Here is a 115343-nt window from a genome sequence, read left to right as displayed (position 1 = left end):
GGCGGGCGGCGCGTACGTGCCGCTCGACCCGATGTACCCGCAGGAGCGCCAGGACCACATCCTGGACGACTCCGGCCTCGGCGTCCTGGTCACCGAGCGCGAGCTGGCCGGCCGCTACACCGGCTACCAGGGCGAACTCATCCTCGCCGACGACGAGAGCGACAGGCACGTCCCCGGCGAGAGCCCCGAACGGCGACCCGCGCCGGAGAACCCCTGCTACGTCCTGTACACCTCCGGCTCCACCGGCCGGCCCAAGGGCGTGCGCGTCCAGCACTCCTCAGTGGTCAACTTCCTCACCTCGATGAGCCGCGAGCCCGGCCTGACCGGCCAGGACACGCTCCTGGCCGTCACCACGTTCGCCTTCGACATCTCGGTGCTGGAGCTGTTCCTGCCGCTCACGGTCGGCGGCCACGTGCTGATCGCGAGCCGCGAGGCGGCCTACGACCCGCTACGGCTGGCCGCCCTGCTGGACGGCGCGACGGTCATGCAGGCCACTCCGGCGACCTGGCGGCTGCTGCTGTCGTCGGGATGGCAGGGCAAGCCGGAGCTGAAGGCGCTCTGCGGCGGCGAGGCACTCCCCGCCGACCTGGCCACCGACCTGCGCGGCCGGGTGGCCGAACTGTGGAACCTGTACGGACCGACCGAGACCACGATCTGGTCCACCCTCACCCGGGTCACCGACGGGCCGATCACGATCGGCCACCCGATCGCCAACACCCGGATCCACCTGCTCGATGCCACGATGCAGCTGGTTCCCACCGGCGTGGTCGGCGAGCTCTACATCGGCGGGGCGGGACTGGCCCGCGACTACCTCGGCCGGCCCGAACTGACGGCCGAGCGCTTCATCACCTGGCGGGACGGGCGCCGGCTGTACCGGACCGGTGACCTGGCCCGCCGCCGGGCCGACGGCTCGATCGAGTTCCTCGGCCGGGCCGACAAGCAGGTGAAGGTCCGCGGTTACCGGATCGAGCTGGGCGAGATCGAGTCGCTCCTGCTGGCACATCCGGCGGTCCGCGAGGCGGCCGTGGTGGTGCGCGGCTCGGACGAGGCCAAGAGCATCGCCGCCTACCTGGTCCATGATGCCGAGCACGACTGGCGCGAATACCTCCGGCGCAAACTGCCCGACTACATGATCCCCTCGGCGTTCGTGACACTGGACGCGCTGCCGCTCACCCCCAACGGCAAGGTGGACCGCAAGGCGCTGCCCGAGCCGGTCGGCCAGGTACGCGCTGAGGGCACGGCACCGCGGAACCCCGCCGAGGTCAAGCTGGCCGAGCTCTGGTCGGCGATCCTGGGCGTGCGGGGGATCGGGATCGACGACGACTTCTTCGCGCTGGGCGGCGACTCCTTCAAGGCCGTGCGTGCCGTACGGGACTCGGGGATCCAGGCGACCGTGATGGACCTCTTCAAGAACCCGACGATCCGAGCATTCGCCGCACTCGACGGATCATCCCGAAATTTCGGTCTCTTGCATGAACTGACGCCGCCGCGCTCCGCGGCCTCGCTGACCGTGGTCTGCGTGCCGTTCGCGGGCGGCGGCGCGATCACGTACCAGCAGTTGGCCGCGGCCCTGCCCGAGCAGCTCACCATGCTCGCGCTGGAGCCGCCGGGCCACGAGATCGGCAATCCCGGCGAGCCCGTGCTGCCCTTCCACGAGCTCGTCGAGGGCTGCGTCAAGGAGATCAAGGAGAAGGTCGACGGACCCCTCGCGCTCTACGGCCACTGCATGGGCGGCGCGCTCACCGTCCAGCTGGCGCGCAGGCTGGAGGAGGAAGGCGTCAGCCTGGAGAAGGTGGTCATCGGCGGGCACTTCCCGGCGCCCCGGCTGCCGGGCAAGGCCTTCGCCTGGATCCGCAAGGTCTTCCCGATGGAGCGGTGGACCTCCAAGCGGCAGGCGCTGGAGTTCCTGCGGGCCATGGGCTTCTTCACCGAAGCGCTGGACCCTCACGAGCGCGACTTCCTCATGGGCGTCTTCCTCCATGACACCCAGGAGGGCGAGGACTACTACACCGACCTCTACCAGGCGCCCATCAAGAAGCTGGCGGCGCCGCTGGTATGCGTGGTCGGCGAGAACGACCGCGCCACCGAGCTGCACGAGGAGCGCTTCCGCGAATGGGAGGCCTTCTCCGACACGGTGTCGCTGGAGGTCATCCCCAGGGCCGGGCACTACTTCCAGAAGCACCAGGCGCCCGAACTGGCCGAGATCCTCGGCGGTGGCGACCGGCCGGCGGCGCCGCTGCCACCCCGCTACCAGCAGGCCAGCCTGAAGACGTTCCTCCTGGTGGCCCTCGGCCAGCTGGTGTCGCTGATCGGCACCGGGCTGACCACGTTCGGCCTGGGCCTGTGGGTCTACCAGCAGACGCGTTCGATCTCGATGTTCGCCATCGTCTCGGTCATGGCGCTGCTGCCCGCCGTCGTCCTGGCGCCGATCGCCGGAGCGGTGGCGGATCGCTGGAACCGCCGGCTCGTCATGATCACCGCCGACTCGGCGGCGGGTTGCGCCTCCGCCTCGCTGGCCGCCCTGCTCTGGACGGGCGGGCTCCAGCTCTGGCACGTCTATGTCATCGTCGCCGTCGGCGCGGTGTCGACGGCCTTCCACCAGCCCGCCTACATGGCGGCCATCGCCCAGCTGGTGCCCAAACGCTATTACGGCAGAGCCGGCGGCCTGGCCCAGTTGGGACCGGCGGCGGGGACCGTGCTGGCGCCGCTGCTGGGCGGCGCGCTCGTGGCCGCCATCGGACTGCCCGGCATCATCGTGATCGACCTGACCACCTTCGCCTTCGCGGTCACCGTGACCTTGGCGGTCCGCTTCCCGGACACGCTCTTCAAGAAGCGGGAGGAGCCGTTCTGGCAGGAGGTGACCGGCGGCTGGCGCTACATCACCCGCAGGCACGGGCTGCTGGCGATCATCCTGTTCACCTCGTTCCTGAACCTCCCCTTCGCCATGGTCGAGGTTCTGGCCACGCCGCTGCTGCTCAGCCTCACCGACAGCCGGGGCCTGGGCATAGCGCTCTCGATGAGCGGCATCGGGCTCGTCGTCGGCAGCGTGATCATGACGGTCACCGGCGGCCTGGCGCGCCGCACCAACGGCATCCTCGGCTGCTTCATGGCACTGGGCGTCGCCTTCGCCGTCATCGGGATCGCCCCCCACCCGGCGCTGCCCGCCATCGGGCTGTTCTTCATCGGGCTGCTCACCGCGCTGCTGAACGCGCACTGGTTCGCCATCGTGCAGCAGAAGGTCGGGCTCGACCTGCAGGGCCGGGTCATCGCCACCAACCTGATGCTCAGCTGGGCCCTGGTCCCGGTGGGCTTCCTGCTGGCCGGACCGCTGGTCGAGCAGGTCTTCAACCCCATCGCCGGCGCCGCGCAGGGCCGGGGGATCGCGCTGCTCACCCTGGTCGCGGGCGCGGTGACCGTGCTGATCGGCCTGGCGGCCTTCCGCTACCGGCCGGTCCGCTACCTGGAGGACGAGCTGCCCGACGCGATCCCCGACGGCGTGGTCATCACCGACAAGGACCTGATCCAGCGGGAGGCCGACAAGCAGCTCGTCCCTTGATCAGCGTTCGACCTCGACGTGGTAGCGACCGCCGTCATCGCGGTGCGCGCCGTGGATGTCGGTGGCCAGGTCGGGATAAGAGCGGTCGAACTCCTCCAAGGCGTGCAGGTACGCCATCAGCGGGCCGTCGGCGGGCCCGGTCGCCTCTCCGGGCATCAGCATGGGGATGCCCGGCGGGGTGACGACGACGGTGGTGGCGGAGACGCGGCCGGGCAGGTCGGCGAGCGGGACGCGTTCCGTGCGTGAGCGGATCAGGGCCTGGTAGCTGTCGGCCGGGGTGCGGACCGGTTCGGGCAGGGTGGTGAAGATCTGGTCGAGGAGCGCGCCGAGCCCGAGGGCACGGAGCTTGTCGTGTACGTCGGTGCAGAAGCGGCGCAGCGTGGTGTCCGGCGGCCCGAAGCCCGGCAGCACCTCGGCCAGGGGCAGGTCGTCGTCATAGGCGCGCTTGAAGTCGGTGAGCGCGTCGATCAGCGTGCCCCACTTGCCCTTGGTGATGCCCATGGAGAACAGCACCAGCAGCGTGTGGTCCCCGGTCTTCTCCACGACGATGCCGCGCTGCCGCAGGTAGGTGGCGACGATCCGGGCGGGGATGCCCCAGTCGAGCGTGCCTTCGGCGGCGTCGGCCCCCGGGCAGGTGATCGTCACCTTGATGGGGTCGAGCAGGCAGTAGCCGTCGGTCAGGCCCTGGAAGCCGTGCCAGGCGGCGCCGGGCTCCAGCGTCCAGCACTCCGCATGGGTGCTCAGCAGGACGGGGTCGGCGTCGGCGAAGGAGACGGGCAGGCCGGTGCCGGGGTCCGTGACGCGCGTGGGCTGCCAGACGCCGAAGTACCAGTCCGGCCGCCGGCCGTCCTCCCGGATGCGGGCGGCCAGCCGGACCATGGCCTGGCGGAACCGGACCGCCTCGATGACGGCCTCGCCCGTCAGGTGCGCTCCGGACGCGCCGTCCATCATCCCCGCCGCCACGTCCAGCGAGGCGATCATCGGGTAGAGCGGCGAGGTGGAGCAGTGCATCAGGTACGTCTCATTGAGCCGCTCGTAGTCCACCGGAGCACGCCCGGCCGACCGGACGTGCAGCATCGCCGACTGCGACAGGGCCGCCAGGAGCTTGTGCGTCGACTGGGTGGCGAACACGGTGGGACGCTCCGGTCCCGGCAGCGTCCGCTCGTCCACGGCCATGCCGTAGCGGCGGGCGTACAGCGGGTTGAAGCGGGCGTAGGCGAACCACGCCTCGTCGAAATGCACGCGCGGAACGCTCTCGCTCAGCAGCTCGGCGACCCGTACGGCGTCGTAGCAGAGCCCGTCATAGGTGGAGTTGGTGATCACGGCGTAGGCCGGGTCGGTCCGCGCGAGAGGGTGGCCGGACAGGCGGGCGCGCAGGGTGTCGGCCCGCAGCTCGGCGGGCGGGATGGGACCGGCCAGGCCGAGGCCGTTGCGTTCGGGCACCAGGTAGACCGGGCGGGCGCCGCTGATGGTCAGCGCGTGCTGGAGTGACTTGTGGCAGTTGCGATCCACCAGAGCGGTCTCGTCGCGGGCGATGGCGTGGTGGCCGACGATGCGGTTGGCGGTGGCGTTGCCGTTCATCACGAAGAACGTGCGGTCGGCGCCGAAGACGCGGGCGGCGTTGCGTTCGGCGTCGCCGATCGGTCCGGTGTGGTCCAGCGGCGAGCCCAGCTCGGGCACGGAGATGGACAGGTCGGTGCGCAGCAGCCGCTCGCCGTAGAAGTCGAAGAACGCCCGCCCGACCGGTGACTTCAGGAACGCGACGCCGCCGGCGTGCGCCGGGGTGTGCCAGGAGTACTGATGGTGGTCCTGCAGCTTGCGCAGCGCGCGGAAGAACGGCGGCAGGATCCGCTCGGTGTAGGCCTCGGTCGCGTGCGCGATGCGGCCGGCGATGAAGTCAGGGGTGTCCTCAAGGGGGAACACGTAGCCCTGGATGACCTCGTACACCCACAGGGGGAGTTCCTGCTCGGCGGTCATGAGGAAGACCGGCAGGCCGTGGAAGCGCTGGGTGACCGCGCCCAGCACCTGATCGGCGCCCGGCGCGTCCCAGTCGGCCAGCATCCCGGCCAGTGAGGCGTCCGAGCCGATCACCGCCAGCGCGTCCTGCGTGCGGTGCGTCCAGCGCAGCTGGACGCCGAGGTCGTCCATGGCCGCGCTGACGCGGCGGATCTGCTCGGCGAGTGCCGTGTCGGCGTCGGGGCGTTCCGCGACCGCGGCGAGGACCGTTCGTTCCATGCGAACTCCATGGCAGGGGGGACTGGTCGATCCGCCCCTTACCCTGAGTCGTAGATCGTCACTCAGGGTGCTCCGGATCGGAGTGGCGCGAGCTCACCGGACGAACTCCGACAGCTCGATCTCCGTCATGGTCGGGGCCGTGCGGACGTGGCGGCGGCGGGACCGTTCGCCGGTCGATGATCGAGCAGGTGGCGGCGCAGGAAGGACAGCTCGGCGTCGACGGCCTGCTCGTGCCCGTCCAGGAAGGGCTCGTAGTGGCCACCGGGCATCCGGACGAGCTCGCCGCGGGGCGCTCGACGCGCCGCCGCGGCGGCGGGCTCGGCAAGGGCGCTCTGATCCTGGTCACACACGAGGACCAGCAGCGGACTCCGGGTCCGGGAGGCGAAGCGGCCGGGCCGGTACAAGGCGATACCCAGCATGGAGCGGGTGGCGATCGCCTGCCGCCAGCCGGGATACCTGTTGCCCGGGTTGAGGGCCCGGTCGCCGTCGACGGAGTCCGGCGTGGTGAGGAGCGCCAGGGTCCCCGGCCGGCCGGCGAGCGGCACCAGCAGGGGCGGGCGGCCGAGCAAAGCGCCCATGGCGTCGAGGAGGCTCAGGGCGGTGAGGCGCAGCAGCGTGAGCGGCCTCTGGTGGCGCCCCGCGCCGCGCGCGGCGGCGGGCCCGTCGGCGTTCGGCGTCTGGGCGATCGCCGCCGCCAGGTGCGGGTTGCGCGCGGCGACGCGGAAGACGTGACCGCCGGACAGGGAGAAGCCCCAGATCGCGAGCCTGGCCGGGTCGACTCCCGGCAGGGTCGCGGCGAAGGCGATCGCGGCCTGCCAGTCGGCGAGTTGCCGGCCGACGGACACGATCTGGCGCGGCCGCCCGCCACTCTCTCCGAGGTGCCGGTAGTCGAAGGCGAGGACCGTGTAGCCGGCTTCGTGGAATCGCCTGGCGAACGGGTCGGTGCCCGGCTCCTTGGTCACCCCGCCGCCACCGGCCATGATCACGCAGGCGCCGTTGACGCCCGGATAGTGCCAGGCGACGCACTCGGTGCCGCCGCTGGTGAAGCGGACCTTCTCCCGCTCCGTGGACATGCGCATGCCGACCTCCAGGTGGTTGACGTCCCTCTTCGAGCAAAGTGAACCACCTGGTTCGCAAATTGTCCACGCGCGGCTATGCGCCGGCAGCCTCCTCCCGATCCAGCGCGCGGATCAGGGCCTCCAGCCCCGCGGAGATCCCCGAGGTGTCCCCGCTGGTCGACCACTCCACCAGGAAGCCCCGGAGCGTCGCGAGGATCATCTCGGCGATCTCGATCTTGCGCTGTTCCGGCCAGCCCGCCGGGCAGATGGACACCAGGGTGGGCAGGTACTGCCGTGAGGCCTCCCTGCCGAGCCAGCCATAGCGGCCGGGGTCGTACATCGCCAGGCCGATGGCCTGATCGAGGACTCGCAGTCCCGACTCCGCCGTCATGAGGATGGGCCACACGGTACGCACCCAAGTCCCCAGCGTCTGGCGGCCGGGTTCGCGGGTGGTGGCGGCCAGCGCGTTGCCGATGCGTCTTTCGCGCAGCTTGATGATCGCCTGTCTGAGCAGGTCGTCGGCTCCGTCGAAGTGGTAGAGCAGGACCTTGTGCGTGGTCCCGGCCGCCCGCGCGGCACGCCGCAGCGAGAAGTCCACGAGCCCGTTGATCGCCAGGTCATCGGTGATGCGGTCCAGGAGTTCCCGGCGCCTGGCCTCGCCCCGCGGCGACCCCGCCGACCGCCGGTAGGCCGCCTGCCCCCTTGAGCCGTCGCCGGCGGAAGTGTTCACAGCGCCCCCTTGGGTCGCCCGTTCTCACACAGTGAATGCACGGGCCGACATTAACCCGCCGGCCGCTTCGGCATGGACGGCCTGGCTGAGCTGCGGCGTCGTATCACGTGTGGCTCGGTGTCCCTTGGGCAGATGGCACACCTGTAGGGCGGGTCACGGGGTCGGGATGCCCCGCGGCCTGTTGATCACTACTCTAAGTTCCGCAGCGATGCGGGCTCCGGGAGGTGGCCGCGATCGGGAAGGTGGCATGGGTGACGGTCGGAGCTGAAACGCAGATCACGGATCTGACGATCAACGATCATGCCTGCCTGACGTTCGGCGAGCACGAGGAGCTGCTCGACCTCACCACGGCCTTCGTACGGGATGGGCTGGCCGAGGGTCAGCGCGTCGTCTGGCTGACAGAGGAGCCGGCGCGCGGCCTGGCGGAGCTGGGACGGCGGGGCGTGGTCGCGCAGGAGGCCACGACGGCCGGGCGCATGAAGGTCATGGCCTGCCAGGACGGGCTGCTGGACGGGCAGGCGTTCACGGTGGAGCACGCCACGCGGTGGCTGCACGGTCAGATAGCGCGTACGGCGCGCGAAGGCTATCCGGGACTGCGCGTGGCGCTCGACATGAGTTGGGCATTACAGCCCGTGAGCGGCATCGAGCAGTTGCCGGCCTTCGAGGAGGAGATCGCGGCCACGCTGTCGGGTGGCAGCGCCGCGGTCCTGTGCCAGTACGACCGCGAACGCTTCGACCCGGTCACGCTCGCCTCGGTCTCCGGCTATCACACCCGCACGGTCGCCGCGGCCACCTACCATCACGACGCGCTGCTGCGTATCTGCCGCCAGTACGCGCCGCCGGGAATCCGGCTGGCCGGGCAGATCGATCGGTCGGCCGAAGGCGCGCTCAGGCTGGCCTTGAGCGAAAGCATCCGGGTTGACGGCGACATCACCGTTAACATGACGGAATTGTCGTTCATTGACCTGTATTGCGCTCGTATGATCATAGATGCCGCCCGTAGCCTGCCCACACCTCGCAGAGCCGTACTCCGCTGCAGCCCTGCGACCCACACGCGATTCCTCCTGCTCGGTGCTTCCGCGATGCCCGGGATCAGCTTGGTGACCGCTCATGATGGCTAGCCGTCCGCCGTCGTCGTCCGGCGGGCTGGACGGTCAGCGGGACATGAAGCGGCCTGTTGAGCCGGCGACCCTCCTGGAGCAGCCCTTCGACCGCGAGTCGATGTACGCGCTGCGCGCGACGCTGGAGGCGCACGCGATCCGGGCCGGCCTGCCCGAGGGCCGGAGCGCGGACCTGGTGCTCATCGGGCACGAGCTGGCCAGCAACGTCATCCTGTACGGCTCCGGCAGGGGATGGGTGCGCCTGAGTGTCGTGGACGACATGCTGCGCTGCGAGGTCATCGACGGCGACGCCACGTCCCCGGAGCGAGAGACTCCCGGATGGCCGTACGAGTTCGGGCACGGGCTGTGGATGGCCCGCTGCCTGAGCGACCTCCACGCCGTGACCCGCGGCCCGGACGGCACCGTCGTCACCGCCGGCTTCACCCTTCCCCATCCCGTCCATACGGACTTCCAGCTGACCCGGCACGACCACGACGGCCGCACCACCCTGAGCCTGGCGGGGAACCTCGACCAGCGGACCGCCTCCGACGTCATCGCCGCCGTCCAGACCCTGATCTCGACCACGACCTCCCTCCGGCTCGTCCTGGACCTGAGCGGCATGACGTTCTGGGACTCCACCGGCATCACCGCCCTGGTCACCTCGCAGGCGAACGTCGCCGCCACGCCGGGCGCGACCATGATCCTGGCTGGGCTCTCCACCGAGTACAAGGGACGTCTCGACTCCCTCAGCTTCGTCCCGTTCACCTACGAGAACCCTGGCGACTAGCGAGATCAGGTCGAGGTCAGATCGCTCCGGGCCAGGACGCGCAGGTGCTCCAGCAGGTCGCCGGCGGTCTCGGCGAGCGGCTGGACGCAGACGTGGTCCGCGCCGGCGTCGAGGTGAGCCCGTACCCGGCCGATGATCGTCTCCGGGTCGCCCCACGCCACGATGGCGTCGACCAGCGCGTCGCTGCCCCCGTTGGCGAGATCCTTGTCATCCCAGCCCAGCTCGCGCAGGTTGTTCGTGTAGTTCGGCAGGGCGAGGTAGAGGGACATGAAACGACGGGCGGTCCGCCGCGCCCGGTCCGGGTCGGTGTCGAGCACGACCGTCTGTTCCGGGGCCAGCACGGGATCGGGGCCGAGGACCGCGCGGGCGCGCGCGGTGTGCTCGGGGGTGACGAAATAGGGGTGCGCGCCCTGGGTACGCGTCGCGGCCAGGTCCAGCATCTTGCCGCGAAGGGCGCCCAGCAGCCGCGGGACCGGGGCCGGCCGCGGGCCGTCGTACTCCGTCGCGTCCATGGCGTCGAGGTAGGCACGCATCGCTGACACGGGCTTGCGGTAATCATGGCCTCTCGACGACACCAAGGGCGCGTGGCTCACGCCCAGGCCGAGCACGAAGCGGCCGTCGAACGCCTCCCCGAGAGCGTTGGCCCCGTTCGAGGCGGCGGTGGCGTCGCGGACCCAGATGTTGGCGATGCCGGTGGCGATCAGCATCCGTTGCGTCGCGCCGAGCAGGATCGCCGAATGGGCCAGCGCTTCCTTGCCCTTCGGGCTCTCGCCCACCCACAGCGTCCCGAAGCCCAGGCTCTCCAGCTCGGCGGCCGCTTCCCGCTCGAACGACGCCGGCTCGCCGCCCAGCGTGCTGTTCCAGACCCCTACTCGGCCCATGCGCCGCTTCAGCGCCGCGACATCGATCGTCATCTCGGGCATCACACCTCCACCATGCGTTCACTCGCGCATCTCACGATACGTAGCGCATCACCGGGGCCGGTTAATGCCCGATTCACGGGTTGACTTGATCTCGCGGCACCTCAGCCGAGCGGAGGGGTGCCGTGTGTGTGGAAGGACTCGATGGTCTTCAGTCCCCAGGCCTGTCCCTTGGCGCGTTCCTCCTCCGTCCAGGTGATCAGCGGCCAGTCGGGGGCGAGCACCAGGCGGGTGAGCGGGTTGCACAGCTCGATGCGGTTGCCGCCGGGCTCGTAGACGTACAGGAAGAACGTCTGCTGGATCGCGTGCTTGTGCGGTCCGGTCTCGATGTGGACGCCGTTGTCGAGGCACAGGTCGGCGGCGCGGAGGATGTCCTCGCGACTGTCGGTGGCGAACGCGATGTGGTGCAGGCGTCCCCGCGTGCCCGACCGGTCCTCGGTGTAGACGACGTCGTACGACTTGTTGGTGAAGGTCAGCCACTGCGCGCTGACCTTGCCGGAGTTGAGCACGATCTGCTCGGTGGGCCTGGCCCCGAGCAGCCGGTGCGTGAAGTCGGCGTTGGGGGCGACCTCGGCGGCCAGGAAGTTGACGTGGTCGAGCCGCCGTACGCCGACGCCCTGGCCGGGCTTGGCCTGCGGCTGGTTCTTCAGCCCGGGGCGCAGCTCGGGCGGCGCCTGATACCACTCGCTCTCCCAGTAGAGGGCGATCTCGTGCCCGTCGGGGTCGCGGGTTACGTACAGGGGGCCGATCCCGGGCTCGTCGTCCACCCACGCGCCGGTCAGGCCGGCGTTCTCCAGAGCCTTGACCCGCGCGTTCAGCGCCTCCTCGCTCGACGTCCGCAGCGCCGTGCGGCCGATGCCGGACGTGTCGTGAGCGATGAGCGTGAGGCTGTGGTGTTCGTAGTCGTCCCAGGTACGCAGATAGACCGAGTCGCCCGAGCGCCCGCTCTCGGTCATGCCGAGCATCTGCGTGAAGAACCACAGGCTGCGGTCGGGGTCGGGGGTGAGGAGCTGGACATGGCCGAGATGGGCGATGTCCCCCAGCGGCGGGGCCATGAGGAGCCTTTCTAGGTGTCGGACGGGCGCGGGTGGACCGTGCCGTCGAAGATCTTGCGGGCGGTGCGGACGACGGCCGTACGGGCCGCGTGAAGGGAGCCGGACGGCCCCTCCGCGACGGCGGTCTCGACGTCGAGGAACCCCGTCGGATGCTCGACGCGCAGCCGCTCCCCGGCGCCGGGGAGCACGGCGAGGTCGCGGCCGGTGCCGCCGGGGACGAGCAGGCCGGCGGCGACGCTCGCCGCGCCCAGCACGCCGATGGAGGTGTGGCAGCGGATCGGGATGAACGTACGCGTGCAGACGGCGCCACCGTCACGGGGCGGCGCGAGCAGGGACAGTTTGGGCACGGTCGTGTCCCGGACGTCGCCGAGACCCATCAGCTTGCCCGCCGCGAGGCGTATCTCGCCCAGCCGGGCGGCGAGCGCGGTATCGCCCTCCAGCTCGGCCGGGCTCTCGTACCCCGTGACGCCGAGGTCGGCCGCCCGGATGAGGACCACCGGCATGCCGTTGTCCACGCACGTCACCTCGACGCCGGCCACGTCGTCGCGGGCGTTTCCGGTCGGCAGCAGCGGCTGCCGGTCCGCGCCGCCGGGGAACTCGATCACGATGGCGGCGGCGGTCCCCGGCACGCCGGAGATCTCCGTCGAACCGTCGTAGCTCACCACCCGGCCGGGGCTCGGGAAGGTCGCCGTGGCCAGTTCGCCGGTGTTGAGCATCCGGATCCGCACGGTGGTCTCGCCGTCGGCGGCCGGGACCAGTCCGCGTTCGACGGCGAACGGGCCCACTCCGGCGAGGAGGTTGCCGCAGTTCTGCCGGTCGGTGACCTCGGCGGTCTCGACGCCCGTCTGCAGGAAGAGGTAGTCGACGTCCGCGGCGTCGTCGCCGGAGCGGGAGACGACGGCCACCTTGCTGGTCAGCGGGTGCGCGCCGCCCAGGCCGTCGATCTGGCGCGGATCGGGGCTGCCCATGACGCGCAGCAGCAGGTCGTCGCGTGCCGCCCGGTCGGCCGGCAGGTCCTCGGCGAGGAAATAAGCCCCCTTGGAGGTGCCGCCGCGCATCAGCATGCAGCGCACGCCGCGCTCACCGGAGCTCACGTCGCGGTCCTCTCGCGGTCGCGCTTCTCGGTCGTCACGTCGTCGTCCCCTCGCGGTCGTACTCCTCCGCCGTCACGTAGCGCACGCCCAGGCGCGCCAGCGTCTCGCGCAGGCCGTAGCGGTCGAGGCCGAGCTCGCCGGCGGCGAACGCCGCTCGGGCGGCCTCCTCCTTGGCCGCCCTGGCCTCGGCCGCCTTCACGGCCGTGGCGACGAGGTCACGCGGGACGCACATCACCCCGTCGTCGTCGGCGAGCACCGCGTCGCCGGGCCTGATCACCTGCCCGCCGACCACCACCGGCACGTTGACCGAGCCCGCGGTCGCCTTGACCGTGCCCTGCGCGCAGACGGCCGCCGACCAGACGGGGAACCCCATCGCACGCAGCTCCGCGGTGTCCCGCACGCCGGCGTCGATCACCAGCCCGCGCACGCCGCGCCGCCCCAGCGCCGTGGCGAACAGCTCCCCGAACATCCCGTCCGTGGACGGCGAGGTGGTGGTGACGACCAGCACGTCCCCCTCACGGCACTGCTCGACCGCCGCGTGGATCATCAGGTTGTCACCGGGCCAGCACAGGACGGTGACCGCGGTGCCGCCGACGCGCACGCCCTGCTGGATGGGCCGCAGCCCGGGACCGAGACTTCCCGCCCGGCCCAGGGCCTCGTGCACGGTGGCCACCCCGAACCCCGCCAGCGCGGCCACCTCGGCGGCATCGGCCCTGGGCGGGCCGGTGACGATCACTCCGGTCATGCCAGCACCGCCGTCACCTGGGGGTAAGGCCGCATGTACGCCTCGCCGTACGTCGTGTGGGGCAGCCCCAGATTCGGGCCGGCATTGCGCTTGAGCTGCACCCCGCGACGCGTGGCCAGGTCGGTGTAGTAGTCCCACATGTGCCGCTGGGCGGGCAGGCACTCCATCGCCTTGCGCTTGGTGTCGAAGACCTCGGTGATGTCGAGCAGCACCTGCGGGGTGAAGCCGCACATCTCCGGCTGGTGGGGCTCGAAGAAGAACACCGGCGGGGCGCCGAGCGGCTCACCCGATGCCGGGTAGCCGATCGCCTGGGCCAGGACGCGGGCCTGCAGCGCCATCCGGGCGGCCGCCGGGTGGTCGCCGTTGTACGGATCCTCCAGCGGATGCGTGAGCACCACGGTCGGCACCACCTCGCGGTAGACGCCTACGAGCGCGTCCGTGAGCTCCGGCGTCTCCCGCAGCGGGTAGTCACCGGCGTCCAGGAAGCGGATGCCGGCCCCCAGGGTCGCGGCGGCCTGCTCGGCCTCGGCCCGTCGCAGTTGTTTGATCTCGTCGAGGGATCTGCCTTCGCGCCAGGCCTTCGCGGACTCGCCGCGTTCGCCGAAGGACAGGCAGACGATGGTCACCTTCTCGCCCCGCGCGGCGGCCAGGGCGATCGCCCCGCCCGCGCGCCAGACGAAGTCGCCGGCGTGCGCGCTGATGACCAGGGTGGACTGCGCGGGAGCTGCCGGCTTCCCGTCGTCGGTCATTGTCGTTCTCCTCGGTGTGTGGGGGTCGCGGCGGCGGTCGGTGGCTGGCGGACGGCGTCATTCGCGCAGGGCTGCGATGACGCTGGCCAGGTGGGCGTGCGCGGCCACCTGGGCCGCCTCCGGGTCGTGGGCACGGATCGCCTCGATCAGCGCCAGGTGCTCGTTGAGTGACTTCTGCGGACGCCCGGGGCGCAGGGCGAGCTGGAAGCGGTGCCGGACCAGCTGGGCGTTGAGCCGTCGCAACAACTCGACCGCGACTTGCTGCCCGGAGATGTCGCGGATGTAGGCGTGCAGCTCGTGGTTGAGCGCCGAGTACGTCAGCGGCTCGCCGGCGGCGACCGCCTTGACCATCGCCTGGCCCAGGGCGGCGAGCTCGGACAGCTGCTCGTCGGTGGCCCGCACCGCCGCCTTGGCCGCGCACAGCCCTTCGAGGACCATCCGGCACTCGGTGATGGCGACCGCCTCCTCGACGGAGACGACCCGCACCCGGGCGCCCCGGTTGTGAATGCGCTCCACCAGCCCCTCGGCGGTCAGGTCGATCAGCGCCGCCCGGATGCTCCCTCGGGTCACCCCGAACCGCTCCGCGAGCTCGCCCTCGACCAGGCGCTGGGCGGGCGCCATCTCGCCCCGCGTGATGGCTTCACGCAGGCCGGTGAGTGCGTGCTGTTTCGCCTGTTCACCGCTGATCGGGCCGTCTTCGTACGGCATCGGCCGCCCTTCCTCTGTACGTGCGTGTCGAGGCTAAATCTAGGGCAACAAAAATGTCAACAATCTTGTTCGTCATATTGCCAACAGGATTATGGCAAGTTACGGTCGGCGGCACCGGGCCGGCCCGCACCCACCGCCGCCCCACCTGATCGCGATTCCAGCCCCCCAGGAAACCCCTCCGAGAGGAATCAGGATGTCCTCCACCCCACCCGCCGTCGCCTCGGGACGGCCCACCAGGCTCGTCGTCCTGGTGATCGCCTTGTGCTGGATGGTCGTGCTCTTCGACGGGCTCGACATGTTCATGTACGGAGCCGTACTGCCGAAGATGCTCGACGACCCCACCCTGGGCCTGACCGCCGCGAAGGGCGGCGAGATCGGCAGCTACGCCACCTTCGGCATGCTCATCGGGGCGCTCGCCGCGGGCACCGTCACCGACTTGGCGGGCCGTAAGAAGGTCATCGCCGGCTGCTGCGCGCTGTTCTCGATCGCCTCGGCCGTGTGCGCCGCCGCGCCGTCGCTCGGCGTGTTCGGCTTCGGCCGCCTCCTGGCCGGTCTCGGTCTCGGCGGCCTGCTGCCCATCGCGATCGCCATGGTCGTCGAGTACGCCCCGCGCGGCCGCGGCAACCTCATGATCGGCGTGCTCATGACCGCCCACCACGCGGGCGGCATCCTCGCCTCAGCGCTGAGCCTGTGGCTGGTGGCGCCCTTCGGCTGGCGCTCGCTGTACTGGGTGGGGGTCGTGCCGCTGATCATCGCGGTGCCGCTCGTCGCGCGGTTCCTCCCTGAGTCGCTGGGCTTCCTGGTGACCCGTGGCCGCCGCGACGAAGCAGAGGCGCTCGCCCGCAGGCACGGCGTCGATCTGGCCGAGTTCCCCGCCACTCAGGACGCCTCGGCCGCCCGCGCCGACCGCTGGGCCGGCCTGCGCGGCCTGTTCCAGAACTCCCTGTGGCTGCCCACCCTGCTGTTCTGGTTCGCCTCCTTCGGCGGCCTGCTGCTGGTCTACGGCGTGAACACCTGGCTGCCGACCATGATGCGCGCCAACGGCTACGAACTCGGCTCCGCACTGGGCTTCCTGCTCGTCATCAACCTGGGCGGCATCGTGGGCATGCTCGTCGCGGGGCGGATCGCCGACCGCTTCGGCGCCACCCGCGTCTCCGCGCTGTGGTTCGCGCTCACCGCCGTCGGCACCTTCCTGCTGGGCATCCGCATGCCTCTGCCGATCACCTACATCGTCGTCTTCCTCACCGGTGTGTGGTTGTTCAGCGCCCAGACGATGGTGTACGCGGCGGTCGCCGGGCGCTTCGCCACCGAGAGCCGGGCCACCGCCCTGGGCTGGACCGCCGGCATGGGCCGTTTCGGCGCGGTCTTCGGCCCCTGGCTGGGCGGCGTCCTGCTGGCCAACCACGCGCAGAGCTGGGGCTTCACCGTGTTCGCCATCACCGCGGTCTTCGGCTCGGTCATGATCACGCTGAGCGGCCGCGGCGCCAAGCCTTCCGCGCCGGCCACCCCGTCCGTCCCTTCCGGGCGGCCCGTGGTCACCTGACGCGGCGGCGGGCGCGGCTTCGGGGAGCCGCGCCCGCCGGTGGGTCACCGGTAGGTGATGTCCGAGGCGGCGTAGAAGCAGTTGACGCCGTCGGCGCCGCTGCCGATCTTGGTGGGTTCGCCGCTGGTCACGCCCTTGTACTTCTCGCAGATCACGATCTTCTTGCCGGAGTCGCCGACGATCGTGATGCCGGAGAACCTGGCGGTGTCGCCGTAGTTGGTGTTGATGCCGGCCAGCGTCTTGCCCGGGTACGTGGCGGTGACGTTGGAGATCACGACGTGCCGCGCGTACTGGCTGGAGCAGTTTCCGCAGGAACGGTAGAGCTTGCCGAAAGTCTCCACCTGGAAGTTCCTGATGTACATGGTGCCGGGGCCGTTGTGCTGGAAGACCTTGTCGCTGGCCGCCCTGGCCCCGCCGCCGTCGATCGTCATCGTCTGGGACGACGAGGTTCCCTTGAAGGTGGCGGCGTCCTCGCCGACGTCCTCCCACCAGACGTTCTGGAGCGTGCAGGTGCCCGTGCAGTGGATGCCGTCGGCCGCCGGGGCGCCGATGATGACGTTCTTCAGCACCGCGCCGTTGGCCAGCTTGAAGATCGGGCTCTGTCCCTCTTCCTGCCCGCCGCTGCCCAGGGGCCCGGTGCCGTAGTAGCGGACCATGTTGCCGTCGCGCGTGCCCGACACGCTGATCGTCGCGCTGACCGGCTGCTGGCCGCTCGGCGTCGGCCAGGTGGCGGCGGATGCCACCGGCCCGCTTCCGACGGTGCAGGCCAGGGCCAGTGCTGCTGCTGTCATGGCCAGGATCGTGCTTCTCACCGTTGCCTCCCTGCGGATGCTCGTCCACATGACCGTCAATCTAGGAAAGCGCTTTCCGGCGGTCAATGTGGACCTTGGAGCCGGCCTTCGGCAAGAAGGCGTCGTGGCTGGCCAGGGCATGACAGAGCCCTTTGCCCAGAGTGAAACTTTCAGGTCCGAGGGCTTCCGTGTGCGTCAAGTGGCCACTGCCGAATGAATAAGCGTAAGGTTCCGCCACGTGTCACGCTCGAATGAAGGATGGCAGCCGTGGCCTTTGTGCCAGTTCATCCTAAAAATACACAGTAGATGCGACCTGAGGTGCGATTATTGTTATGTCTATGAAATGGCCGATCAAAGCTGGAAAGAGCAGCCGCGTCGGGTTTCAAAGGCCGTCATCGCACACACCGCCTTCCGGATCGCTGAGCATGCTCACGCGCACCGGATGCCTTCCGTCCACCTGATCCTGCATGGCGGGGAGCCGCTCCTCGCCGGTGCCGACCACATCGCCCATACCGTCCGTGCCGTCCGGCAGGCCCTGGGGCCGGGCGTCCGGCTCGACGTCAGCCTGCAGACCAACGGGATGCGCCTCGACGAGACGTACCTGAAGCTGTTCGATGATCTCGGGATCCGCGTCGGCGTCAGCATGGACGGCGGCGCCGACGATCACGACCGGCATCGGCGGCGGGCCGACGGGAGCGGTAGCCACGCCACCGTCTCCGCCGCGCTCGACCTGCTCACCGAGCGCTATCTCCACCTGTACGGCGGGCTGCTCTGCACCGTCGACCTCGACAATGATCCCCTCACCACCTACGAGGCGCTGCTCGCGTCCGGGCCGCCCCGGATCGACTTCCTGCTGCCGCACGGCAACTGGGCCGAGCCGCCGCCCGGCCTGCCCGCCGCGGACGGCGCGACGCCGTACGCGGACTGGCTGATCCCGATCTTCGACCGGTGGTACGGCGCGGCGCACAGGGAGACCGAGGTGCGGCTGTTCGCCGATATCCTGCACCTCCTCATGGGCGGCACGTCGTCGAGCGAGACCCTGGGACTGGGGCCGGCCCGGATGGTGGTGATCGAGGCCGACGGCGGCATCCAGCAGTCCGACACCTTGAAGTCCGCCTATCCCGGCGCGCCGGTCACCGGATTCCACGTCGCCCGCGACACCTTCGACGCGGTGCTGCGGCATCCGGCCGTCATGACCCGCCAGCTCGGCGCCGAGACCCTCGCGAAGGAATGCCGGGACTGCCCAGTCCTGTCCGTCTGTGGCGGTGGCCTGTACGCGCACCGCTACGACCCGGACAACGGCTTCGGCAATCGCTCGGTCTACTGCGACGACCTGTTCCGCCTGATCGACCACATCCGCGGCGAAGTCCAGCGCGACGTCGCCACCCTGCTGGAAGGGCGCCGATGAGCCTCAAGCACCACATCATCCCGGACGAGCACTTCCAGGCGCTCGGCTCGGGCGGCGGGGGCGCGGAGGCGGCTCGCCTCCTGCTCGGCGCCCAGCACAGCAAGCACGTCCTGCTCCTCCACGGGGTGGGCCGGGCGGCCCCGGAGGCGTACCGGCTGCTGAGCGCGGCCCAGGGGCATCGGCCGCGCGCGGTGGACGCCGTGCTCCGCCATCCCGCCGTCGGCGCCTGGGCCTGGCGCACCTACCACGCACTGGCGACCGGGGCCGGCGGGCACTCGCCCGCCCGGCTCGCGGCCGTCGCCGCCGCGGCCGCCGTCCGTTCGGGCATGGACTTCGAGATCGAGGTGCCCGCCGACGAAGGCGGCATCACGCTGCCGTCGCTCGGCCGCGCCGTACTCGCCGGTCCGTCGGCGAGGGTGCGCCGCGCGGGCGGCCCGGTGGAGGTGATCGGCGACGAGACGGTACGCCTCCCCGACGACCCCCACCAGGACGCCCCCGGCTGGCAGGCGCTGCGGCACCTGGAGGTCACGGCCCAGGGCAGGACCCTCACGCTCTGCGTCGACGACCTCGACCCGTACCGGATGCCCGGCGCCCGGCTGGCCGCGGACCGGCTGTCCGAGGACGAGCTGGCCGTCTGGCGGGCGGCGCTGCGGAGCGCGTGGGAGCTGCTGCTCGCCCATCACCCGACCGTCGCCGAAGAGGTGTCCGTGGCCACGAGCGTGCTGACGCCGCTGACCGACGTCCCGGGCGACCAGATCAGCGGCAGTTCCCGTGAGGCCTTCGGCTGCGTCGCGCTGTCCACGCCGCCCGACGCGACGACGCTGGCGCTGACGTTCGCGCACGAGGTCCAGCACGGGAAGCTGTCGGCGCTGCTCGACGTGATCCCCTTGCTGCGGCCGTCCGGCGACAGGCGCTACTACGCGCCGTGGCGCGATGATCCCCGCCCGCTGGGCGGCCTGTTCCAGGGCGCGTACGCCTACGTCGGGGTCAGCGGGTTCTGGCGCAGGCAGCGGCGGCACGAGCAGGGCGAGGCCGCGCTCGCCGCGAGCGCCGAGTTCTACCGGTGGTGGGAGGCCGCGGTGGGGGCGACCCGGGTGATCGCCGAGAGCGGGTTCCTCACCTCGCCCGGCGAGCGCTTCGTCGCCCGGATGGCCGCGACCCTGCGGGCCTGGCGGGACGAGGAGGTCTCCGGCGAGGCCATCGAGAAGGCGCACCGGGACGCCGCGGCCCACCGCGCGATGTGGGAGGAGCGCAACGGGGTCACGCCGTCGTCTCCAGGCGGCGTGACAGTTCCTGGATGAAGTCGCGGGCGTCTCCCCAGAAGACGGCCGCGCGCATGTTCAGCCGGGCGATCCGGGCCAGGTGATATTTCCTGGCGGCCTCCTCCATCCCGCCGGGGCCCGGATCGTACAGCACCATGATGTTCCTCCTGGGGGTGGAGACACCCGACAGGAGGGACATCAGCAGGTCGAACGACGACGACCGCGGGTTGTACCCGATCATCAGGAACGGGTACGTCACCAGCGCCCCGACGATGTCCGCCGACCATCTGCGGTGCTCGACCCGCAGGCACCTCAGGCGGTCGCTCTCGGACAGCACCAGCGAGCCCGGCAGGTCGTACGAGCCGGCCAGATGGCACACCAGGGGCCGCTCGGGAGTGGGCGCGACCACCGGCTCCGCCGCCGCGAGCTCCGGCCGCCACGGCAGCACCTTCATCACGGGCTCCCTGCCTGCGCGCAGCAGCGACTGCGTGAGCTGGCCGTGGTAACTGGTGGTCAGGAAGGAGGTGGCGGGCACGTTCGCGAGAAAGGCGTGCGGGTCCTCCGTGTCCTGCTGCTCCCATTCCCGCTTCAGCCCTTCGAGGATCTCCTCGGCCATGGCCGACTGGTCGGGCAGCGTCACCGCGTAGTCGAGCACGGACTCGAAGTTCCACGGGTCCGCGAACGGGTAGCCGAGCCGGCCGGCCCACTCCCAGCTCATCGCCCGTACCCTGGCCGCCTTCTCCCGGGAGATGTCGCTGCCGACGATCGGGGTGCAGTCGCCCGTGGTCACCTGGTAGATCAGCCGCGCCCAGTCGTCACCTTCCATCTCCCGCGCCATGAGCGCCCTGCGCGGCACGGCGGGCGCGGGGGATGGCCGGGGGACCGCGCTGTCGTAGACGGCCGTGCGGGCCCCGGCTTCGGGCGCGACGCCGCTGTAGCGCTCGGCGCCCTCCCCGTCGTTGATCGCCCGGAAGTACGTGACCAGCCGGGCGACGAAGCCCCGCACGTCCTCGTCCGCGGAGTCGGCCAGGGACGACGCCTCGGCGTGGCCGGCCAGTTCGGCGTAGCGGGGGAAGTTCGCCCGGTCCTCCGGATCGCCGCAGTCGGATCCGGCCAGCAGCCGGTGGACGTCGCGCCGGGCCCGCTCCTGTTCCTCGCCGGTCATGCGTTCCTTGACCGTCGACTGGAGCAGGCGGTGCACCTGGACCGTGCCCCGCCCGGCCAGACGGACGAACCCGTAGCGGGTGAGCGCCCGGATCGCGTTGTCGGCCAGCACGGGATCCTGGAACACGGCGGCCGACTCGCCCGGCAACGGCAGGCTGCCCTGGCGCAGCAGCCCGTGCGAGATCGACTCCGGCCGCAGGAACGCGCAGCGCTGCAGCAGGTACAGGGCCTCCGGGCAGGTCTGCCTGAGCGTCTCGAAGCCCAGGTCCCACGCCGACGCCAGGCCGCGCCCGTAGTCGACCGGCGGATGCTTGTCCAGCATCCGGCCGGGCTGCTCGCGCAGCCGCGCGAGGTAGGCCGCGGGGGCCAGACCGGAGCCCTTGATGTAGGCGACCGCCTGCACGACGCCGAGCGGCATGTCCTCCAGTTCCTCGGCCACCTGCCCGGCCTCGTCGACGGACATCCCGGGCACCCGCCGGGTGAGCAGCTCGACACTGTCCCCGCGCTCGAACGCACCGACCTCGATGGGGACGGCGACCTCGTCCCACGCGGGCTCGCGGGAGGTGATGAGCACGTGCCCCGACCGGCCGCGCGGCAGGAACGCCCCCACGGTCTCCGGCTGCCCGGCGTTGTCGAACACCATCATCCACGGCGCCCAGCGGGAGTCCTCCCGCAGCAGCTTCAGCGTCTCCGCGACGATCTCGGCCTCGCCGATGTCCGCGTTCAGCCGCCTGCCGAGCGAGGCCAGATCGGTCCGGATCAGGCTCGGTTGCTCGGCCCTGATCCACCAGACGGCCACGTACCTGGACGCATGCTGGCTGATGTACTCGGAGGCGAGCTGGGTCTTCCCGTGCCCGCCGGGCCCGACCAGGCACACCGGCCAGTCCGTCTGCGCGAGCATCGCGGTGTCGAGTTCGGCGAGCAGTCTCCGGCGGCCGGAGAAGTGGCCCCGGACCGGCGGCGTGCCGCCGCCCAGGATCCGCGGCAGCGAATCGTCCCGGTCGTCCGGTGCCGGCTCGGCCGCCTGACTCATGCTCGCGGAAACGCTCCGGTGCCGGTCCAGCCACTCGCGGACGTAGGCCTCCTCATCGTCCTCCAGACGCAGCCCGTTCTCCCGCCCGAAGGCCAGGCAGGCGCGGACGAACGCGTCGACGAGCGGCCAGGAGGGCGGTCGCTTGCGGTCGCCCTCCAGCAGGCTCTGCACCGTGCTGGGAGCCAGCCGCTCGGGATTGAGCCGCCGCAGTTCGCGGTAGGAGGGGCCGCCGGCCCGCCCGCGTAGTTCGCTGAGAGCGGCGAGGAAAGCCTGGAGGGATTCTTCGGGCATCGTCCCCCCTGTCGGATTTCGTACGAAGTCATTCAGGATTATCCGCTTTATCGGAGCGTTCCACCAAGGAGATGTACCAGCTCGTCCAGCATTGACCCGGATCATTGCGGGACACCCCAACCCCCGGCTTCCCTGAATACAGGACATATCGCAAGGGAGGCACAATGTGGCCCGAAACCGTGCTGCTTTTCTCGGCCGCCACTTTTCTGCTGGGCGCGCTGCGTTTCCTGATCCTGTTCCTGGGGCTTCGACTTACGCTGCGCAAGGCGCGCCAGTGCGATCACGCGGTCTTATATCACGACTTCGCGATGGCGATGAGAGGCGCCCAACCGGGGCCGGATCAGATGGGGGGCGGGTCGAAGTCGCAGTCCATGCGCGCGCCCTCGTCCAAGGCGAGCCGCGCGTCGGGATGATCGAGGCCCATGGCTCCGGCGTAACCGCGCTTGGCCTCGGCGTACAGCGCGTCGGCCTCCTCCTGCCGGCCGCACGCGCGGGTGTCGAGGACCAGGTTGGCCAGGCAGGCGAGCAGCAGCGGGTATTCGGCGCTGAAGATCCCGCGCAGCCGGTCGAGCGTCTCGCGGCCCAGCCGCATCGCCTCCTCGTGGTCGTCCAGGGCGGCATGGTCGCTGGCGAGGTTGACGGCGCAGGTCAGGGCGTAGTGATGGTCACGTCCGAGCCGGTCGTCGAGGCCGGTCAGCGCCCGCTCGTCGGTGTGCATGGCCACGTCGGCGTCGCCGCGCAGCCGCTGCAGGACCGCCAGATTGGTCGCGCAGCCGTACACATAGGGGTGGGTGTCGCCGTAGATGGCCTGGTATCTCGCCACCGCCTGCTCGGCGATGTCGTAGGCGGCGTTGATGTCGCCGGTCGCGCGCAGGGCGTTGGACAGGTTGCTGGCCGCGGCGACCGTCTCGGGATGGTGGTCGCCCATGATGCGCTGCAGGCGCGCGTGCACGTCCTTGGCGAGTTCGAGCGACCCGTCGAAGTCGCCGGCCCTGCGCTTGGCGATCGACAGGTCGCGGGCCGTCTTCAGGGTCCACAGGTGCTCGGCGCCGAGTTCCTGGACGCCGTAGGCGTAGGCGTCCTCACCGAGGTCGACCGCCTCCCGCGAGTCGCCGCTCAGCCGGACGGACCTGGCCAGGCCGTTCCAGTTGTTGAGCACGTCGGCCTCGCCGATCCGCTCCTCGCTCTCGTTCTGCTTGCGGTGCACGACGTCATGCAGCGCCCTGGCCGCCGTGTAGTCGCTGTTGAGGCCGTAGTCGATGGCCAGGTTGTTCATGATCTGCAGGGTCGCCGGCGCCTGCTCGCCGAACACGGTCGTGTGCTGGGTCTGCAGCCGCTCGTCCAGCTCCCTGGCCGCCGACCAGTCGCCGGCGGCCCGGAGGTCGGCCGCGAACCCGCTGCTGAGCACCAGGGTCTCGCGGTCCTCCGGGCCGAGCACCTCGGTCATCTTGGCCAGCGTGGCGCTGTCGAGATCGTAGGCGGCCCGGTATTCGCCCAGCTCGCGGATGATGCCGCCGAGGTGGCGCTGGGCAATCAGCACGTCGGGGTGCTCGGGCCCCGACCTCTCGGTCCAGCTCTCCACGAACCGCTCCGCGAAGATCCGCGCGGACTGGTAGTTGCCTGATCGATAGAGGTAGTAGAGGACGTCGCGGACCATGGTGCGGACCGCCGGTTCGGCGCAGTCGGCCACCTGCGAGGGCAGGATGTGCGCGATCAGCTCGTTGTAACGCCCCCAGCTGGCCGTCTCGTCGGGCACCTTCGGCGCCGCGCCGGCGAGCAGGAGGTGCACCTCGTGCCGGAAGCGGCGGCGCTCGTCCTCGTCCAGCTCGTCCCGCAGCAGCGCCTGGACCAGCCGGTGCACCTGGATCGTGCGCGCCTGCGAGTCGATGGTCGCCAGCGCGAACCTGCCCAGCTCCCTGATCGCCCTGGTGAGCAGGATCGTGTCACCGAAGATGCTGCTCAACCTGGCGTCGGACGCCTGATGGCCGGCCCGGCGGAAGACGTCGCGGGGAATCGGCTCCGGGCCGAAGAAGGCGCAGCAGCGCAGCACGTCGACGGCCTCGGGCAGCTTGCTGCGTAGTTGCGCGACCGACAGCGCCCAGGCGGCGGTCATGGGCATCGGGTATTCGGACGGCTTGCTCTCCGAGAGCAGTGCGCTGGTCTGCTCCTTGAGCAGCCGGAGGTAGTCGTCCACCGAGATGCCGGTCTCCACGTGCAGCGCGCCGGCCTGCTCCAGCGCCAGCGGGAGGTCACCGAGCTGCTCGGCGAGCCGGTCGGCGTCGGTGCTGGACAGTGCCGCGCGTCTGGAGAGGAACTCCACACTCTCCTGGCGGTCGAAGACGTCCACCGCGACGGTGTCGACGATGCCCTGCCAGCGGTGGTTGCGCGAGGTGACGATCACCTGCCCCGGCCCCTGAGGGATGAGCTCGCTGATCTCCTCCGGCTGGTCGGCGTTGTCGAAGACCAGGAGCCAGCGGTCGTACGGTTCGCCGCGGCGCAGGGCGTCGAGCACCGCGTCCGCCGCGTCCTCGGCCCCGCTCCGGGTGGCGGCCTGCAGGCCGAGATGCGGCGCCAGACCGGCCAGCGACGACTTGACCAGGACGGGCTGGTCGGCGGGGATCCACCACACCACGTCGTATTCGGACCTGAACCGGTGTGCGTACTCGACCGCGAGCTGGGTCTTGCCCACCCCGCCCAGGCCGTGCAGGGCGTGCGGGACGACCGCGGTCACCTCGGTGGACAGGCCCGCGTGCAAGCGTTCGAGCAGGACGGACCGGCCGGTGAAGTTGACGTTGCGGGCGGGGACCTTGCCCCAGACCTCGGGAACCCGTCCCGACGTCCGGACGGACTCTGGCTGCGAACCTGTCACGTCACGCCTCCGGGGTCGCTGACGACCGCATCCCGCCTATCGTAGAGGGTTTCGCGTCGCTCGAACATTTACGCCTCCCTTACGGATAGGGTTGGCGTGATTTCTGTGTCCCGAGTTCCGGAACGTAGGAGCTTTAATGAGCGATGAGCTGGCCGAGCCGCCCGCCCTCGTCGATGTGAGTGGTTTGTCGCTCGCCGACCTCGACAAGGTGGATGAGTCAGCACTCGCCCACGCCCTGCGCATGTTGCTGCGCGCGGGCGAAGACGCGATGGGACCGATCGCGGGGTTCAGCCAGAGCATCGACGGGCCCGCCGCCACGGGCTAAAAATAGGGACGTACCTCGTGCTCCACGCCCTCATCGTGCCAGGAGAGCAGGTCGTCCCGGATGAAGGACTCCGACTGGGCCCGGCTGATCGATCAGCTCCGTACCGGTGACTGCACCCCGTTCATCGGTGCGGGGGCCAGCGACGGCAACCTCCCGTCCAGCGGGGAGCTGAGCCGTGAGTGGGCGGCTCGTTTCGACTATCCCTTCGCCGACGACGGCGATTTAGCCAGGGTTATGCAGTATGTCCGAAGTGTCGTTGGCGATTCCGGGCTCAAGCACGAACTCAGCCGCCGCCTCACGGCGATCGGCCCGCCCGACTTCACGGCTCCGGGCGAAATCCACTCGTCCATGGCCGGCTTTCCCATCCCGGTGTTCCTGACCACCAATTACGACGACTTCCTCGTACGGGCGCTCCGCGGTTCCGGGAAGGAGCCCAGCGCGGCGATTTGCCCGTGGCACGAGGGCGTGCCGTATGACAGAAACCTGTTCGAGCGCGGCGCTGGAATACGCCCCGACGCCAACCGGCCGATGGTCTACCATCTCCACGGAAGCACGAGCCTCCCGTCCTCCATGGTGCTGACCGAAGACGACTACATCGACTTCCTGGTCCACCTGACGACCGCGCGAGCGCAGAACAACCGGCACGTGATTCCGCCGATCATTCTCGACGCCCTGGCGAACCGGCCCCTGCTCCTTCTCGGCTACACACTTCAGGAATGGACATTTCGGGTGCTGTTCCATGGACTGATCAGACGGTACCCGGCCATCCGCCGCCGACGTCACGTCAGCGTTCAGCTCACACCCGAGAACGAGAACGTCAAACCCGGAGCCGCCCTGCGCGCCAAGGAATATCTCGACCGGTATTTCGACGGATGGGAGGTCTCCATCTTCTGGGGCACCCCCCGCCAGTTCTGCGCGGAACTGGACGAGCGAATGGGGAAGCGGTCGTGATCGCCGAGCCGCCGACCGGCGCCTTCGAGGCCGAGCCGTACGTGGGCCTGCGTTCCTACACCAAGGACGACCAGGAGCGCTTCTTCGGGCGGGACGCCAAGGCGTACGAGATCTCCGTGATGTGGCAGGCGCACCGGCTCACGATGCTGCACGGGCCGTCCGGAGTGGGCAAGACCTCCGTGCTGGAGGCGGGAGTGCTGCCGGAGCTGGCGGACAAGCGGGTGGACGTGCTGCCGATCGGGCGGCTCTCCCACGGCTCCGCCTTCCCGATGGCGGCGCTGCCCGAGCGCAATCCGTTCACGGTGGCGCTGCTGTCGTCGTGGGCGCCGGGCGAGTCGCTCACCCGGCTGTCGGGGCTCACCGTCCAGCAGTTCCTGCGGCGTCGCGGGCCCAGGATCGACAAGTACGGCGACCCCATCCCCATCCTGGTGGCCATCGACCAGGCCGAAGAGCTCTTCTTCGACTTCCCTTACCGCCAGGGCTTCCGCGACCCGTTCATCGCCCAGCTCGCCGAGGCCCTGGACGACAACGAGGACCTGCGCCTGCTCCTGTCGATCAGGGAGGACTACCTGGCCAGGCTCATGGCCCACGGGGAGCCGCTGCGCAGCAGCGGGCCGTCGGCGTCCGTGGTGCTGACCCCGTTCCAGGAGGAGGAGGCGCTGGCCGCGATCAAGGAACCGCTCGCCGGAACAGAGCGCTCCTACGCCCCCCAAGCCGCCGAGACCCTGGTCAAGGAGCTGCGCACGGTGCGGCTGCACGGCACCGGCGCCCCCGCCTCCTACATCGTGGACACGGTCGAGCCGGTGCAGCTGCAGATCGTCTGCTCGGCGCTGTGGAACTCCTGCCCGCCCGACCTGACGGTCATCACGCCGGAGTACGTGGAACGGCACGCAGACGTCGACCGCTCCCTCGGCGACTTCCTCGACCAGGCGCTCGCGGAGATCGCGCACGACCACGAGATCCCCGTCGAGCGGCTCAGCGCCTGGCTGCGGGAGACCTTCATCACCACGCTCGGCACCCGCGGCACCGCGTACGAGGGCGAGACCCAGACCGCCGGCATGCCGAACAGCGTGGTCAAGGCGCTGATCGACCGGCACGTGCTCCAGGCGGAGATGCGTTCGGGCTCGCGCTGGTGCGAACTCCAGCACGACCGGCTGCTCCAGCCGGTGCTGTACGCGCTCGGCGGCGCGCGCCCCCAACCCGGCTCCGGCCAGGCGCCGGTGAGCGCCGCCGAGCACCTGCGCGTGGCCGAGCAGGTGCTGGCGGACGGCGACCTCGCGCTGGCCGAGACGCACGGCGAGAAGGCCAGGCGGACCTGCGGCGGGGACGAGTTGCGCACGCGCGCGGAGATCGAGTCCTTTCTCGGCAACCTCGCGTACACGCGCGGCGACTGGGCGGCTGCCGAGCGCTGCTACAAGCAGGCCAGCCAGGTGTACGAGCGGCTGCGGGACACCCCGGCCGTGGGCCGCTCGCTGGCCGCGGCCGGCCGGGTGATCCTGCATCAGGGCCGCCCGGACGAGGCCGTGGACGAACTGCGATCCGCCGTGAGCCGGGTGCCGAGCGACCTCACCGTCCAGGTCGAGCTGGCCATCACGGTGTGGCACACGGGCACCCCGCAGGCGGCGCTGCCCATCCTGCACGGCGTGCTGTCGGTGGACGGTGACACCCCCATCGCGCTGCGGGCGCGTGGCGAGATCCTGGCCGACCTGGGCAAGCCCGTACAGGCGTTACGCGACCTCGACCGGGTACGCGAGCCCGCCGAGCCCGCCACCATCGCCGCCCGCGCCCTGGCGCTGGCCGAGCTGGACCGCGTCGAGGAGGCGTCGGTCGAGGTGGAGGCGGCCCTGGTCGGAGGGCGTGATCACGGCCTGGTGGCGTACCTGTGCGCGCGGGCCCTGTCCCGGATGGGCGACCGCGCCCGCGCCGCCCAGATCGCCCGCGACGCCACCCGGCCGCCCCTCACCTCCTACCAGCGCAGGGTTCTGGCGGACCTACTCTGAAGCAGAATATTGTTCGGTAGTGTGGTGACCTATGACGGACATCTTTGACGACCTCAAAGCCGAGTACGAGCAGTTGGACGCCGTCCTCACCGCCCTCACTCCCGCCCAGTGGTCCCACCCTTCGGCCGCGGCGGGCTGGACCGTCTCCGACGTGGTCCTCCACCTGACCCAGAGCGAGGAACTCGTCGCCGCCACGGTGGCGGGTGACGACGTCGCGGTCCGTGGCGACGGCGTCGACGCCGTGGCGGACGCCCTCGTGGCCGCCCAGCGCGACATCACCCCCGCCGACCTCCTGGCCCGCTGGCGCGCGGCCGCCTTCGCCACCCCCACCGCCCTGCGCGCCCAGCCCAGGGGCACCCGTCTGTCCTGGGTGGCCATCCCGCTGTCCCCGGCGACCCTCGCCACCACCCGGCTGGCCGAGCACTGGGCCCACGCCTACGACATCACCGCCCCTCTCGGCATCGCCTACCCCGACACCGCGCGCCTGCGCCACATCGCCTGGCTCGGCCATCGCACCTTGCCGTACGCGTTCGACGTCGAGGGTGTCGAGGGCGGCCCCGTCTACTGTGAGCTCACCTCACCCGACGGCGACCTCTGGCGCTTCGGCGACCCCGCCGCCCCCTCCACCGTCACGGGCCCCGCCGCCGACTTCTGCCGCGTCGGCGCCCGCCGCCTGGCGCCCGCGGACTCGGCGCTGAAGGCAACGGGCCCGCATGGCCGCAAGGCGCTCGCGGTCCTCCGCAACTACGCCCTCTAGACCAAGGTGTTCTTGTAGATGATGGCGGCCTGGCGGGCGCCGGCCGCGCCGGTGGCGAAGCCGAAGCACAGGCGCGGTGCGGCGGCCGTGAGCTGGATCGCCATGCCCTCCGGCTCGCGGTAGGTCAGTGACTTCCACGCCTGGGAGAAGGACCGCTGCATCACTTTGCCGTTAGCCAGGTCCACGGAGGTGAGGTAGGTGTTGCCGGGGGAGGGGTTGCCGGTGCTGTACGCGTCGCCGTCGAGCAGGTACAGATACTGCCCGTAAGCCGTGTACCCCTGGAAGGTGCCCAGCCCGGCAGGCTGAGTGATGTCGTACAGGGGAGTGGGGTGGCCGCCCGCCTTGACCGCCGAGAGCGGGAAGGCGGCGAAGTGGCGCTGGCCGTTGAGGCGGTAGCGCATGATGAGGCGGTTGGTGGAGGGGTCGATCGCGCAGGTCGTGCTGTCGGCGCCGGCGACCGGCGCGTACTTCGTCAGGGCGGTGGACGCTGTGGTGAGCGTCTGGCCGTTCACGAACTTGAACCGGGCCAGCTTGCCGCCCCAGGAGTTGGTGCCGTCGGCCACCCCGTCGGTTTCGGTCCAGAGGTACGCCGACGTGCCGGACGGCTCCACCCCGATCTGGACGCCGTGGCCGAATCCCGTGAGGTACATGTGGCCGAGGATCGCACCGGTCAGGCTGAGCTTGGTGACGCACAGGTTTCCCGCGGCGGCGGAGCCGGAGCCGTTACGTACCTGCACGGTGTAGAGGTGGCCGTTGACGTTGTCGAAGGCGAAGGACTGCAGCACCGTCTCGTCGTGCAGCGCCTTTCCGGTCATCAGCGCCGCCGGGGAGGAGGTCAACTGGAAGCGGCTCGCCGCGCGTGCGGCTGCGTTGGCCGGGGCGCCGCACAAGGCGGTGAGGCCGAGCGCCCCCGCGCTGAGCAGGGTTCTACGGGTGACCTCGGTCCCCAGAACGGTACGTAACACTCGTCGGCTCCTATCCGTCAGACGACACCGCAAGATCGGGACATATGATGGCGACTTCCGTCATTCGGCGATGCTGATATGACGGAAATTTTCAGATTGTCAGCGTTCTCACAGAATCCCGGTATCGTCCCGGCCCACAGACCCGACAAGCCCGCGCATCGGCAACACGTCGGGCGAGTGCCCGTCGCCGGCGGATGCCACCTCGTTGCGGCGGGCCGCTGCGATGGTCAGAGCTGCCAGCAGCCCGGTCACGACGACCGTCACCGCGAGCGCCGTCCACGTGGCCGCGTCGGGGTGGATCAGCGACTGACCGCGCATCGCCTGCCACGCCGTGATGGCGAACAACGCGGTGTACCCCAGGATGACGACCCCCGTCAGGTGGGCGTGCACGCGTTCGCCGCGCAGCCAGCTGACCCGGGCCGCGAGGGCGGTGAGAATCAGCACCGCGAGCACGAACACCTGGATGGAGTGCAAGCCGATGAAGTGCGGAGGGCGCAGGTCGCCACCCGTGGTGCTCCAGTTCGTGATCGGCATGCCGTAGCCGTCCGGCGCCCCCACCCCGTGCTGCCCCAGCAGGGAGACCGGGTTCCCGTAGGCGTCCTCGACCGTCCTGGGTCCGGTCGAGGCCCACCCGCGGATGAAGGACGCCAGCGCCATGCCGATGACGGACAGCCCGATCCCGGCGCGCGGCGCCCAGGTGAGTGCCGGGTCACCGACCCGCTGGAACAGCAGCATGACAGCGATGAACTGCTGCAGCGCCTGCAGCAGCACGTGGCCGGGCAGCATCGCCCGCGGGTGCATGGCCAGCTTCGGCTTGACGAGCCGCTTGCCCGTGCCGGGATCGCGGCCGGCCATGAGCCGCCGGGCGGCCTGGTGGTCCTCGGGTGTCAACGGGGTGCCGGGCTCGATGCCGAACTCGCGCAGCCCGTCGCCGATCCACGTCAGGCCGCGCCCGGGCTCGGCACCGGCGGCCGCCTCCTGGCTCCTCCTGGGTCACGCCGATATGAAGCTCGGGTTCGCCCTCCAGCTGGTGACCGTCCGCTGGCTCGGGACGTTCCTCGGTCCCTGGGACCTGTCAACCCGCTGCGGGTGCCGCCGTGGGCGCACCTGACGGGGCTTGGTCGAGCGCGTGACGGCGGACGCCGCGGATCAGCAGGTAGCCGACCATCCAGAGCTCCCCTACGGTCGCGGGGACGGTGAGAGCGTCTGCGATGCCCTGTGCGTCGGGGGCGAGGTATCCGACGAACGCGCTGAGCAGGTAGCCGATGCCGCCGCCGATGAGAATCCAGCCGAGCGGGCGGGGCATCCAGCCCGAGCGGAGCACGCACGAGCCCATGGGGATGAGCCACAGGCCGAAGAACACTGCTCCCACGCCCCACAGGTTGCCGCTGACCAGGTACAGGACCTGGACGACGGCCGCTGCGTCGCCGATCGGGGCGACCGCGACCTGGACCGCTGTGGCGAGCAGCGCCGCGCTGGAGAGAATCGCGACCGCGTTGACGAGGCCGAAGGCGACGATACCGCTGGCGGCAAGCGGGTGTGCGGTGCGGAACAGGCGGTAGAACCATGTCGCTGTGAGGGCTTTGGTGACGACGATGAGCAGCTCTAAGGCGACCCCGGCGCGGGCGAGCGATTGGTGGTCGACCAGGTGGGCGAGCGTCGCACCGGGGTCGCCGGCCGTGAAGAGCCGCGGCCGGATGAGCAGGAAGCCCAGTGCGCCGGTGACGGCGAGGCCGAGGTAGAGCAGCCCGGTCGTGCGGGCGGTGCGGATCAGCGCGTGCATGGTGGCTCTCCTTGAGGGCTGTGCCGGCGCGGCGGCCGCGAGAGATTGACTGTGTGCCTTACCTCGTAAGGTAACTTACGATGTAAGGTGCCGACAAGGGGTGGAAGACCGATGGCAGCGAAGGCATTCCGCGAGCCGCTCGGCCGCGAGCGCGTGCTGGCGGCGGTCGTCCTGGCGGATGCGGAGGGGGTCAAGGCGCTGACGATGCGCCGCCTCGCCGCCGACCTCGACGTCGAGGCCATGTCGCTCTACTACCATCTGCCGGGCAAGGAGGCCCTGCTCGACGGCGTCGTCGAGACCGTGGTCGCCGAGATCCATGACAGGGTCGGTCGCCTCGACACGACCAACCCGGCAGAACGACCCGTACGCCCGAGCGCACGCGTGCCGCTCCCTGGCCAAGGCCCGGCCGCTCCGACGAGGCTCACACGCAGTATGAGCGGGCCCGTGCGGACTTCGCCGCTATCGGGGACGACGCCGGACAGGCCCGATGCCATCGGGGACTGGCGGTGCTCCACCAGCGGCAGGGCCGCCTGCGGGACGCGCTCGACCACTGCCTTCAGGCATGTGAGCTGATCAGAAAGACCAGCGATACGGTGCAGCTGGCCAGGGCGCTCAACGCGCTCGGCTGGTGCCAGGCCCTCCTCGGCAAGCACCGGGAAGCGCTCGTCCACCGCGAGGAGGCCCTCCGGCTGCAGAGGGGCCAAGCCGATCCGCCCGCCGAGGCCGGAACGTGGGACAGCCTCGGCTACATCCATCGTCACCTGGGCGACTTCGTCCACTCCGCGTCCTGCTACCAGCGGGCCGTCGACCTTAACCACGCCCTGGGCGACCGGCCTTGCGAAGCTGACGCGCTCGACGCCCTCGGCGACACCCGAGGCGCTCGCCATCTACGACAGCCTCGACCACCAGGCCGCCGACACGGTCAGGAACAAGCTCTGAGCTTGTCTTTTAACCTCTGATCTTCGCGTTCTCGGCACAGCGGAATCAAACGGGCGGTTGCCGGGCGTGACAGGTCAGGTGCTTCGACGGGGCTTGGTGCCCTTCTTGTGGTGGGCGGGACGTGCGAAGGCCTCGCCGGTGGCCAGGATGCGTCCGACGTCGTGACGTGGGGCGCGGTGCTGGTTCGGTGAGCCGGGCGGGCGTCCCGGGCCGGGCTTGCCAGGTTTGGGCGCACCGGCTGGACACGGCATTTTCCAGCGCAAGTTGCGAAACCCGCGCCGGACCCTGGCTGGGGTCAGCCGTTCGGGCGGTGCGGGTTTCTCCCAGGGGCGACGCAGGTCGGGGGCCAGCGGCCGGGCCAGGCGCAGCTGAGCGTGCGCGGCCACGATGAGCCAGGTCCACCGGTCGGCCGCCTCGGGATTGCGGATCTTGGGAGTGGTCCAGCCGAGGGTCTGCTTGAACAGGCGGAAGGTGTGTTCAAGATCGAATCTGCGCAGGAATACCTGCCAGAGCCGGTCGACGTCGCCAGCGTCTGCGCCGGTGCCCGACCACTACAGCCAGACGGGCTTGGGTTCTCCGCCGCCGGGCAGGTGCTCGACGGTCAGCCGGATGATGGTGCCCTCGATGAGCGGCAGTTCCATGTCGTGGGCGATCCAGGCTGCCCGGCGGGTCAGCTTGGGGTGCAGCCGATCCCAGGCCATCGCGATTGTGGTGCCGTAGCGGGTGGTGGCGGTGGTGGTCTGCTGATCGGGTTCGCCCCAGGTGTCTGGCTGGCCGAAGACGAACTCGCCGCCGTGCTTGAGCGGTCTGCCACCCTCGGGCTGGTAGACGCGCGGCGGAGTCGGACGGCGCATCACGCGATCTGAGCGCAGCCTTCCCAGCACCTCGACCGGCAGGTCGGCCAGCAGGAACGTCAGCCGGTGCAGGTCATAGCCGGCATCGGCCACGATGAGGATCGACAGGTCGCCATCCTGCCACTGCCCGGCCTCGATCAGCCGTTGGATGACCTGGCGGAGTTGCACGGCGGTGATGGCCAAGACGTCGGCACCCGGCTCCAGGCGGATCGCGTCCAGCAGGGCGGTCCAGGAGGTGCGGCCCGGCTCCAGGGCGGCCACGATCGAGTACGGCCAACCCGGAATCATCCGGTGCTCGTTCCTGCCCCGGCCATAGGTGTGACAGAACGAGCGCCTCGGCGCGGTGGCCGCATCCGGGCGCAGCCAGGGTGAGACGTCGACGGCCAGCACGAGCCGCCCATCAGCGGCTCGCGGCAGCGGCAGCGCGGCCAGAGCCATGCGCACCCGCGCGATGTTGAGGCGGCCGTGGTTCAGCCCGTCGTATAAGGCCCCGTGCCCGCGCCGGTGCTCCGAGGTCAGCGCCAGCCCGACCAGCGTCTTGACCGGTCCGTCCGCGCACAGCACCGCGTCGGTCAGCTCGAACAACTCCTCGCCGCGACCGGTCAGGCAGGCGAACCACTCGGCACGAAAATCAGTCAGGACAGCCCGCGCGCCGGTCTCGGCACTGTCGCCCAATGGTTCGGTGTCATCGGTCAACGCGCGTGCCAGCATGGAGGCCACGGCCACCGCCTCTCCTCAAGTCCTTCACATCTCGACGATGAGCCGGTGGCCGCTTCTCGTCTCCCGAATTGACATGGCCTCACCGCCACAGCCCGCTATGCGCGGTAGATCACCATCGGTGCTGAGCGGGGCAAATGCGAAGATCAGAGGTTAAAGACAAGCTGAGTCTGAGACCCTGGCCAGAACTGTTTGCAGTGTTATAGTCAAAAGCAAACAGTTGGAGGTGGCAGTGTCCCGTTTCACGGACCTCGCCGCACCGGGACGGCTCCATCGCCTGATCTTGACGGCCGTTCCCCCGTTACTCATGCTGATTGTCCCCACGGTCTTGGTGGGCATTTACGGGGGACGCCTCCCCGACCGCGCCTACGTCGACAGCTGGGCCACCACCACCGAATACGCGCCCACCTGGGAAGACTGGGTGTCGCAACATCGCTTCTCACTGGTGTTGTTCGAAGCGGCGCTCCTCGTCCCGTTCCTGCGCTGCTGGCGCCTGCCGCAGGCCCAACGCGCCATGGTGATCCTCAGCTTCGTCGTCGGCGTGTCCGTATCGGTGTCCGGCGCACTGTGGCTGATGACGCTGCTCGACGCCCCAGGTCCCATGCCCCGGCCCGCCTGGCACCTGGCGGTGGAGATCGCCGCGACCGTTGCGGCGGCCGTGCTGGGCTACCTGGCGGCGGGCCGGCTGCCATCGCCGCCCGAGGCGACCGCCGCGCCACCGCCGCACACGCCCGCCATGGAGCTCGGCCCGTCCCAGCGGATCATGTTCGTGACCTCGTCCTGGTCGGCGCGCAGGCTGGTGGTCGCCGCGGTACTGGGCGCGGTCACCGCGCTGAGCGTGGACAACTTTTCCGACGCATGGCAAGGAACAGCGTTGCTGGCACTGTGGACGATTTTCGAGGCGGCGCAGACACGCACCCGCCTGCAGATCGACGCCTCAGGGATCACAGTGAGGCCCTCCTGGCTGCCCGTCCTGCGGCGTACGGTGCCGTACTCCTCGGTACGGTTCGCCGAGGCCAGGAGCGAACCTCCTCCCGGGCGTTACAAGCTGGACGACGGTGAGGCGGGCTGGGGCGTCGTCACCGGCAAAGGGCCGGTCCTCGTTTTGTCGTTGACCGACGACCGGCGGTTCGTCTATTCCACCCGCGCGGCCGAGACCGCGGCTGCCCTGGTCAACGGATGGCTGAGCAGGCAACGACAGGGAGAGACGGCGTAGTGCTGATCACAGTGGATCCGGCATCGTCCCAGCCGCTCGCCGACCAGGTGGCCGGCTCGGTACGCGCCGCGCTGGCCAACGGCACGGCAGCGCCCGGGGACCGGCTCCCCTCGGCCCGCAACGTGGCCGCCACCCTCGGCATCAACCTGCACACCGTGCTGCGGGGCTACCAGCAGTTGCGCGACGAGGGGCTGGTGGAGCTACGCCGCGGCCGAGCGGCCGTGATCACCGAGACGGCCGACCAGTTCCGGCTCCGGCTCGCCGCAGCGGCCGAAGAGTTCGCCAGAGCCGCCCTGCACACCGGAGCCTCCGACGAAGAGGCACTCACGGCAGCGCAAGAGGCGTTGCTCGCCCTGCGAGGCTGACGCGCCTGTTCCAGCCCCCACATGGTTCTGTCGCACCTGCTCTGGCTCATGGCGTGCTGGATCCTGAGCACCGAGATGCGCACCTGGAGCCTGCTCATCCCCATCATGGTGGCCGGACTTGTCCCAGATCATGCAGTCCCAAGGCTGGGGATCGGCGCTGTGGAGCCTGCCAACCGTCGTCAAGGTGGCGGGGCATGCAGCATGGGGGGTCTCCTCGGGAAGGATGATCAGGACCCAAGCACCAGCTCATAGCTGAGAGTGATTGGTAGATTACTTATAGTCACATTCGCCTGCCCCTGGGGCGCGGCGACAAGAGGTGGGCGACACCGACGACGGTCCGCCCCGCGGTGGTCGTGCACCATCACCCAATCGGCGCGCGTCATGGCAGCGTCGCCGACGGCACTCGCGAACAGCGCCACAGCGGGCGCCCAGCGTCGGGCCAGTCGGGCACACGTGCAGGCGGTGACTGCGTTGTCACCGTGACGTCAGGGACCGTTTCTCATCTTCGCGTGATTACTTAGAGCATGCGACAGTAACTCAAAGTTATCGCGCGTAGTGAAAGGATCTCCATGCGCCGCATCCTGACCAAGACCCTCACGCTTCTCACCGCCGTCGCGACAATCGGCCTCGTCGCCCCAGCACCCGCCCATGCAGCGGACTCGGCCTACTTCGTGATGACCGACGTCACCCGCGCGGAGTTCGTCGTCAAACTCACCGACCCTCGCAAGATCCAGCACGCCCGCGACCTGCTCAGCGGCACCACCACCAACGAACCACACGTCATCGGACGCATCGACAAGAGACCCGCTCCCTACAACTGGCGCTGGAGTTACCATCTGAGGCCCGAAACGGTCGACTTCTTCGACTTCGCCATCGAGGTCTGCGACGCGACCATCCCCTACGTCGAGGATCACCTGGACGAGGCCGGCGGGCCGTTCCTGCCCGGCCTCGTCTGGTGCCCCTGGACTTCCAACCTCGTGCGCGAAATCCCAGCGCCATAGCCCCGGACGTCATCTGTTATCGCGGCTGCTTCGGCCCGTCCGGGCGGGAAGCGCGAGTCCGTCGTTACAGGTTTCAAGCGGACACGGCACCGTTGCGCCGCGATTACATCGCGTAGCTGACCATAACGTTGCCCGTTTCATGCCGAAGGCCGTAGCCCGGCCGCCCGCTTCGGGGCCATCGCCGCCAGCAGTTCGGCCGCCCGCTTGGAGTCCATCGCCGCCAGCCGCCCGGCCGCCCACATCGGGTGGACGGCCTGTTCGAGTACAGCCTCGCCCGCCCCCTCGACGGTTTCGCCGCCATGGTGGAGGGACCGTCCCGCAAGGCGCCTGGCTAGACCGCGGCCCAGCCGTTGTCGACGGGGAGGACGACGCCGTTGATGTTGCTGGCGGCGTCGGAGGCGAGGAACACGATGGCGGCGGCCTGTTCGTCCGCCTCGGCGGGGCGGCCGACGTTGTGCATGTACGCGCCGATGGTCTGCGGGCCGTGCGTGGCGGGGTCGGCGTTGACGACGATGCCGGTCTTGGTGCCACCCGGGGCGATGGCGTTGGCCCGGATGCCGGAGTTGCGGTACATGACGGCGACCGACCGGGTGAGTCCGACGATGCCGTGCTTGGAGACGGTGTACGCGGTGCCGGCCGCGCTGCCGCGCAGGGCCGCCTCGGACGCGGTGTTGACGATCGCGCCCTTGCCCTTGGCGAGCATGTGCGGCAGTGCGGCCCGGGTGAGCAGGAACGGCGCGGTCAGGTTGACCCGGATGACGCGTTCCCATTCGGCGTCGGAGACGTCGGCCGTGCCGGACATCTGGTCCATGATGCCGGCGTTGTTGACCAGGACGTCCAGCCCGCCGAAGGTGTCCATTGCGGTGGCGACGACCTGGTCGACCACCGCGGGGTCGCTCAGGTCACCGGTCACCACGACCGCGGTGCCACCCGCCTGCTGAATCTCCGCCACGACGGCCTTGGCGGCCTCACCGTTGAGATCGGCCACCACCACCTTGGCGCCCTCCTGGGCGAAACGCAGAGCGGCGGCCCGCCCGATACCCGATCCAGCGCCGGTCACGATGACGCTGCTGTCTTCCAGGCCACTGCTGCTCATGTTCCGCTCCTCGCGGTCGTACGTCATGGAGTTCTCCTCAGGCCCGCCGATAAGACCTGGTCAGGAGACCGTACGACTTTTTGTCGCTAAGCGCCAGATAGTCAGGAGGTGACAAAAAGTGGTAGCGTCCCCAGGGTCGTGCGCACGACAGGTCCGGGAGGTAGAGGTGTCTCGCGACGCATGGGCGCCGGTTGGGGTGACCACGGCTCGCTCCACCGCGCGGATGGGGCGCCCGCCCCTGACCGAACGGCGCAAGGCCGCGACCCGTCTGGAGATCGCCCGAGAGGCGGTCCGCCTGTTCACCACCAACGGCGTCGGCGGCACCTCCGCCGAGGAGATCGCCGCGGCGGCCGGAATCTCCGCTCGCACGCTGTGGCGCTACTTCCCGAACAAGGAGAGCTGCGTCCTGCCCCTGCTGACCGGCGGGATCGAAGTCACCCGGCGCTGCCTGCGCTCATGGCGCCCCGACCAGGGCGTGACGGAGCTGCTCGACGCCATGCGGGCCAGTGCCGGTGAGCTCGCCGCCGACAGAACGGCGCTGATCAACCTGGTACGGCTGACCGGCAGCGAGCCGGGACTACGCGCGGTGTGGCTGGAGGCGCACCGGGAGGCCGAACCGGTCTTCGCGGCCGCGCTCGCCCAGCGTGCCGGGATGTCCAGCCCCGACCTGGTCGTCACCGTGCAGGCCGCCATGATCAACACCGCGCTGCGGACAGCGGTGGAGCACTACGCCTTCCACACCGACCCGGCCGCCGCGGAGGAGGCGGGTCTGCTGGAAGCGACGGTGAACCAGGCACTGCTGGCAGCGGCCCGCGGTCTCTCCCACTAGGCATGGGCAGGCTGCCCAAAGCCTTGGTGATCAGGGCGCCGCTGTTCCCAGGCCGGCCGGATCTAGCCGTACGCGGCCGAGAGTTCGTCGGCGAGCCGCTCGATCGTCTCCCGCCCCTCCAGCGGACGCGACCACTCGGCCGGGAACACGGCGGCGCCGTGCGCGACCCCCAGGAGGTTGCCGCAGACCGAGCCCGTGGAGTCGCTGTCTCCCGAATGGTTGACCGACAGCAGCATCGCCCGTTCCACCGACGGCTCCACCAGCGCGCAGTAGACCCCGATCGCCAGCGCCTCCTCGGCGACCCACGCCCCGCCGAGCGACTCGACCGCCTCCGGCGTGTGCGCGCCGCCGCGGGCCAGCTCGGCCGCCGCGCGGAGCGCGCCGGCCGTCTCCTCATGCCGCGGGTACGTTGCCAGCAGATCCAGAGTGTCCTGTACGGCCTGCGCCAGGGGCTTCCCCGCCACCAGAAGCGCGACGATCGCGGCGAACGCCCCGGCGGCCAGGGAGCCGGTCGGATGTCCGTGGGTGATCTGCGCGCAGGCGGCGGACAGTTCGAAGGCGGCCCGCGGGTCCCTGACGGCCAGGCCGAACGGTGCCGAGCGCATGACCGTGCCGCATCCCTTGGAATCGGGGTTCACCGGGCCTGGCTCGCCGAGCGGGGCCGGGCCGGGAAAGTGCCGATGCAGCCCCGACAGGCAGGCGTTGCCCGGTGCCCGCCGGGAGTACAGCCAGCCCTCCTCGCGCAGCCGGCCCGTACGATGCGGGCGGTCCGGTGGCGGAGGTGCCGGATGGTCCTGGGTGTCGAGCCAGCGCTGGTACGCCTGCCGCACTGACTCCACGGCATCGTCCACGGTCTCGGCGCGGGTGAGCCCCTCCACCGTGAAGAGCGTCATCTGCGTGTCATCCGTGATCAACCCGGTCTTGCCCCGCCAATCGGTGACATATTCGGAAATGCCGTCATTGCCCCAGTGCTTGCGGATCTCCCTGAGCGACTGGAACTCGATCGGCGCCCCCAACGCGTCGCCGATCGCCCCGCCGAGCAGGCAGCCTCGAACTCGATCCCGGACGTCCATAGGAAGATCCTGCCAGGTCCCCAAGGGCGACGGCACGGGACGCCTCAGGTGGTGACGAAGTCCGCGATGACCACGGTCGCGTCGTCCTTCGGCTCCACGGCGGCCATCTCGTCGAACACCCTGTCCAGGCAGGCGGCGGGGGACTGCCCACCGGCGAACAGCTCCCTCATGCGGGGCACGCCGAGGGCGCGGATCGCGCCGTTCGTGACGATGACGACGCGGTCACCCGGACGGAGGGACACGGTGCCGACCTGCGGATCGGGGTCGGACGCCAGGCCGATCCAGCGCGGCGGCGAGCCGTCCGCCACGGAGTGCGGCGTGGTGATCTGCTGAGGCGGCTCGCTCTTCGCGCAGTGCCAGATCGCGCCGTCGCCGACGTGCGCGAAGCGCAGGCACGGGCCGTCTTCCGGGTCGAGGATGATCAGATCCAACGTGCTGACCAGGCCGGACGTGGCGGGATCGCGCAGGTAGGCGGTACGCACTGAGTGATGCACCGCCTGGGCCCAGTCGTCCATGTCCGCCTCCCGCGTCCCCGTGTAGTGGGGCCGGGCGGCGACCATGGCACCCAGGACCAAGGCGGCAGAGGCCTGGCCGCCCGTTCCGCCGCCCGTTCCGTTGGCCGCGCCGTCGTTCGCGCCGTCGGCCAGGCGGTCGGCCGGGCCGTCGTCCGCGGGACCATCCGCGGGACCGTCCGCGGCGTCGTCCGCGCCGCTGGCCGCCGCGATCAGCCGTTCCTGGATGACGTACGCGTCGGACGGCCGGCGGTGCGAGCCCTCGTACGTACCGCCCACCGCCGACAGCCGCGGCCGCGCCATGGGCATGCCGGCCGGCCAGGTGCCGCGCTGACCACGAACCGCCATCACAGACAGACAGGAGAGCAGAATCGTGATCACGATGAAGGTCATGAGGTCCCCTCTCGTCGCGGTCATCGCGACACGCGCCCAGTACACGCCCGCGCGAGACGACGGCGACTGACGGCCGATCAGCCGTCATGCGGCCCGGCCGCCGGTGGTCCAGGGTGCGAAGACGCGGTGCATACCGCAGGAGAGCCGGCCCGAGGAAAACAGCCATGCGACACCCCGCTCGTCCCTACCGGGTGCGTTATCGTGAGACCCGTTTTGTGCTCTCATCGCGAGCGGACGGCGCATGGCTCACCCCGGTTCCACGAGGTACGACTCGGCGGCCAGGCAATTGGAGAAGGCCGTCGCGCGTACGGCCGCGGGAGCGCGGGTCGCGGTGGGCCTGGTGGCGGTCATCACCGCGACGATCGGCGCCGTCCCGCCGGTCTCCGCCCGGTGGCTGGTGCCCATGCTGGTGGTCGAACTCGGGTGGACGCTGCTGTTCGCCCGCCTGGTGTGGCGCAGGGAGTTGCTGCCCACCTGGCTGGCGGCCGGTGATGTGGCCATCACAGTCGCGTTATGCCTCGCGCAGCGCGACCTCGTGGCGAGGGCGGCGCTGGAGGCCGGCGCGAGCTGGATCGCGGGGCTGGTCACGATGACCATCGTCGTCGCCGGGGTCGCCTGGCCGCCCAAGGTGGCCATCCCCACCGGCCTGGTCATCTCGGGGGCCTATCTGGCCGGGGCGCGGCTCGCGTCCCCTTCCCCGGACGTGATCATCACGACGGGGACCCACTTCGTCCAGATTCTCTCGATCGTGGTGCTGATGATGCTGCTGCGCCGCTCCTCGGCCTCGGCGGACGCCTTCCTGAAGGAGAGCGCGCGCGCCGAGATCGCGCTCATGGTGGAGCGGCTGCGCCGCGAGGACGAGCTGCGGCAGGTCGGCAGCATCCACGAGACGTCACTGCACACGCTGACGATGGTCGGGCTGGGCACCTACGACGGGCCCTCGCCGACCCTGCGCGACCAGGCGGCGACCGACCTGTCGGCGCTGGAGAAACTCCGTGACACGCCGCGCGCCGGCTCCGCCTCCATAGCCCTGGACACCCTGCTGGACGAGGTGGCAGGGCGGATGACGGGCCTGGACGTCCACCGGAGCCTGGTGCCGGAGACCGTGCCCGGGGACGTCGCGGAGAGTTTCGCCCGCGCCGTCACCGAGGCCCTGGCGAACGTCGCGCTGCACGCCGGCGTACGCGAAGCGGAGCTGCTGTCGAGCAGGCACGACGGCGAGATCCGCGTGGAGGTCGCCGACGAGGGCCGCGGGTTCGACCAGGACCGGCTGCCGGCCGACCGGTTCGGCGTTCGCGGATCGATCCTCGACACGATGCGGTCCCTGCCGAACGGCGGCGCCGAGATCTCCTCAGGCGGCCAGGGCACCCGGGTGAGACTGTGGTGGCGGCCGTGACCGAGGAGATCGAGCAGGTCGCGCAGCGCTATGCCCGCTACACCGCGATCGGCGCGGTGATGATCGCCCTGCTCTGGCACACCGGCTACGACCTGACGGTCACGATCACCGGCTGGGACGACTTCCGCTGGCCGGTGGTGGCGGCGGTGTCCTGGATCCTGTACACCGTGATCGCGGTGGTGGCCGCGTCGGCGCTGCTGCGTTACTCCAGCGGACCGCGCAGGGGGCGCGAGCTCGCCATCCCCGCGCTGGCCCTGGCCATCGCGGTGATCGTGGCCTGCTACCCGAAGGACCTCATCGCCCCCATCGACTGGGGCTGGGGTTCGGTCGGCTGGCTCGGCGTCCTGCTCCTGTGGAACCGGCCGCGCGGCCGGGGCGAGCTGCTCGCCTTCCTCACAGCCAACGCCGGCATCATGCTGGCGGCGATGGCCGTGACCGGGACGCTCGACCGCGTCTCCATCGCCAAGTACCTGATGGTCGAGGTCGGCAGCATCACCCTGCAGCTCGGTTACCTGGCAGGCTGTCATACCCTCCGCGTCCGCGCCGAGGACGCCGTGCTGCTGGCCCGCCGGCTGGCGGCCGACGACGCCTGGCGGGAGTCCGCCCGGCGCATCCACGCCGACCGGCTGCGCAGGTACGACGCCATCCGCGACGTGGCGGAGTCGCTGCTGAAGCAGCTCGCCGACGGCGCCGATCCCGGTGATCCCCGCGTACGCGCGGACTGCACGGCCGGGGCCATGCGCTTGCGCCGCCTCATCACCGAACGGGAGGATGTGCCCGACGAACTGGTGTCGGCGCTGCGCGAACGCATCGACGCGGCCGAGCGGCGCAAGGTCCTGGTGACGGCGCCGCCGTTCGGCGACAACCTGCCCGACCTGCCGGAAGGCGTACGAGAGGACCTGCTCAGAGCGCCGATCCTGGCACTGGACGGCGCCAGATCGCGGGCCAGGGTGACCGTGTCCGCGATGTCCACCATGATGAGCGTGGCCGTCGTGGCCGACAACGACGACCTGCCCATCAGCCCGACCCCGATCCGCGAGCCCAGCGGCGTCGTCGTCACCTATCAGCGGCAGGGAGGGGAGGTATGGGTCAACAGCATCTGGCAGGGCCCGTGACGGTCGCCTTGGTGGAGGACCACCAGGTCGTGGTGGACGGCGTCCGATCGTGGTTCGGCCCGCCGAGCCCGGTGGAGCTGGTCGCCCAGGGGTCCACCATCGAGTCCGTCCGCGGCACGGCCGCCGACGTGCTGATGCTCGATCTCAACCTCAACGGCACCCTGGTCATCGACCGCGTCGCCGAGCTGTGCGGCGGCGGGCAGCGGGTCATCGTCTTCTCCGAGCACGAGGAGCCGGAGACGGTACGCGCCGTGCTGGACGCGGGGGCGTCGGCGTTCATCGGCAAGGGCCGGGCCACCCGGGAGTCCTGCCTCGAGACCATCCTGGAGGTGGCCGCCGACAAGCCGAGCATGACGCCGCCGATGGCGCAGGCGATCGCGACGGACGAGAGCCCGTACCGGCCGCAGCTGTCGGACAAGGAGCGGGCCGCGCTGCTGTTCTGGTTCCAGTCGATGTCGAAGGCGTCCGTGGCGGCCCGGATGGGGATCAAGGAGCGGACCGTACGCCAGTACATCGACCGGGCCCGGGTCAAGTACGCGGCGGCCGGACGACCCGCGCCCACCAAGGAGAAACTGCTCATCTGCGCCATCCAGGACGGCCTCATCCGTCCCGACGAGGTGATCGTCTACACCTCCCTGGCCGCTCGGGAGAAGTGACAGGCGCGGCAACCCCTTCTCGATCGGGTGATGCCGTTGCACCATCGTGGACATGCGTGCCCTCGTCCCCGGCGACCCTCGCCAGCTCGGTGAGTACTGGCTGGCGGGACGGCTGGGGGAGGGCGGGCAGGGTGTGGTCTACGAGGCGTACGACCCGGCCGGGCAGCGCGTGGCGATCAAGGTGCTGCACCCCGGGGCCGGGGCGGAGCTGCGTCTCCGGTTCGCCAAGGAGGCCGCGGCGACCCGGCAGGTGTCGGCGTTCTGTACGGCCCGGGTGTTGTCGGTCCGGCTCGACGACCCCCGGCCGTACATCGTCAGCGAGTACGTCGGCGGTCCCAGCCTGCGCCGGGCCGTCGAGACCGCCGGGCCGTACCGGCCGGACGACCTGCACCGGCTGGCCACCGGCATCGCCACCGCGCTGACCGCGATCCACGAGGCCGGGGTGATCCACCGCGACCTGAAGCCGGACAACGTCCTGATCGGCCCCGACGGGCCACGGGTGATCGACTTCGGGATCGCCAGAACGTCGGAGATGTCGCTCACCCCCACCGGGCAGAACGCCGGGACTCCGGCGTTCATGGCCCCCGAGAGCATCATCGGCGAGCGCGCGGGCCCGGCCGTCGACATCTGGGCGTGGGGCGCGGTCGTCCTGTACGCGGCGACCGGCCGGGACCCGTTCACCGGCGAGAACCTGGCGGGGCTGCTGCACCAGATCCTCGCCGCGGTCCCGGACGTGTCCGGGCTGGCCGAGCCGCTGCGCACCCTGGTGACGGCTGCCCTCGCGAAGGACCCGGCCGACCGGCCCAGCTCGCGCGGTCTGCTGCTGGCCCTGGTCGGCGGCCAGGATGTCACCCCGCGTGAAGACGGCGGCACCCAGGCGCTACTGACCGAGGGCAGCAGGGCGGCCGAGGTGATCCGGCCGCCCGCCCGGCTCGCGCAGCCGCCCCTGGAACTGGTGGCCGAGCAGATCTACCGGCGGCTGCGCGGCACCGACCAGGCGGTCGTGCCGCAGATCATGCTGCGCCTGGTGATGCCCGGCGAGGGCGCCGAGGACATGCTGCGCAAGGTGCCGGCAGGCGAACTCGACGACGGCGTCGTCGACCCGCCCATGCTGAACCGGGTGCTGCTCGGGTTCACCCGGGCCGAGCTGGTGGTCCGCGACGACGACACGGTGTCGCTGGCCAACGCGGCGCTGCTGCGCGCCTGGCCGCGGATGCGCGGGTGGATCGACGCCGACCGGGCCGGGCTGCGGATCCACCGCAGGCTCGGCGAAGCCGCCCAGCGATGGGACGCGCACGGGCGCCGTCTCGGCGACCTCTACCAGGGCGGCTCCCTTGAGGCCGCGCTGAGCTGGGCCGCGACGGGCCGCCAGCACGTGACCCTGAACCTCGTCGAGAACGCCTTCCTGGAGGCCGGCCTGGCCTACAGCCGGGTCCGGGCCCGCCGCCGGCGGCAGGTCATGGCGGCGCTGGCCACCATGCTGGTCATCGCGCTGGCCGCCACGGGCGTGGCCGCCGGGCAGCGGGCGGCGGCCGTACGCGAACGGGACATCGCGGTGGCCCGCAAGACCGCGATGCTCGCCGAGACGCTCCAGACCTCCGACCCCGTCAGAGCCATGCTGCTGAGCGTGGCGGCCTGGCGGATCGCCCCAGTCCAGGAGGCGCGGGCCGTCCTGTACAGCGCTCTCGCGCAGCGTGAGCTGACCGTGCTGCCGCCGCCGGCCGCCGGGGCGGACGCGCGTTTCGACCTCAGCGCCGACGGCCGCGTGCTGGCCGTCGCCGACGCGGGCCGGGTGACGCTGCGAGCGGCCGGCCGCCCGGTCCGTACGGTCGCCGGAGTGGGTACGGATGTGCGCGCGATCGCCCTGAGCGGCGACCAGGCGAAGGTCGTGGTCTGCGGCCCCGACACGGTACGCGTGTGGGACGTGGCGACGGGCCGCCCCGGGCCGCGGATCGCCGGAACCGCGCTCGGCGCGACACTCAGCCGTGACGGCCGGCTGCTGGGCCTGGCGACGACCGACGGCAGGGGCGAGGTCAGGGACGTCCGTACCGGCGAACGGGTCATGGGCACGCGGGACGAGCGGATCGACCGGATCACGATCTCCGACGACGACCGGTACGCCGCCGCCACCTTCACCGACGGCCGCTACGAGCTGTGGGAGCTGGGTTCGCGGCGCCGGATCCGGGGGTCGGGCAGCGCGGTCGCCTTCGGGCCCGGGACGGCCGCGATCGCCACGGGCGGCCAGATCCGGCTGTGGGACCTGGCGGCCGGGCGGTTCCGCCGGGAGTCGCTCGTCGACGGCATCACGGCGGCCTGGCTGTCCTTCAGCGCCGACGGGCGGCTGCTCATCTCCTACGACCGCGCGGCCATCGCCATCTGGGACGTCGCGACGGGCGAGCCGACGCTGCACTACCCCCTGACCGACACCTCCGGCATGCCCTCGGCCCGGCTCGACGCCGGGCACACGCGGCTCAGCTACCTGCTGGGCAGGGGCGCGGTGGCGGTGCTGGACCTCACCATGGGCGTCCACGTGGCCGGTTCGGCGAGCGCGGCGGCGTTCGACCCCGCGGGACGGTTCGCCGCGCTGCAGACCGAGCGTGGCCTGGTGCTGTGGGACGTCGCCGCCGCCCGGTCGCTGGGCACTCTCGGCTACCGGGATTCCGCCACCACCACCGATGCCGATGACGCCGCCGACGGCGCGTACGCCCTGGCGTTCAGCCCCGATGGGCGGACGCTGGCGGCCGGATCGGCCGGTACGACCACGGTCACCCTGTGGGATGTGGCGAGCCGGACCGCGACCGCGCGGCTGCCGATAGGCGGCCGGCAGTACATCGACGGCCTGGCCTTCAGCCCCGACGGACGGACCCTGGTCGTGGCGCCCGCCGGAGGCCGGGCCGAGCGGTGGGACGTACGCCTTGCTCAGCGACTGCCCGACCTGCCGCGGGACGGGTTCGACGCGATGGCCGTCCGGCCCGACGGCAAGACCTTGGTGATCGGCGGCAGCGACGCCGCCCTCATCGACCTCGCCGCCGGGAACGTCATCCGCGACAGGCCGTTCGGCGGCAGCGTCGACGGGGTCAGGTCGCTGGCCTACTCCCCGGACGGCTCGACGATCGCGGTCGGCTTCCGGCAGCTCGGCGTCGACCTGTGGGACGGGCTCGGCCGCCGTCAGCTGGGACGGCTGGCGCCCGGACGCGGCGAGTTCGACACGGTCATGGCGATCGCCTTCCACCCGGCCGGCGCCATCCTGGCCACCGGCGGCAGCAGCGGCCAGGTCCAGCTGTGGGACGTGGCGGCCCGCACGGCCCTGGGGGATTCGTTCAAGGCGCACGCCGGCGGGGTGCTGGCCCTGGGGTTCTCCGGCGACGGCCGGCACCTGCTCAGCATCGGGGACGACGGCACGATTCACGATATCCCGGTCGATCCCGCCGCGGCCGTGGCCCGGATCTGCGCCCGCGCGGGCGTCGGCCTGGCCCCGGCCGACTGGGACAGGTTCATTCCCGAGATCTCCTTCAGAGAGGTGTGCTGACCATGGCGACCCCGAGAACGACCCCGCGGACGATCCTGTGGAAGCTGCTGCGCGATGACGGCCTCATCGAGTCGGTCGACATCACGCCGGTCCCCGTGATCTCCGGCGTGCCGCTGGCCGTCGACGTCGCGACCTCCGGCGTACGCGACCTGCGAGGTTTCCTGCGCGGCCCTGGCGGGGAGCGGGAGAAGCTCGTGTTCGAACGCGTCGAGAGCGGCGAGTTCGGCGACCTGTGGCGGGCGGAGAGCGTCGTGAAGGTCACGGGGACCTGGCGGGTGCGCATCGGCGCCCGCTGTGACGCCGTGGAGGACACCTTCACGGTGGTGACCGAGGCCGAGTCGGGCGTGGAGACGCGGATCGACGGGTTCGGCCTTTCCCCCGATCCGGTGCGCGAGGGCGACGAGCTGACCTTCACCGGTGTCCTGCAAGCGGACGCGGACGTCAGCGGCCTGCCCGTCCTACTGGAGTTCCGCGAGGACGACGAGTTCGCGTGGACCGAGATCACCCGTACGGACACCGGGAGGGAGGGGGAGTTCACCGCCGTCGTGATCGCCCGGAACTCCGGCTTCTGGCGGGCGGAGTTCCCCGGCTCCGGCACGAGAGGCACCGGGAGAGGGCTGTCCGCCGACGCCGAGGCACTGCGCGGCTCGCGCAGCGTCCAGCAGCACTCGACGGTGGAGAAGGCGGGCCTGTACCAGGTGTCCCACACCGTCAACGACCAGTCGGTCTCGAAGAACACGAACGTCAGGCACACCGGGAAGGTGCAGAAGCGCGACAACGTCAACGCGCCCTGGACCAAGCTCAACAACGAGAAGGTCGAGCTGCTCTTCAACGGATCCGGCACCAACCGCAAGGACACCACCAAGGGCATGGGCAGGTACCAGATCGACGCCAAGGCGGCCGGCACCGGCACGTGGGGGGTGAAGATCACCAGCTCCGCCAACCAGTTCGCGGAGATCAAGGTGACCGTCAGCTGATGGGCCCGGGATCGCCTGGGGAGCAGTCGCTTGCCTAAAACCCCTCTAAACTGGTAGGAAATACATGTGTACCGAAAATCCCCGGACAAGCCGCTGTCGCGCCGACGGGCGGCCCCGCGGTTCGCGGTGCGTACGCTCGCCGTCCTCGTACTGCTCGGCCTGTGGCAGGCGGTCGCCACGGCGCTCGACAACCCGTCCTTCATCCCGGCTCCGAAAGCGGTATGGGACCGGTTCGTGCTGCTGTCCACGACGCACGACGGCATCCGCGGCTACAGCGGCAGCCTGCTCATCGAGCACCTGGGGGTGAGCCTGCGCCGCATTCTCATCGGCTCCGCGATCGGCGTGGCGGGCGGGCTCGTCCTGGGGGTCATCCTCGGGACGGTGCCCTGGATCCGCATCGTGGCCGAACCGGTGGTCACCTTCGTGCGGGCGCTGCCGCCGCTGGCGTACTTCAGCCTGCTCATCATCTGGTTCGGCATCGATGAGACGCCCAAGCTGTGGCTGCTGGCCATCGCGGCGCTGCCGCCGGTCGCGGTGGCCACCGCCGCCGCCGTACACGGCGCGCCGACGGACCTGGTCGAAGCGGCCAAGGCGCTGGGCGCCTCGCGCCGGCATGTCATCCAGGACGTGGTGCTGCCCAACGCGCTGCCGGAGATCTTCACCGGCGTCCGCCTAGCTGTCGGCATCGCGTACTCCTCCGTGGTCGCCGCGGAGACCGTCAACGGAGTGCCGGGCATCGGCGGCATGGTCAGGGACGCCCAGCGTTACCTGCAGACCGACGTGGTGGTCGTGGGGCTGTTCGCCATCGGCATCTCGGGCCTGCTCATCGACGGCATCCTGCGGGTCGCCGAACAGCGGCTCATCCCCTGGAGGGGTCGTTCTTGACCATCATCCACCGTCCCATAAGGAAGCGCGCCATGTCACGACCGCGTCTCACGCTCCTGCTCTCCCTCGTTCTGATCGCGGCTCTGGCCGGCTGCGGCAACGGGACCGCGGCCGCGGGAGGCGGTGGCGGGACGAAGGCCAAGAGCATCCGCATCGCCTATCAGGCGTTCCCCAGCGGCGACCTCGTCGTGAAGAACAAGAAATGGCTGGAGCAGGCGCTACCCGGCTACACCGTCCAATGGACCAAGTTCGACTCCGGTGCCAGCATCAACACCGCCTTCGTCGCGAAGAGCGTCGACATCGCCGCCATCGGGTCCAGCCCGGTCGCGCGCGGGCTGTCGGCTCCGCTGAACATCCCGTACCAGGTGGCGTTCGTGCTGGATGTGGCCGGTGACAACGAGGCCCTGGTGGCCAGGAACGGCAGTGGCATCTCGTCGGTGAAGGACCTGCGCGGCAAGAAGGTCGCCACCCCCTTCGCCTCCACCGCCCACTACAGCCTGCTGTCCGCGCTGAGCCAGGCGGGCGTGGCCGAGTCGGAGGTGAAACTCATCGACCTCGAACCGCAGGACATCGTGGCGTCCTGGGCCCGCGGTGACATCGACGCCGCCTACACCTGGCTGCCGAGCCTGAAGGAGCTGAAGAAGACCGGCAAGACGCTGATCAGCAGCCGCGAACTGGCCACGGCCGGCAAGCCCACGCTGGACCTCGGCGTGGTGTCCACCGCGTTCGTCGAGGCGCACCCGGATGCGGTCGACGCCTGGCGCAAGGTCGAGGCCAAGGCTCTCCAGCTGATCGCCGACGACCCCGGCGCGGCGGCCCAGTCCGTGGCCGCCGAGCTGAACCTGGCCGTAGACGACGCCAAAGACCAGCTCAGCCAGGGAGTCTTCCTCAAGCCCGCCGACCTGGCGGCCGCCGAATGGCTGGGCACACCGGACAAGGTCGGCGGCCTGGCGCAGAACCTGGTCGGCGCCGCCCAGTTCCTCAAGGACCAGCAGAAGATCGACGCCGTCCCCGACCTGGCGACCGTACAGCGGGCCATCTACAACAAGGGTCTTCCCGATGTCCTCGCCCCCTGACCTCGACCGCGCGACCGCCGTACACGCGCGTGAAGTCGAGCACGTGTACGGCAGGGGCCGCGACGCCGTGACCGCTCTGGGGCCCCTCTCGCTCGACGTCCCGCAGGGCTCGTTCCTCGTGATCGTCGGCGCCTCGGGCTGCGGCAAGAGCACGCTGCTGCGGCTGATCGCCGGCTTCGAGCAGCCCACCTCCGGCACCGTACGGACCGGCGGCGACCGGCCCGTGCCCGGCAAGGGCGCCGGCATCGTCTTCCAGCAACCCCGGCTGTTCCCCTGGAAGAGCGTGGGCGGCAACATCGAGCTGGCGCTGCGGTACGCGGGCGTGCCCCGCGAGGAGCGCGCCCGCCAGATACCGGAACTCCTGCGGCGAGTGGGTCTGCACGACGTCGCGCACCGCCGGATCTGGCAGATCTCCGGCGGCCAGCAGCAACGCGTCGCCATCGCCAGGGCACTGGCCGGCGACAACCCGCTCCTGCTGCTCGACGAGCCGTTCGCCGCGCTGGACGCGCTCACCCGCGAGCGGCTTCAGGAGGACCTGCGCCAGGTGAGCGCCGAGACCGGCCGCACCTCGGTGTTCGTCACGCACAGCGTCGAGGAGGCCGTGTTCCTGGGCAGCCGCGTCGTGGTGCTCACCAGGAGACCGGGCCGGATCGCGCTCGACCTCGACATCCCGCTGCCCCGTACGGGGCTGGAGCCGGACGAGCTCCGCGCCCTGCCCGAATACGCCGCCCTGCGCGCCACGGTCAGCCAGGCCGTACGCACCGCCGCCGCCCTCAGAGGAGAGTGATCCACATGTCCGTCCGAACCGCAGCCAAGCTCACCCTGAACCCGCTCGGACCGCACTTCGGCGCCCAGGTCGAAGGGCTCGACCTGGCCAACGCCCACGACGACGACCTGGTCGCCGTACGAGCCGCGCTCACCGAGCGGAAAGTGCTCTTCTTCCGCGGCCAGCACCTCGACGACGACGGCCAGGTGGCACTCGGCCGGCGCCTCGGAGAGCTGACCGCCTCCCATCCGGTCGTCGGCGGCGTGGACGAGGCGCATCCGGAGATCTACGCGCTCGACAGCGCCGACAACGGCTTCGCCGACGTCTGGCACACCGACGTCACCTTCATGCCCCGCCCGCCGCTCGGATCGATCCTGCGCGCCGTCATCCTGCCCCCGACCGGCGGCGACACGAGCTGGGCCGACAGCCAGCTCGCCTACGACTCCCTGTCCGAGCCGGTACGCGAGCTGGCCGACCGGCTCACCGCCGTGCACGACGGCAACCGGGAGTTCGGCTACTACCTGGCCCAGCGGCGCGGTGGCAAGGGCAGCGTCTGGGACGGCGACGTCGTCACCCGGCTGGACCCGGTGGAGCACCCCGTCGTCCGCGTGCACCCGGAGACCGGCCGCAAGGGCATCTTCGTCAACCCGGGCTTCACCTCGCACATCGTCGGCGTCTCCGAGGCGGAGAGCCGTGGCATCCTGGACCTCCTCTACGCCCATCTCACCAAGCCCGAGCACATCATTCGCCATCGCTGGAGTGCCGGCGACATCGCCATGTGGGACAACCGCAGCACCGCTCACTACGCCAACCGCGACTACGGCACCGCCCACCGCGTCATGCACCGCATCACCCTGCGCGGAGACCGCCCCGTCGGGCCCCTGTAGGACATCCGCAGGGGCCCGGACGCTGGCACAATACGGATCATGATGTGCACTCAGTGCGAAGGAACGGACCTGGAGCCGGGCTTCATCGACGACCAGGGCGAAGGATCCCAGGGCTACGGGCGATGGATCCAGGGTGCGCTGGAGCGCGGGCTGTTCGGCGGGGCCAAGCGCATGGGGAGAGCCGTCTGGATCATCGAGGCCTTCCGCTGCACCCGCTGCTCGCATCTCGAACTGTTCGTGCGCCCCAGGGACTGACCTCTCTCGTTCACACGGTCGGGTAGAGGAGTTCCAGGGGCCCGGACAGTGCGGCGCGCACCCGCCGGGCGGTCTCGTCGACGAGTACCTCCGGCTCGTCGCGGCTGATCGCGTCCATGGTCCGTGCCGCCACTTCCGCGGCCTCCACCTTCGGAGCGTCGACCTCCACGGTGGCATCGGTGTCCACATAGCCCACATGCACACCGACGACCAGCGTCCCCTGCTCCCGAAGTCCCACGCGCAGCGCGTTGGTGAGCGACCATTGGGCGGCCTTCGACGCCGCGTAGCCGGGGAACCGGTTGTTCGCCCGCCAGGAGGCCACCGACAGCATGTTCACCAGGACTCCGCCACCGTTGGCGGCGAGGACGGGCGCGAAAGCCCGCGAGACCGCCCAGGTGCCCAGATAGTTCACCTCCAGCTCCTGCCGCGCGCCCTCCAAAGAGCCCTCCAGCAGGCCCGGCCCGGCTATGATGCCGGCGTTGTTGATCACGATGGTCGCGTCGGACGCCGCCGACGCCGCGGCCGCGATCTGGTCCGGGGCGGTGACGTCCAGGCGCAGTGGCTCAAGTCCGGGCTCTTCGAAGTCCTCGGGCCTGCGGACGCCCGCGTACACCTTGGCGGCGCCCCGTGCCAGCAGAGCGCGGGTGAACGCCCGGCCGATTCCCCGGTTCGCGCCGGTCACCAACGCGACCGACCCTTCGATTTCCATCGGACACCTCGTTCCACGGTTTCCCCTGTACGGGCGTGTGCGGCCCCGTTGCTGCTGAGGCGCCGCCTCCCCTCTCATTCTGGTGCTCGCGGTGCGGCACCTCATCACGTGGGGGTCGTAGCGGTGCCGGTGCGCGCGGTGCCGTCACGTGGTCGTCTCTCGGTCAATCACTACGCGCAGTACGTGCTGCGGCGCCCGGCCCCCCATCCATCTACCTGGTCGCCTACCTGAGCTTCGGAGTGCCGTCGATCATCGCAGGACTCCTGATCGCTCTGGCCGGTCTACTGGGGACCGTCCTCGGCTACGGCGTCGCCATAGCAGCCCTTGGGCTGTTCGCGCAGTACTGCGTCAACAAACGCCGCTGACCCGGAAGCGGGCGGGTTACGACGTGTCCGCAGGTCAGAGCAGTAGGGTCTGGTCGAAGCTCGATCAGGTGGAGCCATCGGACAGTGGTGTCGTCCTGGTCCCGCGTAGCCACTGGTTGATGATGAGGTAGTCGGCCTCGGTGAGGCCGGTGCGTGGGTCGATGCGGTGAAGGAGTGCCGGCCCGGGATGGTGCGCGGAGACCCAGGTGCGATCTTTGTCGGTGACCTCGTCGTCGATCCAGGCGAATGGGCGTCCTGCTGCCCAGGTGACAAGGGTGCGGGTCTTCCAGTGCAGGCCGTCGCGTTCGTCCTGCTGCTCGGTCTCGGACTCGTCCGGCCAGGCCACGATCGCCAGCGGGGGCAGCCCCATGCGGGGTGCGATGCACTCGTTGGCGTCGTCCATCCAGCTGGTGGCCCAGACCAGTTCGCAGGGCAGCATCATCAACCGGGCTCCGTGGTCGGGATCGACTCTGGCCAGGAGCGGATTTGCTTCCGCTTGCGGCGACGAAACGGCCTGGTAGGTCGGATACCGATGTGACGGGGCACCGAAGGGGATGAGTGGTCCGTCGACGTCGAGGAAGAGCAGCGGACGCTGTGCGGATCCGGTCACGACTGCACGATATCGAGAGTGGTGGAAGCGTCGGTGAATCGTCCGGCCGTTCTGCGGATGCTGGGCATTCCGAGGTTGACGGTGCTCGCGGGAACAGCCGCTTCACGCATGGCTTGAAGCTGCTGCTCCGCTGCCGCCTCAGTACTGTGACTTCGCATGACCGACACCGAGATTGAGATCACCGCAGACCTGGTCCGCGACCTGCTGCAGGAGCAACATCCGGACCTTGCGGGGCTGGCCATCCGTGAGGTGGCGGGCGGCTGGGGCAACCAAATGTGGCGCCTCGGGGACGAGTTGGCCGTACGCATGCAACGCATGGACCCCACCCCGGAGCTCCAGCTCAAGGAGCGGCGGTGGCTACCCGTGCTGGCCCCGCGCCTGCCGCTCCCGGTGCCGACCCCGGTGCGGTTCGGCGAACCGTCCGAGCGCTTCCCCAAGCACTGGACCGTGATGACGTGGGTTCCCGGCGAGCCGCTGGACCACGGCTCGATCAGCCGCGGCGCCCACGCGGCCGACACGCTGGCGAGCTTCCTCCAGGCGCTCCATGTGGAGGCGCCCGCCGAGGCCCCGGCCAGTTCGGACCTCGGCGCTCACCCCAAGAGGTGCACGGGCGGCTTCGAGCAGTTCTTGCAGGCCATTGACCCCGACGCCGTCGGCGATGTCCGCGCCGTCCGGGCCGTCTGGGCAGATGCCGTCGCGGCCCCCGAATGGGAGGGCCCGCCGGTGTGGGTGCACGGCGACCTCCATCCCGCGAATGTCGTCGTCTCGGACGGAACGCTCTCGGGCGTGATCGATTTCGGTGCCTTGTTCGCTGGCGATCCCGCGTGGGACCTGGGCGCCGCGTGGGTGCTGCTACCCGCGGGCGAGGCCGCACGGTTCTTCGACGCGTACGCGCACGCGGACGAGGCGGTGATCCGGCGCGCCCGCGGGCTGGCCGCTATGAAGAGCCTCTTCCTGATGCTCATGGGACAGAGCGGAGATCGGGGCCTTCCCGGCGGCAAGCCGCACTGGGGACCTGCGGGCCGGGCGGCACTTGATCGTGTTCTGAAGGGCGTTTGATACATGATTCTTTGACTTTTCTCGATCTTGGTTGAGGCCATGCGGCAGCCCACCTTCGTGGATTCATCGATCATCACGCGCGGTGGGGATGCCAAGGTCTACGGCCGTATGCTGCCCGTGGCCCCGATCGAGCCGGCGGAACTTCTCGTCGGCGCCAGCCAGGCTGACCTGGAGACCTTGCCGAGTCGGCCTTCGCGTTCGGCGATCCGGGCGACGAGGTTGTCGCGGATCCCTCCAACCGGCCGCGCTGGGCCGGGTCCGGCCGGAGGAGCGAGCAGCGAACGCAAGCTTAACCGAACTGATCTTGAAGGAGGTTCAAGGTCATCGAGAACCTGTTAGGTGACTGAACGTGACCGCAACAGTCTTTGATAGCCCGCCGCTCGGCGTGTCGCGGGCGCCCCGGCTCTTGCGGATCGGCGCAGCATCATGGGACGGAGTCTGCTCAGCGGTGGCACGTCACCTCGTTAGCCGTCGAAGCGGGCCAGGTAGAGGTCAGCCGGCTTCGGCGGAGTCGAGATGGCGGGTGTCACCGAGGTTGACGACCGTGCGGTTAAAGCTGGCCCGGGACGTGTGCCACGGCAAGCGCGGCACCATCCACCAGGCGTACCGGGACGGCGTGGAGGACCAGCTCGGCTCGCTCAGTCTGGTCCTCAACACCATCGTGGACGACCCGTTACGTCGACGCCGCCGTGGCCCCAGCTACCGGGCCGAGGGCCACGCGATCCGCGAGGAGGACATCACCCGGCTCTCCCCTCTTCAAGCACCGCAACCTGAACCTGCTCGGCCGCTACAGCTTCACCGCCTCGACCCCGGCCGCCGGCGCCCTGCGCCCGCTGAGCGACGCGGACGCGCTCGAGCTGGACGAGGACGACGAAGGCGCGGACTGAACGCCCACATCGGGTGACGCGGGCACATCAGGTGGCCGGGTGCTCGGAAATCGCAAGCGCCGGTAGGGGAGCTGATGTCAGGCTGCCTGATATGCCCGACTAAGAGGTCCTAACAAAATGATCTAGAACCGTGTCCCGTGAAGTTGCTGATCGTTGATCTCGACGCCAGGGCTTTTCGGCATCGGGCTGGCGATCGCGTGCATGATCGGGCCGCTGTTCGCACGCTCATCGTCGGGGTGGGCGCGCCTGGCTGGCTGGCCCTGGGCGTGCTTTTTCTCGGCGCCGGACTCGGCATGGCGCCGGCCGTACGGTGGACCGGGCGAACGAGAGCCCCGCTCAGCCGCGCCGCCCACGTGGGTGCCTTTTCCATAGGGTACATACGCCGCTCCAGGTCAGACTGGGGTCGGCTGGGTGAAGTCGCGCGCTCTTCTGCCGACAGCCGCACTGCCAAATTGACCATACTACGTTGAATGGAATATGGTCGCTGCCAGCGAAGCCCATGGGGCTTATGAGAGATGACGATAGACCCGGAAGGACGAAGGATGCTGATGCGCACGAAACTTGCTGCCCTGGTAAGCGCGGCCACAGTCGCTGCCTCGCTGATGGCGGGGGCCACGCCGGCCAGCGCGGCTGGTCCTTGCGGCAGCGGGTACACCAGGGTCGGCGTCTACGCCATCCCGTCGACCGGTACGAGGGTGGGCACTCTGGAGGTCCACTACAACTCCAGCTCGCGCAAGAACTGCGCCCTCACCTACGGCTACGGCTCCACGGCGGGGACCACCACCTGGAAGTCGGTGAAGATCATGGTGGCTGGTGGCGGCTGGTGGGACGACGTCGACGCGGGGAATTATGCGGAGTACGCCGGGCCGGTGTACGTCTCGGCTGCCGGCAGATGCATCGATGTTGAGGCGGCCGTCAAGGATAAATCCCGCCTCTTGTCTGGTGTGCACTGCGGCTGATGATGCCCTGGGCGGGACCGCTGACGATCGCAAGCGGCCGTAGTCTGGACGACGATGATGGCGTTGAATGGGCCCTTCGGCAGATCATCAAGTGGACACGCGAGATCCAGGGCGGCAACTGGGATCATCTTCTACAAGCCTGGACGTACGGCGGTGTGCGGCACCTCATGCCGGTAGCGGTGTGGACGATCTCGCTGCCCTGTTGGCGTGGCGCTGCCAGGATAGGGAGCCGTCCCGGACTCACGGCTGAGTTTCCTGCGCCGCTTAGAGGTCCTAACAGAGGGGTCAGCGGACGAGGCGTCGCCAGCAGATGATGGCGGCGGCGAGGGTCATGAAGGCTTCGTGGATGTCGTCGCGGATCTCCCAGCGGATGCGCAGGCGGCGGAACCAGTGCAGAAGCGCAATGGTTCGTTCGACGACCCAGCGGTGGATACCCAGGCCGGAGCCGTGTGGGGTGCCGCGGCGGGCGATGTGCGGTTTGATGCCGGTGCGCCAGAGGAGGCGGCGGTACTTGTCATGGTCGTAGCCCCGGTCGGCGTATAGGCAGGCGGGTCGCTTGCGGGGACGCCCTACTCGGCCCCGCACCGGCGGGATCGCTTTGATCAGGGGCATGAGCTGGGTGACGTCGTTGCGGTTGCCACCGGACAGGGAGACGGCGAGGGGGATGCCGTTGCCGTCGGTGATGACGTGGTGTTTCGAGCCCGGCTTGGCGCGGTCGACCGGGCTCGGGCCGGTTTTGGGCCGCCCTTGAGCGCCCGGACGTGGGAGCTGTCGATCACCGCCTTGGACCAGTCGAGCTGGCCGGCGGCGTGCAGTTCGGCGAGCAGAAGCTGGTGCAGCCGATCCCACACGCCGGCGGCGTGCCAGTCGCGCAGCCGCCGCCAGCAGGTCATGCCCGAGCCGAAGCCCAGCTCCTGAGGCAGGAACTCCCACGGGATCGCGGTGTAGAGCACGAACAGGATGCCCTGCAGAGCGAGCCGATCGTCCAGTCGTTTGCGGCCGGGATGATGCTGTCGCCGCTCCACCTTCGGTAACAGCGGTTCGACGCGCTCCCACAAGCTGTCCGGCACGATCCAGGGCAGCTGCTCATGCTTCTTCATGCAGAGACCAACGATCAAGAGGGCCCCTGGACACGCTCCTAGATCATTTTGTTAGGACCTCTAAGCCTTGATTGATGCGGCCGACCTGGCGGCCTGCTCGATCTTCGCGCAGTAGGCTGCACGGGCTTCCTCGTCGATCTGCTGCTCGTTTTCGGCGCGCACCCCGGTCCGGCCGTCGAGGCCCTCGCGCAGGATATCGGCGTGCCCGGCATGCCGGATGGACTCGCCGAGTACATGGACCATGATGGCGAACAGGTTCGTGTTGGGATAAGGCTCCGGCCACCACGGCACGTGGCCGGGGGCGTCGAGGGGAAGCTCGTTGATCGTCGCGTCCGAGTGTTCCCACGTGCGCCGGTAGAACTCGATGATCTGATCGCGGGTCTCGTCCTCGGCCGCCCACTGATCGCTGGCGTCGGAGTCCTGCCACCGGGACAGCGATTCCGGGGAAGGGCGGTCGAAGACCTCGCCGAAGTACCTGGCCTCGACGGTGGCCACGTGTTTGACCAGGCCGAGGAGGTTGGTCCCGGTCGCCGTCAAAGGTCTGCGGGCGTCGTATTCGGACAAGCCGTCGAGTTTCCAGAGCAGCGCCTCGCGGTCCCGCCGCAGTCTCCCGTGCAGGTTGTCCTTCGCGAATGTCTCGATCATGCGGCATGAACCTTCCATGGGCTGTTTGTGGTCTCAAGATCCCGTATGTGGTCCGCAACGGCTGGCAGAGCCGAGGCCTAGGACTCCTAACACAATGAGCTACCGGGAATGACTGTCTATCAGAGAGATGTGGGGGTAGGGGTGGGTTGCGTGACGGCTCGCGGCCGACCTGACCTGCGACGGTTACTGCGCAGGAGAACTACACGCACGCATGCTGTTCGGTGCCGTTCTCTGATCCCGTTGAGTAGTTCGGGACGGGGACCGGGGAGGTGGGCGGGTGCCAGGTGAGAATCCAGCCGGCGGTAAGCATCGCCGCGCCGCCTGCCAGGGCGATTGCGCCGCCTGTTCCGATGCCTGCGGCCACCGCGCCGAAGCAGGCCGGCCCGACGCCCTGCAGCGTCATGCTGCCGGAGCCGAGCAGACCGAAGGCCTGGCCCAGGCCATCCTGCGGCAGGGCGTCCAGGAAAGGCCGCTGCAGGCCGAGACCGTAGGCTAATCCGAAGCCGCAGAGCAGCAGCAGACAGGAGGAGACGCCCACTCCGGGCTCGGTAGCGAAGCCGACCAGCGGCAGTCCCGTAAGCGCAATCAACGGGACTACCAGTCGCTCCCGGGTGGGTGGCCGTAGCAGTCGACCCACCAGCAGGTCACCGACAAGCATGCCGACCGGCAGACAGCCCATCAGCACCGCGTACCAGCCGGGCGCGAAGTGGCGTCCTCCCGCGTAGGCGACGATCAGACCTTCCGCGCCCGCCACGAACGCGGGCGGTAGCCACTGGGCCAGCATCAGTCGTCGTACCGTGTGTCCGCGCAGCAGCAGGCCGGCACCGTGCAGGCTTGCCCGGACGGCCCCGCCATCGCCCCGAGCGCTGCCAGGTGTGCCGCCGAACTCTCCCGGCTGCAGCCGGGGTAGCCGGATGCGGATGGCGAGCGCGCAGCCGAGGTAGAGGGCGGCGCTTACCGCGAGCGCCCGGTGCGGGCCGAGTACCGCGACGACCGCACCTCCCAGTGCCAGACCGAACAATTGCGCGCCGGAGGCAGCGATGTTGTTCAGTGAACGGCCCAGTACATAGGCGTCGCCCTCCAGCGACTGCGCGACCAGCCGACTCGACGCGCCGTGAAACACCGGTGTGGCGAGGGCGACCAGCGCCACGACACCGAGGCTTGCCGCGATCGGCATCCGCACCAGGGCGAGCAGCAGGGCGGCGGCGCACGTCAAGGCGTAGCCGCCGGTGATGAGCGCGCGGGGCGGCAGTCGGTCGGCCAGTGAGCCCAGCAGCAGCGAGCCGAACAGCTGCGGGATGAAGCCGATGCCGAAGGCCAGTGCGCTCAGCAGCGCGGAGCCGGTGGCCGAGAAGACCAGCACCGAGAACGTGGTGATCCGCAGCGCGTCCGCAGTGATCGCGACGGTGCGGGTTGAGAAGAGCAGCCGGAATCGCGGCTCGGCCAGCACCTCCCGGTAGGTGGCACGGTGGTTGCCCTGCGCGGGTTCGGCGGTTGGGGTCATGACGCCCAGCCTCGCCGTGCGCCCACCCCACCCAACAATGATTCGTCGCTCGACGAATCGGAACGGACGTCCTGCGGTAACGTCGCAGGGTGCTCCGCTTCGAAGTCTCCGTCGAGGCCCTGCTGCGCAGCCGCTTCGCACTCTCCCCCGCGATGGACCTCTGCTTCCTGCTGCGCTCGCTCGCCGGCCAAGACCGGCCACTGCCGCGAGCCTGGGCCACCCGGCTCCTGCCGGCCTTCGAACGGCTTCGCCGCGAGACCGAACTGAACGCCGTCCTCGCCCTGCACAGCCCCCAATCCGGACCGAACTTCGTCGCCCCACCCCCGCGCGGCCTCAACCAGACCTGGGCAGACGACCTGGCCATGATCCGGGCCACACCGCTGGAAGCGGCCCGCCACGAATTCGCCACCAACGCGACCGGCCCGTCCGCCCGCGATCCCCGCGTACGCGCAGTGCTGGACTCGACGGACGCCGCCTCCAGGATCGCCGAGGCGATGGACCAGGCGTGGTACGAGCTGCTCGCCACGGACTGGCCGCAACTGCGCGCGATCTGTGAGCGCGACGTCGTGCATCGGGTGGGTGTGATCGGCGAACACGGATGGGTCACGACCATCGAGAGCCTGCACCCGAGCATCGCCTGGCAAGCCGGCGGTATCGAGATCGGCCACTTCCCCCAAGTCGGAACAGTCCGCCTCGCCGGCGACGGGCTCCTGCTGATCCCTTCGGTCTTCGTCGCGAATATCGCCGCCCACCTGGAAGACCCCTGGCCCAGGACCTTGATCTATCCTGCCCGCGGCACCGCCGCCCTGTGGGGCGAACAGGAGACCGTCCCCCGACCGGACGCCCTGACCGCTCTGGTCGGCCGGTCCCGAGCCCGGCTGCTGTTGGCGCTGGACGCCCCGGCCAGTACCAGCCACCTCGCCCGAAGCCTTGCCATGGCACCCGGCGCGGTAGGAGACCACCTCGCCATCCTGCGAGGCGCGGGACTGCTCGTCCGCGCCCGGTCCGGACGGTCGGTGCTCTACCGGCGCACCCCGCTCGGCCAGGCGCTGGTCGCCGGTTCGGGCTGAGGGCTCAGATCAGCACTGTTTTTTGAGGCGTCAGCGGGACTGTCCAGTAAATGGCTCTGTCGCAGAAAACCACCGTACAGTCCCCGCGAGCGCAGGTGCCGATGGATACTTTACGTTTCTCGAAGTTGCTCTGCACTTTGTCAAGCGCAGGCCTGGCGGATGAATCTGCCATCCTGTGCGGGTGACCGAGAACAATCCGGAGCGGGACCCTGACGTTGACTGGGTGCGAGTGGTGTTCGACCTTGAACCCGAGGACGGGTGGCCTCCTGCGCGGACCGAGCGTTTGTGGGCGGTCCGGGTCGGTAACGATCGCGTCCGGTTGGGTAATACCCCGTTTTTCGCCCGTGGCTTTGCGCTCGGCGATGTTGTCGTGGTTGCGCCTGATGAGGACGGGGTGCTGTGGGTGAAGCAGGCCGTGGAGTACTCCGGCAACTGCACGATTCGGATCATCCCAGCAGAAGGCGGTCATCAAGTCGAGGTGCGTCAAGCGGTGCTGGACGCCTTCGCGCCGTTCGGGATTGAGGGCGAGGGGATAGAGCAGTTCGGACTGGTCGCGTTGAACGTTCCTTCAGCGGCTGAGATATCTGCGGTGAAGCGGTTCGTGATCCAAGGCGCGGAAGAGGGCCGGTGGCACTACGAAGAGGGCTGTGTCACTCCAGAGTGGCGAGCGATGGAGTAGCCGTTACGGTCACGCATGGCCGGGCTGTGGACCTCGTGCCGTACCGCCCTCTGATGAGATTCGCGACGACTCTAGGTGGTGAGTTCTTCGATCATGGCTGTGGCCAGAGTGGCCGTGCGGGCCTCGTCGTCGTCCAGGGCGATGATGACGAAACTGGAGCACTGATCGGCGAGGCGGACGAGTTGCGTGCTCAGCCCGGCCCACCTGCCGCCGTGCCGGTAGATCCGCCGGCCTGCGTGCTCACGGACGCCGAGGGCCCACGCGTAGTCGAGCCGCGTGCCGTCGTCCAGGTGGCCGGGTGTCTGCAGGAGCGCGGAGACGCCCAGCTCGTCGCGTTCCAGGGCCTGGTTCCAGCGGATGAGGTCCGGGGCGGTGGACCAGACCCCGCCGTCGCCGAGGGACAGCGGTGCCGGGTAGTGCGGGTCGAGGGGTGTGGCTCCGGGCGGATGCGGGGCCGGGCCGGACCAGTACCGGCTGTCGGCCATCCCGAGCGGGGCGAACACGTGCTCGCGGGCGAAGTCGGGCAGCGGCCGGCCCGTCGCGCGTTCGATGATGACGGCCAGGCAGACGTAGCCGACATTGCAGTAGCGGTATTCGGTCCCCGGTGCGCTGACGAGGTGGTCGAGCGGGAGAAGTGCGCGGACGACGCCGGCGGTGGTGCGGTCGAGCTTCGCGCGATGGAGATCGTCGAATTCGACGCCCTCGGGCAGGCCGCTCGTGTGGGAGATCAGATGGCGCAGGCGTACGGTGCCCGCCCACGTGGGGAGCTCGGGCATCCACTGCGCCAAAGTCGATTCGGTGTCCAGTCGGCCCTGTCGCACAAGTAGAGCCGCGCAGGCGGCCGTGATCTGTTTGGACAGCGATGCGGTGTAGACGATCGTGCCGGCGGCAAACGGCTCCCCGGCCGCGGTCCGTCCACTGGTCAGGAAGACAGGCGGTGCGCTGTCCTGTTGCACGCCGACCATGAGCGGGTCGTGGGCGCCGTAGCCGGCCATCCTGGTCAGAGCGGCGGTACGGTCACGAAGCCGCGTCGCAGGGGTTCGGTCGGGGTTCGATGGCATCGATTCAGGCCGACAATGCCGCGGTGAGGTCGATCTCGATGAGTTGTTCTCGGTAGCCAAGCGACGCCACTCCTAGCAGTGTGCTGGCGGTGGTGAAGGCTTCAGCCAGTGGTGATGCCTTGAGCTGCCACCACACCGCGGACAGGATGTCGCTGTCCGGGCTCACCACGTAGATCACCGACCGGACCACGTCGGCGGGGGTGGCGCCGGCCGCCGCCAATACCGCAAGGCAGTTCGTGACTACCTGCTCGGTCTGCGCGGTGAAATCACCGGGGGCGCCGACCACCTGGCCGGAGAGGTCGAGCGGACACTGGCCGGCCAGGTGCGCGAGCCGGTCGGCGTTGGAGATGGTCACATGGCTGTAGCCGGCCGGTTCATGAACCGTCGACGGATTGACCTTTTCGATCACCGGCCCATTATTGAAGCGCGCCCGGCGAGGTGTACATCGATTTAAAATCACCGGTGATCTCGTGGTCAGGCCGCGCCAGGCCCTGAGCCCCGGACATCCATCCTCGAGCTGATCGCCGCAGGCGAGACCGCCATGCCGGGCTGGCCGAGCGGTTCGCTTCCGATGCGGCCCGGTCTGGCCGTGGTTCGGTCCCGTTTCGGCGGGTAATCGGGGTAACCGGCGGCATCCGAACCATAGAAGAGCCGCTTGGGTTCGGCGAGCGGTGCATGGGAGGCGAACCGAGCCGGCAGATCCGGTTCTTCACGGCGGTCACCGGCGCTCTGCCAAAGTCCGTTTGCGGGCTTTCCCCGGCTGTGCCGTTGAACTACCCGTACACGGTGGTGTGGGCCGGGAAGCCGTGCGGCAGGTGGCGCCAGGCGATGCCGGCGCGGGCCACGTAAGGGATCGCGTTGGCCTGCCGCAGATCGGTCGTGGGCCCGGGGCGGTCAGCTGAAGAACGCCGAACGGATCAGCGGATGGCGGAACGGGGGGAAGATCTCCAGCTCCGCCGACCAGTTCGCGGAGATCAAGGTGACCGTCAGCTGAGAGACCCCGCCGGGTCAGCCGCCATAGGTCCTGACGTAGTCGAACCGTGCCACTGCGCCTGACCTGTTCATCGAGACCAGGCCGATCTTGAGCCGGTCCTTGGTCGGCAGCGTCCACACGCCGTTGTACACCCAGTGCGCGCCGTCCCTGCTGGTCGCGGCGCGTACCTCGGTCTCGCCGTGTGCGGTGTCGGCGTGATGGGACAGCCGCAGCCACATCGTGTCGGCGGTCGGCCCGCCGAACATCGGGCCGTTGAAGACCGCGGTCGGCGGGGTGGTCGTCGGCCGTTCCCCTTCCTTGGCGAACTCGCTGAGCTGGACCACCGCCCCGTTGCCCCGCTGCAGCGGGACCACCGAGTGCACCATCTTGAAGTAGCGGTCGTCATTCTCGTACAGCAGGATCCCGGCCTGCTGGGAGGACTGAGTGGGCGCGAAGTCGATCTTCGTCTCCACCGTGTAGTCGCCTTCCGGCGCGTCCCGCAGCAGCACCGACGCGGTGTTGGTGCCCTGGAACAGCTCGGCGTTCTGGGTCGGCCAGGACAGCGCGCCGCCGGTCATGGTGACGCCGGCCGCCGGGCCGCGTACCCACTGCCAAGGCGAGCCGGGGACGGTGTCGCCGTCGAACTCGTCGCTGTAGGCGGGCAGCAGATCACCCGGCTGGGGGTCGGGCACTCGTTCGGTGACGGGGGTGTGCAGCTTCGCGGCCCCGACGTTGTCGGCATCGGCGCTGCCGCGCGCGACCGAGCCGACCGCGCCGTGGCGGGCCGCGGCCGCCGGCAGGCGGCGGGTCTGCTCGGCGACCGGGTCGCCGAGCCGGTCCTCGCTCACCTGGACGGTCAGCTCGGTGCCGCGCAGCTCGGCCACCACGCTGTGCCAGGCGCCGAAGTCGAACCCGGCCGGCAGCGCCGTCACCGACCTGCCGCGGCTCCTGCCGCCGATGAGCACGTCGGTGACCAGCGCGCGGCGGTCCCGGTCCAGCCAGGCCACCACGTTGTTCTCGCGGTTGACATGGGCGAAGGTGAGGCCGGCGGCGCCGGAGGTGACGCGCAGGTCCGCCTGCGCCCGCACGTCGGCGGTGGGTGCCTTCTTCACGGTCACCAGGTAGGTGGTGCTTCCGGTGTGGCTCGCGTACCCGCGCGCGTCCTGGTCGGTTCGGACAGACCAGTCTCGCGCGGCTCGCCAGCCGGTCAGGGAGCCGTTGTTGAACGTGCCGCCGGCGTCGAAGGAGGTCACCGGCGCGGGCTGGTCGCCTTCGGAGGGGCCGGCTCCGGCGCGTACCACCGGCCAGCCGTCGATCCAGTCCAGCCGGTCGATCAGCAGCGGGCGCTTGCTCAGGCCCGCGAGCCGCCCGCCGCCGATCGGCGGGAAGTCGGGGTCGTCCTTCGAGATGCCGTGGTAGACGAGCCAGTCCTGGCCGGACAGGTCGGTCTGGAAGCCGCTGTGGCCCGGCCCGGTCCAGCGGTTGCCGTTGGCACCGACCACGATGGCGCCCTTGCTGGTCAGGTCCATCAGGTCGACGCCCTCGTCGTCCACGAACGGGCCCCACGGGCTGGTGGCCCGGCCGGCCTTGACCTGGTAGCCGCTGTAGGAGCCCTGGCAGCAGCCGGCGTCTGAGTAGAACAGGTAGTAGAAGGCGCCGTGCCGGACGACGTACGCGCCTTCCATCCGGCGCCCCCTGGCCACCTGGGTCGCCGCGCCCTCGATGCGGGTGGCGTCGGCGTTCATCTTCGCGACGCAGATGATGTCGTAGCTTCCCCAGTACATGTACGGGGTGCCGTCGATGTCGGTGAACTGCGCCTGGTCGATGTTGCCCGTGGGACAGCCGGTCGAGGACGGCAGCACGTCGCCCGCGTCGGTCCACGGCCCGGTCGGCGTCGGTGCCGTCGCCAGTCCGAGATCACCGCCGTTGGGGGACACCGAGTAGTAGAGGTAGTACTTGCCGTTGATGTACCTGATGTCCGGCGCCCAGAGTCGCGCGGCGTTGTGCCAGGCGGGCTGGGTCTCCGGGGTGAAGACCTGCCCGGCGTACTCCCAGCGCACCATGTCCCGGGAGCGCAGGATCGGCAGAATGCGCTCGCCGTCCTCGCCCTTGCTGTTGAACACCGGGTTCTGGGTGCCGTAGGCATACCAGAACCCGTCCTTGCCGTGGATCATCGTCGGGTCGGGGAAGGTGTCGACCACCCCCGCCGACACCGGGTTGGCGTACGTGCTCGGCGCCTGCGCCGCCGCCGGTGGGCCGATGACCAGCCCGGACAGCAGGGCGGAGACGCCGAGGACCCGGCTGAGCCGTGACAAAGGATCATGGGTGAGGGGCATGCCGCAGAGTCTGTCCACGCCTAATTTTTCCGTCAATAATCCGGAAAAATAAGCAATTCAGGTCAACCCGCGTCCTCGGATACCGGCTCGTCTTTCAGGCCGGGCTCATGAAGATGGGGCATTCCCCTGACCAGGAGGAGAGCGGGCGGCACGATGAGCACGATGCCCGCCGCCACGGCGAGGACGGTCGCCGTGTTCGTCAGCTCCGACAACGGCCCGGTCAGCGCCTGGCCGAAGGGCAGCAGGCCAAAGCCGCACAGCCAGGCGAAGGAGGTCATCCGTCCGATGAGCTGGTCCGGGATGGCCCGCTGCAGGGCCACCTCCCAGTGGATGGCGTAGATCTCGATGCCCGCTCCGGCGATCACGTACGCGGCGAGGATGGGGAGCGGAGAGGTGGCGAGCAGGAGCGAGAGCGGCGCCGCGGCGTACAGCGCCATGGACACCATGGCCAGCACCCCGACGGCTCTGGGCCGCCACGCCATCGTGATCAGCCCGCCGATGAGGCCGCCGACGCCGTAACACGTGAGGGCGAGACCGTACACGGCGGGCGACCCGAACCTCGTCGTGCTCACGACCGGCAGCAGGACCTGGACCGGCGCCAGGACGAACATGAGGCTGACGGACGAGAAGATCAGTATGGCCAGCACCCAGGGACGCCGCCGCGCCTCGGCCACGCCGGTCCTGATGTCGTCGGCGAACGAGGCGTGGGGCGCGGGAGTCCAGCGCGGCTCCCTGATCCGCCAGAACACCACGGCCGTCACCGCGAACACGGCCACGGTGATCCCGTAGGCGGCGCGCGTCCCGGTGGCGGCGACCAACGCCACGCACAGGGCGGGCCCCACCATGATGCCGGTACGGATCGAGACCGCGATCAGGGACCGGCCGGACATCCGTTCGTCCTCCGCGAGGACGCCTCGGAGTATCGCGTTGAAGGCGGGCCGGATGAACGCCTCGGTGACTCCGGCGATGAAGATGACCACCGCGGCGGTCCAGATCGGCAGGCCGGGAGCCAGCGCCAGCGCGGCGACCACGACGGCCAGGACCCCGTACGCGGCCAGCATGATCCGCCGTCGCGGCAGCCGGTCGGCCCACACGCCGCCGATCGGCAGGAAGATCACCAGGGCGACGCCGCGGACGGCGAGCACCAGTCCGAGTGTCGAGGCGTCACCTCCGGCGCCGAGCACCGAAACGGTGATCGCGACGGCGAGCATCTGCTCGCCCATCACCGAGGCCGTCTGGCTCAGCAGGAGCAGCCGGAACCGGGCGTTGGCGAGGGCCTTGACATCGATGAGAATCGTCTCTCCTGGCGGTCGTGGGACGGAATGGAACCCCTGAACGGCGACCACCGAAGTCAACCGGTTCTGGACGCGGCATTGGGGAGATTTCTTCAACGGCAGATATTCCCGGCGCAAGATCGTCGGCGGCTACTCCCGCTCCGGCAAGCTCCCGCCCTCCTGAAGAGCGGTTATCGCTCCGGCGACGCGTGGGTGTATCTGGTCATCGCTCACGAGTGGGGGCATACCGTCCAGGCACGGACCGATCCCTCGCTCAGGGCTCTATCTGGTCGGCCACGCAGGCCAGGTACAGAGCCAGGCGGGCCCGGTGATCGTCGGCCGGCCGGCCGGACAACTGGGAGATCTTGTCCAGGCGGTAGAGCAGCGTGTTGCGGTGGATGTTCAGCGCGGCCGCGGCCCGGACGAGGTTGCAGCCGCTCTCGCAGTACGCGATGACGGTCTGGCGCAGCACCGGCCAGTCGGGGCGGGCTCGCAGCCCGGCGATGGAGAACCCGGCGAAGCGCGAGCGTGCCCTGCGTGGCACGGCGGCCAGCAACTGGTGGACCCGCAGGTCGCCGATGGAGTGGACCTGCGCGTCGGCCTGGACGCGCGGCCCGAGGCGCAGCGCGGTGGCCGCGTCCTGGTAGGAGTCGTGCAGCCCGGGGACCGAGTCGGCCGCGACGCCGAGGCCGATCGCGACCCGGAGCCCGATCCGCTGGCGGATGTGGTCGGCGAGCGGCAGGCAGAGCGATCGCAGATCGGTGCCGGCGGGCCGGCGGGGGAGCGCGGCGAACCGGCTGGAGGTCATCGCGGCGACGAGGTCCTGGGAGCCGGAGAACGTCTCGCGGATGGCCCGGAGCAGCATCGACCGGGTGCCCGATCCGTCGGGGCTCGGCGCGCCCTCACCGACGTCGATGATCACCGCGGTCCGCTCCGCCCGCAGGTTGTAGCCGAGCTCGCCGGCCCGCGCGACGAGATCTTCGGGATTGATCACATCGGGGTCGAACTGCGCGATGTCGCGGAGCAGGTCCTCCACCGTCCGCTCCAGCACCAGCCGGGAGCGCAGCCGCATCGACTCCTGCAGCATGATCTCCGTCTGCCGCTTGACCACCAGCCCGAATCGCTGGACCCGGGCGGGGGAGCCGGTGATGCCGACCGTGCCCAGCGCCCGGCCGTCGATGATGATCGGCAGCGTGATGCCGGGCCGTACCCCCTGCAGCCGGCGGGCCTGTTCCGCGGAGTGCGCCGCGGACTTCAGGGTGCGCATGACCTCCACCGACGCCTCATGGAACGAGCCGATGCGGCGGGTGTCGCCGCTGCCGATGACCACGCCGTCCGGATCGGTGATCAGCACGTTGAAGCCGATGATGTCGCTGGTGTCACCGGCGATCCCCTGGGCGAGCGTGGGCGTAAGGACCGGTGGCCAGGGCTGGGACATACATCCACCTCTATCGTGCGGATCGTACGATAACGCGCCGAAATAGGCCGCTAACTATGAATTTATCGTCCAATGACGTGCGAGTGAAGCTCGTCTACGGTGGGCGCAATACGAGTTCTGGGGGATATATCGGAAAGAGGTCGCCATGAGGCGGAAAAGCGGCGTTATAGTCGCATTGATCATGATTACCGCCCTGGCAGGGTGTGGATCTGACAAACCCATCGAGAACTCCTACAACACCATCGAACCGGGCGTGCTCAAGGTCGCCGTCCAGCCGTACATGCCCTACACCGCGGTCCGCGGCCAGGACCTCGTCGGCATCGACAGCGAGATCCTCCAGGCTGTCGCGAAGAAGCTGAACCTGAAGATCGAACCCCAGGTCACCGACTTCAGCGGGATGCTCGGCAACGTGCAGGCCCGCCGGGTCGACATCTCCATCGGCGGCATCGCCTGGTCGAAGGAGCGGCAGGCGCAGGGCCTGTTCACCGACCCGCCCTACTACTCGCCGCCGGCGATGGCGGTGCACGGCGACAAGCAGTACACCACGGTCGCCAACCTCGAAGGACTCCCGCTCGGCACCGTGACCGGCTACGTCTGGGTGAAGTCGATCCAGGCCATCCCCGGAGCCAAGCTGCACGCCTACCCCGACGCGCAGGGCGTCTTCAACGACCTGTCCGCCGGCCGTATCCAGGTGGGCTTCCTCGATCCGCTGCTGATCATCTACACCCAGCAGAAGCGCCCTGACATGCGGTTCAGCACCCGCTACCTCACCGCGCCGACCGACGACGAGGTCAAGAAGCAGGCGGCGTACGAGTACCTGCGGCCGTACATGACCAGCTTCTACATCCCCAAGGAGGAGCCCAAGCTGGAGCAGGCCGTCTCCCAGGCGATCAGAGGCATGTACGCCAACGGCGAGATGGCCGCGCTGATCAAGAAGTACGGCGGCGACGCCCAGCAGTTCCTCAAGCCCTCACCCTGGATGGCCCAGCAGCGGCGCGGTGTCGACCGCCCGGCCGGCTGGCAGCCCCCCAGCCTGTAAGACGGAGGCGCGACGTGTTCAAGGTTCCCTGGTCGGACTACACCGACGCGCTCCTGCAGGGGTTGCTGCGCACCGTGGAGTACGCGGCACTGGGCTTCGCGGGAGCGGTCGTGCTCGGGCTGCTCCTCGCGCTCATGCGGCTGAGCGGGTCGCGCCTGGTGCGTTTGCCCGCCTCGATCTACACCGAGGTCTTCAAGAACATCCCGTTGCTGGCGATCATCTTCGTCACCTACTTCGGGCTGACCTCGATCGGCGTGCGGCTGGGCGCGATCGAGGCGGGCGCGCTCAGCCTGGTGGTCTTCTACGCCGCCTACCTGTCGGAGATCTTCCGGTCCGCGCTCGCCGGGGTGGACGGCGGCCAGCGGGAGAGCGCCCAGGCTCTGGGCATGAGCCCGCTCGGCACGTTCACCCACGTGATCTTCCCGCAGGCGCTCAGGCTCGCCCTGCCCGGCACCAACACCATGCTGGTGGACCTGCTGAAGTCCACCTCGCTGCTGGTGACGATCTCGGCGGCCGAGCTCATGACCCAGGCGCAGCTCATCACGTCGGACACGTTCAGGGCGCTGGAGGTCTACCTCGTCATCGCGGCGATCTACTTCGCGCTCTGCTATCCGCTGTCGCAGGCGCTGCTCTGGCTGGAACGGCGGGTCAGGGCGGGCTCGCCGCTGCTCATGGGCAGGCGGCGCCGCCTGCGCAAGGCCCGCGCACTGCTGGGAGAGGGTTCATGACACCGCTCGTGAGAATCGACGGGCTGATCAAGTCCTTCGACGGCCGCCGGGTGCTCGACGACGTCGGCCTGGAGGTGCGGCCGGGCGACATCGTGAGCATCCTGGGCCAGAGCGGCGGCGGCAAGAGCACGCTGCTGCGCTGCGTCAACCTGCTGGAACGACCGGACGCGGGCATCATCGAGCTGGCCGGCGAGCGGATCCACCCGGCGGCCGGCGACCTGGCGAGGCTGCGCCAGCGCGTCGGCATGGTCTTCCAGCGCTTCCATCTCTTCCCGCACCTGACGGCCGTGGAGAACGTGGTGCTCGCGCAGATGAAGGCGGCCGGCATCGGCGAGGACGAGGCGGTGGCGACGGCCGTACACCTGCTGCGCAGGGTGGGACTGGCGCACCGCGCGCTGGCCTTCCCCGGGCAGATGTCCGGCGGCGAGCAGCAGCGGGTCGCCATCGCCAGGGCGCTCGCGCTCAAGCCCGCGGTGCTGCTGTTCGACGAGCCCACCTCGGCCCTCGACCCCGAGTCGACCGGCGAGGTGCTGCGCGTCATGCGCACCCTCGCCGACGACGGCATGACCATGCTGATCGTCACGCACGAGGTGCCCTTCGCCAGGGAGATCTCCGACTGGGTGGCCTTCCTCGACCGGGGCCGCATCGTGGAGGAGGGGCCGCCGCAGAAGGTGCTCGACGACCCTCGGGAGGCACGGACGAGAGCCTTCCTCACGTCCTACGGGCTGGCACGGTGAGCGCGCCGCCCGTGGTCGTGATCGGCGGCGGCGCGGTCGGCCTCTGCACCGCCTTCTACCTGCGCCGGCAGGGCATGGAGGTGCACGTCGTCGACAGGGGTCCCGTCGGTGGCGGCTCCTCGCGCGGCAACGCGGGCTGGGTCTGCCTGAGCCACTCCGCGCCGGTGCCCGCGCCCGGCGTCGTCCGGTACGCCGTCAGCTCGCTCGGCCGACCTGACTCTCCGTTGTACGTACGGCCACAGGCGACGCTGGCGTTCGCCCGCTGGCTGCTGATGTTCCGGCGCAGCAGCACCAGACAGGCGTTCGAGCGGGGGTACGCCGCCGTCGCCCGCTTCGCCGAGCCCGCCTTCGACCGCTACGGCGAGCTGGCGGCGGCCGGGGTCGACACGACCCTGACCCGGCCCGGCCTGGTACACGCCTTCACCTCGATGGAGGAGGCCACGCGCTTCCACCGCACCCAGCGCGCCATGACGTGGGCCGGGTACGACGTGCCCGCCGACATCCTCACCGGCAGGGACCTGCTGGACCTCGATCCCGCGCTCGGCGGCAAGGTCACGGCGGGCTACCGCGTGCGCGGGGAGGGCGTGCTCGACCCGACGGCCTTCGTCGAGTCGCTCGCCGGCCACCTGCGCAAGGCCGGGGTGCGCATCACCGAGCACACGGCCGTGCGGGGGTTCCGCGTGCGCGGCGGTCAGGTGGCCGCGCTGCGCCTGCCCGAGGGCGATCTCGACTGCTCCGCCGTGGTGGTGGCCGCCGGGTCCTGGTCGGCGGATCTGCTGCGCGGCCTGGGCATGCGGATGCCGCTGCAGGCGGGCAAGGGCTACAGCTTCTCGGTCGACCTCGACCCCGCCCCCGAGCACCCCATGTACCTCGGGGACAAGCACGTCGCGGTCTCGCCCATCGCGGGGAGCACCCGCATCGCCGGGACGATGGAGCTCAGCGGCAACAACCGGCGCCTCGACTGGCGGCGCGTGGTGGCCATCGCCCGTGCCAGCCGCGACTACCTCGGCCCGTGGTACGACACCCCCGACGACCTGATGGCGCTCATCCGCGACCCCTGGGTGGGCGGGCGGCCCATGCTCCCCGACGGGCTGCCCGTGCTCGACCGGGTTCCCGGCACTCCCAACGCCTACGCGGCCACCGGGCACGGGATGCTCGGCATCACCCTCGCCCCGGCGAGCGGCCGGGCGATGGCCGACTACGTCGTCACCGGCCGCCGCCCGGCCGGGCTCGCAGCCTTCCGCGCCGACCGTCCACCCCTCCGCACCGCCCGGCGATAGCGAACGCGCCGCACCCCCCAGACCGCACTCCTCGGACTGCGGTCCGAAAGATCTCCCCCGGCATGAGGTTCATGGGTCTCTGCCCGGAAAGCCATGCATTCAGGGGATATGAGATGTGGGAGCGCGAACGGGAATGGCGTCACGTCGACAGCCTGCTGTGCACGGTCGAAGGAGGCGCGGGCGGGACCCTGCTGGTGGACGGCGAGCCCGGAGCCGGGCGGACGCGCCTGCTCGCCGAAGCCGCCGCCGCCGCGGCCGGACGCCACCTCACCGTGGTCCGCGGCAGCCCGGAGGACATGGGCGAGCTGATCCCGTGCGGCATGCTGTTCCAGGCGCTCGATCTGCGCTTCGAGCCGGCGGCCGGCGATGATGCCGGCGCCTCGCGCACCCGGACCCTCGAACGGCTGAGGGCGGGCTTCGAGGAACGGGCCACCCGGCCGACGCTGGCCGTGCTCGACGATCTGCACGGGGCCGATCCGATGACGCTCATGGTGCTGCGCGCCCTCCACCACGTGCTCGCACCCCGGCCCATCGGCTGGCTGCTCAGCCGCTCGACCGTCCTGGAGCACGGCCGGGCCGCTTTCCTGTTCGACCTCCTGGAGCGGGAAGGCGCCGCCCGGGTCGAACTCGAGCCGCTCTCCCCGCAGGCGGCCGCCGGGCTGATGACGGAGGCGCTCGGGGTGCCGCCCGACCCGGGGACGCTGGCCTGGGTGGTGGGCGCCGCCGGCGGCAATCCGCTGCTGATCAACGAACTGCTCGCGGGACTCCGGGACGAAGGGCTGCTGGGAGCGTTGATCGACGGTGCCGGCCTGCCGCACGCGCATGTTCCCCACCGGCTGCGGATGGTCGTGCGGCGCTGGACCGACACCCTCAGCACCGGCGCCAGGAACCTGGTGGAGACCGTCGCCGTTCTCGGCCGCTCGTTCTCGCCGGAACAGGCCGCGTCCCTGCTGGGCATCACCCCTGCCGCGTTGCTTCCCCTGGTCGAGGAGTCCATGGCGGCGGGCATCCTGACCGCCGACGCGCACGGCCTCACCTTCCGCCACGAGCTGGTCAGGCTCGTGATCGCCACGCGGATCCCGCGGCCGGTACGGCACGCGCTACTGGACCAGTTCGGCGTCCGCACGCGGACCCAACCGGCCCGGCCACCGGCCGGCGCCGGCCTCGGCCACGTCGTGGCCCTCCTGGACGCGGCGATCGCCGAGGGCCGGCTGCAGGAGGCCGAGCAACTGGTCAAGGAGAGCCTCGCCGACAGCGAGTCGGTGAACGGCGTGGTGGAACTGCGTGGCGTTCTCTCCGACATCCTGTATCTGACCGGCCGGATCGAGGAGGCCCTGCGGGAGGCCGAGACGGTGCTGGCCGTACCGGACCTGCCCGGCCAGGTACGCGATCGGGCGATCCTGGTCCGGCTGTACGCCCTGGCACACCGGCCGGATGCCGGGAACTCGGTGCGGGCGTACGCGCACGAGGTCATGGAAGGGGCCGCCCGGCACGGTCCGGGGGCCACGGTCGCGGCCCTGGTCGCGCTCGCGGTGACCGAGTGGGACGAGGGGCGGCTGTCCACCGCGCTGGCGTTCGCCGAGGACGCTCGCCGGCTGGCCGGCACGGACGAGTCAGGAGTGCATCGCTACGACGCGCTGCTCGTCTCCGCCGCGCTGCTCATGGACATTCACCGCCTCGACGAGGCGCTGGCGATCCTCCGGGAGGCTCGGGCGGACATGTCCGCCCACGGCCATCTGGCCTGGCTCGCGGACGTCTCCGCGCTGGAGGCCCGGGCCGAGCTCGCCGCGGGCCGGTTCGACAACGCCGTCACTGAGGCGGAGCGAGCCCTTGACCTGGCCACCGCCCTGGGCACACCGCTGTCCGTCATGGGGGCCAACGCCGTCCTGGCCACCGTCGCGCTGCGGCGCGGCGACCTGCGGGCGGCGACCCGGTACGTCATGGAGGGGGCCGGTGGCCCACTTGACGGGCAGACACGGCACGCCCTGCTGACCGCGCAGGTCGCGGAGGTCCGCGACGGCCCGCTGAGCGCGATGACGCTGCTCGCGGGACTTCCCGGCCCACGCGCGCGGCAGCGTTCGATGCTCACCATGGAGCCCTCGGCGGGCGCGTGGATGGTCCGTATCGCACTGGCCACGGACGACCGCCCGGCGGCCGAGGCCGTCGTGGCCACCGCGGAGGCGCTCAGCCGGGCCAATCCGGAGTTCGCCCTGCTGGTCGCCTCGGCCGCGCACGCCCGGGGCCTGCTCGACGGTGACGGCGACTCCCTCGCCCGGGCCGCCGAGCAGACGGACGACGCATGGGCTCGGGCCTCGGCCGCGGAGGATCTCGGCGTGCTGCTCGTCGCGGCCGGTCGGCACGACGACGCGGCCGGCCACCTGGATCGCGCGCTCGCGATCTACCAGGACCTCGGATCCGCCAGGGACTCGGCGCGCGTGCGCCGGAGGCTGCGCGGCATGGGCGTACGCCACCGCCACTGGAGCTACGCCCAACGGCCGGTCACCGGTTGGGAGAGCCTCACCGAGACCGAGCGCAACATCTCGCTGCTCGTCGCCGACGGATGGACGAACCGGCAGATCGCCGAGCAGAGCTTCATCAGCGTGCACACGGTGGCCTTCCATCTGCGGCACGTCTACCGCAAGCTGCAGATCAACTCCCGCGTCGAGCTCGCCCGTCTCGTGATGACGCAGGGAGGGGCGGAAACCTGATGACTACACGTCTGGGGGATGTGGCGCGCGGACACGCGGTGGAGCCTCGGAAGCGTACGCAGAGGTATCGCGCCTGAACAAGGAGGAGCCGTGTCTCTAGCACCACATGGTCCCATCACGGCGAACCGGGTGCCGGTCGCCAGTTACCCGACATATCAAGAGGCCGAGAAGGCCGTCGACTTCCTGTCCGACCATGGATTCCACGTACAGGGAACCCTGATCGTCGGCGTGGGTCTGCGCTCCGTGGAGCAAGTGGTCTCGCGCATGACCTACCTGCGCGCGATCGGGCTGGGCGCCGCGTCCGGCGCCTGGTTCGGCGTGCTCATCGGCCTGTTCCTGGGGATCTTCTCGCCCAGGATGACCATCGCCGTGGTGCTGTGGGGGCTGATCTGGGGAGCGATCGCCGGTGCGATCTACGGCTTGATCTCGCACTCGGTACACGGCGGACGGCGGGACTTCGTCTCGGAGAGCGGTCTGGTCGCCGACAAGTACGAGGTCCTCGTCGAGTCCGAACTTGTGCCCAGAGCCCAGGAACTTCTCGGACAGATCGGAAAATCAACGGGCTAGGGGGAGCTCGCCATGGCGAAAGCAGTCGGCATCGATCTCGGTACGACCAACTCGGTGATCGCCGCCACGGAGGACGGCGTTCCCACGGTGATTCCCAACGCGGAGGGCTCCCGGACGACGCCGTCGGTGGTCGCGTTCACCGACCAGGGCGAGCGACTGGTGGGCCTGCTGGCCCGCCGGCAGGCCATCCTCAACCCGAAAGGGACGATCTACTCCGCCAAGCGCTTCATCGGCCGCCGCTACAACGAGGTCGAGAGCGAGCTCCACGCGGTCTCCTTCGACGTGGTGGAGGGGCCCGACGGAGCCGTACGCTTCCAGGTCGGCGACAAACAGTACGCTCCGGAGGAGGTCTCGGCCCTCGTGCTGAGAAAGCTCGCCGCCGACGCGGCGAAGTACCTCGGCGAGAAGGTGACCGAGGCCGTCATCACCGTCCCGGCCTACTTCAACGACGCCCAGCGCCAGGCGACCAAGGACGCGGGGCGCATCGCGGGGCTGGAGGTCCTGCGGATCATCAACGAGCCGACCGCCGCCGCGCTGGCCTACGGGCTGGACAAGAAGGCCAACGAGACCGTGCTGGTCTTCGACCTGGGCGGCGGCACCTTCGACGTCAGCGTCCTGGACATCGGTGACGGGGTCGTCGAGGTACGTTCGACCTCCGGCGACGGACACCTGGGCGGCGACGACTTCGACCGGCGCATCGTCGACTACCTGGCCGACGAGTTCCAGAAGGAGCAGGGCATCGACCTGCGCAAGGATCCGCAGGCCCTGCAGCGGCTCTTCGAAGCGGCGGAGAAGGCCAAGGTGGAGCTCTCCTCGGTGACCCAGACCACGATCAGCCTGCCGTTCATCACGGCGGACGCCTCGGGGCCCAAGCACCTCAACACCACGCTCATGCGCTCCACGTTCGACCAGATCACCGCCGACCTGGTGGAGCGCTGCGTTCACCCGGTCGAGCAGGCGATGGAGGACGCCAAGCTCAGGCCCGCCGACATCGACGAGGTGATCCTCGTCGGCGGGTCGACCCGGATCCCCGCCGTGCAGAACCTGGTGCGCAGGCTCACCGGCGGCAAGGACCCCAACATGACGGTGAACCCGGACGAGGTCGTGGCCATCGGCGCGGCGATCCAGGCGGGCATCCTCAAGGGTGAGGTCGAGGACGTCGTGCTGCTCGACGTCACGCCTCTCTCGCTGGGCGTCGAGACGCTCGGCGGCGTCATGACGAAGGTCATCGAGCGCAACACGACGATCCCGGCCCGCAGGACCGAGACGTTCAGCACGGCCGACGACAACCAGGGCGCCGTCGACATCGTGATCCTGCAGGGGGAGCGCGAGCGGGCGGCCGACAACCGGGTGCTCGGGCGCTTCCGGCTGGAGAACATCCGGCCCGCGCCGCGGGGAGAGCCGCAGATCGAGGTCACCTTCGACATCGACGCCAACGGCATACTCAACGTCACCGCGCGTGACAAGGACACCGGCGCCGAGCAGCGGATCACCATCAGCGAGAGCTCCAACCTGGACAAGCAGGAGATCGAGCGGATGGTCGCCGACGCCGAGCGCAACCGCGGCGAGGACGCCAGGATCCGGGAGACGATCGACGCGCGCAACGAGCTGGACTCGATCGCCTACCAGGTGGAACGCCGTCTCCAGGAGCTCGGCGACGCCGTCCCCGTACACGAGAAGGCGCGTGGGGAGCAGCTCGTCCAGGAGGCTCGGCAGGCGATCAAGGAGGAGGTGCCGACCGATCGGTTGCGGTCGCTCAGCGGCGAACTCCAGCAGGTCTTCCACGGGCTCGCGGCCACCAGCCGGCAGGAGGGCCGGCCCGGCGTGCCACCACAGGGAAGGACGGAGGGCGCCGCCGGTGGCGACGAGGACGTGATCGACGCCGAGTTCACCACGTCCGACTCGGAGTGACATGAACGGCCGCGAAGACAGGACGGACGAGGCCGAGGCGCCGGGCGCGCCCGCGGATGCGGTGGCGGACGCGCCCGAGGAGACCGACGCCAAGCTCGCGGAGCTGGAGGACCGGTGGCTGCGTTCGGTCGCCGAGCTGGACAACGTGCGCAAACGCATCGCCCGGGACACCGAACGGCTGCGGGCCGAGGAGCGCGACAGGGTGGCGGCCGAGTGGCTGCCCGTCCTGGACAACCTGGAGCTCGCGCTGGGCCACGCGGCCGGTCAGGAAGGAGACGCGCGCGCGATAGTCGAAGGCGTACGGGCCGTGCGCGACCAGGCTCTCGCGGTGCTGTCCCGCCTGGGCTACGCCCGCCACGACGAGACCGGCGTGCCGTTCGATCCCGTTCACCACGAGGCGGTGGCCACCGTCGAACGGGACGACGTCGCGCCGGGCACCGTCGTGCAGGTGGTCCGTCCGGGCTACGGCGACGATCTGCGGCAGCTCCGGCCCGCGGTCGTGGTCGTCGCGAAGAAGGCGGAGTGATGGCGGCCCGGCGGGACTTCTACGAAGTGCTCGGCGTCGACAGGAAGGCCGACCAGGACGAGATCCAGCGGGCTTATCGCAAACTCGTCCGCGCCCACCATCCCGACGTCAACAAGGATCCCGGCGCGGAGGACCGGTTCAAGGAGATCTCGGAGGCGTACTCCGTACTCTCCGACCCCGGCACGCGCCGCCGCTACGACGCGTTCGGGCATGATTTCCGCCAGGTGCCGCCCGACGTGGACCCCGCGCAGTGGGCGCGGGCCAGGTCCGGCGGCGGGGCACGCGCGGGCCGGGGCGTCCATCCGGGGACCCAGGACTTCGGGTTCGGCACCGAGGAGGGCATCGACCTCGAGGACCTGCTCGGCGGCATGTTCGGCGGCCGCGGCAGGCGGGGCTGGGGGCCCGTGCCCGGCGCCGACCAGGAGGCGGAGCTGACGCTCACCGTCGAGGAGGCCTACCAGGGCGGGCGTCGTACGATCACGATGCCCGGCGGCCGGCGGCTGGACGTCACGATCCCCCCGGGGGTCACGAACGGGCAGCGCATCAGGCTCGCCGGCCAAGGCGGGCACGGAAGCGAGGGCGCGAAACGCGGCGACCTCTACCTCATCGCGCGGATCGCCGAGCATCCCCGCTACCGCGTGGAGGGCCGCGACATCCACGCCGTCCTGCCGCTCGCCCCTTGGGAGGCCGCGCTGGGCGCCACGGTCGCCATCGACACGCCGGGCGGCGAGGCCAAACTCAAGGTGCCGCCGGGCACCTCGACCGGCCGCCGCCTGCGGCTGCGCGGCCGGGGCATGCCCAGCCCGCGCGGCGGCCCTGGCGACTTCTTCGCCGAGGTGCGGATCATGGTGCCGGCCCGGCTCACCGATGAAGAGCGGCGCCTGTTCGAGCAGCTCGCCGCCGTCTCGGCCTTCGACCCGAGGGGGAGTTCATGACCTACGCACTCGTACGGCCGGTGCTGCTGGACCTGAACTCCTTCGCGCACACGACCGGGCTGCACCCGGAGGCCGTCCGCCGGCTCGTGGCGCTGGGCCTGCTCGAACCGGTCAGGGACGCCAAGGGGGAGCTGTGCTTCCCGCCCGCCCAGGTGGCCTTGGCGGCCAGGATCCAGCGGCTGCACACGGGCCTGTCGCTCAACTACGCCGCCATCGGCCTGGTGATCGACCTCCTCGACCGGATCGAGGAACTGGAGACGACCCTGCGGAGCCTGTCCACACGACACTAAGGGGACGACATTGAGGAGACGACATTGAGGAGAGTGGAGTGGACCCGAACCGGATGACCCAGAAATCGCAGGAGGCCCTGCACGACGCCCAGACCAAGGCCCTGCGTCACGGGCACACCGAGGTCGACGCCGAGCACCTCCTGCTGGCTCTGCTCGAACAGCCGGAGGGGCTCGCGCCCCGGCTGATGGAGATGGCCGGGGCCGACCCGAAGAGCCTGCGCGCCGACCTGGAGGCGGACCTGTCCCATCGGCCCAAGGTCAGCGGGCCGGGCACCACACCCGGCCAGGTCTTCGTCACCCAGCGGCTGTCCCGGCTGCTCGACACCGCCGACCGGGAGGCGAAGCGGCTCAAGGACGAGTACGTCTCGGTCGAGCACCTGCTGCTGGCCCTGATCGAGGAGGGCAGCGCGACCCCGGCGGGCCGGCTGCTGCACGGCCAGGGACTGACCCGGGACCGCTTCCTCCAGGCACTCACGGCCGTCCGGGGCAACCAGCGGGTCACCTCGGCCATGCCCGAAGCGGCCTACGAGGCGCTGGAGAAGTACGGGCGCGACCTGGTGGCCGAAGCCCGCGCGGACAAACTCGACCCGGTGGTCGGCCGCGACACCGAGATCCGCCGCGTGATCCAGATCCTCTCCCGCAAGACCAAGAACAACCCCGTCCTGATCGGTGACCCCGGGGTCGGCAAGACGGCCATCGTCGAGGGCCTCGCCCAGCGGATCGCTCACGGAGACGTCCCCGAGGGGCTGCGCGACAAGACCGTCTTCAGCCTGGACATGGGCTCGCTCGTGGCCGGCGCCAAGTACCGAGGGGAGTTCGAGGAACGCCTCAAGGCGGTGCTGAACGAGGTGAAGAGCGCGGAGGGCCGGATCATCCTGTTCGTCGACGAGCTTCACACGGTGGTCGGCGCCGGGGCGGCCGAAGGCGCCATGGACGCCGGCAACATGCTCAAGCCGATGCTCGCGCGCGGCGAGCTGCACATGATCGGCGCGACCACGATCGAGGAGTACCGCCAGCACATCGAGAAGGACGCGGCCCTGGAGCGGCGCTTCCAGCCCGTCCTCGTCGAAGAGCCCTCCGTCGAGGACGCCATCTCGATCCTGCGCGGGCTGCGCGAGCGGCTGGAGATCTTCCACGGCGTGAAGATCCAGGACAGCGCGCTCGTCGCCGCGGTGAAGCTCAGCCACCGCTACATCGCCGACCGGTTCCTGCCGGACAAGGCCATCGACCTGGTCGACGAGGCGTGCGCGATGCTCCGTACCGAGATCGACTCCATGCCCGCCGAGCTCGACGAGCTGACCCGGCGGGTGATGCGGCTGGAGATCGAGGAGGCCGCGCTGGCCAAGGAGGAGGACCCCGCGAGCCAGGCCCGCCTCGCCGATCTCCGCAAAGAGCTGGCCGACCTGCGCGCCCAGGCCGGCGCCACCCGGGCGCAGTGGGAGGCGGAGCGTTCGGCCCTGCGCAAGGTGCAGGGCCTGCGGCAGGAACTGGAGACCGTACGCCGGGAGGCGGAGCAGGCCGAACGCGACTACGACCTCAACCGCGCCGCCGAACTCCGCCACGGCAGGCTCCCCGAACTGGAACGCCGGCTCCGTGCCGAGGAGGAACGGCTGGGCAGCCGGCAGAGCGGGCACCGGCTGCTGCGCGAGGTCGTGACCGAGGAGGAGATCGCCTCCATCGTCTCGCGCTGGACCGGCATCCCCGTGAGCCGGCTGCAGGAAGCCGAGCGCGACAAACTGCTCAGGCTGGACGAGATCCTGCACGAGCGGGTCATCGGCCAGGAGGAGGCGGTGCGGCTGGTGGCCGACGCCGTCATCCGTGCCCGATCCGGCATCAAGGACCCCCGGCGCCCCATCGGATCCTTCCTCTTCCTCGGGCCGACCGGAGTCGGCAAGACCGAGCTGGCCAAGTCGCTCGCGGCCGCGCTGTTCGACACCGAGGACAACATGATCCGCATCGACATGAGCGAGTACCAGGAGCGCCACACGGTCAGCCGCCTGGTCGGCGCGCCTCCTGGCTACATCGGCTACGAGGAGGGCGGCCAGCTGACGGAGGCGGTGCGCCGCAAGCCGTACTCGGTGGTGCTGTTCGACGAGATCGAGAAGGCGCACGCGGACGTGTTCAACACGCTGCTGCAGGTCCTCGACGACGGGCGGCTGACCGACGCGCAGGGCCGCACGGTCGACTTCCGCAACACCGTGGTCATCATGACCTCCAACATCGGCTCGCAGTACCTGCTCGACGGGGTCACCTCCGACGGCGAGATCAAGCCCGAGGCGCGCGAGCGGGTGATAGGGGAGCTGCGCCGGCACTTCCGGCCGGAGTTCCTCAACAGGATCGACGACATCGTGCTGTTCAAGCCGCTGACCGAGGCCGAGATCGAACAGATCGTCGAGCTGATGTTCGATGACATCCGGCAGCGGCTGGCCGAGCGGCGTCTCACCCTGGAGGTCACCGCCGAGGCGCGGCGGCTCATCGCCAACCAGGGGTACGACCCGGTCTACGGCGCCCGGCCGCTGCGCCGCTTCATCGCCCGCGAGGTCGAGACCCGGATCGGCCGCGCCCTGCTCAGCGGCGACGTCCCCGAAGGCTCGACCATCACGGTCGACGTCGACAAGGGCGAGCTGAACGTCACCTTCCACGGAGCGGGGTGACGCCTACGTTCCCGCGGTGTGGTCCTCGTCGTAGATGTCGGAGGCCGATCTGACGATGAGCGGGTCCGGGGCGCCGACCACCTCGTGGTCCTTGTTGTCGTAGTCGAACAGGTTCAGCACGTGGCGCATCGCCTCCAGGCGGCCCCGTTTCTTGTCGTTGCTCTTGATGACCGTCCACGGCGCCTCGCGGATGTCGGTGTTGAGGAACATCTCCTCCTTGGCGCTGGTGTAGTCGTCCCACCGATCCAGCGAGGCCAGATCCATCGGCGACAGCTTCCACTGCCGCACCGGATCCACCTGCCTGATGATGAAGCGGGTGCGCTGCTCCGACCGCGTCACCGAGAACCACAGCTTGACCAGGTGGATGCCGTCGCGTACCAGGGCCCGCTCGAACTGCGGCACCTGCACCATGAACTCCCGGCACTCGGCCTCGGTGCAGAACCCCATCACCCGCTCCACCCCGCCCCGGTTGTACCAGGACCGGTCGAACAGCACGATCTCCCCGGCGGACGGCAGGTGGGCGATGTAGCGCTGGAGGTACCACTGGGTGCGTTCGCGCTCGGACGGCTTCTCCAGCGCGACCACGGTGGCCCCGCGTGGGTTGAGGTGCTCCATGAACCGCTTGATCGTGCCGCCCTTGCCCGCCGCGTCACGCCCCTCGAACAGGACGACCAGGCGCTGCCCGGTGTCCTTGACCCAGTACTGCAGTTTCAGCAGCTCGATCTGCAGCAGCCGCTTGTCGTGGTCGTAGTCCTCCCGCGGCATCCGCTCGGGGTAGGGGTAGTGCTCGCGCCAGGTGTCGACCCGGCTGCCGTCCGGCCGCAGTAGCACCGGATCGTCGTCGTCGCTGTCGTCCACCAGCAGGCCGGGGGTGGAGTCCAGCAGAGAAACCCGCTCCATGACACCCGACTTGCCCAAATTTCGCCCGGCGATGCCGTTTTCGAGTGACGTTCAGGTGGTGTTCAGCAGCGGTCACTCGGGTCGTCACAGGTGTGGATCGCGCTGGTCGACACGGCGCGCGTCCAGGCGGCCGGGGTCGGGCCAGTGCACGCCGTAGGCCCAGCCCGCCAGCTCGAACCAGCGGATCAGCCGGGCGCTGGGATCGAGCTGGCCCTGCAGCACCCCGTGCCGGGCGCAGGCCGGCTCCATGTGGTGCCAGTTGTGCCAGCCCTCGCCGAGCGTCAGCAGCGCCACCCACCGTACGTTCGACGAGCGGTCCCTGGTCCGGAACGGGCGATCGCCGAAGGTGTGCGCGATGGAGTTGACCGACCACGTGACGTGGTGGACCACGGCGTAGCGGACCAGCCCGCCCCAGAAGAAGGCGGTCCAGGCGCCCGCCCACGACATCGACCACAGCCCGCCCACCGCGGTGGGCAGCGCGAACGACAGCGCCGCGACGGCCGGATAGGCGGCGTCGAAGCGCCGTACGTCCGGGTCGGCCAGCAGGTCCGGCACCCAGTGCCGGCGGCTGGAGCGCTGACGGGCGGTGTAGAACCAGCCGATGTGGGCGTGCGCCATGCCGCGCAGCAGGGCCAGGCCGTCGTCGCCGTAACGCCATGGCGAGTGCGGGTCGCCGTCGCGGTCGGCGTACTTGTGGTGCCGGCGGTGTTCGGCCGCCCACAGGGTGACCGGGCCCTCGACCGCCATGCCGCCGGCCAGCATGAGGGCGATGCGCAGCGGCCGATGACACCTGAAGGCCCGATGGGTGAAGAGCCGGTGGTAGCCGATGGCGATCCCGAAGATGCTGATCAGGTACATCACCACCGCGATCACCACGTCGCGCGGGCCGATGCCCCATCCCCAGGCGGCGGGCACGGCGAGCGCAGGGAGCAGCACGGGGAGCACCACGAGGACGATCAGGTAGACGGTCCGGCGGCCGGTGGTGGCCGTCACCGTCTCCGCCGTGCCCGAGTCCGGCTGCGGGACGGGTGAGGAGTTCACGCTATCTCCCATGATCGGCGAAGACGATGCGGCTCCTCATTCAACGGCCGCGTGCCCAGAGCACGGCAATGACCTGGAAGTGACGAACCCGTCACTGAGGGGAATCAAAACACTCCATACGGTAGTCATCAAGAAATGGGTATCGGCTGCCTAGGTTGTGGCTACACAGCGTAATGATCTTTGCGCGCTCCGGCGTCGGACGAAAGGGCCTACGGCATGGGTGCTGTCGATCGGACGACCACGGGCGGCCATCTGGAGAGATACGACGAGGCGCTGGCCCGTGCTCCGATGTCCGCGATCGGCCTGGTCCGGGAGTGGATGCGGACCGACTGGCGGGACCTGTTCGCCGAGCTCCGCGAGCGGCGCCCCATCTTCGTCACCCCCGTCTTCACGATCGTGACCCGCTTCGCCGACGTCACCGAGGTGCTCTCCCGCGAGGAGGTCTTCTCGGTCCGCGCCTTCGGCCCGCGCCTCGACGCCGCGCTGGGCGGTCCGTTCATGCTGGGCCGGGACGCCACCCCGATGAATTGGCGGGACAAGGGGCTGATGCGGGTCATGCTCGACCCGCGCGACGTGGCCAGGGTGCGTGAGCTGGCCGGGAGCATCGCCGACGAACTGCTCGTCGCCGCTCAGCCGGATGGCCGCATTGAAGCGGTCCACGGGCTGTTCCGCGCCGTCGCCCTGGGCGTGTCCGCGGAGTACTTCGGCTTCCCCGGCCCCGACACGCAGACCCTGTCGCGGTGGACGCGGGCCATCGTCACCGACGGCTTCGCCAACTTCCTGGGCGATCCGGAGATCCAGGCGGCGTCGGCCCGCGCGGGCTCGGAGATGGTCGCATACCTGCGCGACCGGCTCGCCGACCACCGGGCCGCGCTGCGGGCGAGACAGGAGCTGCCCGACAACGTCTTCACCCGGCTCGCCGGCGTCACCCTGCCCGCCGGGATCGGCCTGGACGACGAGCGCATCCTGATCAACATGGCCGGCCTGCCGCTGGGGTTCGTGGAGAGCGGGCCCGGCGCCATGGTCGAGGCGGTCGAGCAACTGCTGCTGCGCCCGCAGGTGCTGGCGCGGGCCGTCGAGGCCGCCCGCGACCTCGACCCGGCGCGCTTCGACCCTTATGTATGGGAGGCGCTGCGGTTCAATCCGTTCTTCAAGCTGCTTCCCCGGCTGTGCGAGCGCGACTACGTGCTGGCCGCCGGCACCCCGCGCCGCACGGTGATCCCCGCGGGCACGTTCGTGCTCGCCGCGCCGGCCTCGGCCATGTTCGACGCCGACGTGGTGGCCGAGCCCGACGAGTTCCGCCTCGACCGGCCGGCCCACCATCACCAGTTCTTCGGTTACGGCCACCACGCCTGCCTCGGCGTGCATCCGGCAAAGGCCGTGATCTGCGAAGCCGTACGCCGCCTGCTGCTGCGCCCCGGCGTGCGCCTGCTCCCACCACCGGAAGGGCGGATCGAACGCGCCGGCGGGATCTTCCCCGACCGGTTCGTCCTCGGGCTCGGCCCCGAAGACCAGGAAGGCTGACGATGGCCCACCGCGACGCGACGGCGCGGACCATCGCCACCGACGGGGTCGCCAACCGGCTCAGGTTCCTGGCCCTGACCAACGGCCGGCCGTTCTGGGATCTCGTCCAGTCCATCCAGCCGCTACGGCGCCGCCTCAACGCCATGCTGATCGACCACGCGATCCGCGAGATGCCGCCACGGCCGGAGCCGCTGAGCACGATGGCCGACTACACCTCATGGGCCTCGCTGACCGACCGCACCTACAGCGGCCGGCACATGCCCCCCGTCGCGGCGGCCGAGGGCGCCCGGCCCACGCCCGAGCGGGCCGCCGACCTGTTCACCCGGGGCGAGAACATGATCGCCTGCCCACGCTCCACGGTGTTGTTCGCCTACTTCGCCCAGTGGTTCACCGACGGCTTCCTGCGCGGCGACACCCACATCCCGCGTGACCCCCGCAAGAACAGCTCCAACCACCAGATCGACCTGAACCAGCTCTACGGCCTGCGCGAGGAGGCGACGGCCGCGCTGCGTACGTTCGACGGCGGGCTGCTCAAGAGCCAGTTCATCAACGGCGGGGAGTTCCCGCCCTACCTGTGCGAGAACGGCAAGATCAAACCGGAGTTCGCCCCGCTGAGCGTCATCCGCTTCGCGGAGCTCACCGACGCGCAGCGCGACACGCTGTTCGCGACCGGGAGCGACCGGGGCAACATCCAGGTCGGCTTCACCATGCTCACGGTGCTGTTCCTGCGCGAGCACAACAGGGTGGCCCGCCTGCTCGGCCAGCTCTGCCCGCGCTGGGACGACGAGCGCCTGTTCCAGACGGCGCGCAACATCCTCATCGTGCTGCTGATCAAGCTGGTGGTCGAGGAGTACATCAACCACATCACGCCCTACCACTTCCGCTTCACCCTGGACTCGCGGCTGACGACGATGCTGGCCCGCGTGCCCTGGCACCGGGAGAACTGGGCCTCGGTGGAGTTCAACCTCGTCTACCGCTGGCACAGCCTGATCCCCTCGCGGCTGTCGGTCGGCGGGAGCGAGCTGCCGATGGAGCGGACCCTGCTCGGCGGCGCGCTGATCACCGAGCATGGCCTCGGCCGGCTCTTCGAGGACGCCTCTCGCCAGCGTGCCGGCCGCATCGGGCTGTTCAACACCGACCCCCTGCTCCGGGAGGTCGACGTGGCCAGCATCACCGACTCGCGCACCCTCGGTCTGGCCTCCTACAACAGCTACCGCGAGCACTGCAGCTTCCCCCGGGTGCGCGGATTCGAGCACGTCTCCGGCGACGAGCGGGTCAGCGGGGCACTACGGGAGCTCTACCGCAGCGTCGACGACCTCGACCTGTACGTCGGCCTGTTCGCCGAGGAGCCCGGCGCGCCCGACGCCATCCTGCCGCCGCTCCTCACGAAGATCATCGCCATCGACGCCTTCTCCCAGGCGCTGACCAACCCGCTGCTGGCCCCCCGCGTGTCCAACGCCGCGACCTTCTCCCCGCACGGCATGCGGATCATCGCGAGCACGCGGACGCTGTCGGACGTACTGCACCGCAACATCCCGGAGGATCCGGGGCCCCGCTTCGTCAGCATGGCACGAAAGGGGCTCCGGTGAGCGGGGACCCCGACCCGGCCGCGCCGGACACCGGCTCTGTCCCGCCGGAGACCGGCCCGGTCGCACGGGCGACCAGCCCGGTAGCGCCGGAGAGCGGTCTGGCAGCCGGGCCGCTGCGGGACGCGGCCCGTGAGCTGGTCGACATCGGGGTCACGATCCGGGAGGCGGCGGCCCACACCACGGCCGCGCTCACCGACGGCGCCCTGCTCCGTGCCCTGCCGCACGCCCCCTCGCCGGGCTATCTGGCCCACCGCGCGCTGCTCCGCGCGATCCTCAACCGCAAGGGCCTCGGGTACGCGGTCACCGGCGGCCGGCTGGGCACCCTGGCGGCCAAGCTCGGCGGCATGGCCGGCGCGGAGAGCCTGGCCGTACGCGTGCTGGCCACCTCGCTGCGCCTGCGGATCACCGCCGTCGCCGTCGACCACCCCGAGCTGACCGGCGACCCCATGCTGGCCCGGCTCATCGAGGCGGCCGCCGCCGACCGCGACCTGGAGGCCATCCGCGCGCTCCGCGCCCTGCTCAAGGACCGTGGCGCGGTACGTGCGCTCAGCGGGCTCGCCCCGATCTTCGGCGAGGTCCTCGCCCTGCGGGCGCTGCTCGACGAGAACCCGCTCAACGACGACACCGCCTGGCTGATCGCGACGGGAAAGGGCTACGCCACCGCCGACCCGATCACCGGCATGAGCAACAAGGCCGTCGCGGCCCTCGACACGGGGGAGGGGGCCGCGCGCCGCGTCGACCTGCAGACCGCCGAATCCGCGCGGCTGTGCTCGCAGGGGTCGCTGCTCGGCTTCCTGCGCAACATCAGCGTGGTCGGTACGACCGGCCGGATGCTCATTCAGAGCGTCGAGGGCCCCGACGGGGTGGTACGCCACATTGTCCAGGCGCCCGGCATGCGGGCGGGACGGCCGGACGGCGACTCACCCCAGGACCTGCTCGGTGCCTTCAGCAGCGCCGTGCTGGACAGCAGCCCCTACAGCCGCTCGCTGGCCAAGGCCGTCGACGACTACGGCCTGCCCCAGGGCGCCGAGCTGGCGCTCATCGGGCACAGCGCGGGTGGCGCGGCCATCATGAACCTGGCGCAGGACGCGGACTTCTGCGCCCGCTACAAAGTCACCCACGCCGTCGCGGTCGGCTCACCCGTCGACTTCAAGCACCCCGCCGACCCGCGCACCTGGGTCGCCAGCGTCACCAACCAGCACGACATCGTCCCCACCCTCGACGGCCAGGGCGCGGGCAGCTGCTTCGACCTGCATCCCGACTGGTACGTGGTGGACTACTTCGACTCCACCCACCTGTTCCCGCTCTGCCACAGCATCGAGCACTACATCGCCAACATCGCCGACGACCTGCCCGAGGCGCGGCACCGGATCGACGGGCGGCTCGGGCCGTACCGGGGGCCGGTCGTGCGCTCGCAGGCGTACCTGCTGGCCGACCGCCCGCCCGACCCGGAAAGTTTTCCCTTCCTCGCCGTGCCCACCTACGCGGTGGACGGCCCGGACGGGACGGTCGAGCTGCCGATCAGGTGCCAGGACGGCAGCGCCCTCACGGCGTACTTCGCCGCGGACCCGGCGGTGGCGGCGGCCCTGCTGGAGGGGACCGGGTTCGGGCCCGCCGTGCGGGTCGCGGGCCGGGCCCTCGTGGCCGTGCACGCCTTCTCGAACCGGCGTACCAGCGTGGGCGGCTACCGCGAGGTCCATCTCGGGATCGTGGTGCCCGGCCCGTGGCGGTCGCGGTCGCTCCGCGTCTGGCCGGATCTGCTGCGCGGTGCCGACCGGCGGCGCTCGGGCAGCTTCCTGGCCGGCTCCGTGCTCGACGACGACGCCGTCCGGGCCGTGGCGCCGCGGTTGTGGGGCGGCGAGCCGTATCTGGCGCCCCTGGAGTTCGAGCTCACCACCAGGGCCGCGCGCATCGACGTCGGTCCGGTCGACGACCGGCTCCTCACGCTGCGCGGGCTCCTCGGTCCGTGGCTGCCCGTGAGTGATCGCGATCTGGTCGGCTACGCGCGGGGGGCGGCGGACACGATGCTGCGCTCATGTATACGGACCCGCGGTCTGGGCCGCCTGCACCCCGTGCCCCGGGTGCGGCTGGCGGTCGGGCCGCGGTCGGCGCATCCGCTGGCGCGCTGGCTTCGCGAGCTGGGCCTCGACGGCGCCCGCCCGCTGCTGTGCCTGTCCGCCACCGCCCACCAGACGCTCCGGGACGCCGCCGTCCCGGTGCTGACCCCCTGACCGGGATGCCGCCGTCCTGGTGCTGGCCCCTGATCGGAGGACCGATGTCAGCCGAACCCGCGGCGATCGCCGCCCACGCCGTGATGCTGCAGGCCGATATCCGCGCGCTCGCCGACTGCGCCGTACGCCTGCGCGAGATCGAGGCCAGGCTGACGGCCGCCGGTGGCGCGCCGCCCTGGCTGCGCGACGCGCTGACCGCCCACCACGCCGCGTGTGTGACGGCCGCCGCCGATCTGACCACGGCGGCGGCGTACCTGCGCCAGTACGCCGAGCGGGCGCGCCCCTGACGCGCGCCCACCCGCCGCGTTGTCCGGCCTGTGCCGGGTTCGGACCGTCTTCTCGTACGGGCCCGCGCCGCGCTCAGTCGGCCTCGTGGATGGCCCGTGCCGCGCTCAGCCCCGACTCCAGCGCGCCCTCGATCCACGCGTGCCACAGCGAGCAGTGCTCGCCCGCGAAGTGCACGCGGCCCTCCGGTGCGATGATCGCGTCATGCAGGTTGCTCTGCTGATGCGGCTCGAACAGGGCGAAGGCGCCGGCCGCGTAGGGATCGTTGTACCAGGCGTGCGTGACGCCGAACTCGAAGTGGTCATGGATCTGGGGGTGGATCTTGGCGACGTCCTCGAGCGCCTGGTCGACCCGCTTCTGCGACGACATCGCGCCCCACCGCAGCGCGTCCTGCCCCCAGGTGTAGCTGGCCAGCAGGACCGTACGCTCGTCGCCGGGGCCGGGGTGCGAGGGGTAGCAGATGCGCCGGATCGGCAGGTCGGTGACCGTGGTGCCGCCGACGATGCCATCGCTCTGCTCCCAGAACGGCCGCCGTACCTGAAAGAGGATCTTGGTGGAGGCGTTGTAGTTCAGCTCGCGGATGGCGCGCTGCTTGCGGCGGGAGAAGGCGGGCCTGGCCTCGACGTCACGCAGCACCGAGAACGGAATCGTGCAGATGGCGTAGTCGCCGGTGAGTGTGGTCTTGCCCGAGCCCGTCCTGAGGTGCAAGGTGACCGAGTGGTCGTCCTGCTCGATGGCGGTGACCTCGTGGCCGAACCGGATGTGGTTGCGCAGCTCCCGGTAGAAGGCGTCCGGCAGCCGGTCGGCGCCGCCCTCGATCTCCTGCATGTCTTCGAACGCCCGCCCGATGATCTCGCGGAACTGCTCGATGACCGCCGCGTTGAGGTTGGCCTCCCGGAAGCTCATGACGCCGTAGAGCTCGATGGCCCCCTCGGAGAATCCGCGCTCGCGCAGGAAGCTGCGGATGGAGTAGCGGTCGTACTCGGCGCAGATGCGGTCGAGCGCGTTCTCGCCCTCCTGGGCGTACAGGTCGTGAATCTCCTGAGTGGCGGTGCGCCACAGGTCCTCGTAGGTGCGACCGCGCTCGTGCTCGGCCAGGCCGAAGTCGACGATCTCGGGGTTGTCGTTGAGCTCCTGGATCGTGGTCCTGACGCCCTGGATGTAGGCCAGGGTGCGGGGGTTGCCCATGACGAACGGGCGCAGGGCCAGCCCGAACTTCGCGCAGTAGGCGAGCGTGAGGTCGTGCACGCGCGGGATCCGCATCGCGCCCGCCTCGGCGTACAGGCCGGGCGCGAATCCCCGCAGGGTGAGCACGCGCCCGCCGACCCGCTGCTGGGCCTCCAGAACGACGGGCTCGTGGCCCTGCCGCATCAGCTCGTAGGCGGCGACCAGACCGGCCATCCCGCCCCCGATGATGAGTACGCGTTTGCGGGGCCGGCCGCCGGCGGCCAGTCCGTGCTCGGCGGTCGCGACCAGGTCGGCCGGCACTCTGAGGTCGTGACTCGGTCTCGGCACTCCCGCGTCCGCCAGCTCCGCGGGCATGGCCGAACCCAGCGGTTTCGACATCTTCTCCAGGACGTCACACTCCTTCATCGTCACGTAAAGCAAGTACATGATTGCTCTAAGTGATGAGTTTGCCAAGGGGTACGCCCTGCCGGGTCAGGGGCAGCAGCCGCCGCCCCAGGCCTCGCACCAGTCGATGCCGTGGGTGTCCTGGGTCTCCCAGTAGAACCTGGTTCTGAGCCTGCGGCGCGGCGCCAGCTCGTCGAGCGAGTAGGCGTCATACAGGCGCCCGTTGACCATCGTCATCGTCACGGTCGTCGAGTTGCCGATGTCCTCCAGCGGGTTCTCGCGCATGACGATCAGGTCGGCGAGCTTGCCCGGCTCCAGTGAGCCGAGCTGGTGGTCCACGCCGAGGCTCTCGGCCACGTTGATCGTGGCCGCCCGCAGCACCCGGTGCGGTGGCATGCCGCCCTCGGCGAGCAGCGCCATCTCCCAGTGCATGGCCATGCCGGGGACCTCGCCGTGGGAGCCGGCGTTGATCCGCACCCCCGCCTGGTCCAGCCGGTTGACCGAGCGGGACACCGCCAGGACCCCGATGTCGTACAGCTCGTCGGCCACGTGGATCGTGGTCATGGCCCGGGCGTAGGGAGGGGCCTCGTACGGCGTGTTCAGCGGGCTGTACCCGCTCAGGCACGCCTGGACATAGGTGCGGATCCGGGGGTCCTTCCACACCTCGGTCCGCTGGTACATGTAGTTCTCGCCGAACAACTCCCCGAAGGCCACGATGAGCGTGGGCGTGTTGGAAACCCCGGCCAGGGCCATGAGCTGGACCACGTCGTCGTAGCAGGTGGCCACGGGCAGGTTGTGCTCCAGGTTGGTGTGGCCGTCCAGGATCATGCTGATGTTGTGGTAGAAGTGCGTCTCGCCCTCGACCACGATGTTGACGCCGTGCTCACGGGCGGCCTTGACCAGCATCTGCCGGTGGCGCCGCGCGGGCCACTTGTAGCTCTTGACGCTCAGCGCGCCGAGCGCCTTCTTCCGCTTGATCACGCCTTCCGCGTCCTCGTACGTGTCGATCGGGCTGTAGAGGTGGAAGACGTTGTGCGGGCGGCCGTGGATGGCCGAGCCGGTGCCGATCCAGCGGGGTCCGACCGTCAGGCCGGCCTGGGTGGTCTCGGTGCTCTCGAAGTTCGGCAGTTCGGAGGAGAAGGGGTCGAAGTTCGTGGTGACGCCAAAGGCCAGGGCGGCGAACCTGGCCGCCTGCTTCTGCGGTGTCACGCCGTTGTCCGTGCTGCCGTCGATGTGCCCGTGGCCGTCGATGAGGCCGGGCATCAGGGTCATCCCCGTGCAGTCGATCACCGTGGCGTCCTCCGGCACGGGCACCTCGCCGCCGACCGCGACGATGCGGTTGCCGCGGACGACGACCGTTCCCGGGCGGTGCACCACATCGCCGCGCATCGTGATCACGGTGCCGCCGGTCAGCGCCACGCACCCGCCGGGCACGTCGGCGTCCACCGTGAGGTCCACGGGGGAGGAGGCCCGGGGCGATTTCCACGCGCCGGTCTCCCGTACGTGCAGGTCGGGGCCGACCGCCCAGTGCAGGCTGGCGCTGTCCGCCGCCCAGGCCAGCGCGTACCCGCCGTGTTCGGTGAGCCGGTGGCAGGGCACCTCGGCGGTGGCCGGTGTGATGAGGAGCTCGTGGCCGGTCTCGCGGTAGGGGATGACGTAGTACTCGCTGGCGTGCCTGAAGGCCAGCCAGGCGCGGTCCGGGCTCAGGCGCAGCTCGTAGGTGTCGGCGTCCGCCGTACGGGCGTGCACTCTGCGGTTGCCGCCGAGCAGGTCGACGCTGACGAGCACCTCGACGGGCTCGGTGCCCGAGCTGTCGGTGATCGTGGCGTAAATCCTGGAGCCGTCCGGGCTGAAGACGGGCGCGTCGTCCGCGGGGGCCAGGTAGCGGGGTTCGCCGCCGCCGCTGTCCACCACGTACAGGCCGGGGCGCGAGCGTGAACCGCCGAGCTGGACGTCGTGCTCCTGCAGCCGGTAGGCGATCAGCCTCCCGTCGGGGCTGAACGTGGGCTGCCGCATGACGCCGGAGCAGGCGGTGACCTCGGTGGTCTCGTCCCAGCGGTCTCGTGGGCAGCGGCGCAGCGTGCTGCCCCGTTCGTCGTCCCATTCCACGTAGGCGAGCAGGCGGCCGTCGCGGCTGAAGGCCGGTTCCGTCGCGTGCGGGGCGTGGTCGCCGACGGGCGTCACGGTGTCCTTGCCGCGCGTGGTGTGCCACAGGCGGCCCAGCGCGGTGAACGCCACCTCCTGCCCGCCGGGCGCGACGGCCAGGTGCCGCACCGCGCGGGCCACCACCTTGTCCGGCGCCAGATCGTGGCGGACGCGGACCGGCTCGACGAGCGTGTGGTGGCACTCCGCGGTGAACGGGATCGCGGTGCTCTCGCCGCTGCCGACGTCGATCCGCCGCAGTCCGCCGCCCGCCCAGATGGCGACGTGACGGCTGTCGGGAAACCAGGAGAACCTCGGGTAGTAGTTGCCCTGGATCTCCCAGACCGCCTGGTTGTCGCGGTCGAGGCCGTCGAAGACCGGACGCTGCCGGCCGTCGGTGAGGTCCAGGCAGAACAGCACCGTCTTGTCCATGACGCGCCGGATGAAGGCGAGCCGTCTGCCGTCGGGCGAGAGCGCGGCGCGGATGGCCCCGCCGAACCCGCCCACGACGGTATCGGTGTGCCCGTCCTCCAGCCTGCGCCGCCGGATGGCGAAGTTGGCGTGGTTGGCGTCCACGTAGATCTTGGGATTGACGAGCCGCTCGCTGTAGTACAGCCAGGCGCCGTCCGGGGACAGCGCGGGCTCCAGGACGTCCCGCCCGCTCGATGGCACGTCCACCAGCAGCCGCCCGCTGCGTGCGCCGCCCTGGCCCGGGGCCTCGAACAGGCGGATCTGCGAGGAGAAGAGCTTGCGGTGCGCCCGGAAGATCGTCGGCGCGATCACGCCGCGCCCACCGGGACCCCAGATGGGGTCGGTCAGGATCGCGTCGGTCTCCCAGGTGAGTTGCCGCGGGTTCGATCCGTCGAGGGCGCAGGACCACACGTTGTCGAACCCGTCGGCGTCACTCAGGTAGAGGATCTCCGTGCCGTCGGGGCTGACGGACGGCATGCGGTGCATCGCGGGGCCACCCTGGAGCAGCGTCGCCGTGCCGCCCGCCGAGGGGATGGAGTAGAGGTCGCCGAGCAGGTCGAACACGATGGTCTCGCCGTCGGGGCTGACCGAGACGCTCATCCAGGTGCCCTCGGTGGTGGTGAAGGAGACCTCGCGGGTGGGCTGTCCCGTCGTGGTGACGTCCCAGCTCATACGGCGACCTCCGTCCAGCCGTCCTCGGTGGCGCCGCAGGGGCCGCCCTCCTGCAGCACCAGGCAGCGCCGATCGAGGTCGAAGCTGATCATCATCTTGGTCTCCCATCGGTCGGTCACCGGCGCTCCCGAACGCGGGTGGGCGCAGATCGGCGCGCCGTCCGCCCAGTGGCAGACCAGTCCGCGCGCCCATTCGGTACGGCTCGCCCCGGTAAGTACCTGCCTGCGCTCGCGCAGCTCCGCCAGGCGGGGGAGCGTGTCGTCCCCGATGGCCGCGAGCCGGTCCCCGGGCGCGAGCCCCGGGTCGAGGAAGTGGTTGGTGTGCAGCAGGAAGCCCTCCTCCGGCGGGAGCACCACGACCCCGGCGGGCGAGATCTCCAGCGTGGCGCCGTCCGCGGCCTGCCCGTCCCAGGCGACCACCGTGAACGAGGCCGACGCCGAGACCCGGGCCGAGCGGACGATGTCCACCGCGTCGGCCACGGATCTCGCCGTGTCGAGGACGCGCCTGGCGACCGCGTGGATGGGTACGCCCTCGGCCGTGCCGTCGGAGGTGTGGCACAGCAGGGTGAACAGCAGCCCGAGCCCGGAGCTGTTGACGCCCGCCTTGCCCAGCACGCCGTTCTCGGCGAACGTCGCGACCGTCAGGTCCTCGGGGGAGAGGTGCCGCAGGACGGTGAAGTTGCTGATCGAGGGGATCCAGTCCCAGGTCTGCAGCGCTCTGGGCGGTTCGCCGGGCGGCAGCCACACCGCGCTCGTACACTCCTTCAGTCCGGCGATGGCGCCTCTGACCAGGATCTCGGTCCGGCTGTTGAGCGCGGCGACCTCCCACAGCCGCAGCCCGGTGCCGCGGGCGATGCCGGTGATCTCCGCCGCCAGCTCGGGAGCCCAGGCGCGCAGATGCTCGTAGCTGTCCTCGGCGATCGCGCGCACGGTGCGCGGGTCGAGCCCGGCCGCCTCGAACAGCCACGTGTAGTCCTTGGCCGTGCCGAGGATCTGGTCGCGCCAGCGGTTCCCGATGCCGAGACCGCGGGCCAGCGGGTCGCGTTCGTCCGAATGGTGGAAGTTGATGGACATCGGCGGCTCAGAAGCGCAGGTGGCGGCCGATGGGCACCACCATGGGGGTCTGCGAGACCGGGTCGGGGATCACCTTCGACTTCAGGCCGAACACCGCCTCCACCAGCTCCTCGTTGACGATCTCGCTCGGCTCGCCCTGGGCGATGATCTCCCCCTTGCGCATGGCGATGAGATGGTGGGCGTATCGGCACGCCAGGTTCAGGTCGTGCAGGACGACGGCGATGGTCCGTCCCTCCTCGCGGTTGAGCTGTACCAGCAGGTCCAGCACGTCTATTTGGTGGTGTACGTCGAGGTAGGTGGTGGGTTCGTCGAGCATGAGGATGCCCGTCTCCTGGGCCAGCGCCATCGCGATCCACACGCGCTGCCGCTGCCCGCCCGACAGTTCGTCGACCGCCCGCCCCGCGATCTCCGCGGTGCCGGTGGCCGCCAGCGCCCAGGCGACCACCCGCTCGTCCTCGTCGGTCCACTGCCGGAACCACTTCTGGTGCGGATACCTGCCACGGCACACCAGGTCGGTCACCGTGATGCCCTCGGGCGCGGTGGGCGTCTGCGGGAGGATGCCGATCCTGGTGGCGAGCTGTTTGGACGGCATCTCGTGGATCGCCTTGCCGTCCAGCGTGACGGCGCCGCCGCGGGGTTTGAGCAGCCGCGCCAGCGCCCGCAGCGTCGTCGACTTGCCGCACGCGTTGGCGCCGACGAGCACGGTGATCTTCCCGGGCGGGATGTCGATGCACAGGTCGCCGACGATGTCGGCGCCGTCGTAGCCGAGCCTGAGGTGGTGGCCGCGCAACTGTTGCGCGTCGGACGGCTGCGCGGGCGTCATGGGATCCACTTGGGAGGAAGGCAGTCGGGAGGAGGGCATCGCCGTCAATCTCCTTGTCCTGAGCTGTTCGTCGTGGCCAGCAGCCACAGCAGGTAGGGGGCGCCGATGATGCCGGTGATGATGCCGACGGAGACCTCGGTGCTGGACAGGGCCATGCGCCCGATCAGGTCGGCCACCGCGACGAGGACGGAACCAATCAGGGCGGCCGGCAGGAGCGCGGGGCCCGGTGAGCGCGACAGTCGCCGGGCGATGGGCGCGGAGACGAACGCCACGAAGGCCACCGGACCGGCCGCGCCGATCCCGGCTCCGGCCAGCGCCACCCCCACCACGAGCAGCAGCAGCCGGGACCGCTGGACGGACACGCCGACGGCCGTCGCGGAGTCGTCGCCGAGTTCGAGCACGTTGAGCTGCTTGCCGAGGGCGAGCGTGCCCGGGACCAGCACCAGGAGCATCAGCGCGATGGGCTCGATGTTCTCCCAGCCGCGCCCGTTGAGGCTGCCGCTCAGCCACAGCGCGGCGGAGGCCGCGTCGTGGGTGTGCGCGCGGGTCCAGAAGAACTGCGTCAGCGCCAGCGCGACCGCCCCGACGCCGATGCCAACCAGGACCAGGCGGTAGCTCGACAGCCCGCGCCGGTAGGCGAAGGCGTAGATGAGGGCCGCGGTCAGCAGCGCGCCGGCCGTCGCGGCCAGGGAGAGCGGCAGGCCGCTCAGCCCCAGCAGGGTCAGCCCGATCACCGCGGCCAGGCTGCCGCCCGCGGTGATCCCGAGGATGTCCGGGCTGGCCAGCGGGTTGCGCGCCAGCGACTGGAAGACCGCGCCCGACATGCCGAACGCGGCGCCGACGAGTACGGCGAGCAACGCCCTCGGCAGGCGTAGCGACTGGACGACGAACACCTCGCCGCCGTCGCCCGCGCCGAACACCGCGGGCAGGACGCGCAGGACCGAGATGGTGAAGTCGCCGATGGACAGGCTCAAGCAGAACGCCAGCACGGCCGCCAGCGCGAGGGCGACGGTGACCGCGCGCCTCCTGCCGGCGACGCGGCCCCGGGTACGCGACACCGAGGCGACGGCCTCGGACAGTGCCGGAGCTGTCATAGCGAGGCCAGGTTCTTGCGACGGACCAGGGCGATGAACACCGGGGCGCCGAGCAGGGCCGTCACGATGCCGACCTGCAGCTCGGCCGGCGCCACGGCCAGCCGGCCCACGATGTCGGCGACCAGGAGCAGGATGGGGGCCAGCACCGCGCTGTACGGCAGGACCCAGCGGTAGTCCGGGCCGACGATCGCCCGGGCGATATGCGGCACGGTCAGGCCGACGAAGACGATGGGTCCCGCCGCGGCCGTGGCGGCGCCCGCCAGAATCATGATCGCCACGCCGCAGACGATGCGGGCCCGCGTCACGTTCTGGCCCAGCGAACGGGCCACGTCGTCACCCAGGGCGAGCGTGTTGAGCACGCGGCCACCGGCCAGCGCCAGCACGGCGCCCACGGCGACGAAGGGCCACACCTCGGCGGCGACGTCGGCCCCGCGTCCCGCGAGCGACCCGACGGACCAGGCACGGTAGGCGTCCATGGTCCTGACGTCGAGCAGCTGGACGAGGGTGGTGAAGGAGGCCAGCAGAGCCGTCACCGCCGTGCCCGCCAGCGCCAGCTTCACCGGGGTCGCGCCGTCCCTGCCGAGACTGGAGATGAGGTACACGATCACCACCGCGACCCCGGCGCCGGCGAAGGCGAACCACACGTAGCCGAGCAGGGTCGTGACACCGAGGAAGTGCACCGCCGTCAGCACCGCGAGCGCGGCACCGGCGTTGACGCCGAGGATGCCCGGGTCGGCCAGCGGGTTGCGGGACACCCCCTGCATCACGGCCCCCGCGAGCCCGAGCGCCAGCCCGGCGAGCAGCCCGATGATCGTCCGCGGGACGCGCAGGGAGTGGATGACGGCCTGGGCCTCGTCCGTGGGGTCGTAACGCAGGAGCGCGTCGTAGGCGGTGCCCATCGGCAGGTGCCGGGAGCCCAGCACCAGGCTGGCCAGGGCGATTGCGGCCAGCACGGCGATCGCGATCGCCAGGCAGAGGGGGCGCCCCAGCCCGCCGACCAGTCCCCGGCGAGGCGGGGCCTGGTCACGGCGGACGGAGCGTCGCACGGTGGTCGCGCTCATGCGGCGCTACACATTCTTGGCCCGCTCGAGCACGGCGGTCAGGTCCTGGACCTGCCGGGTGTAGTCGTCGTAGTTCAGCGAGACCCGCACCCAGCTGCCGACCTGACCGGCCTTCACCGCCTTCAGGGCGTTCCACGTCGGGTACTTCTTGAGCGCATCGATGCCCAGCGTGTAGCCGCGGGCGTCGACCAGGACGACGCTCGGCTGGTACTTCGCGGCGTTCTCCCAGCTCACGGCCTCGTAGTAGGAGCTGACGAGCTTGCCGTCCGGGGTCATCAGGTCGATGCCCCAGTCCCTGAGGTCGAGCAGGTCCGGGAACAGGTCGGGAACGGCGAAGTAGACCTGTTCCTGGGCCGGGGTCACGGCCAGGACCTTCAGATCCGGGTGCTGCTTGGCCGTGCTCTTCAGCGCCTCGACCGCGCCGGCCCACTTCGTCCGGGCCTGCGCGACCGCCCCTCCGTCGACGTCGGCGCCGAGGGCCTTGGCCAGCGCGGAGAAGCGCTCGATGACGTGGGAGGACGGTTTGGTCGAGTCGATGGCCAGGATCGGCGCGATGGTCTTGGCGTCGTTCTGCATCTTCGCGGTCTGGAAGCCGTAGACGCCGCCGGGGAACAGGACGCCGTCCCCGGTGTAGAAGGTCGAGACGATGACGTCCGGCCTCAGGGAGGCCAGCTTCTCCATCTTGACCTCGCCGAAGACCTCGCCGACCGACTCGATGCCGGTCAGGTCGAGCCCTTTGAGCATGGGGTTGCCGTTGAGGGGCGCGCCGCCGAAGATGCCCACCGGTCTGATGCCGAGGTGCATCAGGGCGTTGGCGGCGTCCTCCTGGGCGACGACCCGGATCTCCTTCTTGTCGAGCTTGACGGTCTCCGCCCGGTCGTCGGTGAAGGAGAAGGCGGCGGACGCCGCCGCCGCGTTCGTGGCCGTCCCGGCGGCGGTGCCGGTGGCGCCGGATCCGGGCTGACCGGCGCATCCGGTCACGACAAGAAGCGCGGCAGTGACGAGACCGATCAGACGCGGGCGGATGCTGAGAGTGTCCGGAGATTTGGGGGGCGCGCTCATGTTGTTCCTCTCTCGGCGCCTGTTCGCCCGGGGGACATTTCTGTCGGCCCGCGAAGGGCAGCGCAGCACGGGGCGCTGGTCGGTTGAGGCAGCCGATGCGTTCTTGCCTGAACGTTTCGGCACATACAATCACCGGCGAAAGATGGTGTCAACGATGCGTTAGCGGGGGATTACTGAGGCAGGAGCCGGGCTGTTGCGTCCTTCGCGGGCGCGTGCCTAAGGTGTGCCGAAACGATTCGGCACGGTGTGAGGTGCGCGTGACAACGGAGCCCGCCCGCCTGACGGCCGGTTCAGTGCCGCGAGGTCGACTCGCGCACCCGGAGCTCGGTCTGGATGACGACCGGGCCCGCCGCCTTCTCGCCGCTCACCCGCCTGGCCAGCAGGTCGACCGCGGCCCGGGCCATCTCGATCGGCCGCAGGTCGACGGCGGTGATGGGCGGCGAGGAGACCTGGAGCATCTGCCCGTCCATGCCGCCGGCCAGCAGGAGGTCGCCGGGCACCGAACGTCCCGACTCGGTGATCGCGTCAAGGGCGCCGAGCGGGGTGCCGAACGGGATCGCGAAGATGGCGTCCGGCGGGTTCTTGAGCCGCAGCAGGCTGCGCACGCCCGCCGCCGCGGTCGCCCTGGGCCGCTCCACGTCGATCAGGCGCACCTGCGGCTTGACGCCGTGCTCGGCGCACCAGCGCGCGTACGCCGCGGAGGTGTCCTCGAACCAGGCCCAGGGGGCGTCCGCCGTCACCAGCGCGATCCGCTTCGCGCCCTGGGCGGTGAGGTGGTCGAGGACCTGCACGGTGCTGCCCGTGTTGTCGGTCTCCACCCACCAGCCGTCCGTACGCTGGATGTCGCGGTCGATGGTCACCGCGGGCACGCCCGCGTTGTTGAGCACCGTCAGCGCCTGGTCGCCCTCGCGCGGATCGGCGATGATCACGCCGTCGACGTCGAGCCGCGCCAGGTCCCGGACGTCGGTGGGGCGCGGGGCCACCAGGAGCTGGCGGTCGGAGTCGACGGTGGCCGCGGCGCAGGCGGCCACCAGGGCCATGTCGTACTCGGCGTTCGCCAGCCAGTCGCCCACGCCGACGTGGCCCAGCGGCAGGCACATGGCGAAGACCCCGGTCCGGCCGGAGCGCAGCGCGCGGGCGGACCGGCGCGGGCGCCACCCGACCTCCGAGACGGCCGTGAGCACCCGTTCGCGCGTCGCGGGATCCACCCGCCCCTTGCTGTTGACCACATCGGAGACCGTCGTCATGGACACACCCGCCCGGATCGCCACATCACGAATCGTGGGGCGCGCTGGTTTCGTGCTCATGAAGGGACTCCGTCTGTGCCTGGGGCCGCGGAGCGGCGAGGTTCTGCGGCCGCTTGACTGCGGATCAGGCCATTTCTAGCCTTGCCGAAAGGTTTCGTCAAAGGAGAATCAGGCCTATGTCGCCTGCGGAATCACCTATATCAAGCTATGACCAGTTCGACGCCGCGGGACCGGTGACGCTGGAGAACTGGATGCGGCCGCCGTACAACGTCAGCGCGTACCAGCGCATCGGAGAGTTGATCCCCACCGCGCCGATCTCCCGCGGTGATGGGCCCGTCCACGACCTGATCGCCGAGGGGACGAGCCTGGGCTCTCTGGAACTGCGCCTCCAGGACGGCCCGAGACGTCGCCTGACCGTGGCGGAGCTCGTCGATTGGTCGCACACCGACGCCCTGGTCGTGCTGCACCGGGGCCGGGTCGTCCACGAGCAGTACGAGCACGGCATGCGGCCGGGCACCCGGCATCTGTGCATGTCGGTGTCCAAGTCCATCACCGCCACGGCCGTCGGTTCGGTGATCGAGTCCGGGGCGCTGTCGCCGGAGGACGAGGTCTGCGCGATCGTGCCCGAGTTCCGCGGCACCGGGCTGGCGGGGGCCAGTGTCCGGCATCTGCTGGACATGCGCACGGGGACGCGCGAGGACATCACCACGCTCGAACTCCAGCGTGCCTACTTCTCCATCTGCCAGTGGGCGCCCCCGGCGGGCTCGCCGGACGAGGACTCGCGCAGCCATTTCTGGCGCTTGACCCAGGTGCGCCCGCACGGCGGTGACTTCGAGTACCGCTCGACCCTGACCTGCGTGCTGGCGCTGCTGGCCGAGCGCGCGACGGGCCTGCGGGTGCCGGAGCTGATCTCCCGGCAGCTGTGGCGGCGGCTGGGCGCCGAACACGACGCCGAGATCACGGTCGACCGCAACGGCCACGCCCTGGCGGACATCGGGGTCTGCTGTACGGCCCGCGATCTGGCCCGCCTCGGCGAGGCCCTGCGGCGGGACGGGCTGCGCTCCGATGGGACGCGGGTGGTGCCGGAAGGCTGGGTCGCCGACACCCTGACCCCCGACGGCGACCAGGCCGCGGCCTTTCCCCGGCACGGCTCGCCGTACCTGACCGTGCCCGGCGCCTACTACCGCAACCAGTGGTGGGTCGCCGCGCCCCGCACCCCGGACGGGGGCGGGGTCTACATGGCCTTGGGTATCCACGGCCAGTTGCTGTTCGTCCATGAGGCGGCCGGGGTGGTCATCGCCAAGTTCTCCTCCTGGCCCGAGCCGTGGATCGACGACCTGGCGCGGGGGAGCATCGCGGGCTGCCTCGCCATCGCTGACACGCTGTCAGGCCACTCCTTGTAGACATAGCGTTGGATATATGCGCAAACTAACAACTGTTACATCTTGTGGCGAGTGATGGTTCGCCGGTGGAGGAGCAACGGAAGGAAGTGGGCCGATGGACGCGGCCGCATGGGGCTTGGGCACGGCGGTGCTGCTCGCCTCGATCGTGGAGATGGTCGAGGCCCTGACGATCGTCATGGCGATGGGCGTGACGCGGAGCTGGCGCTCCACGTTCGCGGGTGTGGCGGCGGCGCTCGTCGCGCTGACGGCCTTCACCGCCGTCGCCGGATACGCGCTCGCGACCTGGTTGCCGGAGGCGGCACTCCAGCTCGCGATCGGCGGCGTCCTGCTGATCTTCGGCCTGCAGTGGCTGCGCAAGGCGATCCTGCGGTCGTCCGGGCGCAAGGCCATGCACGACGAGGACCAGATCTTCGCCGACGAGGTGGCGGCGGCCGAGAGTGCGGGCGCGGTCAAGGCCAAGGGCCTCGACTGGTTCTCGTTCATGATCAGTTTCAAGGGAGTCTTCCTCGAAGGCGTCGAGGTGGTCTTCATCGTGATCACGTTCGGCCTGAGCGCGGACAACATGCCAGTGGCGATCGGCGCCGCCGTCCTCGGTGTGCTCCTCGTCCTCGGCGTGGGCATCGCCGTCAGGGGGCCGCTGTCGAAGGTGCCGGAGAACACCATGAAGTACGGTGTCGGCCTGCTGCTCGCGGCGTTCGGCACCTTCTGGGCGGTCGAAGGGCTGGGCATCTTCACCGCGAGCCGCCAGAGCCTGGAGTGGCCGGGCGCCGACCTGGCGATCCTGGTGCTCATCGCCGCGTGGTTCGGGCTGTCGCGGGTGATGGTCCACGCCCTCAGGCGGCCCGCCGCGACCGCGTCCACCGCCGTCCCGAGCGCTTCCAGCTAGGAGTTGAACATGGGTTTCATCCGAGGATTCGGGCAGTTCTGGTACGACCTGATCATCGGCGACGACTGGAAGATCGCCGTGGCCGTCGTCACCACGCTGGCGCTCGGCACGGTGGTCCTGCTGGCGTTCGCGGTGCCGGCAGTGGTGCTCACGCCGGTGCTCGGGGCGTGCCTCATGGCCGCCTTCGTCATCGCGCTGCGGATCGACGTGCGCGATCGCTAGCCGGCCTGGAAGATGACCCGTAGCCGGCCTAGAAGATCGCGCTGTCCTCGGCCTCGTAGACGGAGGCGGCGAACTCCTCCAGCGTCTTCGCGCAGTCCTCGAGCGCCTCGGTCACCTCTTTCGCCCGTGCGGCACCCAGGACGTCACGTGCCTTGACCTTCTCGTACCAGCCCTTGAGCTTGGTGAGGTCTTCCTCGTTCTCTTCCAGCTCGCTGTAGGTGAAGTGCCGCGCGGTCACCTCTTTGGCCACTTCGGCGTGGAAGTCGACGCACTTGTCGAGGATCTCTTCGTACTCGTCGTCGCGCGCGGCGTTGTAGAGGGCGACCAGTTCGGTCTCGCCGATGACCGAGGAGGTGCTGACCAGGAAGGCCTGACCCGACATCGACTCGACGATCTCGTTGCGCAGCGCCCGCAGCATCCGCTCGCTGTGCGGTGTCCGCGGCGCGGCGGCCGCGGAGTTCTGCAGGTAGATGGCGCCGAGGTTGCGCAGCCGCCGCCAGACCGCGGCGCGCAACCGGGTCGGCTCGCTGGGCACCCGGTAGATCAGCATGAGCCAGGTGACATGCTTCGCCGGCTCGACGGCCTCCTGGCCTTCGGGAGCGCGGCCGGTCTTCGGCCTCTCGGTGCCCGGCAATGCCCGCCTCCTCCGCAGCGCTGAACGAGTCGATCGTATCCGCCCTGACGACACCCGCCACCCGCGCGCCGAAGGTCAGGGGCGGACCGCGCCGAGCAGGCGGGCGCGCCAGTAGTCGTCGAGGTCGGACACCTTGATGACGTCTCCGGTCTGCGGCGCGTGGATCATCTTCCCGTTTCCCGCGTACATGCCCATGTGTCCGAGCCCCTTGCTGAAGAGCAGGTCTCCGGGCTGCAGTTCGTCCAGCGATACGCGGCGGTTGGCGCCCCAGCTCCACTGGGTGTAGGTCGTGCGGGTCAACTCGACGCCCGCGGCCCGCCAGGCGGCCTGGGTCAGGCCGGAGCAGTCGTAGGAGCTCGGTCCCGTGCCGCCCCACTGGTAGGGCTTGCCGATCTGGGCGAAGGCGAACTGGAGCGCGATGCGGGCGTTGCCGGAGGCCGCGCCGGTGTACTTGATGCCGGTGCTGTTGGGGTCGCCGGCCTGGAAGGCGCCCAGCTTGCGCAGGATCTTGGTCTGTTCGGCGACCAGCTTCTCGACTTCCGTCTTCTGCCCGCGGACCTTGTCGCGGGCGTCGTCCGCCTCGGCCAGGACGCTCTTGGCGTCCGTGCGCCGATCGCGCAGATCTTTGGTGGTCGCCTCGAAGGCGCTGAGTTTCGCCGCCCTGGCCTGCGCCATCTGGTCGAGCGTGGCCATGCCGCTCAGCGTCGCCTCAGGGCTGCTGTCGACGAGGAATCGCTGCCAGCCCGCGAAGTCGCCGAACTGGTAGCTGTTCACCGCCACCGCGGCGAGGTCCCTGCGCAGGACGTCGGCTTGTACGCCCTTGCGGCCGACCTCGGCGTTGAGGGTGTCGTACTTCTCCTTGGCCTTCTTGTAGGTCTCGGTGGCCTGGTTGTACTGCTCGACCACCTTGTCGGCCCGTTCGTTGAGCTTCACCAGTTTGGCCTTCGCCTTGGCCCTGGCCTGTGGGGTGGGTGTCGGCGCGGCGACGGCGCCGCTCGGGGTGGCGGCCAGCACGCCCAGCGCCAGTGCCCCGGCCACTGCCATCCGTCCAAGCCTTGTCGGCATGGCCACTACGACGCCTCCTCGTAACCGTCCTTGTATGGGGCGAAACCGTACCGGAGAGATGGCTTGTTCAGCACCATTTCTCGTCGGGACGGCTGCGAGATCCACTACTACGGGCGATAGCGGGGGTGATGTGCCGACCCATGTGTAGATACGCGCGTACGCGCTGGGACGTTCAGTCTTCGGGGGGTGGCGTTGATCGAGCGGGACCTGGCATCAAGGCCGGTCACCTGCCCGGGAGCGGACATGCGTGCGCCCCGGCATCGACGGTGCGATGCCGGGGCGCGTCGTGCCGCCGTCAGGAGTGGGACTTGACCCGGAAGTCGTCCTGGGTGCCGCAGGAGGGGCCGTTCGATCCGCCGATGCGAACGGAGTCGAAGAAGTCGCGGTAGGCGGAGAAGAAGTTGCCCTTGCCGCCCGGAGTGGTCACCGCCGAGCAGCCACCGTAGTTGGCTTCGGAGTAGAGGTGGATGTAGGAATCCGTCCGGTTCCAGTCCGACTTGGCTCTGCCGCCCATGTTCAACGCGGCGAGATCCGGCGTGTCGCTCTGGATCTCGATGATGTCGCCCGTGCCGTCGAGGCCGGAGAACATGCAGTAGTTGTCGTCATGGCACCGGTCATAGCCCGTGGCGGCGTGGGCGGGAACGGTCGGCAGGATGGACAGCGCGACGGCTGCGATCGGTAGCGCGAGCATCTGAAGCTTCTTGCCCATTGCCCCTCTTCGGTTGAAACTTTCTTTCGATGACGGGGTCGAACATACATGACTCGATCTTCGGTGCGGAAGGGGCAATCGCCGGTGATCAGGCGCAGCCCGATCACCGGCGATCAGGCGCAGCCCGAGCTCGCCGAGCGGGGCTGCCCGGCGGACTTGGCATGGCCGAATCGCCTACGAGCCGGCTCCGGACGTCACGGGGGCCGGTGTCTCCTGGGTCGCCAGTTCGGCCAGCCGCCCGGCCAGCAGCGCGGCCAGGATCACCGCTCCGGCGATGACCTGGAACACCCACACCGGCGTGGCCCAGAGCACCAGTTGTCCCTGGACCAGGGTGAGGAAGAGCACCGCGAGCACGGTGCCCGCCACGCCGCCCCGCCTGCCGTGCACGCTGATCCCGCCGAGCAGGACCGCGGCCAAGGTCAGCGTGGTCGTGGTCCAGCCCGAAGCGGGGGTCGCCGCGTGGGTCCTGGTCAGCAGCGCCACTCCGCCGAGGGCGGCGAGCAGGCTCGACCCGCCCAGCCCCACCATGGCGCTGATCCACGGCGACTCCACGCGCAGGGCGGGCCAGGCCAGCGCGCCGCCCAGGGACACGATGACGAACAGCACGAACCACACGAAGGTCGGAAAATCAATGTCGACGGGGATGACGCGGGCGTCCGCGATGCCGCTGACCAGCGCCTCGCAGGCCACGGCCGCGCCCAGGGTCACGGCCCACGCCGGCGCCGAGAGCGCGGTGACGAACAGACCCAGGAGGAGCCCGCCGACCGTGGCGACCAGGATCGCGATGATCGCCGCCGACCAGCCCAGCCCGCTCATACTCATCAGCCAGGCGGTCACCATGCCGGTGAAAGCGGCGATCGACCCGACGGCCAGGTTGGGCGTACCGGTGCGGAACGACAGCGCCAGCCCCGTCGCCACCAGCCCCAGAGCCCCGGCCTGCGCCAGTATGTAGACCAGATACTGGCCCGGCGACGCGCTCAGCAGCGCCGCCACGATCAGCGCGATCGTGAGGATCCCGAGAAAGCCTTCCCAAACGAGAACGACAACTCGCATACGGGCGATCATCCTCGCGTGCGTGACCGCAATTCAAGAGCGTTCTGGTGGTCAGCTGAGCGTCAGGCCGATTCGCCGGGGGAGGGGCAGGTCAGGGTTTCGATTTCCCAGGGTTGGCGACGTTGATCGCTCAGCCGGCTCCGAACGGATTGTCGATGAGGTAGCGCCACAGGCCGTCCGGGCCCCGCCGCGCGACGTCGGTCGCCGTGCCGTGGAGGTCGATCTCGCGGCCGTCGCGCGCCTGGCCGCGAATGGTCCAGTCGACGATGAGCAGCGCGGTGTCGCCCGCGACGTAGGCGTGCCGCAACCGGGCGTCGATCGGCAGCCCGAACCCGAGCAGGTACTGGTTGGCGGTGGCCCGGTCCTTGCCCGTGACGGGATGCCCTGGGCTGGGGACGAGCACGCCCGGGTCGCTGTAGAGGTGCTCCAGGAGCTGGGTGTTCCCGGCGTTGAACGCGGCCATGAAGGCTTCGGGAAGTTGTGCGGCGTCATGAGTCGTCATGACCTATGCATCATATCACAAAGATCATTCTGAGGGTTGTTGATTCGGCGGACTCCTGCCAACAGGCATTCGGCGGCCACCACGCTCCTGGCCCCCAGTGGCCTCCGGCTGGCCGGGCGTACACGAGGTCAGGAGGCCGCGCGATCGCAGCGGGGGAACAAGCCCCGCGCTCGGTCCGCGGTCACGAGCTGGGGCTCGCGAATCAGGTGGTCGCGGGTGTAGTCGGGCAGTGGCGCGGTGTTCTTGGGCGCCATGATGCGCTCCACCGTCGCCATGGCCCGCATGAGTGGCAGCCGGGCCATGGTGTCGCGGACCCACCTGCCGGTGCGCGTCTTCGGCACCATGAGGCGGACGTTGGGCCCGATCTTCTGCTTCTGATCGACCAGCTCCCGGTGGCCGTCCTCATACCGGCGGAAGGCGACCTGGTGATCCCCGGCGGCCGCCGCGAGCTCGCCCGCGAGCCGGTACGCGCCGACCAGCGCCAGCTCGGCGCCGGCGCCCGACGCGGGAGACGCGCAGTAAGCGGCGTCACCCACGAGCGCCACGCGGCCCGACGACCACGACGGCATCCGCACCTGGCTCAACGCGTCGAAATAGAAGTCGGGGTCCGCGAGCGCTCCGGTGAGCAGCTCCCGTACGCGCCACGACTCACCCGCGAACGCCTCGCTCACCAGGCGCTTGTGCTGCTCGACGTCCCGGTGGTCGTACGTCAGCGGCTCGGACCGGCGGAAGATGAAGTACGCCTTGGCCTGGGAGTGGTTGCCCGAGCGGTAGATTCCGGCCATTTTGCCCGGCACGTTGTACATCGTCACCCAGCGGTTCTCACCCAGCGCCGAGTCGGCGTTCGAGAACGCGAAGTAGTGGCCCTTGTGCTGGATGAACCGCGACTCGGGGCCGAAGGCCAGCCGGCGGACCGTGGAATGCATGCCGTCGGCGCCGATGACCAGATCGAACCGGCGGGCCGGGCCGTGCTCGAAGGAGACCGTCACGCCGTCGCCGCTCTGCTCCAGCGTCCGGATGGAGTCGCCGAAAACGTACTCGACGTCGTCCTTCGTCGCCTCGTACAGGAGCGCCACCAGGTCGCCACGCATGATCTCCACGTCGTCGCCACCGCTCCGCATGGCCTGCGCGTCGATGCGGGCCACGCTCCGGTTCGCAGCGTTCACGAAGGACATGCCCCGTACGTCCGCCGCCATCGTCCTGATCTGGGGCATGATCCCCATCCGTTCGGCCACGTCGATGGCGGGACCACGTACGTCCACACCGTTGCCGCCCGCGCGCGGCCGGGGCGCGCGCTCGACCAGGGTGGGCCGGAACCCGTGCCGGGCCAGCCAGTACGCCAGGGTCTGCCCCGCGATACTCGCCCCAGAGATCAGAATCCGCTCGTTCATGAGACACCTCACCTTCGTTCGCCCTGACCATCGGTCAGTGGTTGAACCATAGGGTCCCGACCGGAGGTCAGTCAAGCGGCTAGAATCTGCGACATGACTGACGACACCCGCTCCGGGATCCTGCGGGTCGCGCTCGAACTGTTCGCCTCGCTGGGCTATCACGCCACCTCGGTACGGGAGATCGCGGAGCGGCTCAACCTGACGAAGACCGCGGTCCTCTACCATTTCCCCAGCAAGAAGGACATCCTTGCCACACTGGCGGAGCCGATGCTGGCCGACATGGAGGCCGCCGTCGAGGCGGCCAACGGCATCGAGGGCGCTGACTTCCGGCGGAAGCGGTGGGTCGTCATCGAGGGGCTGCTCGACGTGTGGCTGAGGCACCGGTTCCTGATGCGGATGAACACGCAGGACCTGGCGCTGGGCGCCGACCGCCCGACGTTCGAGCGTTTTCGCGACACCGCGATGATGGCCGAGCACTTCATCGCCGGCCCCGACGCGGATCTCGCCGGGCAGGTCCGGGCGGTGCAGGCGTTCGCGATGCTCAGCGACCCGGTCGTCATGTTCGCCGACCTGCCCGCCGACCTGATCCGGCCCGCGGTGCTGGCCGGGGTGGAACGACTCCTCGGCGAGACGGCCCCGGGGCATGTGACCGGGTCCGCGACCGATCTCGATGCCGGGTCTCCGTCCGACTTTCAGGCAGGGCTTGCGCCCGACTTTCGGGCGGGGCCCTCCGCCGAGCCCTCCGCCGAGCCCTCCGCCGGGGCTTTCGCCGAGTCCTCAGCCGAGTCCTCGTCTGGCACTTCGCCCGCGCCCGCTCGGTCGTCGGGTCGACGGCGTGGCAGGCCCGGCGCGATGAGCCCGGACATGATCGAGACCGCCCGGCGGATGTACGCGACCGGCGAGCACTCCGCCGCCGACATCTCCCGAGTCCTGGGCGTCTCTCGCGCGACCGTATACCGGCACCTGTCGGACGGCTAATTTTGAGACTAAATATGCGACTCATTTTGAGACGATAGGTCAAACGCAACCCGCAGTTGTCACCGCGCGCACGCCCCTGTCACTCGGCGTTCCGCCGCCGCGCGGCCTCCGCAAGAGCCTGGGCCCGCTTGCGGCGCCGGTCGTCCCTCACCGTTTCGAAGATGATGGTCGCCCGCTCGAAGGCGCTGATGGCCTCGTCAAACCGTCCCAGCTCGCCCAGGGCATTGCCGAGGTTGGTCAGCGCCGTGCCTTCGCCGTGCCGATCGTCCGCCTCGCGGCAGATCGTCAGGGCTTTCCGGTGCAGGGTGACGGCCTCCTCGAACCGCCCCGCCTCGGCCAGGGCATTGCCCAGATTGTTGAGCGCCATGCCTTCGCCGTGCTGCTCGCCCAACTCCCGGCAGACCGCCAGGGCGTCCGTCAGGACGGTGATGGCTTCATCAAATCGCCCCACCCCGCTCAGGGCACTGCCTAGGTTGTTCAGCGCCGTGCCTTCGCCGTGTCGCTCGCCCAGCTCGCGGTAGACCGCCAGGGCGTCCCGGTACGCGGTGACGGCCGCCTTGAACTGCCCCAGCTCATCCAGGGCATTGCCGAGGTTGGTGAGCGTTATGCCCTCTCCGTGCCGGTCTTCCACCTCGCGGCGGGCTGTCAGAGCGTCCTCCAAGACCGTGACGGCCTCCTCGAACCGCCCCGCCTCGCCCAGGATGGAGCCGAGGCTGTTCAGCACTTTGGCTTCGCCGTGCCGGTCGTCCAGCAAGCGGAGGATTGTCAGGGCTTTCTGCTGTGCGGTGATGGCCTCTGTGTAGCGCCGCACTCCGGCCAGGGCATTGCCGAGGTTGATCAGCACTTGGGCTTCGCTGTGCCGGTCGTCCAGCAAACGGAGGATTGTCAGGGCTTTCTGCTGTGCGGTGATGGCCTCTGTGTAGCGCCGCACCCCGCTCAGGGCATTGCCGAGGTTGATCAGCACGTGGGCTTCGCTGCGCGGGTCGTCCAGCAAGCGGAGGATTGTCAGGGCTTTCTGCTGTGCGGTGATGGCCTCTGTGTAGCGCCGCAGTCCACTGAGAGCGCTGCCGAGGTTGTTCAATACCTGGGCTTCGCTGTGTCGATCGCGTAGCTTGCGGAGGATCGTCAGCGCCTTGCGGTGCGTGATGAGGGCGTCGGTGAATCGCCGCATCTCGCACAGGGCGACGCCGAGGTTGTTCAGCGCGCCGGCTTCGCCCCGCCGGTCGCCCAGCCGGTTGCCGGCCCGCACCGCGACATTGGCGACGGCCAGACGGTCATCGAGGTGGCGGCGCCACGCAAGGTATTCGGTCAAGTGGGCCGACAGGTCCAAGGTGACGTGGTGGCGGTGGGTGGAGTCGGCCAGGGCGACCGCGGCGACCAGGTTGGCGCGTTCGGCGTCCAACCAGGCCAGCGCGTCCTGTCGGCCGCCGAACCGCTCAGACGTCGACTGACCGGGAAGAGCACGCAGGTGGCCGTCGGCGGCGTCGGCCGTGTCCAGGTAGAAGGCCAGCATCCGGTCCAGCGCCCGCTCGCGCCCGTCCGAGTTCGCCTCGGTCCTACCGTGCTCGTCGGCGTACAGGCGGACCAGATCATGCATCGCCCACCGGTCCTGGCCCGGGACCGGAGCGGTGACCAGGTGGGCACGGGACAGGGCGGCCAGGCGTCGGCGCGTGACCGGTGCGGGTGCGTCGTCCAGGGCGGCAGCGACCGACAGGGACAGGTGCGGGCCCGGGTCCAGCGGCAGCAGCCGGAACAGCCGTGCCTGCTCAGGCTGCGTGTCGACCAGGTGCCGATAGGACAGGTCGAACGCGGCCCGCACCGCGTACGGCCGGCCGTGGGAGTCGGCATCACCGGTGTCCAGGGCGTCCAGCCGGTGCCGGGCGTCGGCGAGTTCCGCAGCCATGTCAGCCAGGAGGCGGTCCGGCTCGGCGCGCAGCAGGGCGGCGGTGATCTGTAATGCCAAGGGCAGCCGTCCGCACAGCCGGGCGATCGTTGTCGCGGGATGGGGCTCTGCGTCGATACGCGGATCGGGCCGGCTCGGCTGCAGGGCGGTACGCAGCAGGTCAAGGGCCTCTTCTTCGGGCAGCACGGTCAGGTCGACCAGGTGGGCGGCCAGGGTAAGGGTGTGCCGTGAGGTGATCAGCAGCCGGTGGCACGGCTGGGCCGGCAGCAGCGGCTCGACCTGGCCGGTGACGGCGGCGTTGTCGGCCACTACCAGCACTGGCAGCCCTTGGCGGGCTTGTTCGGCCAGCACCGACCGGTACAAGGCAAGCCGTTCCTCGCCAGTTGGCGGAAGATCGGTGTCGCGGATGCCCATCTTGCGCAGCACGTCCCCTGCCGCCGCTGCGGCGGATACGCGTTTGCCGGGGTCGGGGGTGTAGCCGCGCAGGTCGACGAAGTACACGCCGCCGCCGAACCAGCCCTGCTCCATCGCCTGATGGGCGGCCACGAGCGCTAGCGCGGTCTTGCCGACCCCGGCCATCCCCGCCACCGCCGACACCACCACGCCTGTCCCACCCGCATCCGCCGGGTCCAGGAAGGCCAGCACCTCCCTCAGAGCGTCGGTGCGGCCGACGAAACCGACCGGGCCGGCTGGCAGGCCCGCCCGAGCCTGCGGGGCTGGACCGGTGACTTGCATGGTGATGTTGCGAGCCAAGGTCACCGGCGCGTTGAACGTCCCACCAGTGATCGCGTTACGGTGGCCACCGTCGTCAACGCCCTGATTGTCAACCGTGCGAGGCGGCTCGCTCACCGGAGCTGCTCCGGGACATCGGGATCGTCTGAGGGCAAGGCAGGAGGCGGGGACAGTTGAGCCGCGGATGGGCCGACGATATCCCGGGCCATCGTCACGGGCCCATGGAAGGTGCCGCCCGTGATCGTGTTACTGGCGTTACCCGCCCCCGTGATGGCGGCCCGGCCGGCGTCGCCGGTCTGGATCACCCCGAAGTTGTCCCGAACGGCAACTGATCGCTCCTCGCGCTCCGTAATGGCGTCTATGTCTGAGCGTGGAGCGGTCGCCTGGGAAGAAGCCGGGCTCGAACTTCGGCGGGCCAGGACAACTCCGTACACCGAGATGCCCAGCCCCGCCAGGGCGACGAACACGCCTACCACGCTCGCCAGCTGATCGGCCTGTTCCAGATCCAGCACGATGAAGATCGTCCCCAGTGCGCCGACCACCAGACCGCCGACCGTCAGCGAGATCCAGCCCCAAGTGCTCTTCCTCGTCGCCATGCAGACCATGGTGAACGTGCTGGCCGCATACCGCCACTGAATGTGCAAACCAGCAGCCGGTCAGTTCACTTGCAGGAGCGGTTTCCCACCGGTTCTCTCAGGAGAGCAGCATGCGCTGGCGTAGTAGGGCGAAACCGGCGCGCCGTCCCAGAGCCGAAACCGCGCAGTCGCAGAGAGGCCATGGAGACCAGCGTTCAGCTAGGAAAATCTAGGATGACGTATTCGTACTCGCCCGGAGACGAGCGTTTGAAGGTCCCGTCTCCGTCCAGGTCGATGAAGACGGTCAGGTACAGCTTCTTCTGCTGGGCGGCCAGGAGTGTCGAGGTGCCGTCCTTGAAGACCGTGGAGAACAGGACCGTGTCCTGGGAGTCGGAGCTGTGCCCGACCCGGTCTCCGATCAGGTAGTTGTGGCCGTGGTTGTTCAGATACAGCGTCCCTGATCCGTGCTCGTAGTCGGCGATGCCGGTGCCCGGTCTGAAGCAGGGATGGTCGGCCACCTTGCCTCCGTCGTCGATGGAGAAGACCGAGTCATCCGTCCAGGCGCAGACCTGGGCGGCCGTGTCCTTGGGGAGGGTGGGGAATCGCAGTTCGAACGGCTCGCGCTTCAGGGTGACGGTGGTGATGGGCTGGTCCAGATCGGTCAGGGACATCGGGCTGGCCGCCTTGTCCTGCCAGAATTCCAGCCCCAGGCGCGGTGAGCGCGCCACTTGCGCCGCGGGTGTGCCCGTGGGCGTGGCCGTCACAGTCGGGGACGTGGTGGCCGAGCCTGATGCCGATGGGCTGGTGCTGGGCTGCGGTGATCGGTACCAGTTGATGGCGACGGTGGCGGCCACCGTAAGGGTGATCGCGAGGCCCGCCGCGAGCGCCGTGCCGACGATCACACCGGCGCGCTTACGGCCCGGCTGTGTCTGGTGAGGCGTGGCGGGTGGCGGTGTGATCGGCCAAGGCCCCTGACGGAGCGGCGCTGGTGTCCCGTAAGGCGATGGCGTCCCGCCAGGGGGTGGCGTTCCCCCAGGTGGTGGTGTCCCGCCGCCCGGGGGCGGTCCGCCAGGCGGTGGTGTCCCATAGGACGGTGGTGTCCCGTACGAAGGGGGGCCGGGCTGCTTGTTCATCAGTCCCAGCAGCACCTGCCGGGCGGTCGGTCGCCACGAGGGGTCCTTGTGCAGGCAGGCGGCGACGAAGCCGCGTAAGGTCCCGGTCAGCGAGCCCAGCTCGGGTTCGGCGTTCAGGATGCGGTTGATCACGGCGGGCAGCGGTTCGTGGCCGAACGGCGGCCGGCCGTTGGCCGCGTACGCGATGGTGCACGCCCACGCGAACATGTCCAGGGTCGGACCGGCCGGGTGACCGGACAGTTGCTCGGGCGACATGTACGCCGGAGTGCCCACGACGCCGCTGACCGTGGCGGCGGTGGCGTCGATCGGGCGCGCGATGCCGAAGTCGATGACTCGCGGACCGTCGGCGGCCAGGAGCACGTTCGCGGGCTTGAAGTCGCGGTGCACCACCCCCGCCGCGTGAATGGCGCCCAGCGCCGTGGCCGTCGCGATGGCCAGACGGTCCAGGTCAGCGCCGCGCAGGACCCCCTTGTCGCGCACCGCCTCCTGCAGCGACGGGCCGTCGACGTACTCGCTGATGACGTACGGAGGGTCGGCGTCGGGATCGGCCGCCAGGACGCGGGCCGTGCAGAACGGCGCCACCCGCTGCAGGGACGCCAGCTCCCGGTGGAAGTGCCGCCGGGCGTCGAGGTCGTGGCCGATGTGCGTGTGCAGGAGCTTGACCGCCGCCTGCTGCCCGCTGGGCGAAGTGCCGAGGAACACCGTGCCCTGGCCGCCCTCACCGAGCCGCCCCCGCAGGACGTACCCGGCGACTTCCCGGGGATCGGTCGATCGGAGAGGTCGCATCAGATTCTCTCGCGCGGCAGCGGCAGCGGCAGCGGCAGCGACAGACGGCAAGCGCGGGGATCCGGCCGGCGGCGGCGAACCGCGTCCTCGCCTGGGTGCGGATGGGGCGGCATCTGCATAGAGC

Annotated in this window: 98 protein-coding genes and 1 pseudogene (1 of these 99 running past the window's edge); 50 read left to right on the top strand and 49 right to left on the bottom strand. The window is 70.2% G+C overall.

Annotated features, from left to right (window positions below; translation table 11 throughout):
* On the top strand, positions 1-3556 hold the final stretch of the coding sequence (locus tag ACGFNP_RS53915) for an amino acid adenylation domain-containing protein (protein WP_393331880.1). It extends 6107 nt beyond the left edge of the window; 3556 of the gene's 9663 nt are visible here — the last part of the coding sequence; its start codon lies beyond the left edge, outside the window; its stop codon occupies positions 3554-3556.
* Here ACGFNP_RS53915 and ACGFNP_RS53910 read toward each other — a convergent pair whose 3' ends face one another.
* From ACGFNP_RS53910 to ACGFNP_RS53900, 3 genes are all read right to left on the bottom strand, one after another.
* On the bottom strand, positions 3557-5791 hold the full coding sequence (locus tag ACGFNP_RS53910) for an Orn/Lys/Arg decarboxylase N-terminal domain-containing protein (protein ID WP_393331877.1): 2235 nt from the start codon (positions 5789-5791) through the stop codon (positions 3557-3559).
* 125 nt (positions 5792-5916) lie between these two features.
* The gene (locus ACGFNP_RS53905; RefSeq protein ID WP_358321771.1) at positions 5917-6870 is read right to left on the bottom strand and encodes an alpha/beta hydrolase; all 954 of its coding nucleotides are present in this window, start codon (positions 6868-6870) and stop codon (positions 5917-5919) included.
* Between the two features lie 73 nt (positions 6871-6943).
* Positions 6944-7579 carry a hypothetical protein gene (locus tag ACGFNP_RS53900; protein ID WP_358321768.1) on the bottom strand — a complete coding sequence of 212 codons (636 nt, stop codon included), beginning with the start codon at positions 7577-7579 and terminating at the stop codon, positions 6944-6946.
* 251 nt (positions 7580-7830) lie between these two features.
* Between ACGFNP_RS53900 and ACGFNP_RS53895 the strand changes: the two genes are divergently transcribed.
* Complete coding sequence (locus ACGFNP_RS53895) at positions 7831-8700, top strand: MEDS domain-containing protein (RefSeq protein ID WP_358321765.1); 870 nt, start codon at positions 7831-7833, stop codon at positions 8698-8700.
* Positions 8690-9466 carry an STAS domain-containing protein gene (locus ACGFNP_RS53890; protein WP_393331872.1) on the top strand — a complete coding sequence of 259 codons (777 nt, stop codon included), beginning with the start codon at positions 8690-8692 and terminating at the stop codon, positions 9464-9466. The genes ACGFNP_RS53895 and ACGFNP_RS53890 overlap by 11 nt, the downstream gene beginning before the upstream one ends.
* A 5-nt stretch (positions 9467-9471) precedes the next feature.
* Here ACGFNP_RS53890 and ACGFNP_RS53885 read toward each other — a convergent pair whose 3' ends face one another.
* From ACGFNP_RS53885 to ACGFNP_RS53860, 6 genes are all read right to left on the bottom strand, one after another.
* On the bottom strand, positions 9472-10380 hold the full coding sequence (locus tag ACGFNP_RS53885; RefSeq protein WP_358321759.1) for an LLM class F420-dependent oxidoreductase: 909 nt from the start codon (positions 10378-10380) through the stop codon (positions 9472-9474).
* Positions 10381-10490: 110 nt separating this feature from the next.
* Positions 10491-11441 carry a catechol 2,3-dioxygenase gene (locus ACGFNP_RS53880; RefSeq protein ID WP_358321756.1) on the bottom strand — a complete coding sequence of 317 codons (951 nt, stop codon included), beginning with the start codon at positions 11439-11441 and terminating at the stop codon, positions 10491-10493.
* Between the two features lie 11 nt (positions 11442-11452).
* Positions 11453-12535: a 4-oxalomesaconate tautomerase gene (locus ACGFNP_RS53875; protein ID WP_393331868.1), complete on the bottom strand. Its 1083-nt coding sequence runs from the start codon at positions 12533-12535 to the stop codon at positions 11453-11455.
* Between the two features lie 34 nt (positions 12536-12569).
* A complete protein-coding gene (locus ACGFNP_RS53870; RefSeq protein ID WP_358321751.1) occupies positions 12570-13280 on the bottom strand; it encodes a 4-carboxy-4-hydroxy-2-oxoadipate aldolase/oxaloacetate decarboxylase in 711 nt (236 codons plus the stop codon).
* Positions 13277-14029: a PIG-L deacetylase family protein gene (locus ACGFNP_RS53865; protein WP_358321748.1), complete on the bottom strand. Its 753-nt coding sequence runs from the start codon at positions 14027-14029 to the stop codon at positions 13277-13279. The genes ACGFNP_RS53870 and ACGFNP_RS53865 overlap by 4 nt, the downstream gene beginning before the upstream one ends.
* A gap of 57 nt (positions 14030-14086) precedes the next feature.
* Entirely contained in the window at positions 14087-14737 is a 651-nt protein-coding gene (locus ACGFNP_RS53860) for a GntR family transcriptional regulator (protein ID WP_358321745.1), read from the bottom strand.
* 193 nt (positions 14738-14930) lie between these two features.
* On the opposite strand from ACGFNP_RS53860, the gene ACGFNP_RS53855 reads away from it, so the two are divergent.
* On the top strand, positions 14931-16280 hold the full coding sequence (locus ACGFNP_RS53855; protein WP_393331864.1) for an MFS transporter: 1350 nt from the start codon (positions 14931-14933) through the stop codon (positions 16278-16280).
* A gap of 44 nt (positions 16281-16324) precedes the next feature.
* Here ACGFNP_RS53855 and ACGFNP_RS53850 read toward each other — a convergent pair whose 3' ends face one another.
* Positions 16325-17092: a pectate lyase gene (locus ACGFNP_RS53850; RefSeq protein WP_393331861.1), complete on the bottom strand. Its 768-nt coding sequence runs from the start codon at positions 17090-17092 to the stop codon at positions 16325-16327.
* Between the two features lie 217 nt (positions 17093-17309).
* Between ACGFNP_RS53850 and ACGFNP_RS53845 the strand changes: the two genes are divergently transcribed.
* Positions 17310-18479, top strand: a complete 1170-nt coding sequence (locus ACGFNP_RS53845) for an FxsB family cyclophane-forming radical SAM/SPASM peptide maturase (protein WP_393331858.1) — start codon at positions 17310-17312, stop codon at positions 18477-18479.
* Positions 18476-19780, top strand: coding sequence for an HEXXH motif domain-containing protein (locus tag ACGFNP_RS53840; RefSeq protein WP_358321732.1), 1305 nt, complete (start codon positions 18476-18478; stop codon positions 19778-19780). The genes ACGFNP_RS53845 and ACGFNP_RS53840 overlap by 4 nt, the downstream gene beginning before the upstream one ends.
* Here ACGFNP_RS53840 and fxsT (ACGFNP_RS53835) read toward each other — a convergent pair.
* Positions 19740-22229: an FxSxx-COOH system tetratricopeptide repeat protein gene (gene fxsT, locus ACGFNP_RS53835; RefSeq protein WP_358321729.1), complete on the bottom strand. Its 2490-nt coding sequence runs from the start codon at positions 22227-22229 to the stop codon at positions 19740-19742. The two genes, ACGFNP_RS53840 and fxsT (ACGFNP_RS53835), sit on opposite strands and share 41 nt — an antisense overlap.
* 340 nt (positions 22230-22569) lie before the next feature.
* Complete coding sequence (gene fxsT / locus ACGFNP_RS53830) at positions 22570-25098, bottom strand: FxSxx-COOH system tetratricopeptide repeat protein (protein WP_393331854.1); 2529 nt, start codon at positions 25096-25098, stop codon at positions 22570-22572.
* A gap of 136 nt (positions 25099-25234) precedes the next feature.
* Between fxsT (ACGFNP_RS53830) and fxsA the strand changes: the two genes are divergently transcribed.
* From fxsA to ACGFNP_RS53810, 4 genes are read left to right on the top strand one after another with little or no spacing between them, the layout of a single operon-like run.
* Complete coding sequence (gene fxsA, locus ACGFNP_RS53825; protein ID WP_358321724.1) at positions 25235-25423, top strand: FxSxx-COOH cyclophane-containing RiPP peptide; 189 nt, start codon at positions 25235-25237, stop codon at positions 25421-25423.
* 60 nt (positions 25424-25483) lie between these two features.
* Complete coding sequence (locus ACGFNP_RS53820) at positions 25484-26374, top strand: SIR2 family protein (protein ID WP_358321722.1); 891 nt, start codon at positions 25484-25486, stop codon at positions 26372-26374.
* Positions 26371-28374: a tetratricopeptide repeat protein gene (locus ACGFNP_RS53815; protein WP_393331849.1), complete on the top strand. Its 2004-nt coding sequence runs from the start codon at positions 26371-26373 to the stop codon at positions 28372-28374. Before ACGFNP_RS53820 ends, ACGFNP_RS53815 begins: the two co-directional genes overlap by 4 nt.
* A 31-nt stretch (positions 28375-28405) precedes the next feature.
* Entirely contained in the window at positions 28406-29131 is a 726-nt protein-coding gene (locus ACGFNP_RS53810) for a maleylpyruvate isomerase family mycothiol-dependent enzyme (protein WP_393331846.1), read from the top strand.
* Here ACGFNP_RS53810 and ACGFNP_RS53805 read toward each other — a convergent pair.
* The 3 genes from ACGFNP_RS53805 to ACGFNP_RS53795 all read right to left on the bottom strand — a co-directional run bounded on the left by ACGFNP_RS53805 (position 29128) and on the right by ACGFNP_RS53795 (position 31879).
* Complete coding sequence (locus ACGFNP_RS53805) at positions 29128-30096, bottom strand: teichoic acid biosynthesis protein C (protein ID WP_393331843.1); 969 nt, start codon at positions 30094-30096, stop codon at positions 29128-29130. The two genes, ACGFNP_RS53810 and ACGFNP_RS53805, sit on opposite strands and share 4 nt — an antisense overlap.
* 108 nt (positions 30097-30204) lie before the next feature.
* Complete coding sequence (locus ACGFNP_RS53800) at positions 30205-30987, bottom strand: hypothetical protein (RefSeq protein WP_393331840.1); 783 nt, start codon at positions 30985-30987, stop codon at positions 30205-30207.
* A 184-nt stretch (positions 30988-31171) separates the two neighbouring features.
* Positions 31172-31879, bottom strand: coding sequence for a DUF4386 domain-containing protein (locus ACGFNP_RS53795; RefSeq protein ID WP_393331837.1), 708 nt, complete (start codon positions 31877-31879; stop codon positions 31172-31174).
* Positions 31880-31990: 111 nt separating this feature from the next.
* On the opposite strand from ACGFNP_RS53795, the gene ACGFNP_RS53790 reads away from it, so the two are divergent.
* The gene (locus tag ACGFNP_RS53790) at positions 31991-32452 is read left to right on the top strand and encodes a TetR family transcriptional regulator (RefSeq protein ID WP_393331833.1); all 462 of its coding nucleotides are present in this window, start codon (positions 31991-31993) and stop codon (positions 32450-32452) included.
* On the top strand, positions 32386-32838 hold the full coding sequence (locus tag ACGFNP_RS53785; RefSeq protein ID WP_393331830.1) for a tetratricopeptide repeat protein: 453 nt from the start codon (positions 32386-32388) through the stop codon (positions 32836-32838). Before ACGFNP_RS53790 ends, ACGFNP_RS53785 begins: the two co-directional genes overlap by 67 nt.
* 531 nt (positions 32839-33369) lie before the next feature.
* Here ACGFNP_RS53785 and ACGFNP_RS53780 read toward each other — a convergent pair.
* Positions 33370-34398, bottom strand: a complete 1029-nt coding sequence (locus ACGFNP_RS53780; protein ID WP_393331827.1) for a transposase — start codon at positions 34396-34398, stop codon at positions 33370-33372.
* 223 nt (positions 34399-34621) lie between these two features.
* Here ACGFNP_RS53780 and ACGFNP_RS53775 point away from each other — a divergent pair, with 223 nt between their 5' ends.
* From ACGFNP_RS53775 to ACGFNP_RS53765, 3 genes are all read left to right on the top strand, one after another.
* Positions 34622-35605, top strand: a complete 984-nt coding sequence (locus ACGFNP_RS53775) for a hypothetical protein (protein ID WP_358321682.1) — start codon at positions 34622-34624, stop codon at positions 35603-35605.
* On the top strand, positions 35605-35970 hold the full coding sequence (locus ACGFNP_RS53770) for a GntR family transcriptional regulator (RefSeq protein ID WP_358321679.1): 366 nt from the start codon (positions 35605-35607) through the stop codon (positions 35968-35970). Before ACGFNP_RS53775 ends, ACGFNP_RS53770 begins: the two co-directional genes overlap by 1 nt.
* 569 nt (positions 35971-36539) lie before the next feature.
* A complete protein-coding gene (locus ACGFNP_RS53765) occupies positions 36540-36971 on the top strand; it encodes a calmodulin-binding protein (RefSeq protein WP_358321673.1) in 432 nt (143 codons plus the stop codon).
* A gap of 331 nt (positions 36972-37302) precedes the next feature.
* On the opposite strand, the gene ACGFNP_RS53760 is transcribed toward ACGFNP_RS53765, so the two are convergent.
* On the bottom strand, positions 37303-38094 hold the full coding sequence (locus tag ACGFNP_RS53760) for an SDR family NAD(P)-dependent oxidoreductase (RefSeq protein WP_393331822.1): 792 nt from the start codon (positions 38092-38094) through the stop codon (positions 37303-37305).
* Positions 38095-38233: 139 nt separating this feature from the next.
* On the opposite strand from ACGFNP_RS53760, the gene ACGFNP_RS53755 reads away from it, so the two are divergent.
* A complete protein-coding gene (locus ACGFNP_RS53755) occupies positions 38234-38896 on the top strand; it encodes a TetR/AcrR family transcriptional regulator (protein ID WP_393331819.1) in 663 nt (220 codons plus the stop codon).
* 62 nt (positions 38897-38958) lie between these two features.
* Here ACGFNP_RS53755 and ACGFNP_RS53750 read toward each other — a convergent pair whose 3' ends face one another.
* Positions 38959-39969, bottom strand: a complete 1011-nt coding sequence (locus ACGFNP_RS53750; RefSeq protein ID WP_393331816.1) for an ADP-ribosylglycohydrolase family protein — start codon at positions 39967-39969, stop codon at positions 38959-38961.
* A gap of 44 nt (positions 39970-40013) precedes the next feature.
* On the bottom strand, positions 40014-40874 hold the full coding sequence (locus tag ACGFNP_RS53745; protein ID WP_393331814.1) for a SpoIIE family protein phosphatase: 861 nt from the start codon (positions 40872-40874) through the stop codon (positions 40014-40016).
* Positions 40875-41115: 241 nt separating this feature from the next.
* Here ACGFNP_RS53745 and ACGFNP_RS53740 point away from each other — a divergent pair, with 241 nt between their 5' ends.
* The 10 genes from ACGFNP_RS53740 (at position 41116) to ACGFNP_RS53695 (ending at position 52416) form a co-directional block, all read left to right on the top strand.
* Positions 41116-42270, top strand: a complete 1155-nt coding sequence (locus tag ACGFNP_RS53740; protein WP_393331811.1) for a sensor histidine kinase — start codon at positions 41116-41118, stop codon at positions 42268-42270.
* Positions 42267-43385, top strand: coding sequence for a hypothetical protein (locus tag ACGFNP_RS53735; RefSeq protein WP_358321652.1), 1119 nt, complete (start codon positions 42267-42269; stop codon positions 43383-43385). Before ACGFNP_RS53740 ends, ACGFNP_RS53735 begins: the two co-directional genes overlap by 4 nt.
* On the top strand, positions 43355-44041 hold the full coding sequence (locus tag ACGFNP_RS53730; protein WP_358321649.1) for a response regulator: 687 nt from the start codon (positions 43355-43357) through the stop codon (positions 44039-44041). The genes ACGFNP_RS53735 and ACGFNP_RS53730 overlap by 31 nt, the downstream gene beginning before the upstream one ends.
* A gap of 52 nt (positions 44042-44093) precedes the next feature.
* The gene (locus tag ACGFNP_RS53725) at positions 44094-47570 is read left to right on the top strand and encodes a WD40 repeat domain-containing serine/threonine protein kinase (RefSeq protein ID WP_393331808.1); all 3477 of its coding nucleotides are present in this window, start codon (positions 44094-44096) and stop codon (positions 47568-47570) included.
* 2 nt (positions 47571-47572) lie between these two features.
* Complete coding sequence (locus ACGFNP_RS53720) at positions 47573-48547, top strand: hypothetical protein (protein ID WP_358321643.1); 975 nt, start codon at positions 47573-47575, stop codon at positions 48545-48547.
* A 66-nt stretch (positions 48548-48613) separates the two neighbouring features.
* Positions 48614-49432 carry an ABC transporter permease gene (locus ACGFNP_RS53715; RefSeq protein ID WP_358321640.1) on the top strand — a complete coding sequence of 273 codons (819 nt, stop codon included), beginning with the start codon at positions 48614-48616 and terminating at the stop codon, positions 49430-49432.
* Between the two features lie 32 nt (positions 49433-49464).
* Complete coding sequence (locus ACGFNP_RS53710; RefSeq protein ID WP_393331805.1) at positions 49465-50508, top strand: ABC transporter substrate-binding protein; 1044 nt, start codon at positions 49465-49467, stop codon at positions 50506-50508.
* Positions 50492-51295: an ABC transporter ATP-binding protein gene (locus tag ACGFNP_RS53705; protein ID WP_393331802.1), complete on the top strand. Its 804-nt coding sequence runs from the start codon at positions 50492-50494 to the stop codon at positions 51293-51295. The genes ACGFNP_RS53710 and ACGFNP_RS53705 overlap by 17 nt, the downstream gene beginning before the upstream one ends.
* Positions 51296-51300: 5 nt before the next feature.
* Positions 51301-52161, top strand: coding sequence for a TauD/TfdA family dioxygenase (locus tag ACGFNP_RS53700; protein WP_358321631.1), 861 nt, complete (start codon positions 51301-51303; stop codon positions 52159-52161).
* A gap of 39 nt (positions 52162-52200) precedes the next feature.
* A complete protein-coding gene (locus ACGFNP_RS53695) occupies positions 52201-52416 on the top strand; it encodes a hypothetical protein (protein ID WP_358321628.1) in 216 nt (71 codons plus the stop codon).
* A gap of 10 nt (positions 52417-52426) precedes the next feature.
* Here ACGFNP_RS53695 and ACGFNP_RS53690 read toward each other — a convergent pair whose 3' ends face one another.
* Positions 52427-53125 (bottom strand): SDR family oxidoreductase, encoded by a 699-nt coding sequence (locus ACGFNP_RS53690; RefSeq protein ID WP_393331798.1) that lies wholly within the window; start codon positions 53123-53125, stop codon positions 52427-52429.
* 429 nt (positions 53126-53554) lie between these two features.
* A complete protein-coding gene (locus ACGFNP_RS53685) occupies positions 53555-54100 on the bottom strand; it encodes an HAD domain-containing protein (RefSeq protein WP_393331795.1) in 546 nt (181 codons plus the stop codon).
* 156 nt (positions 54101-54256) lie between these two features.
* Here ACGFNP_RS53685 and ACGFNP_RS53680 point away from each other — a divergent pair, with 156 nt between their 5' ends.
* From ACGFNP_RS53680 to ACGFNP_RS53670, 3 genes are all read left to right on the top strand, one after another.
* Positions 54257-55159, top strand: a complete 903-nt coding sequence (locus ACGFNP_RS53680) for an aminoglycoside phosphotransferase family protein (RefSeq protein ID WP_358321618.1) — start codon at positions 54257-54259, stop codon at positions 55157-55159.
* Positions 55160-55508: 349 nt separating this feature from the next.
* Entirely contained in the window at positions 55509-56063 is a 555-nt protein-coding gene (locus ACGFNP_RS53675) for a Tn3 family transposase (RefSeq protein WP_393331791.1), read from the top strand.
* A 531-nt stretch (positions 56064-56594) separates the two neighbouring features.
* Positions 56595-57005 (top strand): spore-associated protein A, encoded by a 411-nt coding sequence (locus ACGFNP_RS53670; RefSeq protein ID WP_393331788.1) that lies wholly within the window; start codon positions 56595-56597, stop codon positions 57003-57005.
* A 285-nt stretch (positions 57006-57290) separates the two neighbouring features.
* On the opposite strand, the gene ACGFNP_RS53665 is transcribed toward ACGFNP_RS53670, so the two are convergent.
* The 3 genes from ACGFNP_RS53665 to ACGFNP_RS53655 all read right to left on the bottom strand — a co-directional run bounded on the left by ACGFNP_RS53665 (position 57291) and on the right by ACGFNP_RS53655 (position 60254).
* A protein-coding gene (locus tag ACGFNP_RS53665) for an IS5 family transposase (protein ID WP_393331785.1) occupies positions 57291-58105 on the bottom strand; the annotation gives its coding sequence in 2 pieces (ribosomal slippage) (positions 57291-57745 and positions 57745-58105; 816 coding nt in all).
* 60 nt (positions 58106-58165) lie between these two features.
* A complete protein-coding gene (locus tag ACGFNP_RS53660; RefSeq protein ID WP_393331782.1) occupies positions 58166-58750 on the bottom strand; it encodes a DinB family protein in 585 nt (194 codons plus the stop codon).
* Positions 58751-58949: 199 nt separating this feature from the next.
* Complete coding sequence (locus ACGFNP_RS53655; RefSeq protein ID WP_358321606.1) at positions 58950-60254, bottom strand: MFS transporter; 1305 nt, start codon at positions 60252-60254, stop codon at positions 58950-58952.
* An 89-nt stretch (positions 60255-60343) separates the two neighbouring features.
* Here ACGFNP_RS53655 and ACGFNP_RS53650 point away from each other — a divergent pair, with 89 nt between their 5' ends.
* Entirely contained in the window at positions 60344-61324 is a 981-nt protein-coding gene (locus ACGFNP_RS53650; RefSeq protein ID WP_393331778.1) for an ArsR/SmtB family transcription factor, read from the top strand.
* A gap of 181 nt (positions 61325-61505) precedes the next feature.
* Positions 61506-62003, top strand: a complete 498-nt coding sequence (locus ACGFNP_RS53645; RefSeq protein WP_393331775.1) for a DUF4265 domain-containing protein — start codon at positions 61506-61508, stop codon at positions 62001-62003.
* A gap of 71 nt (positions 62004-62074) precedes the next feature.
* On the opposite strand, the gene ACGFNP_RS53640 is transcribed toward ACGFNP_RS53645, so the two are convergent.
* From ACGFNP_RS53640 to ACGFNP_RS53615, 6 genes and pseudogenes are all read right to left on the bottom strand, one after another.
* A complete protein-coding gene (locus ACGFNP_RS53640) occupies positions 62075-63064 on the bottom strand; it encodes a serine hydrolase domain-containing protein (RefSeq protein WP_393331772.1) in 990 nt (329 codons plus the stop codon).
* Between the two features lie 4 nt (positions 63065-63068).
* Positions 63069-63473: a RidA family protein gene (locus ACGFNP_RS53635; RefSeq protein ID WP_358321595.1), complete on the bottom strand. Its 405-nt coding sequence runs from the start codon at positions 63471-63473 to the stop codon at positions 63069-63071.
* Between the two features lie 364 nt (positions 63474-63837).
* Positions 63838-63945: pseudogene (locus ACGFNP_RS53630) on the bottom strand (transposase); the annotation flags it as partial.
* 127 nt (positions 63946-64072) lie between these two features.
* Positions 64073-66373 (bottom strand): family 43 glycosylhydrolase, encoded by a 2301-nt coding sequence (locus ACGFNP_RS53625; protein WP_393331768.1) that lies wholly within the window; start codon positions 66371-66373, stop codon positions 64073-64075.
* A 62-nt stretch (positions 66374-66435) separates the two neighbouring features.
* Positions 66436-67764, bottom strand: coding sequence for an MFS transporter (locus tag ACGFNP_RS53620; protein WP_393331765.1), 1329 nt, complete (start codon positions 67762-67764; stop codon positions 66436-66438).
* Positions 67765-67921: 157 nt separating this feature from the next.
* Complete coding sequence (locus ACGFNP_RS53615; protein WP_393331762.1) at positions 67922-69085, bottom strand: CdaR family transcriptional regulator; 1164 nt, start codon at positions 69083-69085, stop codon at positions 67922-67924.
* A gap of 181 nt (positions 69086-69266) precedes the next feature.
* On the opposite strand from ACGFNP_RS53615, the gene ACGFNP_RS53610 reads away from it, so the two are divergent.
* The 11 genes from ACGFNP_RS53610 (at position 69267) to clpB (ending at position 82460) form a co-directional block, all read left to right on the top strand.
* On the top strand, positions 69267-70124 hold the full coding sequence (locus tag ACGFNP_RS53610) for a transporter substrate-binding domain-containing protein (RefSeq protein WP_358321583.1): 858 nt from the start codon (positions 69267-69269) through the stop codon (positions 70122-70124).
* A gap of 14 nt (positions 70125-70138) precedes the next feature.
* The gene (locus tag ACGFNP_RS53605; protein WP_358321580.1) at positions 70139-70852 is read left to right on the top strand and encodes an amino acid ABC transporter permease; all 714 of its coding nucleotides are present in this window, start codon (positions 70139-70141) and stop codon (positions 70850-70852) included.
* Positions 70849-71589 carry an amino acid ABC transporter ATP-binding protein gene (locus ACGFNP_RS53600; protein WP_393331758.1) on the top strand — a complete coding sequence of 247 codons (741 nt, stop codon included), beginning with the start codon at positions 70849-70851 and terminating at the stop codon, positions 71587-71589. Before ACGFNP_RS53605 ends, ACGFNP_RS53600 begins: the two co-directional genes overlap by 4 nt.
* Positions 71586-72869, top strand: a complete 1284-nt coding sequence (locus ACGFNP_RS53595) for an NAD(P)/FAD-dependent oxidoreductase (protein ID WP_393331755.1) — start codon at positions 71586-71588, stop codon at positions 72867-72869. Before ACGFNP_RS53600 ends, ACGFNP_RS53595 begins: the two co-directional genes overlap by 4 nt.
* Before the next feature lie 113 nt (positions 72870-72982).
* Entirely contained in the window at positions 72983-75577 is a 2595-nt protein-coding gene (locus ACGFNP_RS53590) for an AAA family ATPase (RefSeq protein WP_358321571.1), read from the top strand.
* Between the two features lie 90 nt (positions 75578-75667).
* Positions 75668-76144 (top strand): general stress protein, encoded by a 477-nt coding sequence (locus ACGFNP_RS53585; RefSeq protein ID WP_358321569.1) that lies wholly within the window; start codon positions 75668-75670, stop codon positions 76142-76144.
* A 12-nt stretch (positions 76145-76156) separates the two neighbouring features.
* Positions 76157-78055 carry a molecular chaperone DnaK gene (dnaK, locus tag ACGFNP_RS53580; protein ID WP_393331751.1) on the top strand — a complete coding sequence of 633 codons (1899 nt, stop codon included), beginning with the start codon at positions 76157-76159 and terminating at the stop codon, positions 78053-78055.
* A 1-nt stretch (position 78056) separates the two neighbouring features.
* A complete protein-coding gene (locus ACGFNP_RS53575) occupies positions 78057-78581 on the top strand; it encodes a nucleotide exchange factor GrpE (RefSeq protein ID WP_358321563.1) in 525 nt (174 codons plus the stop codon).
* Positions 78581-79516, top strand: coding sequence for a DnaJ C-terminal domain-containing protein (locus ACGFNP_RS53570; protein WP_393331748.1), 936 nt, complete (start codon positions 78581-78583; stop codon positions 79514-79516). Before ACGFNP_RS53575 ends, ACGFNP_RS53570 begins: the two co-directional genes overlap by 1 nt.
* Positions 79513-79806 (top strand): chaperone modulator CbpM, encoded by a 294-nt coding sequence (locus tag ACGFNP_RS53565; protein ID WP_358321557.1) that lies wholly within the window; start codon positions 79513-79515, stop codon positions 79804-79806. The genes ACGFNP_RS53570 and ACGFNP_RS53565 overlap by 4 nt, the downstream gene beginning before the upstream one ends.
* Before the next feature lie 53 nt (positions 79807-79859).
* Positions 79860-82460: an ATP-dependent chaperone ClpB gene (gene clpB / locus ACGFNP_RS53560; protein WP_393331904.1), complete on the top strand. Its 2601-nt coding sequence runs from the start codon at positions 79860-79862 to the stop codon at positions 82458-82460.
* A 3-nt stretch (positions 82461-82463) separates the two neighbouring features.
* On the opposite strand, the gene ppk2 is transcribed toward clpB, so the two are convergent.
* Together ppk2 and ACGFNP_RS53550 are read right to left on the bottom strand one after the other, a co-directional pair.
* Complete coding sequence (gene ppk2, locus ACGFNP_RS53555) at positions 82464-83360, bottom strand: polyphosphate kinase 2 (protein ID WP_393331743.1); 897 nt, start codon at positions 83358-83360, stop codon at positions 82464-82466.
* 84 nt (positions 83361-83444) lie between these two features.
* Complete coding sequence (locus ACGFNP_RS53550; protein WP_393331740.1) at positions 83445-84413, bottom strand: acyl-CoA desaturase; 969 nt, start codon at positions 84411-84413, stop codon at positions 83445-83447.
* 204 nt (positions 84414-84617) lie between these two features.
* On the opposite strand from ACGFNP_RS53550, the gene ACGFNP_RS53545 reads away from it, so the two are divergent.
* From ACGFNP_RS53545 to ACGFNP_RS53530, 4 genes are read left to right on the top strand one after another with little or no spacing between them, the layout of a single operon-like run.
* Positions 84618-85925 (top strand): cytochrome P450, encoded by a 1308-nt coding sequence (locus ACGFNP_RS53545; protein ID WP_393331737.1) that lies wholly within the window; start codon positions 84618-84620, stop codon positions 85923-85925.
* Between the two features lie 2 nt (positions 85926-85927).
* On the top strand, positions 85928-87514 hold the full coding sequence (locus ACGFNP_RS53540; protein WP_358321543.1) for a peroxidase family protein: 1587 nt from the start codon (positions 85928-85930) through the stop codon (positions 87512-87514).
* A complete protein-coding gene (locus ACGFNP_RS53535) occupies positions 87511-89745 on the top strand; it encodes a hypothetical protein (protein ID WP_393331733.1) in 2235 nt (744 codons plus the stop codon). Before ACGFNP_RS53540 ends, ACGFNP_RS53535 begins: the two co-directional genes overlap by 4 nt.
* Before the next feature lie 44 nt (positions 89746-89789).
* Entirely contained in the window at positions 89790-90032 is a 243-nt protein-coding gene (locus ACGFNP_RS53530; RefSeq protein WP_358321537.1) for a hypothetical protein, read from the top strand.
* Positions 90033-90105: 73 nt separating this feature from the next.
* On the opposite strand, the gene ACGFNP_RS53525 is transcribed toward ACGFNP_RS53530, so the two are convergent.
* The 8 genes from ACGFNP_RS53525 to ACGFNP_RS53490 form a co-directional block, all read right to left on the bottom strand.
* Positions 90106-91644 carry an FAD-dependent oxidoreductase gene (locus ACGFNP_RS53525; protein WP_358321534.1) on the bottom strand — a complete coding sequence of 513 codons (1539 nt, stop codon included), beginning with the start codon at positions 91642-91644 and terminating at the stop codon, positions 90106-90108.
* 45 nt (positions 91645-91689) lie between these two features.
* Positions 91690-94887: an amidohydrolase family protein gene (locus tag ACGFNP_RS53520; RefSeq protein WP_393331728.1), complete on the bottom strand. Its 3198-nt coding sequence runs from the start codon at positions 94885-94887 to the stop codon at positions 91690-91692.
* Positions 94884-95960 (bottom strand): C45 family autoproteolytic acyltransferase/hydolase, encoded by a 1077-nt coding sequence (locus ACGFNP_RS53515; protein ID WP_393331725.1) that lies wholly within the window; start codon positions 95958-95960, stop codon positions 94884-94886. The genes ACGFNP_RS53520 and ACGFNP_RS53515 overlap by 4 nt, the downstream gene beginning before the upstream one ends.
* Before the next feature lie 7 nt (positions 95961-95967).
* The gene (locus ACGFNP_RS53510) at positions 95968-96783 is read right to left on the bottom strand and encodes an ABC transporter ATP-binding protein (RefSeq protein WP_358321525.1); all 816 of its coding nucleotides are present in this window, start codon (positions 96781-96783) and stop codon (positions 95968-95970) included.
* 44 nt (positions 96784-96827) lie between these two features.
* Entirely contained in the window at positions 96828-97877 is a 1050-nt protein-coding gene (locus ACGFNP_RS53505; RefSeq protein WP_393331722.1) for a FecCD family ABC transporter permease, read from the bottom strand.
* Positions 97874-98938, bottom strand: coding sequence for a FecCD family ABC transporter permease (locus ACGFNP_RS53500; protein ID WP_393331720.1), 1065 nt, complete (start codon positions 98936-98938; stop codon positions 97874-97876). Before ACGFNP_RS53500 ends, ACGFNP_RS53505 begins: the two co-directional genes overlap by 4 nt.
* Before the next feature lie 6 nt (positions 98939-98944).
* Positions 98945-100000 carry an ABC transporter substrate-binding protein gene (locus ACGFNP_RS53495; protein ID WP_393331718.1) on the bottom strand — a complete coding sequence of 352 codons (1056 nt, stop codon included), beginning with the start codon at positions 99998-100000 and terminating at the stop codon, positions 98945-98947.
* 290 nt (positions 100001-100290) lie between these two features.
* On the bottom strand, positions 100291-101307 hold the full coding sequence (locus tag ACGFNP_RS53490; RefSeq protein ID WP_358321513.1) for a LacI family DNA-binding transcriptional regulator: 1017 nt from the start codon (positions 101305-101307) through the stop codon (positions 100291-100293).
* Positions 101308-101423: 116 nt separating this feature from the next.
* On the opposite strand from ACGFNP_RS53490, the gene ACGFNP_RS53485 reads away from it, so the two are divergent.
* From ACGFNP_RS53485 to ACGFNP_RS53475, 3 genes are all read left to right on the top strand, one after another.
* Positions 101424-102650 carry a serine hydrolase domain-containing protein gene (locus ACGFNP_RS53485; RefSeq protein WP_393331715.1) on the top strand — a complete coding sequence of 409 codons (1227 nt, stop codon included), beginning with the start codon at positions 101424-101426 and terminating at the stop codon, positions 102648-102650.
* A 94-nt stretch (positions 102651-102744) separates the two neighbouring features.
* Positions 102745-103536: a hypothetical protein gene (locus ACGFNP_RS53480; protein ID WP_358321507.1), complete on the top strand. Its 792-nt coding sequence runs from the start codon at positions 102745-102747 to the stop codon at positions 103534-103536.
* Between the two features lie 9 nt (positions 103537-103545).
* Entirely contained in the window at positions 103546-103758 is a 213-nt protein-coding gene (locus ACGFNP_RS53475; RefSeq protein ID WP_358321505.1) for a hypothetical protein, read from the top strand.
* A gap of 28 nt (positions 103759-103786) precedes the next feature.
* Here ACGFNP_RS53475 and ACGFNP_RS53470 read toward each other — a convergent pair whose 3' ends face one another.
* The 6 genes from ACGFNP_RS53470 to ACGFNP_RS53445 form a co-directional block, all read right to left on the bottom strand.
* Entirely contained in the window at positions 103787-104392 is a 606-nt protein-coding gene (locus ACGFNP_RS53470) for a Chromate resistance protein ChrB (protein ID WP_358321502.1), read from the bottom strand.
* A gap of 75 nt (positions 104393-104467) precedes the next feature.
* Positions 104468-105436 (bottom strand): NlpC/P60 family protein, encoded by a 969-nt coding sequence (locus tag ACGFNP_RS53465; RefSeq protein WP_393331710.1) that lies wholly within the window; start codon positions 105434-105436, stop codon positions 104468-104470.
* Positions 105437-105752: 316 nt separating this feature from the next.
* Positions 105753-106166, bottom strand: coding sequence for a peptidase inhibitor family I36 protein (locus tag ACGFNP_RS53460; protein ID WP_358321496.1), 414 nt, complete (start codon positions 106164-106166; stop codon positions 105753-105755).
* Positions 106167-106340: 174 nt separating this feature from the next.
* Positions 106341-107219 (bottom strand): hypothetical protein, encoded by an 879-nt coding sequence (locus ACGFNP_RS53455; RefSeq protein ID WP_358321493.1) that lies wholly within the window; start codon positions 107217-107219, stop codon positions 106341-106343.
* Between the two features lie 130 nt (positions 107220-107349).
* Positions 107350-107721 carry a nuclear transport factor 2 family protein gene (locus ACGFNP_RS53450; protein ID WP_358321490.1) on the bottom strand — a complete coding sequence of 124 codons (372 nt, stop codon included), beginning with the start codon at positions 107719-107721 and terminating at the stop codon, positions 107350-107352.
* A gap of 128 nt (positions 107722-107849) precedes the next feature.
* On the bottom strand, positions 107850-109112 hold the full coding sequence (locus tag ACGFNP_RS53445) for an FAD-dependent monooxygenase (protein ID WP_393331706.1): 1263 nt from the start codon (positions 109110-109112) through the stop codon (positions 107850-107852).
* Between the two features lie 93 nt (positions 109113-109205).
* Between ACGFNP_RS53445 and ACGFNP_RS53440 the strand changes: the two genes are divergently transcribed.
* Positions 109206-110090, top strand: coding sequence for a TetR family transcriptional regulator (locus tag ACGFNP_RS53440; protein ID WP_393331703.1), 885 nt, complete (start codon positions 109206-109208; stop codon positions 110088-110090).
* Positions 110091-110169: 79 nt separating this feature from the next.
* On the opposite strand, the gene ACGFNP_RS53435 is transcribed toward ACGFNP_RS53440, so the two are convergent.
* The 3 genes from ACGFNP_RS53435 to ACGFNP_RS53425 all read right to left on the bottom strand — a co-directional run bounded on the left by ACGFNP_RS53435 (position 110170) and on the right by ACGFNP_RS53425 (position 115219).
* The gene (locus ACGFNP_RS53435; protein ID WP_393331700.1) at positions 110170-112638 is read right to left on the bottom strand and encodes a tetratricopeptide repeat protein; all 2469 of its coding nucleotides are present in this window, start codon (positions 112636-112638) and stop codon (positions 110170-110172) included.
* A 200-nt stretch (positions 112639-112838) separates the two neighbouring features.
* Positions 112839-113321, bottom strand: coding sequence for a hypothetical protein (locus ACGFNP_RS53430; RefSeq protein ID WP_358321481.1), 483 nt, complete (start codon positions 113319-113321; stop codon positions 112839-112841).
* A 194-nt stretch (positions 113322-113515) separates the two neighbouring features.
* On the bottom strand, positions 113516-115219 hold the full coding sequence (locus ACGFNP_RS53425) for a serine/threonine protein kinase (RefSeq protein WP_393331697.1): 1704 nt from the start codon (positions 115217-115219) through the stop codon (positions 113516-113518).
* Positions 115220-115343: the final 124 nt, after the last annotated feature.

Origin of the sequence: Nonomuraea sp. NPDC049269 (assembly GCF_043197155.1) — a bacterium.
Lineage (GTDB): Bacteria > Actinomycetota > Actinomycetes > Streptosporangiales > Streptosporangiaceae > Nonomuraea.
The sequence above is the reverse complement of the archived record's forward strand: the minus strand, read 5'-3'. Positions and strand labels throughout refer to the sequence as shown.

Bases quoted from the DNA above. Each gene is read 5' to 3' on its own strand.
- ACGFNP_RS53475 (WP_358321505.1), top strand. From the start codon at position 103,546: ATGGGTTTCATCCGAGGATTCGGGCAGTTCTGGTACGACCTGATCATC.
- ACGFNP_RS53485 (WP_393331715.1), top strand. From the start codon at position 101,424: ATGTCGCCTGCGGAATCACCTATATCAAGCTATGACCAGTTCGACGCC.
- ACGFNP_RS53500 (WP_393331720.1), bottom strand. From the start codon at position 98,938: ATGAGCGCGACCACCGTGCGACGCTCCGTCCGCCGTGACCAGGCCCCG.
- ACGFNP_RS53885 (WP_358321759.1), bottom strand. From the start codon at position 10,380: ATGACGATCGATGTCGCGGCGCTGAAGCGGCGCATGGGCCGAGTAGGG.
- ACGFNP_RS53495 (WP_393331718.1), bottom strand. From the start codon at position 100,000: ATGAGCGCGCCCCCCAAATCTCCGGACACTCTCAGCATCCGCCCGCGT.
- ACGFNP_RS53640 (WP_393331772.1), bottom strand. From the start codon at position 63,064: ATGCCATCGAACCCCGACCGAACCCCTGCGACGCGGCTTCGTGACCGT.
- fxsT (WP_358321729.1), bottom strand. From the start codon at position 22,229: ATGCCCGAAGAATCCCTCCAGGCTTTCCTCGCCGCTCTCAGCGAACTA.
- ppk2 (WP_393331743.1), bottom strand. From the start codon at position 83,360: ATGGAGCGGGTTTCTCTGCTGGACTCCACCCCCGGCCTGCTGGTGGAC.
- ACGFNP_RS53725 (WP_393331808.1), top strand. From the start codon at position 44,094: ATGCGTGCCCTCGTCCCCGGCGACCCTCGCCAGCTCGGTGAGTACTGG.
- ACGFNP_RS53795 (WP_393331837.1), bottom strand. From the start codon at position 31,879: ATGCACGCGCTGATCCGCACCGCCCGCACGACCGGGCTGCTCTACCTC.
- ACGFNP_RS53695 (WP_358321628.1), top strand. From the start codon at position 52,201: ATGATGTGCACTCAGTGCGAAGGAACGGACCTGGAGCCGGGCTTCATC.
- ACGFNP_RS53440 (WP_393331703.1), top strand. From the start codon at position 109,206: ATGACTGACGACACCCGCTCCGGGATCCTGCGGGTCGCGCTCGAACTG.
- ACGFNP_RS53820 (WP_358321722.1), top strand. From the start codon at position 25,484: ATGAAGGACTCCGACTGGGCCCGGCTGATCGATCAGCTCCGTACCGGT.
- ACGFNP_RS53615 (WP_393331762.1), bottom strand. From the start codon at position 69,085: ATGTCCCAGCCCTGGCCACCGGTCCTTACGCCCACGCTCGCCCAGGGG.
- ACGFNP_RS53740 (WP_393331811.1), top strand. From the start codon at position 41,116: ATGGCTCACCCCGGTTCCACGAGGTACGACTCGGCGGCCAGGCAATTG.
- ACGFNP_RS53540 (WP_358321543.1), top strand. From the start codon at position 85,928: ATGGCCCACCGCGACGCGACGGCGCGGACCATCGCCACCGACGGGGTC.
- ACGFNP_RS53910 (WP_393331877.1), bottom strand. From the start codon at position 5,791: ATGGAACGAACGGTCCTCGCCGCGGTCGCGGAACGCCCCGACGCCGAC.
- ACGFNP_RS53525 (WP_358321534.1), bottom strand. From the start codon at position 91,644: ATGTACTTGCTTTACGTGACGATGAAGGAGTGTGACGTCCTGGAGAAG.
- fxsA (WP_358321724.1), top strand. From the start codon at position 25,235: ATGAGCGATGAGCTGGCCGAGCCGCCCGCCCTCGTCGATGTGAGTGGT.
- ACGFNP_RS53625 (WP_393331768.1), bottom strand. From the start codon at position 66,373: ATGCCCCTCACCCATGATCCTTTGTCACGGCTCAGCCGGGTCCTCGGC.
- ACGFNP_RS53655 (WP_358321606.1), bottom strand. From the start codon at position 60,254: ATGACCCCAACCGCCGAACCCGCGCAGGGCAACCACCGTGCCACCTAC.
- dnaK (WP_393331751.1), top strand. From the start codon at position 76,157: ATGGCGAAAGCAGTCGGCATCGATCTCGGTACGACCAACTCGGTGATC.
- ACGFNP_RS53865 (WP_358321748.1), bottom strand. From the start codon at position 14,029: ATGACCGACGACGGGAAGCCGGCAGCTCCCGCGCAGTCCACCCTGGTC.
- ACGFNP_RS53430 (WP_358321481.1), bottom strand. From the start codon at position 113,321: ATGGCGACGAGGAAGAGCACTTGGGGCTGGATCTCGCTGACGGTCGGC.
- ACGFNP_RS53520 (WP_393331728.1), bottom strand. From the start codon at position 94,887: ATGAGCTGGGACGTCACCACGACGGGACAGCCCACCCGCGAGGTCTCC.
- ACGFNP_RS53425 (WP_393331697.1), bottom strand. From the start codon at position 115,219: ATGCGACCTCTCCGATCGACCGATCCCCGGGAAGTCGCCGGGTACGTC.
- ACGFNP_RS53720 (WP_358321643.1), top strand. From the start codon at position 47,573: ATGGCGACCCCGAGAACGACCCCGCGGACGATCCTGTGGAAGCTGCTG.
- ACGFNP_RS53460 (WP_358321496.1), bottom strand. From the start codon at position 106,166: ATGGGCAAGAAGCTTCAGATGCTCGCGCTACCGATCGCAGCCGTCGCG.
- ACGFNP_RS53860 (WP_358321745.1), bottom strand. From the start codon at position 14,737: ATGCCGTACGAAGACGGCCCGATCAGCGGTGAACAGGCGAAACAGCAC.
- ACGFNP_RS53840 (WP_358321732.1), top strand. From the start codon at position 18,476: ATGAGCCTCAAGCACCACATCATCCCGGACGAGCACTTCCAGGCGCTC.
- ACGFNP_RS53855 (WP_393331864.1), top strand. From the start codon at position 14,931: ATGTCCTCCACCCCACCCGCCGTCGCCTCGGGACGGCCCACCAGGCTC.
- ACGFNP_RS53670 (WP_393331788.1), top strand. From the start codon at position 56,595: ATGCGCACGAAACTTGCTGCCCTGGTAAGCGCGGCCACAGTCGCTGCC.
- ACGFNP_RS53905 (WP_358321771.1), bottom strand. From the start codon at position 6,870: ATGCGCATGTCCACGGAGCGGGAGAAGGTCCGCTTCACCAGCGGCGGC.
- ACGFNP_RS53730 (WP_358321649.1), top strand. From the start codon at position 43,355: ATGGGTCAACAGCATCTGGCAGGGCCCGTGACGGTCGCCTTGGTGGAG.
- ACGFNP_RS53680 (WP_358321618.1), top strand. From the start codon at position 54,257: ATGACCGACACCGAGATTGAGATCACCGCAGACCTGGTCCGCGACCTG.
- ACGFNP_RS53705 (WP_393331802.1), top strand. From the start codon at position 50,492: ATGTCCTCGCCCCCTGACCTCGACCGCGCGACCGCCGTACACGCGCGT.
- ACGFNP_RS53590 (WP_358321571.1), top strand. From the start codon at position 72,983: ATGTGGGAGCGCGAACGGGAATGGCGTCACGTCGACAGCCTGCTGTGC.
- ACGFNP_RS53550 (WP_393331740.1), bottom strand. From the start codon at position 84,413: ATGGGAGATAGCGTGAACTCCTCACCCGTCCCGCAGCCGGACTCGGGC.
- ACGFNP_RS53445 (WP_393331706.1), bottom strand. From the start codon at position 109,112: ATGAACGAGCGGATTCTGATCTCTGGGGCGAGTATCGCGGGGCAGACC.
- ACGFNP_RS53870 (WP_358321751.1), bottom strand. From the start codon at position 13,280: ATGACCGGAGTGATCGTCACCGGCCCGCCCAGGGCCGATGCCGCCGAG.
- ACGFNP_RS53600 (WP_393331758.1), top strand. From the start codon at position 70,849: ATGACACCGCTCGTGAGAATCGACGGGCTGATCAAGTCCTTCGACGGC.
- ACGFNP_RS53690 (WP_393331798.1), bottom strand. From the start codon at position 53,125: ATGGAAATCGAAGGGTCGGTCGCGTTGGTGACCGGCGCGAACCGGGGA.
- ACGFNP_RS53700 (WP_358321631.1), top strand. From the start codon at position 51,301: ATGTCCGTCCGAACCGCAGCCAAGCTCACCCTGAACCCGCTCGGACCG.
- clpB (WP_393331904.1), top strand. From the start codon at position 79,860: ATGACCCAGAAATCGCAGGAGGCCCTGCACGACGCCCAGACCAAGGCC.
- ACGFNP_RS53660 (WP_393331782.1), bottom strand. From the start codon at position 58,750: ATGATCGAGACATTCGCGAAGGACAACCTGCACGGGAGACTGCGGCGG.
- ACGFNP_RS53760 (WP_393331822.1), bottom strand. From the start codon at position 38,094: ATGACGTACGACCGCGAGGAGCGGAACATGAGCAGCAGTGGCCTGGAA.
- ACGFNP_RS53810 (WP_393331846.1), top strand. From the start codon at position 28,406: ATGACGGACATCTTTGACGACCTCAAAGCCGAGTACGAGCAGTTGGAC.
- ACGFNP_RS53890 (WP_393331872.1), top strand. From the start codon at position 8,690: ATGATGGCTAGCCGTCCGCCGTCGTCGTCCGGCGGGCTGGACGGTCAG.
- ACGFNP_RS53515 (WP_393331725.1), bottom strand. From the start codon at position 95,960: ATGTCCATCAACTTCCACCATTCGGACGAACGCGACCCGCTGGCCCGC.
- ACGFNP_RS53610 (WP_358321583.1), top strand. From the start codon at position 69,267: ATGATTACCGCCCTGGCAGGGTGTGGATCTGACAAACCCATCGAGAAC.
- ACGFNP_RS53570 (WP_393331748.1), top strand. From the start codon at position 78,581: ATGGCGGCCCGGCGGGACTTCTACGAAGTGCTCGGCGTCGACAGGAAG.
- ACGFNP_RS53490 (WP_358321513.1), bottom strand. From the start codon at position 101,307: ATGAGCACGAAACCAGCGCGCCCCACGATTCGTGATGTGGCGATCCGG.
- ACGFNP_RS53510 (WP_358321525.1), bottom strand. From the start codon at position 96,783: ATGACGCCCGCGCAGCCGTCCGACGCGCAACAGTTGCGCGGCCACCAC.
- ACGFNP_RS53790 (WP_393331833.1), top strand. From the start codon at position 31,991: ATGGCAGCGAAGGCATTCCGCGAGCCGCTCGGCCGCGAGCGCGTGCTG.
- ACGFNP_RS53530 (WP_358321537.1), top strand. From the start codon at position 89,790: ATGTCAGCCGAACCCGCGGCGATCGCCGCCCACGCCGTGATGCTGCAG.
- ACGFNP_RS53745 (WP_393331814.1), bottom strand. From the start codon at position 40,874: ATGACCTTCATCGTGATCACGATTCTGCTCTCCTGTCTGTCTGTGATG.
- ACGFNP_RS53545 (WP_393331737.1), top strand. From the start codon at position 84,618: ATGGGTGCTGTCGATCGGACGACCACGGGCGGCCATCTGGAGAGATAC.
- ACGFNP_RS53465 (WP_393331710.1), bottom strand. From the start codon at position 105,436: ATGGCAGTGGCCGGGGCACTGGCGCTGGGCGTGCTGGCCGCCACCCCG.
- ACGFNP_RS53710 (WP_393331805.1), top strand. From the start codon at position 49,465: ATGTCACGACCGCGTCTCACGCTCCTGCTCTCCCTCGTTCTGATCGCG.
- ACGFNP_RS53765 (WP_358321673.1), top strand. From the start codon at position 36,540: ATGCGCCGCATCCTGACCAAGACCCTCACGCTTCTCACCGCCGTCGCG.
- ACGFNP_RS53565 (WP_358321557.1), top strand. From the start codon at position 79,513: ATGACCTACGCACTCGTACGGCCGGTGCTGCTGGACCTGAACTCCTTC.
- ACGFNP_RS53575 (WP_358321563.1), top strand. From the start codon at position 78,057: ATGAACGGCCGCGAAGACAGGACGGACGAGGCCGAGGCGCCGGGCGCG.
- ACGFNP_RS53455 (WP_358321493.1), bottom strand. From the start codon at position 107,219: ATGCGAGTTGTCGTTCTCGTTTGGGAAGGCTTTCTCGGGATCCTCACG.
- ACGFNP_RS53480 (WP_358321507.1), top strand. From the start codon at position 102,745: ATGGACGCGGCCGCATGGGGCTTGGGCACGGCGGTGCTGCTCGCCTCG.
- ACGFNP_RS53450 (WP_358321490.1), bottom strand. From the start codon at position 107,721: ATGACGACTCATGACGCCGCACAACTTCCCGAAGCCTTCATGGCCGCG.
- ACGFNP_RS53750 (WP_393331816.1), bottom strand. From the start codon at position 39,969: ATGGACGTCCGGGATCGAGTTCGAGGCTGCCTGCTCGGCGGGGCGATC.
- ACGFNP_RS53505 (WP_393331722.1), bottom strand. From the start codon at position 97,877: ATGACAGCTCCGGCACTGTCCGAGGCCGTCGCCTCGGTGTCGCGTACC.
- ACGFNP_RS53880 (WP_358321756.1), bottom strand. From the start codon at position 11,441: ATGGCCCCGCCGCTGGGGGACATCGCCCATCTCGGCCATGTCCAGCTC.